Annotated in this window: 112 protein-coding genes, 1 tRNA gene and 2 pseudogenes (2 of these 115 running past the window's edge); 58 read left to right on the top strand and 57 right to left on the bottom strand. The window is 29.9% G+C overall.

Features of this window, described 5'->3' with window-relative positions:
• The 8 genes from CSPT_RS01450 to CSPT_RS01415 form a co-directional block, all read right to left on the bottom strand.
• Positions 1 to 614: the 5' portion of a phospholipase A gene (locus CSPT_RS01450; protein WP_089181974.1), read on the bottom strand. It extends 325 nt beyond the left edge of the window; only the first 614 of its 939 coding nucleotides appear in the window; it begins with the start codon at positions 612 to 614; its stop codon lies beyond the left edge, outside the window.
• Positions 615 to 886: 272 nt separating this feature from the next.
• Positions 887 to 1,087, bottom strand: a complete 201-nt coding sequence (locus tag CSPT_RS01445; protein ID WP_033916887.1) for a CstA-like transporter-associated (seleno)protein — start codon at positions 1,085 to 1,087, stop codon at positions 887 to 889.
• Positions 1,062 to 3,152, bottom strand: a complete 2,091-nt coding sequence (locus CSPT_RS01440) for a carbon starvation CstA family protein (protein WP_089181973.1) — start codon at positions 3,150 to 3,152, stop codon at positions 1,062 to 1,064. The genes CSPT_RS01445 and CSPT_RS01440 overlap by 26 nt, the downstream gene beginning before the upstream one ends.
• Before the next feature lie 180 nt (positions 3,153 to 3,332).
• Positions 3,333 to 3,869 carry a DUF2393 family protein gene (locus CSPT_RS01435; RefSeq protein ID WP_143297564.1) on the bottom strand — a complete coding sequence of 179 codons (537 nt, stop codon included), beginning with the start codon at positions 3,867 to 3,869 and terminating at the stop codon, positions 3,333 to 3,335.
• Positions 3,869 to 4,405 (bottom strand): DUF2393 family protein, encoded by a 537-nt coding sequence (locus tag CSPT_RS01430; RefSeq protein ID WP_089181971.1) that lies wholly within the window; start codon positions 4,403 to 4,405, stop codon positions 3,869 to 3,871. Before CSPT_RS01430 ends, CSPT_RS01435 begins: the two co-directional genes overlap by 1 nt.
• Entirely contained in the window at positions 4,402 to 5,151 is a 750-nt protein-coding gene (gene hisIE / locus CSPT_RS01425) for a bifunctional phosphoribosyl-AMP cyclohydrolase/phosphoribosyl-ATP diphosphatase HisIE (protein WP_089181970.1), read from the bottom strand. Before hisIE ends, CSPT_RS01430 begins: the two co-directional genes overlap by 4 nt.
• A gap of 3 nt (positions 5,152 to 5,154) precedes the next feature.
• Positions 5,155 to 6,237: an SPFH domain-containing protein gene (locus tag CSPT_RS01420; protein WP_089181969.1), complete on the bottom strand. Its 1,083-nt coding sequence runs from the start codon at positions 6,235 to 6,237 to the stop codon at positions 5,155 to 5,157.
• Positions 6,238 to 6,245: 8 nt separating this feature from the next.
• Positions 6,246 to 7,172 (bottom strand): branched-chain amino acid transaminase, encoded by a 927-nt coding sequence (locus CSPT_RS01415; protein WP_089181968.1) that lies wholly within the window; start codon positions 7,170 to 7,172, stop codon positions 6,246 to 6,248.
• 149 nt (positions 7,173 to 7,321) lie between these two features.
• Between CSPT_RS01415 and CSPT_RS01410 the strand changes: the two genes are divergently transcribed.
• From CSPT_RS01410 to CSPT_RS01400, 3 genes are all read left to right on the top strand, one after another.
• A complete protein-coding gene (locus tag CSPT_RS01410; RefSeq protein ID WP_089181967.1) occupies positions 7,322 to 8,344 on the top strand; it encodes a ribonucleotide-diphosphate reductase subunit beta in 1,023 nt (340 codons plus the stop codon).
• A 14-nt stretch (positions 8,345 to 8,358) separates the two neighbouring features.
• Positions 8,359 to 8,991, top strand: coding sequence for a protein-L-isoaspartate(D-aspartate) O-methyltransferase (locus CSPT_RS01405; protein WP_089181966.1), 633 nt, complete (start codon positions 8,359 to 8,361; stop codon positions 8,989 to 8,991).
• 115 nt (positions 8,992 to 9,106) lie between these two features.
• Positions 9,107 to 9,520 (top strand): hypothetical protein, encoded by a 414-nt coding sequence (locus tag CSPT_RS01400; protein ID WP_089181965.1) that lies wholly within the window; start codon positions 9,107 to 9,109, stop codon positions 9,518 to 9,520.
• Between the two features lie 125 nt (positions 9,521 to 9,645).
• Here CSPT_RS01400 and fliI read toward each other — a convergent pair whose 3' ends face one another.
• Together fliI and folE are read right to left on the bottom strand one after the other, a co-directional pair.
• Complete coding sequence (gene fliI, locus CSPT_RS01395; protein WP_089181964.1) at positions 9,646 to 10,956, bottom strand: flagellar protein export ATPase FliI; 1,311 nt, start codon at positions 10,954 to 10,956, stop codon at positions 9,646 to 9,648.
• The gene (gene folE, locus CSPT_RS01390; protein ID WP_211354937.1) at positions 10,953 to 11,510 is read right to left on the bottom strand and encodes a GTP cyclohydrolase I FolE; all 558 of its coding nucleotides are present in this window, start codon (positions 11,508 to 11,510) and stop codon (positions 10,953 to 10,955) included. Before folE ends, fliI begins: the two co-directional genes overlap by 4 nt.
• 170 nt (positions 11,511 to 11,680) lie before the next feature.
• Here folE and tig point away from each other — a divergent pair, with 170 nt between their 5' ends.
• The 10 genes from tig (at position 11,681) to CSPT_RS01340 (ending at position 22,190) form a co-directional block, all read left to right on the top strand.
• Positions 11,681 to 13,000, top strand: coding sequence for a trigger factor (gene tig, locus CSPT_RS01385; RefSeq protein ID WP_089181962.1), 1,320 nt, complete (start codon positions 11,681 to 11,683; stop codon positions 12,998 to 13,000).
• Complete coding sequence (gene clpP / locus CSPT_RS01380; RefSeq protein WP_089181961.1) at positions 13,000 to 13,590, top strand: ATP-dependent Clp endopeptidase proteolytic subunit ClpP; 591 nt, start codon at positions 13,000 to 13,002, stop codon at positions 13,588 to 13,590. The genes tig and clpP overlap by 1 nt, the downstream gene beginning before the upstream one ends.
• Before the next feature lie 9 nt (positions 13,591 to 13,599).
• Positions 13,600 to 14,649 (top strand): diguanylate cyclase, encoded by a 1,050-nt coding sequence (locus CSPT_RS01375; RefSeq protein ID WP_089181960.1) that lies wholly within the window; start codon positions 13,600 to 13,602, stop codon positions 14,647 to 14,649.
• Positions 14,650 to 14,652: 3 nt separating this feature from the next.
• Positions 14,653 to 15,165 (top strand): peptide deformylase, encoded by a 513-nt coding sequence (gene def, locus CSPT_RS01370; protein WP_089181959.1) that lies wholly within the window; start codon positions 14,653 to 14,655, stop codon positions 15,163 to 15,165.
• Complete coding sequence (locus tag CSPT_RS01365) at positions 15,162 to 16,679, top strand: YifB family Mg chelatase-like AAA ATPase (RefSeq protein ID WP_089181958.1); 1,518 nt, start codon at positions 15,162 to 15,164, stop codon at positions 16,677 to 16,679. The genes def and CSPT_RS01365 overlap by 4 nt, the downstream gene beginning before the upstream one ends.
• A complete protein-coding gene (locus CSPT_RS01360) occupies positions 16,676 to 18,052 on the top strand; it encodes an NAD(P)H-hydrate dehydratase (protein ID WP_089181957.1) in 1,377 nt (458 codons plus the stop codon). Before CSPT_RS01365 ends, CSPT_RS01360 begins: the two co-directional genes overlap by 4 nt.
• Complete coding sequence (gene purN / locus CSPT_RS01355; RefSeq protein WP_089181956.1) at positions 18,043 to 18,618, top strand: phosphoribosylglycinamide formyltransferase; 576 nt, start codon at positions 18,043 to 18,045, stop codon at positions 18,616 to 18,618. Before CSPT_RS01360 ends, purN begins: the two co-directional genes overlap by 10 nt.
• Positions 18,619 to 18,701: 83 nt before the next feature.
• Entirely contained in the window at positions 18,702 to 21,005 is a 2,304-nt protein-coding gene (locus tag CSPT_RS01350) for a hypothetical protein (protein ID WP_089181955.1), read from the top strand.
• Between the two features lie 293 nt (positions 21,006 to 21,298).
• The gene (locus CSPT_RS01345; protein WP_089181954.1) at positions 21,299 to 21,784 is read left to right on the top strand and encodes a hypothetical protein; all 486 of its coding nucleotides are present in this window, start codon (positions 21,299 to 21,301) and stop codon (positions 21,782 to 21,784) included.
• A 115-nt stretch (positions 21,785 to 21,899) separates the two neighbouring features.
• Complete coding sequence (locus CSPT_RS01340; RefSeq protein ID WP_089181953.1) at positions 21,900 to 22,190, top strand: hypothetical protein; 291 nt, start codon at positions 21,900 to 21,902, stop codon at positions 22,188 to 22,190.
• Positions 22,191 to 22,287: 97 nt separating this feature from the next.
• On the opposite strand, the gene CSPT_RS01335 is transcribed toward CSPT_RS01340, so the two are convergent.
• Positions 22,288 to 22,362 (bottom strand) — tRNA-Asn (locus tag CSPT_RS01335).
• Positions 22,363 to 22,444: 82 nt separating this feature from the next.
• On the opposite strand from CSPT_RS01335, the gene CSPT_RS01330 reads away from it, so the two are divergent.
• Positions 22,445 to 22,867, top strand: coding sequence for a Sua5/YciO/YrdC/YwlC family protein (locus CSPT_RS01330; RefSeq protein ID WP_089181952.1), 423 nt, complete (start codon positions 22,445 to 22,447; stop codon positions 22,865 to 22,867).
• 86 nt (positions 22,868 to 22,953) lie between these two features.
• Here CSPT_RS01330 and CSPT_RS01325 read toward each other — a convergent pair whose 3' ends face one another.
• The 5 genes from CSPT_RS01325 to dnaG all read right to left on the bottom strand — a co-directional run bounded on the left by CSPT_RS01325 (position 22,954) and on the right by dnaG (position 30,768).
• The gene (locus tag CSPT_RS01325) at positions 22,954 to 25,047 is read right to left on the bottom strand and encodes a rhodanese-like domain-containing protein (RefSeq protein WP_089181951.1); all 2,094 of its coding nucleotides are present in this window, start codon (positions 25,045 to 25,047) and stop codon (positions 22,954 to 22,956) included.
• Between the two features lie 67 nt (positions 25,048 to 25,114).
• Positions 25,115 to 27,010 carry a cytochrome C gene (locus CSPT_RS01320; protein WP_170228723.1) on the bottom strand — a complete coding sequence of 632 codons (1,896 nt, stop codon included), beginning with the start codon at positions 27,008 to 27,010 and terminating at the stop codon, positions 25,115 to 25,117.
• A gap of 241 nt (positions 27,011 to 27,251) precedes the next feature.
• Positions 27,252 to 28,139, bottom strand: a complete 888-nt coding sequence (gene miaA / locus CSPT_RS01315) for a tRNA (adenosine(37)-N6)-dimethylallyltransferase MiaA (protein ID WP_089181949.1) — start codon at positions 28,137 to 28,139, stop codon at positions 27,252 to 27,254.
• Positions 28,139 to 29,122: an argininosuccinate synthase domain-containing protein gene (locus CSPT_RS01310; protein WP_089181948.1), complete on the bottom strand. Its 984-nt coding sequence runs from the start codon at positions 29,120 to 29,122 to the stop codon at positions 28,139 to 28,141. Before CSPT_RS01310 ends, miaA begins: the two co-directional genes overlap by 1 nt.
• Positions 29,119 to 30,768 carry a DNA primase gene (gene dnaG, locus CSPT_RS01305; RefSeq protein ID WP_309543848.1) on the bottom strand — a complete coding sequence of 550 codons (1,650 nt, stop codon included), beginning with the start codon at positions 30,766 to 30,768 and terminating at the stop codon, positions 29,119 to 29,121. Before dnaG ends, CSPT_RS01310 begins: the two co-directional genes overlap by 4 nt.
• 318 nt (positions 30,769 to 31,086) lie before the next feature.
• Between dnaG and CSPT_RS01300 the strand changes: the two genes are divergently transcribed.
• The 15 genes and pseudogenes from CSPT_RS01300 to CSPT_RS01225 all read left to right on the top strand — a co-directional run bounded on the left by CSPT_RS01300 (position 31,087) and on the right by CSPT_RS01225 (position 45,457).
• The gene (locus CSPT_RS01300) at positions 31,087 to 31,548 is read left to right on the top strand and encodes a hypothetical protein (protein ID WP_089181947.1); all 462 of its coding nucleotides are present in this window, start codon (positions 31,087 to 31,089) and stop codon (positions 31,546 to 31,548) included.
• 128 nt (positions 31,549 to 31,676) lie between these two features.
• Complete coding sequence (locus CSPT_RS01295; RefSeq protein ID WP_143297546.1) at positions 31,677 to 31,973, top strand: hypothetical protein; 297 nt, start codon at positions 31,677 to 31,679, stop codon at positions 31,971 to 31,973.
• Positions 31,974 to 31,987: 14 nt separating this feature from the next.
• On the top strand, positions 31,988 to 32,653 hold the full coding sequence (locus CSPT_RS01290; protein ID WP_089181945.1) for a hypothetical protein: 666 nt from the start codon (positions 31,988 to 31,990) through the stop codon (positions 32,651 to 32,653).
• 213 nt (positions 32,654 to 32,866) lie between these two features.
• A complete protein-coding gene (locus CSPT_RS01285) occupies positions 32,867 to 33,331 on the top strand; it encodes a hypothetical protein (RefSeq protein ID WP_089181944.1) in 465 nt (154 codons plus the stop codon).
• Positions 33,332 to 33,340: 9 nt separating this feature from the next.
• Positions 33,341 to 39,127 (top strand): SPM autocatalytic domain-containing protein, encoded by a 5,787-nt coding sequence (locus CSPT_RS01280; protein WP_149051349.1) that lies wholly within the window; start codon positions 33,341 to 33,343, stop codon positions 39,125 to 39,127.
• Positions 39,124 to 39,594 (top strand): annotated as a pseudogene (locus CSPT_RS09395) (calcium-binding protein); the annotation flags it as partial. The gene CSPT_RS01280 and the pseudogene CSPT_RS09395, both read left to right, overlap by 4 nt.
• 87 nt (positions 39,595 to 39,681) lie before the next feature.
• A complete protein-coding gene (locus tag CSPT_RS01270) occupies positions 39,682 to 40,380 on the top strand; it encodes a calcium-binding protein (protein WP_149051348.1) in 699 nt (232 codons plus the stop codon).
• A pseudogene (locus tag CSPT_RS09390) lies at positions 40,377 to 40,847 on the top strand (calcium-binding protein); the annotation flags it as partial. The gene CSPT_RS01270 and the pseudogene CSPT_RS09390, both read left to right, overlap by 4 nt.
• A 111-nt stretch (positions 40,848 to 40,958) precedes the next feature.
• Positions 40,959 to 41,180: a hypothetical protein gene (locus CSPT_RS09215; protein WP_249040769.1), complete on the top strand. Its 222-nt coding sequence runs from the start codon at positions 40,959 to 40,961 to the stop codon at positions 41,178 to 41,180.
• Positions 41,181 to 41,338: 158 nt separating this feature from the next.
• Complete coding sequence (locus CSPT_RS01250) at positions 41,339 to 42,361, top strand: tetratricopeptide repeat protein (RefSeq protein WP_089181942.1); 1,023 nt, start codon at positions 41,339 to 41,341, stop codon at positions 42,359 to 42,361.
• Complete coding sequence (gene rnhA / locus CSPT_RS01245) at positions 42,339 to 42,764, top strand: ribonuclease HI (protein ID WP_089181941.1); 426 nt, start codon at positions 42,339 to 42,341, stop codon at positions 42,762 to 42,764. The genes CSPT_RS01250 and rnhA overlap by 23 nt, the downstream gene beginning before the upstream one ends.
• Positions 42,765 to 43,445, top strand: a complete 681-nt coding sequence (rnc, locus tag CSPT_RS01240; RefSeq protein ID WP_181892295.1) for a ribonuclease III — start codon at positions 42,765 to 42,767, stop codon at positions 43,443 to 43,445.
• Positions 43,442 to 44,521, top strand: coding sequence for a chorismate synthase (aroC, locus tag CSPT_RS01235; RefSeq protein WP_089181939.1), 1,080 nt, complete (start codon positions 43,442 to 43,444; stop codon positions 44,519 to 44,521). The genes rnc and aroC overlap by 4 nt, the downstream gene beginning before the upstream one ends.
• A 2-nt stretch (positions 44,522 to 44,523) precedes the next feature.
• Positions 44,524 to 45,138 carry an RdgB/HAM1 family non-canonical purine NTP pyrophosphatase gene (gene rdgB, locus CSPT_RS01230; RefSeq protein WP_089181938.1) on the top strand — a complete coding sequence of 205 codons (615 nt, stop codon included), beginning with the start codon at positions 44,524 to 44,526 and terminating at the stop codon, positions 45,136 to 45,138.
• Positions 45,139 to 45,226: 88 nt separating this feature from the next.
• Positions 45,227 to 45,457 carry a c-type cytochrome gene (locus CSPT_RS01225; RefSeq protein WP_089181937.1) on the top strand — a complete coding sequence of 77 codons (231 nt, stop codon included), beginning with the start codon at positions 45,227 to 45,229 and terminating at the stop codon, positions 45,455 to 45,457.
• Positions 45,458 to 45,468: 11 nt separating this feature from the next.
• Here CSPT_RS01225 and CSPT_RS01220 read toward each other — a convergent pair whose 3' ends face one another.
• Genes CSPT_RS01220 through recA form a run of 4 tightly spaced genes read right to left on the bottom strand, consistent with a single transcriptional unit; the run spans position 45,469 to position 48,787 of the window.
• A complete protein-coding gene (locus CSPT_RS01220) occupies positions 45,469 to 46,218 on the bottom strand; it encodes an AMIN domain-containing protein (RefSeq protein WP_089181936.1) in 750 nt (249 codons plus the stop codon).
• 12 nt (positions 46,219 to 46,230) lie between these two features.
• Positions 46,231 to 46,503 carry a hypothetical protein gene (locus tag CSPT_RS01215; protein ID WP_089181935.1) on the bottom strand — a complete coding sequence of 91 codons (273 nt, stop codon included), beginning with the start codon at positions 46,501 to 46,503 and terminating at the stop codon, positions 46,231 to 46,233.
• On the bottom strand, positions 46,500 to 47,750 hold the full coding sequence (eno, locus tag CSPT_RS01210; protein WP_089183281.1) for a phosphopyruvate hydratase: 1,251 nt from the start codon (positions 47,748 to 47,750) through the stop codon (positions 46,500 to 46,502). The genes CSPT_RS01215 and eno overlap by 4 nt, the downstream gene beginning before the upstream one ends.
• The gene (gene recA, locus CSPT_RS01205; RefSeq protein WP_089181934.1) at positions 47,750 to 48,787 is read right to left on the bottom strand and encodes a recombinase RecA; all 1,038 of its coding nucleotides are present in this window, start codon (positions 48,785 to 48,787) and stop codon (positions 47,750 to 47,752) included. The genes eno and recA overlap by 1 nt, the downstream gene beginning before the upstream one ends.
• A gap of 138 nt (positions 48,788 to 48,925) precedes the next feature.
• On the opposite strand from recA, the gene CSPT_RS01200 reads away from it, so the two are divergent.
• Positions 48,926 to 50,218, top strand: a complete 1,293-nt coding sequence (locus CSPT_RS01200; protein WP_089181933.1) for a Na+/H+ antiporter NhaC family protein — start codon at positions 48,926 to 48,928, stop codon at positions 50,216 to 50,218.
• A gap of 46 nt (positions 50,219 to 50,264) precedes the next feature.
• Here CSPT_RS01200 and CSPT_RS09020 read toward each other — a convergent pair whose 3' ends face one another.
• From CSPT_RS09020 to thyX, 5 genes are all read right to left on the bottom strand, one after another.
• Entirely contained in the window at positions 50,265 to 50,414 is a 150-nt protein-coding gene (locus tag CSPT_RS09020; protein ID WP_170228708.1) for a hypothetical protein, read from the bottom strand.
• Positions 50,415 to 50,440: 26 nt separating this feature from the next.
• Entirely contained in the window at positions 50,441 to 50,590 is a 150-nt protein-coding gene (locus CSPT_RS09015; protein ID WP_170228707.1) for a hypothetical protein, read from the bottom strand.
• Positions 50,591 to 50,641: 51 nt separating this feature from the next.
• Positions 50,642 to 51,856 carry a hypothetical protein gene (locus CSPT_RS01195; protein WP_149051347.1) on the bottom strand — a complete coding sequence of 405 codons (1,215 nt, stop codon included), beginning with the start codon at positions 51,854 to 51,856 and terminating at the stop codon, positions 50,642 to 50,644.
• A gap of 543 nt (positions 51,857 to 52,399) precedes the next feature.
• Entirely contained in the window at positions 52,400 to 54,073 is a 1,674-nt protein-coding gene (gene ilvD / locus CSPT_RS01190) for a dihydroxy-acid dehydratase (protein ID WP_089181931.1), read from the bottom strand.
• Between the two features lie 21 nt (positions 54,074 to 54,094).
• Entirely contained in the window at positions 54,095 to 54,721 is a 627-nt protein-coding gene (gene thyX, locus CSPT_RS01185) for an FAD-dependent thymidylate synthase (protein ID WP_089181930.1), read from the bottom strand.
• A 133-nt stretch (positions 54,722 to 54,854) separates the two neighbouring features.
• On the opposite strand from thyX, the gene CSPT_RS01180 reads away from it, so the two are divergent.
• From CSPT_RS01180 to CSPT_RS01165, 5 genes are all read left to right on the top strand, one after another.
• Positions 54,855 to 55,544, top strand: coding sequence for an MqnA/MqnD/SBP family protein (locus tag CSPT_RS01180; RefSeq protein ID WP_089181929.1), 690 nt, complete (start codon positions 54,855 to 54,857; stop codon positions 55,542 to 55,544).
• A gap of 53 nt (positions 55,545 to 55,597) precedes the next feature.
• On the top strand, positions 55,598 to 55,765 hold the full coding sequence (locus CSPT_RS09010; RefSeq protein WP_161492206.1) for a hypothetical protein: 168 nt from the start codon (positions 55,598 to 55,600) through the stop codon (positions 55,763 to 55,765).
• A 468-nt stretch (positions 55,766 to 56,233) separates the two neighbouring features.
• Complete coding sequence (gdhA, locus tag CSPT_RS01175) at positions 56,234 to 57,598, top strand: NADP-specific glutamate dehydrogenase (protein ID WP_089181928.1); 1,365 nt, start codon at positions 56,234 to 56,236, stop codon at positions 57,596 to 57,598.
• A 171-nt stretch (positions 57,599 to 57,769) separates the two neighbouring features.
• Positions 57,770 to 58,201, top strand: a complete 432-nt coding sequence (locus CSPT_RS01170) for a hypothetical protein (protein ID WP_089181927.1) — start codon at positions 57,770 to 57,772, stop codon at positions 58,199 to 58,201.
• A complete protein-coding gene (locus CSPT_RS01165) occupies positions 58,152 to 58,898 on the top strand; it encodes an esterase-like activity of phytase family protein (RefSeq protein WP_089181926.1) in 747 nt (248 codons plus the stop codon). The genes CSPT_RS01170 and CSPT_RS01165 overlap by 50 nt, the downstream gene beginning before the upstream one ends.
• Positions 58,899 to 58,938: 40 nt before the next feature.
• Here the strand turns inward: CSPT_RS01165 and CSPT_RS01160 are convergent, their stop codons facing one another.
• Positions 58,939 to 59,823, bottom strand: coding sequence for a DMT family transporter (locus tag CSPT_RS01160; RefSeq protein ID WP_089181925.1), 885 nt, complete (start codon positions 59,821 to 59,823; stop codon positions 58,939 to 58,941).
• Positions 59,824 to 59,929: 106 nt separating this feature from the next.
• Here CSPT_RS01160 and nhaA point away from each other — a divergent pair, with 106 nt between their 5' ends.
• From nhaA to CSPT_RS01140, 4 genes are all read left to right on the top strand, one after another.
• Entirely contained in the window at positions 59,930 to 61,102 is a 1,173-nt protein-coding gene (gene nhaA / locus CSPT_RS01155; RefSeq protein WP_089181924.1) for a Na+/H+ antiporter NhaA, read from the top strand.
• Positions 61,099 to 61,797 carry a uracil-DNA glycosylase gene (gene ung, locus CSPT_RS01150; RefSeq protein WP_374188414.1) on the top strand — a complete coding sequence of 233 codons (699 nt, stop codon included), beginning with the start codon at positions 61,099 to 61,101 and terminating at the stop codon, positions 61,795 to 61,797. Before nhaA ends, ung begins: the two co-directional genes overlap by 4 nt.
• Positions 61,797 to 62,975, top strand: coding sequence for a replication-associated recombination protein A (locus CSPT_RS01145; protein WP_089181923.1), 1,179 nt, complete (start codon positions 61,797 to 61,799; stop codon positions 62,973 to 62,975). Before ung ends, CSPT_RS01145 begins: the two co-directional genes overlap by 1 nt.
• A gap of 123 nt (positions 62,976 to 63,098) precedes the next feature.
• A complete protein-coding gene (locus CSPT_RS01140; RefSeq protein ID WP_089181922.1) occupies positions 63,099 to 63,602 on the top strand; it encodes a DUF4405 domain-containing protein in 504 nt (167 codons plus the stop codon).
• A 39-nt stretch (positions 63,603 to 63,641) separates the two neighbouring features.
• Here the strand turns inward: CSPT_RS01140 and mog are convergent, their stop codons facing one another.
• From mog to CSPT_RS01110, 6 genes are read right to left on the bottom strand one after another with little or no spacing between them, the layout of a single operon-like run.
• Complete coding sequence (mog, locus tag CSPT_RS01135) at positions 63,642 to 64,169, bottom strand: molybdopterin adenylyltransferase (protein ID WP_089181921.1); 528 nt, start codon at positions 64,167 to 64,169, stop codon at positions 63,642 to 63,644.
• Positions 64,170 to 64,178: 9 nt separating this feature from the next.
• Complete coding sequence (locus CSPT_RS01130) at positions 64,179 to 65,846, bottom strand: AAA family ATPase (RefSeq protein ID WP_089183279.1); 1,668 nt, start codon at positions 65,844 to 65,846, stop codon at positions 64,179 to 64,181.
• A complete protein-coding gene (gene mtaB / locus CSPT_RS01125; RefSeq protein ID WP_089181920.1) occupies positions 65,821 to 67,059 on the bottom strand; it encodes a tRNA (N(6)-L-threonylcarbamoyladenosine(37)-C(2))-methylthiotransferase MtaB in 1,239 nt (412 codons plus the stop codon). The genes CSPT_RS01130 and mtaB overlap by 26 nt, the downstream gene beginning before the upstream one ends.
• Complete coding sequence (locus tag CSPT_RS01120) at positions 67,056 to 68,651, bottom strand: mechanosensitive ion channel family protein (protein ID WP_089181919.1); 1,596 nt, start codon at positions 68,649 to 68,651, stop codon at positions 67,056 to 67,058. The genes mtaB and CSPT_RS01120 overlap by 4 nt, the downstream gene beginning before the upstream one ends.
• Positions 68,648 to 69,688 (bottom strand): 3-dehydroquinate synthase, encoded by a 1,041-nt coding sequence (gene aroB, locus CSPT_RS01115; protein ID WP_089181918.1) that lies wholly within the window; start codon positions 69,686 to 69,688, stop codon positions 68,648 to 68,650. The genes CSPT_RS01120 and aroB overlap by 4 nt, the downstream gene beginning before the upstream one ends.
• A gap of 18 nt (positions 69,689 to 69,706) precedes the next feature.
• Entirely contained in the window at positions 69,707 to 71,122 is a 1,416-nt protein-coding gene (locus CSPT_RS01110) for a COG3400 family protein (protein WP_089181917.1), read from the bottom strand.
• A gap of 39 nt (positions 71,123 to 71,161) precedes the next feature.
• On the opposite strand from CSPT_RS01110, the gene tgt reads away from it, so the two are divergent.
• The 4 genes from tgt to CSPT_RS09210 are packed head-to-tail and all read left to right on the top strand — an operon-like array spanning position 71,162 to position 72,974.
• Complete coding sequence (tgt, locus tag CSPT_RS01105) at positions 71,162 to 72,292, top strand: tRNA guanosine(34) transglycosylase Tgt (protein ID WP_089181916.1); 1,131 nt, start codon at positions 71,162 to 71,164, stop codon at positions 72,290 to 72,292.
• Positions 72,264 to 72,581: a hypothetical protein gene (locus tag CSPT_RS01100; protein ID WP_089181915.1), complete on the top strand. Its 318-nt coding sequence runs from the start codon at positions 72,264 to 72,266 to the stop codon at positions 72,579 to 72,581. Before tgt ends, CSPT_RS01100 begins: the two co-directional genes overlap by 29 nt.
• Positions 72,557 to 72,877, top strand: coding sequence for a CorA family divalent cation transporter (locus CSPT_RS09385; protein ID WP_115616066.1), 321 nt, complete (start codon positions 72,557 to 72,559; stop codon positions 72,875 to 72,877). Before CSPT_RS01100 ends, CSPT_RS09385 begins: the two co-directional genes overlap by 25 nt.
• Positions 72,849 to 72,974, top strand: a complete 126-nt coding sequence (locus CSPT_RS09210; protein ID WP_220271880.1) for a hypothetical protein — start codon at positions 72,849 to 72,851, stop codon at positions 72,972 to 72,974. Before CSPT_RS09385 ends, CSPT_RS09210 begins: the two co-directional genes overlap by 29 nt.
• A 2-nt stretch (positions 72,975 to 72,976) precedes the next feature.
• Here the strand turns inward: CSPT_RS09210 and CSPT_RS01090 are convergent, their stop codons facing one another.
• The 11 genes from CSPT_RS01090 to CSPT_RS01040 form a co-directional block, all read right to left on the bottom strand.
• Positions 72,977 to 73,303, bottom strand: a complete 327-nt coding sequence (locus CSPT_RS01090) for a cupin domain-containing protein (protein ID WP_089181914.1) — start codon at positions 73,301 to 73,303, stop codon at positions 72,977 to 72,979.
• A 63-nt stretch (positions 73,304 to 73,366) separates the two neighbouring features.
• A complete protein-coding gene (argH, locus tag CSPT_RS01085; RefSeq protein ID WP_089181913.1) occupies positions 73,367 to 74,749 on the bottom strand; it encodes an argininosuccinate lyase in 1,383 nt (460 codons plus the stop codon).
• 12 nt (positions 74,750 to 74,761) lie between these two features.
• Positions 74,762 to 75,181 (bottom strand): ribosome maturation factor RimP, encoded by a 420-nt coding sequence (gene rimP, locus CSPT_RS01080; RefSeq protein WP_089181912.1) that lies wholly within the window; start codon positions 75,179 to 75,181, stop codon positions 74,762 to 74,764.
• Positions 75,174 to 75,539, bottom strand: a complete 366-nt coding sequence (gene rbfA, locus CSPT_RS01075; protein ID WP_089181911.1) for a 30S ribosome-binding factor RbfA — start codon at positions 75,537 to 75,539, stop codon at positions 75,174 to 75,176. Before rbfA ends, rimP begins: the two co-directional genes overlap by 8 nt.
• Positions 75,536 to 78,139, bottom strand: coding sequence for a translation initiation factor IF-2 (infB, locus tag CSPT_RS01070; protein WP_089181910.1), 2,604 nt, complete (start codon positions 78,137 to 78,139; stop codon positions 75,536 to 75,538). The genes rbfA and infB overlap by 4 nt, the downstream gene beginning before the upstream one ends.
• Positions 78,120 to 78,389, bottom strand: a complete 270-nt coding sequence (locus tag CSPT_RS01065) for a DUF448 domain-containing protein (RefSeq protein WP_143297545.1) — start codon at positions 78,387 to 78,389, stop codon at positions 78,120 to 78,122. Before CSPT_RS01065 ends, infB begins: the two co-directional genes overlap by 20 nt.
• 34 nt (positions 78,390 to 78,423) lie before the next feature.
• Positions 78,424 to 79,302: a homoserine kinase gene (gene thrB, locus CSPT_RS01060; protein WP_089181908.1), complete on the bottom strand. Its 879-nt coding sequence runs from the start codon at positions 79,300 to 79,302 to the stop codon at positions 78,424 to 78,426.
• A 10-nt stretch (positions 79,303 to 79,312) separates the two neighbouring features.
• On the bottom strand, positions 79,313 to 79,687 hold the full coding sequence (locus CSPT_RS01055; RefSeq protein ID WP_235610072.1) for a glycoprotease: 375 nt from the start codon (positions 79,685 to 79,687) through the stop codon (positions 79,313 to 79,315).
• Positions 79,688 to 79,755: 68 nt separating this feature from the next.
• A complete protein-coding gene (lpxC, locus tag CSPT_RS01050) occupies positions 79,756 to 80,640 on the bottom strand; it encodes a UDP-3-O-acyl-N-acetylglucosamine deacetylase (protein WP_089181907.1) in 885 nt (294 codons plus the stop codon).
• Between the two features lie 34 nt (positions 80,641 to 80,674).
• Positions 80,675 to 82,051, bottom strand: a complete 1,377-nt coding sequence (gene pgp6, locus CSPT_RS01045; protein ID WP_089181906.1) for a peptidoglycan metallopeptidase Pgp6 — start codon at positions 82,049 to 82,051, stop codon at positions 80,675 to 80,677.
• Positions 82,052 to 82,128: 77 nt separating this feature from the next.
• Complete coding sequence (locus CSPT_RS01040; protein ID WP_089181905.1) at positions 82,129 to 82,959, bottom strand: prephenate dehydrogenase; 831 nt, start codon at positions 82,957 to 82,959, stop codon at positions 82,129 to 82,131.
• 82 nt (positions 82,960 to 83,041) lie between these two features.
• Here CSPT_RS01040 and bamA point away from each other — a divergent pair, with 82 nt between their 5' ends.
• Positions 83,042 to 85,270: an outer membrane protein assembly factor BamA gene (gene bamA / locus CSPT_RS01035; RefSeq protein ID WP_089181904.1), complete on the top strand. Its 2,229-nt coding sequence runs from the start codon at positions 83,042 to 83,044 to the stop codon at positions 85,268 to 85,270.
• 20 nt (positions 85,271 to 85,290) lie between these two features.
• Here bamA and CSPT_RS01030 read toward each other — a convergent pair whose 3' ends face one another.
• Genes CSPT_RS01030 through CSPT_RS01015 form a run of 4 tightly spaced genes read right to left on the bottom strand, consistent with a single transcriptional unit; the run spans position 85,291 to position 89,280 of the window.
• Positions 85,291 to 86,091, bottom strand: a complete 801-nt coding sequence (locus tag CSPT_RS01030) for a metal ABC transporter permease (RefSeq protein ID WP_089181903.1) — start codon at positions 86,089 to 86,091, stop codon at positions 85,291 to 85,293.
• Entirely contained in the window at positions 86,091 to 86,861 is a 771-nt protein-coding gene (locus tag CSPT_RS01025; protein ID WP_089181902.1) for a metal ABC transporter ATP-binding protein, read from the bottom strand. The genes CSPT_RS01030 and CSPT_RS01025 overlap by 1 nt, the downstream gene beginning before the upstream one ends.
• Positions 86,861 to 88,309, bottom strand: a complete 1,449-nt coding sequence (locus CSPT_RS01020; RefSeq protein WP_089181901.1) for a HoxN/HupN/NixA family nickel/cobalt transporter — start codon at positions 88,307 to 88,309, stop codon at positions 86,861 to 86,863. The genes CSPT_RS01025 and CSPT_RS01020 overlap by 1 nt, the downstream gene beginning before the upstream one ends.
• On the bottom strand, positions 88,306 to 89,280 hold the full coding sequence (locus CSPT_RS01015; RefSeq protein WP_089181900.1) for a metal ABC transporter solute-binding protein, Zn/Mn family: 975 nt from the start codon (positions 89,278 to 89,280) through the stop codon (positions 88,306 to 88,308). The genes CSPT_RS01020 and CSPT_RS01015 overlap by 4 nt, the downstream gene beginning before the upstream one ends.
• 164 nt (positions 89,281 to 89,444) lie before the next feature.
• Here CSPT_RS01015 and CSPT_RS01010 point away from each other — a divergent pair, with 164 nt between their 5' ends.
• The 4 genes from CSPT_RS01010 to CSPT_RS00995 are packed head-to-tail and all read left to right on the top strand — an operon-like array spanning position 89,445 to position 90,679.
• Positions 89,445 to 89,801, top strand: a complete 357-nt coding sequence (locus tag CSPT_RS01010; protein WP_089181899.1) for a Fur family transcriptional regulator — start codon at positions 89,445 to 89,447, stop codon at positions 89,799 to 89,801.
• 58 nt (positions 89,802 to 89,859) lie between these two features.
• Entirely contained in the window at positions 89,860 to 90,159 is a 300-nt protein-coding gene (locus CSPT_RS01005; protein ID WP_089181898.1) for an ElaB/YgaM/YqjD family protein, read from the top strand.
• On the top strand, positions 90,159 to 90,434 hold the full coding sequence (locus CSPT_RS01000) for a hypothetical protein (RefSeq protein ID WP_089181897.1): 276 nt from the start codon (positions 90,159 to 90,161) through the stop codon (positions 90,432 to 90,434). Before CSPT_RS01005 ends, CSPT_RS01000 begins: the two co-directional genes overlap by 1 nt.
• Entirely contained in the window at positions 90,419 to 90,679 is a 261-nt protein-coding gene (locus CSPT_RS00995) for a hypothetical protein (protein ID WP_089181896.1), read from the top strand. Before CSPT_RS01000 ends, CSPT_RS00995 begins: the two co-directional genes overlap by 16 nt.
• Here CSPT_RS00995 and CSPT_RS00990 read toward each other — a convergent pair.
• Positions 90,676 to 91,686 carry an AI-2E family transporter gene (locus CSPT_RS00990; RefSeq protein ID WP_033916982.1) on the bottom strand — a complete coding sequence of 337 codons (1,011 nt, stop codon included), beginning with the start codon at positions 91,684 to 91,686 and terminating at the stop codon, positions 90,676 to 90,678. The two genes, CSPT_RS00995 and CSPT_RS00990, sit on opposite strands and share 4 nt — an antisense overlap.
• A 109-nt stretch (positions 91,687 to 91,795) precedes the next feature.
• Between CSPT_RS00990 and CSPT_RS00985 the strand changes: the two genes are divergently transcribed.
• Complete coding sequence (locus CSPT_RS00985) at positions 91,796 to 93,721, top strand: motility associated factor glycosyltransferase family protein (protein WP_089181895.1); 1,926 nt, start codon at positions 91,796 to 91,798, stop codon at positions 93,719 to 93,721.
• Positions 93,722 to 93,761: 40 nt separating this feature from the next.
• On the opposite strand, the gene CSPT_RS00980 is transcribed toward CSPT_RS00985, so the two are convergent.
• The 6 genes from CSPT_RS00980 to rpsT form a co-directional block, all read right to left on the bottom strand.
• The gene (locus tag CSPT_RS00980; protein WP_089181894.1) at positions 93,762 to 95,183 is read right to left on the bottom strand and encodes an efflux transporter outer membrane subunit; all 1,422 of its coding nucleotides are present in this window, start codon (positions 95,181 to 95,183) and stop codon (positions 93,762 to 93,764) included.
• Complete coding sequence (locus tag CSPT_RS00975; protein ID WP_089181893.1) at positions 95,176 to 98,382, bottom strand: efflux RND transporter permease subunit; 3,207 nt, start codon at positions 98,380 to 98,382, stop codon at positions 95,176 to 95,178. Before CSPT_RS00975 ends, CSPT_RS00980 begins: the two co-directional genes overlap by 8 nt.
• Entirely contained in the window at positions 98,382 to 99,497 is a 1,116-nt protein-coding gene (locus CSPT_RS00970) for an efflux RND transporter periplasmic adaptor subunit (RefSeq protein ID WP_089181892.1), read from the bottom strand. The genes CSPT_RS00975 and CSPT_RS00970 overlap by 1 nt, the downstream gene beginning before the upstream one ends.
• A 161-nt stretch (positions 99,498 to 99,658) precedes the next feature.
• Complete coding sequence (locus CSPT_RS00965; protein WP_089181891.1) at positions 99,659 to 101,149, bottom strand: flagellin B; 1,491 nt, start codon at positions 101,147 to 101,149, stop codon at positions 99,659 to 99,661.
• Positions 101,150 to 101,448: 299 nt separating this feature from the next.
• On the bottom strand, positions 101,449 to 102,516 hold the full coding sequence (gene prfA, locus CSPT_RS00960) for a peptide chain release factor 1 (protein WP_089181890.1): 1,068 nt from the start codon (positions 102,514 to 102,516) through the stop codon (positions 101,449 to 101,451).
• Between the two features lie 7 nt (positions 102,517 to 102,523).
• Positions 102,524 to 102,796 (bottom strand): 30S ribosomal protein S20, encoded by a 273-nt coding sequence (rpsT, locus tag CSPT_RS00955; protein WP_033916991.1) that lies wholly within the window; start codon positions 102,794 to 102,796, stop codon positions 102,524 to 102,526.
• 177 nt (positions 102,797 to 102,973) lie between these two features.
• Between rpsT and glmM the strand changes: the two genes are divergently transcribed.
• The 7 genes from glmM to CSPT_RS00920 all read left to right on the top strand — a co-directional run bounded on the left by glmM (position 102,974) and on the right by CSPT_RS00920 (position 108,036).
• The gene (gene glmM / locus CSPT_RS00950; protein WP_089181889.1) at positions 102,974 to 104,314 is read left to right on the top strand and encodes a phosphoglucosamine mutase; all 1,341 of its coding nucleotides are present in this window, start codon (positions 102,974 to 102,976) and stop codon (positions 104,312 to 104,314) included.
• Positions 104,307 to 104,777 (top strand): signal peptidase II, encoded by a 471-nt coding sequence (gene lspA, locus CSPT_RS00945; protein ID WP_089181888.1) that lies wholly within the window; start codon positions 104,307 to 104,309, stop codon positions 104,775 to 104,777. Before glmM ends, lspA begins: the two co-directional genes overlap by 8 nt.
• Entirely contained in the window at positions 104,756 to 105,136 is a 381-nt protein-coding gene (locus CSPT_RS00940) for an SHOCT domain-containing protein (protein WP_089181887.1), read from the top strand. Before lspA ends, CSPT_RS00940 begins: the two co-directional genes overlap by 22 nt.
• Before the next feature lie 11 nt (positions 105,137 to 105,147).
• Positions 105,148 to 105,585: a CopD family protein gene (locus tag CSPT_RS00935; RefSeq protein WP_089181886.1), complete on the top strand. Its 438-nt coding sequence runs from the start codon at positions 105,148 to 105,150 to the stop codon at positions 105,583 to 105,585.
• On the top strand, positions 105,585 to 105,866 hold the full coding sequence (locus CSPT_RS09315; RefSeq protein ID WP_089181885.1) for a DNA alkylation repair protein: 282 nt from the start codon (positions 105,585 to 105,587) through the stop codon (positions 105,864 to 105,866). Before CSPT_RS00935 ends, CSPT_RS09315 begins: the two co-directional genes overlap by 1 nt.
• Complete coding sequence (locus CSPT_RS09310; protein ID WP_115616049.1) at positions 105,779 to 106,228, top strand: DNA alkylation repair protein; 450 nt, start codon at positions 105,779 to 105,781, stop codon at positions 106,226 to 106,228. Before CSPT_RS09315 ends, CSPT_RS09310 begins: the two co-directional genes overlap by 88 nt.
• A 323-nt stretch (positions 106,229 to 106,551) precedes the next feature.
• On the top strand, positions 106,552 to 108,036 hold the full coding sequence (locus tag CSPT_RS00920; protein WP_089181883.1) for a DASS family sodium-coupled anion symporter: 1,485 nt from the start codon (positions 106,552 to 106,554) through the stop codon (positions 108,034 to 108,036).
• A 268-nt stretch (positions 108,037 to 108,304) separates the two neighbouring features.
• Here the strand turns inward: CSPT_RS00920 and CSPT_RS00915 are convergent, their stop codons facing one another.
• Complete coding sequence (locus CSPT_RS00915) at positions 108,305 to 109,465, bottom strand: MFS transporter (RefSeq protein ID WP_089181882.1); 1,161 nt, start codon at positions 109,463 to 109,465, stop codon at positions 108,305 to 108,307.
• 8 nt (positions 109,466 to 109,473) lie between these two features.
• Positions 109,474 to 111,555: a TonB-dependent receptor gene (locus CSPT_RS00910; RefSeq protein ID WP_089181881.1), complete on the bottom strand. Its 2,082-nt coding sequence runs from the start codon at positions 111,553 to 111,555 to the stop codon at positions 109,474 to 109,476.
• A 108-nt stretch (positions 111,556 to 111,663) separates the two neighbouring features.
• On the opposite strand from CSPT_RS00910, the gene CSPT_RS00905 reads away from it, so the two are divergent.
• Complete coding sequence (locus CSPT_RS00905) at positions 111,664 to 112,542, top strand: helix-turn-helix domain-containing protein (RefSeq protein ID WP_161492205.1); 879 nt, start codon at positions 111,664 to 111,666, stop codon at positions 112,540 to 112,542.
• A 340-nt stretch (positions 112,543 to 112,882) separates the two neighbouring features.
• Here the strand turns inward: CSPT_RS00905 and typA are convergent, their stop codons facing one another.
• Positions 112,883 to 114,691, bottom strand: coding sequence for a translational GTPase TypA (typA, locus tag CSPT_RS00900; protein WP_089181879.1), 1,809 nt, complete (start codon positions 114,689 to 114,691; stop codon positions 112,883 to 112,885).
• Between the two features lie 133 nt (positions 114,692 to 114,824).
• Here typA and fliK point away from each other — a divergent pair, with 133 nt between their 5' ends.
• Positions 114,825 to 115,343: the beginning of a flagellar hook-length control protein FliK gene (fliK, locus tag CSPT_RS00895; RefSeq protein WP_089181878.1), read on the top strand. 1,002 nt of this gene lie beyond the right edge of the window; the window shows 519 of its 1,521 coding nt (coding positions 1–519); it begins with the start codon at positions 114,825 to 114,827; its stop codon lies beyond the right edge, outside the window.

Genomic DNA, 115,343 nt, shown 5'->3' with positions numbered 1-115,343 from the left:
GTAGCTACATACGCTCTATTCCAAGATCTAGATTCTACGCCATCTTCTCCATTTGATTGATGATTTATCCCAAAGCGAACCCAATCTATAAAACCATAATTTGTAAAATTATCTGGTATAGTTATAAACATTTCAGGCTCATAATTGCTTTCTCTAAAAGGAGATGAATCTTTTTCAACTTGCCAAAAAGATTGCTGTGAATAAGCAACACTAATAGTCTCATCCAAACCAAGCAAATCATAAGAAATAGGCTTTTGAAAGCTTATCTGAAATTTAGCTTCACCATCTTTTCTATCATTTTTATCACTAAAATCATATGCGTATACAAAATAATTAGGCTTAAATATTCTAATACCTAAAGTATTTTCCAAAGTATTATTGGATAAGCTTTTTCTAGAAGATGTTTTGGTTTGAATTATTGGCTCTTCATAAGTGATATCTTTTTGAAGTTTATTTTCAAATTCTAAACTTTGATTAGCACTCATCTTGTAATATTTCATAGCACTTTTGAAATCGCCATTTTGTTCAAATTCTAATGCTTTTTTATAAAGCTCTTCGGCATTTTCACAAAAAAGCATAGAAGCACAAATGCACGATAAAATTACTTTTTTCATTATATTTACCTTAAAATTAATTAATTTTAGATTATATAATATATCGTTTTAATATTGCATTAACTATATAATATTAAAAAATCAACTTTAAGATACTAAAAAATATTTACTAAATTTAATAAAACTATATTGCATATTATAAATTTAATCAAATAAGAAAATTTATAAAACTATCAAATTCTCTTATTTAGAAATATTACACTTCTATAAACAAAATTTATACTGAAAGCTTAAATTTATGTAAAGCATAACCTATGCTTATTAAAAGCTTATCAGCATTTTACATTTTTAGATCTATCAAGCTGTGCTTGTCTGATAAACTCCCCTCTGGAAAGAGGAGTTTTATCAGGGTGATGCTTTTTAAAATGCTCTAAGTATTTTTCATAGCTTGGAAGACCTATTAATGGATACAAAGCTTTATCTAAATTTTTATAACCATTTTTTATCTTACTCCACACTAAATTTACTTGCATTTATATACTCACTTTCTCTAAGTGGATATTCTGTGTTATTACCATCTTTTATTTTTTTACAAATTCTAAATGTTTGTATTATCACAACAACAGTTACAAACATAAATAAACCGCAAAGCACAGCATCAACAATGTTATTTCTAATAATTGCTTCAGTTTTTGCAATTACCAATGGATCGCCTAATGTCGGTAGCTTAGCTGCTGCATTTTGAGCTGCTGCTACATGACTAACTGCATCGTGAATTTTATCCCCATTTGCTGGTAGAAGCTTTTGAATGGCTGCATACATTGTAGTTATCAAAACCCAAATAGCAGGTATTATTGTTGTCCAAGCATATTGGGATTTACCCATTTTATAGATAATAACAGTTGCTAAAAGTAGAGCCATACCAGCAAGCATTTGATTTGAAGCACCAAAAAGTGGCCATAATGTATAAATTCCACCCATTGGATCAGTAACTCCTGCGTAAAGTAGGTATCCCCATCCAATTACACAAATTAAAGTAGCAATTATTCCATAAAACATATTTGAAGTATCAGCCATTGGTTTGTAGACATTTCCTAAGATATCTTGCACCATAAATCTACCTGTTCTTGTCCCTGCATCAACAGCTGTTAATATAAATAGGGCTTCAAATAGTATCGCAAAGTGATACCAAAATCCCATCATAGCTTCCCCGCCCATAATTTCGTGCAAAAGCATTGTTAATCCTATAGCAAATGTTGGAGCACCGCCGGTTCTGCTTAAAATTGTATTCTCGCCTATATTTTTTGCAAGAGTATCAATTTCTTCTGGAGTGATATGAAAGCCAATTTGTGCTAAGCTCGCAAGAGTTGTGTTTATATACTCAGCTGCACTTGTTGATGTAGCTCCCAAAAGAGAAACCGGAGTATTGATAGCAAAGTAAATTTCAGGAGTTAATATGCAAGCTGCAATTAATGCCATAATTCCAACCATACTCTCCATTAGCATTGAGCCATATCCTATAAATAGAGTTTGACCCTCTTTTTCAACCATTTTTGGAGTTGTTCCACTTGAAATCAATGCGTGAAATCCTGAAATTGCTCCGCAAGCAATAGTTACAAATAAAAATGGAAAAAGTTTTCCAGCAAAAACCGGTCCTGTTCCGTTTGTAAATTCTGTAATTGCAGGCATTTTAAGATCAGGCGCTACAATTAAAATAGCAACAGCCATACCAGCAATAACACCTATTTTAAGAAAAGTTGAAAGATAATCCCTTGGAGCAAGTAAAAACCAAACAGGAAGAACAGAAGCTATAAAACCATAAGCTATAATTATCCATGCTAAGCTGGTTTTTGAAAAACTAAAATAAGCCGCTAGTACCGGATCTGCTGCTACATGATTTCCATAAATTAGCACTAAGATTAAAAGCACAAAACCAATTATTGAAGCTTCTATAACTCTACCTGGTCTAATAAACCTCATATAAAGCCCCATAAAAATTGCTATTGGGATTGTCATGGCAATAGTAAAAAATCCCCACGGAGAATTTGCCAAAGCATTTACAACAACCATAGCAAGAATTGCTACGATAATTAGCATTATAAAGAAAATTCCTATCATTGCAATAGCTCCGGTTACCGTGCCCATTTCCTCTTTTATCATTTCACCTAAGCTTTTTCCATTTCTTCTAACTGAGATGAAAAGCACGACAAAATCATGAACCGCACCGGCTATCACAACGCCAACGAGTAACCATATCATTGATGGCAAATACCCCATTTGGGCGGCAACAACAGGGCCAACTAATGGACCAGCACCTGCAATAGCAGCAAAATGATGACCAAATAAAACATATTTATTTGTTGGAACAAAATCACGCCCATCATTGTGAATTACCGCAGGGGTTGCGCGATTATCATCAAGTCCTAAAACCTTATAAGCTATAAAACGACCATAAAAGCGGTATCCTATCATATAAATACACACACTTGCTACAACCATCCATATAGCACTAATGCTTTCTCCTTTATGAAGTGCAAGCACGCCAAAACACCATGCAGCCAAAATAGAAAGTAAGCCCCATAAAACTTTACTTTTCATTAATTTGTCCTTAGTTTTAAGATTTTTATATTTTCTCACTATAAGGCTTAATATAAAATAAATTTTTTATAAATTTAGGTTAATATTTAATAAAAAATATTAAATAATACAATAATATATAACTAAATTTACACTATATAGAAAAATAATAATAAATTTGAATTTATAAATAATATAAATTTATTTACAATCAACTTTATAAAAAAATTTAGGATCTGTAAAATTAGGAGGAAATGAAAGCACGGCACTAAAACTACGAATTTCAAAAGGCTTGATATTATTTACAGACACATTTGATTTTACAGGTTTTAAATCCTCTGTTTCATTTTTATACAAAAAGCTAAAAAAATCATTTTTCTTAGTTAAATGTCGGCTAAAATCTTGTAATTTTCCGGGACTAGAGTTCATTTGAATGTAAATATCGCATCTGGATAGATTATATTTACTAGTATTTCTGATATTGCCTTTGAAAACTATGGTTTCGTTAATATAAACCCTTTGTGTGCTAACATCTGAAATAACCGCTGTTTTAAGTTTATCATCTAGTGAAATCATGATAGTATAAGAACCCATAGAGATTATCAACAAGGTAAGTCCTATAAGGACATAAAAATTTTTTATTTTGTCTTTATTTAGATACATTAATAATAAAATAAGAATAAATATCAAAATAGCACAAATCAGCACCGCAATATGCCATATAGTAAAGTAACTCATTAAAAACACTCCGAATCTGCCATTATTTTATAACTTGGTTTATATCCAAAATCTTTTATCAAAAAATTAATTTTTCTAGTTTCATTCAAATCAAGCGGTGATGATATTTTTTGAGATGTGGTATAAATTGGATTAAATTTATAGATAAAATTTTGTATAAAGTTTTTTCCATCTTTTATAAATTTAAGTTTTATAGAACAATATTTAAATTTATGTTTTGATAAATTTGTTAAATTTACATCCACAAGCAATATATCAGAATATTTCATTTCTTTAGTTAAAACAACGCTTGTATCTCTTTTACGAACAATATTATCAACATAATCCTTAACATAAAAAATAGAAAAAATAGCAATCAAAAAAGAAAGCATTAGCACAAAAATAGACACAAGAGGTGCTTTGGTAAAAATAGTAATAGAAAATAAAATCAACAAAAAAAGCAATACTACTATCCAAGCAATGGATGCAAAATCTATCCAATACCAGTGATCAAGATAAAAAACAAAGAATTCTTTTATCTGATTTAGAAATTTCATTTATTGCTTCTACTATTTTTTTCTTCTATACCGCTAATTGTGGATCTTTTTTGCAACTCTGCATAAATTTGTTCTGGATGAATGTTATAATTTGCCAAAGCAACATAAATATGAAATATCAAATCAGCACATTCGTAAATAACATCATATTTTGGATCATCACTATGCTCTCCAAATTTTTCAAGATTAAATTTAAAGTATTTTTGAGCCTTGCTAAGATCTTTGCATGCAAATGCTAACTCGCTTGCTTCTTCGCAAATTTTCTTTAAAAAATAATTTTCACCTTTGTTAAAAAGCTTTGCCACATAAGATATTTTTGGATCGCCATTTAGCTTTCTATCTAAGATAGTATGATAAAGCTCATCTGAAAAGTTATAAGAGCGGGTTTTGATATCTGCTTTTTGTTCTTTTATATCACTTGTTTCTAACTCAATTTTTTTATAAAAACAACTTTTTGATCCCGTATGACAAGCACATCCGCCTACTTGATCAACTATGATTAAAAGCGTATCATTATCACAATCCAAATACATATCTTTTATTATTTGGACATTTCCGCTTTCCTCGCCCTTTTTCCAAATTCTATTTTTAGAGCGTGAAAAGTAGTGGGCAAATTTAGTTTCTAAACTTAATCTTAACGCCTCTTCGTTCATATAAGCAAGCATTAAGACTTCTTTATCTAAGCCTTGAACTATAACTGGTAAAAGACCATCAATTTTTGCCCAATCTACTTTTATTTCACTCATTTGTTATTTACCTTCAATAGCACTTTGCTTTGGTTTATCCTTTGTATCTACCCATATATTTGGCACAGCTCCACCTGGTGTCAAGAAAATCTTAGCATCGCTGTTTTCTCTAAGAGCTTCATTAAATTTGGCTTGAGTTTCTATCTGTTTTAACTCAAGCAAAGATCTATCAAGGCTTTTTGCTATCTCTTTATTTGCATATGCAGTTGAGTCAGCTTCTATCTTAACAGCATCTGCTCTACCTTGTGCTTCTATCTTAACAGCCTCGGCGTTACCTTTTGCAAGAGCTGCTTTTTTGAGAGCTTCTTGATTTGCTCTTTCAACTTCGTATTTTGTTCTCTCGGCTTCTTGCTTAGCTATTTGAACACGTTCGATTTGCTCTTTAACTTTTGGTGGTAAAATAATTTCTCTAAGCTGAACAGCTAAAAGCTCTACTGGTTTATTTGGAAGATTGTCTATATAATCTCTTATAAATTTATCTATATCTTTTGCAATTACTTGTCTATTTGATGGAAGTTCTTCTGCTGTGTATTTTGCAACCACACCTCTTACTATTTCTTTTACGACAGGATCTATGATTTTATTTTCCCAACTAAGCCCCCAAGCTGCTATGGTCTGAGGTGCGTTTGTAGCATTTAGTCTATATTGAATCGTAACATCAACACTAACTGGTAAATTTCTTGAATCCAAAACAGAAACAGAAGCTTTTCTAATAATTCCAGAGCCCCTTACATTTATCTCGCCAGAATCCTCATTTGATGTATAGTTTATGATACGAACTTTTGTATCAACAGGTATAATCTCTTGTATAAATGGTATAAAAAAATGAAGTCCTGGTTGAAGCGGATTTGGTTCAAATTTACCAGCAGTTGAAAGAATTCCAACTTGACCTGATTGTATTATAGCAAATGGTCTTGCTATAGCAAAAATAGCTATTATAACTATAAGAGCATAAAGTAGTCCCGAAAATTTACCAAAATCAGGTTTTTTAAAGTTAAAATCTGGTTTTTTAAATCCATTTCCACCATTATTATTAGAGTTTTCATTTCTTTTTTTGTTAAAATAATCGTTTAAATCAGCTGGCATATTTCTCCTTATTTTATATATGTTAAATAGTGTTCAAATTTAGCGTTATTTCCCATAACTATATCGAAATAAGCTTTTTGTAGTTTAGATGTTATCTCACCCATACAACCTTTTCCAATAATCCTTGAATCAATCTCGCTAATAGCCGTTACCTCAGCAGCAGTTCCTGTAAAAAACGCTTCATCTGCTATATAAGCTTCATCTCTTGTTATAGGTCTTCTTATAACCTCATATCCTAAATCCCTAGCAATTTCTATAACAGTTGCTTGAGTGATACTTTCCAAGCTAGTATTGTTTAACGGAGTAATGATTTTACCATCTCTAACTATGAAAAAGCACTCTCCGCTACCTTCTGCTATATAACCTTGAGGATCAAGTAATAACGCTTCATCACACCCTGCTTGTTTAGCCTCGAAATTTGCCATTTGTGAGTTAAAGTAATTTGCGCTAGATTTTGCTCTATTCATCATAGAAAATGGCGCCGATCTCATCCATGAACTAATCTTAACTTTTATGCCTTTTTTAAGTGCTTCTTCGCCCATGTATGCTCCCCATTCCCAAGCAGCAATTGCAAGATCATTATGTGCACCTTCATTTGAAACGCCCATTGTTCCATAGCCAAAAAATGCAATCGGTCTTATATAAACAGTGTTTTTAAAATCATTGCTTTTTAATAAATCAACATGAGCTTTTAATACCTCATCATAAGAGTATGGTATCTTGATAAGGCAAGCTTTTGCAGAATCAAATAGTCTTTTTGTATGTTCTTGTAATCTAAAAATAGCAAGCCCCTTTTTTGTTTGATAAGCTCTAACTCCCTCAAAAACAGCATTTCCATAATGCAAAGAGTGAGATAATACATGGATTGTTGCATCTTTCCAAGGAATTAACTTACCATTCATCCATATATTTTTTGCTTCATTTATACTAGCCATTAAAATGTCCTTTCTAAATTAATCAAAATTTAGTATTAATTTTATCTTAAATTTTCTTAATATAAAGTATAAAAGTCTATTTTATATTAATAATTTAAACTATTTTTCGTTATAATAAAAATTTATAAAAATTTATAAAGGAATTTTTTATGAAAAGAAAGAAAATTTATAACCCTAGCTCAAACGAAAGCTTAACTGATAGAAAAATTTTTAGTGGAAATCCTCACGGCATTTTAAATTTTACAAAAGCAAAATATCAATGGGCATTAAAATTATGGGATTTAATGGAAGCAAACACATGGTTTCCAAGAGAAGTTGATACAACAGATGATGTTAGGGACTATAACTTTAACTTAACTCCAGCCGAAAAAAGAATGTATGATTTAGTTTGGAGCCAACTTATATCAATGGATAGTTTTCAAACAAATAATTTAGCTGATAATATAAATCCATACATAACAGCACCTGAAATAAATGCTATTTTAGCAAGACAAGCTTATGAAGAAGCAAATCATTCTAAAAGTTATGCAGTTATGGTTGAAGCCATTTGTGATAATACTGATATGATATATGAGATGGAAAAATATGATGAAGTTTTAAGAGAGAAAAATGACTATATCTCAAGTGTTTATGAAGAGCTTGCTGGTGATGTCAGCGATGAAAAACTGCTTCTTGCAATGGTTGCAAATCAAATTTTAGAAGGAATTTATTTTTATAGCGGTTTTACATCTATTTATGCGCTTGCAAGGGCTGGAAAAATGCTAGGATCTGCCCAGATGATTAGGTTTATTCAAAGAGATGAAATAACTCATTTATTGATTTTTCAAAATATGATAAATTCGGTTAGAAAAGAAAGACCGGATCTTTTTAGCGAAAAAATCATTGAAAAAATTTACGATATGTTTGAAAAAGCTGGCGAACTTGAAATAAAATGGGGCAAATACATTACACAAAACCAAATTATGGGCTTTACTGATGATATTATCACAACTTATATTCATTATCTTATAGATCAAAGATTAACAGCCATAGGACTAAAAGCAAAATACGGTGCATCTCACCCTATAAAATGGGTTGATGACTTTTCTAAATTTAATGACCAAAGAAGCAACTTTTTTGAAAGCAAAGTTACAAACTATAGCAAAGGAAGCCTTAGTTTTGATGACTTTTAGTAAAGATTTGTTTGATGAATAGTTTAGAATATACAAAATGTCTTAAAATGGCTAACGAAATAGCCGATTTAACCACACTTAGTCCAAAGGTTTATAAAGCATTTTGCCAAACACCAAGGGAAATTTTTGTACCCATAAAAGCACATGCTTATGAACTAAATCCACATCCAATCTCTGGAAATCAATGGATAAGCTCTCCTTTAACTGTCGCAAAAATGACCATGGCTTTGGAGTGTGAAGATATAGATAATGTATTGGAAATAGGCTGTGGTAGTGGTTATCAAGCTGCAATTTTAGGCAAACTTGCACATAGGGTTTTTAGTATAGAAAGAATTCAAAAACTAGCAGATAGTGCCAAATTACGCTTTAAAGAATTAAATGTGCTAAATATCAATATAAGATATGATGATGGTATTGATGGATGGAAAACTTACTCTCCTTATGAGAGGATAATTTTTTCTTGTGCTTGTGAAGAAATAAGTCCAAAAATATTTGCCCAACTTAAAGATGGCGGACTTTTAGTTGCTCCAATGAAAGAAGATGGTAGGCAATTCATATATAAATTTAAAAAAGATTTTGATGGAAATATATCAAAAGAAAAACTAGAAGAGTGCCTTTTTGTTCCGCTTTTAAGTGGAAGAGAGTAGATAAATTTAATAAATTTGCAAATTTAAATTTACTCATCCTTATTTAATAAAACTATTATTACTGTGATAGTTGCTTAAAATTACTAAATTTTTATTAAAAAAGAGGGAAGAGAATATGAAAAAATTAATATTTTTAGTAGTATTTTGTACTTTTGGATTTTGTAAAGATGTCTGTTTAAAAGATGAGATGAGAGCTACCGTAGATGCTCTAAACAAGCAAGCTCCAATGCAAATAGATCGTGATACTATTTTTACTGGATCTGTTTGTATTAATGATATTTTTACTTACAACTACAGAATAAATTTTAAAAAAGATGAGCTAACTAACGAACAAATTGAGAAGTTAGAGACATTGATGAAAGAAAAAGTTACAAATAGTTTTTGCTCAAACGAAAATATGCGTGGATTTTTAAATATGCTTAAAGGTATAGAACAAAACTATTATAGCAAAGATTCTAAATTCCTTTTTGTTTTAAAAATTGCCGATAAATTTTTACTTACTAAGCAAAGGGCTTTGCTTAGTAAGTAAACTCTGCTTGATGCTAAATACAAAAAATTTAACTTAAATTTATGTGTTTTGCAAATTTATAGATAAAAATTTAAATTTATGGACTTAAATTAATAGGCTTAGAAAGTTTATACAAAATTTAAAAACTATTTGTTATTTATCTCGCTTAGTTTTTTCTCAATCTCTTCAAAGCTAAACCCCTCGTTTGCACCTTGCCTTAAAAAATCATCCATATAAGCTTTTTTTGAAATTGCCGTATCAAGCTCTTTATCACTGCCTTTTTGATACGCTCCAATTCTAAGTAAAACCTCATTTTCTTTTAATAAAGAGTAATATCTTTTAAATTTGATAGCATTTTCGCGGTGCTCTTTACTTACTACATCATTCATAATTCTTGAAGCTGAGTTTTGAATATCTATTGGGGGATAAATGCCAAAGTCAGTAAGAGCTCTGTTTAAAACTATATGTCCATCTAGTATAGATCTGCTTTGATCGGCTATTGGATCGCTCATATCATCGCCTTCAACAAGCACTGTAAAAAAAGCGGTTATTGATCCCTTTGCTTCTTCTTTTCCAGCTCTTTCCATAAGTTGAGGGAGTAAAGCCAAAACAGATGGAGGATAACCTTTACTCGTTGGCGGTTCTCCAAGTGCAAGACCGATTTCTCTTTGTGCCATAGCAAAACGAGTAACACTATCCATAATAAAAAGAACATCTTGTCCTTGATCTTTAAAATATTCAGCAACGCTCATTGCAGTAAATGCCCCGTATTTTCTCATCAAAGGACTATCATCACTAGTTGCAACAACAATGACAGTAGAGTCTAAATTTCCACCTAAATTTTTTTCTATAAACTCAGGAACTTCGCGTCCTCTTTCGCCTATTAACGCAACGACTTTTATAGGAGCTGATGAGTTTCTAACTATCATTCCCATAAGGGTTGATTTACCAACACCACTTCCGGCAAAAATACCAAGTTTTTGACCCTTGCCACAGGTTAAAAGACCATCAATTGTCTTTATGCCAACACTAAATTTCTCATCTATAAGCCCTCTTTTCATAGCATCAATTGGCGGACGCATTATTGGTGTATAATCTGTGCAATTTATGGCACCTTTGCCATCTTTTGGTTGTATAAGAGGATCTACAACTCGTCCTAAAAGTTCAGTTCCAACAGGGATATTCATACCGCTTTCACTAAGATAAACCATATCTCCTATCCTAAAACCCTCTACAAAACCAAATGGCGAAACATAAGCACACTCTTTTTTTACCTCAGTAACCATACCAAGTCCCTCTTTTGAGCCGTTTTTTGATATAATCTTTACAATATCACCTATGCTTGGTCTAAGTCCAGTTATCTCTATGGCGGTTGATGAAATTTTGCTTACTATGCCAAATATATTTGATAGTTGTGGTTTTGATTTGAGTTTTGATTTAAGAGAATTTAAGCTCAAAATCTAGGCTCCCTAGGCGAGTTTATCAGTGAAAAAAACTCTTTTCTGGTATCAGGATTTGTTATGAAACTTCCGCGAAGTGCCGAAGTTGTAGTAGTTGAGTTTATTTTTTCAACTCCACGCATTTCGATACACATATGTCTTGCTTGAAGCACTACGCCAACACCAAATGGTTTTATAACTGATTGTATCGCATTTGCAATCTGCTCTGTCATTTGCTCTTGAATTTGAAGCCTTCTTGCAAAGATATTTACCATACGCGGAATTTTGCTAAGCCCGACAACTTTTTTGTTTGGTATATAAGCAACATGGGCTTTTCCTATAATTGGAAGTATATGATGCTCACATAGTGAATAAAATTCAATATCTCTAATAAGCACCATTTCGCTATTAGAAGTATTAAACAAAGCGTCATTTAATACTTCTGCTGGATCTTTGTCATATCCACTAGTCATAAATTCATAAGCTTTAAAAACTCTCTCTGGTGTTTTTAAAAGCCCTTCTCTATTTACATCTTCTCCCATTATTTCAAGCATTGTTCTAAATGCCTGCATAAATTCATCTTTTCTTGATAAGTCCAAAATTTTAAACCTTTTTAAATATTTAAATTTCTTTAAATATTATCAAATTTTCTCTTTTTTATGAATAAAATATATTTTTTATTTAATTTTATACAAAAATTTGATAAACTAAAAAGATAATTTTTGAAAAACAAAGGAAATAAATGGAAGTTAAGGCTAAATTAACAAATAAAGCTAACGCTATAGCTAGTGCTAAAGTTGATGCTAATATGCTTGATAATCAAGTAGAAAACATGGCAAAAAAAGCCTCAAAAAATATTAAAATAGCAGGTTTTAGACCTGGAAAAGTTCCTGTTAGTGTTGTAAAGAAGAGATATTTAAATGAATTACAAAAAGATGCTGAACAAGAAATTTTAAGAGAAGTATTAGCAAAGGCTATCGAAAATACAGGCAAAAAAGAACAAGATATGATGGGCGAACCATTTATTACTAAATTTGATAAAAAAGATGATGGCATTGATATCGAAATAGAAATTTCTTTTAGACCAGAAGTAAAAGTTGAAAATATCGATGATATTATCCCGGAGTATTCTACTCCAAGAGTTACTAAAAAAGAGATAGAAACCAAAAAAGAAGAGTTAGTTAAGCTTTTTGCCCCTATTGAAAAATCAGATAAAACCACTTTAGAAAGTGGAGATTATGCTAAATTTGACTTTGAAGGCTCTGTAGATGGTGTTAAATTTGATGGCGGAAGTGCAAAAGATTACATACTAGAAATAGGATCAAATCAATTCATACCAGGTTTTGAAGATCAAATGATTGGCATGAAAGTTGGCGAAGAAAAAGATTTAAATGTTAAATTTCCAAATGAATATGGCGCTAAGGATCTTGCAGGAAAAGACGCTGTATTTAAAGTAAAATTAAATGAAATTCAATCTAAAAAAATACCCCAAACATTAGATGAAGAGATGTTAAAAAAACTAGTGCCAGGCGAAGAAAACCCAACAGAAGAAAAACTAGAAGAACGCCTTAAAGATCAAATAAGAGATGAAAAACTATCTAAGCTTATAAATGAAGATTTAAAACCAAAACTTGTTGATGCTTTGATTGAAAAATTTAAATTTGACTTGCCAAAAAATTTAGTTGAGCAAGAAATAGATATGCGTTTTAGAAACGAGTGGCAAAAATTTTCTCCAGAAGAGATGAAAGAATTTAGAGAAAACAAAGACGCTCTTACAAAAAAACGCGAAGAGCAAAGAGCTGAGGCCGAAAAAAGTGTAGCTTTAACATTTATCATAGACGAACTTGCTAAAGCTAGAAATATCAGTGTAAATGATCAAGAGCTTTTACAAGCTATATATTTTGAAGCTTATAGATACGGCATAGATCCTAAAAAACATTTAGAAACTTATAAAAATCAAGGCGCATTGCCAATTATAAAAATGGCTATGATTGAAGAAAAATTATTTAACTCAATTTTTTCAAAAGATAATAAAAAGTCAAAAGAAAAAGAGGAAAAATAATGAGTTATTATGTTCCATATGTAGTAGAAAAAACTAGCAGAGGAGAAAGAAGTTATGATATTTATTCAAGACTTCTTAAAGATAGGATAGTAATGCTAAGTGGCGAGATAAATGATGAAGTTTCAAGCTCTATAGTAGCTCAACTTTTATTTTTAGAAGCCGAAGATCCAGATAAAGATATATATCTTTATATAAATAGCCCGGGCGGTGTTGTTACTAGCGGATTTAGCATATATGATACTATGAATTACATAAAATCCCCTGTTAGCACTATATGCATTGGACAAGCAGCTTCAATGGGTGCGTTTTTGCTAAGTTGTGGAGAAAAAGGCAAACGATATGCTTTGCCAAACTCACGCATAATGATTCACCAGCCGCTTGGTGGAGCAAGAGGACAAGCAACAGATATAGAAATACAAGCTAAAGAAATTCTTAGACTAAAAGAGGCTATAAACGAAATTTTAGCTAAAAATACAGGTCAAAAAGTAGCAAAAATAGCTAAAGATACTGATAGAGATTTCTTTATGAGTGCTAAAGAAGCGTGCGAATATGGACTTATAGATAAAGTATTAGAAAAGAGTTTTAAATAGAGAAAAATTATGGTTAAACTAGATAACACTACATCAAAAGTTGATGACGATATTGGCGTTGAATCAGATAATATACACTCTTTTTCCAAGAATGTATTAGATAAGCTTACAAAAGAAAATATCCCGCCAACGCCAGAGAATTTTGAAATTTATTTTAACCAAATGCTTGATGAAAAACCAGAAAATTTTAAAAAACAGATGTCAGAGTTTTTAGATTTTGATACCATGGATAGCAACAATGCTAGAATCATAATGGAAAATGACATTAAGCAAGTTTTTGTAAAGATAAAAAGCATGCTTCAAGCAGTTGCAGTTATATACAAAAACTTCTCTATACTAAAAAATATAATATCTAAAAAACTCTCAGAGATAGAAACAAATACAAATCCACTGGCCGTTAAAAATCTTCTTTTAACTTTAGATGATAGCATTGGCAAGCTAGATATTTTGCTAGAAAAACATATGAATATATTAAAAGATGGCTATGAAGAGGTTATCAAAAAACATAGAAGCTTAGAGGGTCAGTCTGTTTATGATTCTAAATTTGAAGTTTTCAATAAAAACTACTTTACAAAGATATTAGAAACAGAAATTGGAAACATAAGAAAATACAAATTTACTTCATCAATGGTGATGGTAAAAATAAGTGATAAAATTTTAGACAAAATTCCAAGCTTAAAAGAAAAAGAGTCCATAGTAAGAAATGCCGGCAAAATACTCGTCCAATCATCAAGAAGAAGTGATGTTATAGCATATTATGAAAAAGAAACTTTTGCTATTTTGCTTAAACATACAGAACTAAAAAGCGCCATTCAAGCTTGTGATAGGATATCAAAACTACTTTCTTCAACAATTACTTTTATAAACAATATGGAAATCAATATCCTAACAGAAATTTCAGTTTTATCACTTGATGTTAGTAAAACTGCAAAAGAAAATATAGATATTTTATTAAATGGTATTAAAGAATGCATTAAAGAAAATAGTCTGTATTTTGTAATACAGCCAGACAACGATAATTCTAGCCAAAATGATCCAGATATTTTAGAACAAGAGTAGTTTATGATATTGAAAGTTTTAACATATCCAAATAAAATTTTATACGAAAAATCAGCAGAAGTTACAAAATTTGACGAAGAACTCGGTAAATTTTTAGACGATATGTATGAGACAATGATAAATAAAAAAGGTATAGGATTAGCAGCTATTCAAGTTGGAAAACCAATAAGAGCAATAGTTATAAATTTAACAAATGATGATGGATTGCAAGACAAAAATGATCTCATTGAGATTATAAATCCTATTATCACTCGCAAAGAAAATTTAACTACTTTTCAAGAAGGTTGCCTTTCTGTTCCTGGATTTTATGAAGATGTGCAAAGAGCAGAAAACATAAGCGTTGAGTTTTTTGATAGACAAGGACAAAAACAAACACTAGATGCAAGCGGGTTGCTGGCTATTTGTATACAACACGAATGCGACCACTTAGATGGACATCTTTTTATAGAAAAAATAGGCTATAGAAAAAGAAAAAAATTTGAAAAAGAGTTTAAAGAAAAACAAAAAGTCAAATGAAAACTCTAAAATGTGCAACTTTTTGCGGTGAACTAAAATTAGTCGAAGTAGAGTCTTCGTTTGCAAGAGGATTGCCTGGCTTTGATATAGTTGGACTTGCAGATACCACTATAAAAGAAAGTATTTTAAGGGTAAAATCTGCACTAAATTTCATAGGATTTAACTTTCCTGCTAAAAAAATTACCATAAATTTATCTCCATCTGATTTTAAAAAAACCGGTAGTCATTTTGATTTAAGTATCGCACTTTTGATACTTTTACAACATCTTGAAAATATAGAACCTATTTTTGTCTTTGGCGAACTTGGTTTAGATGGAAGTGTAAAAAGCACGGCAAATCTTTTTTCTATTTTACTTTTTTTAAGCACAAAAGTTAAAAAAGCAAAAATTCTTCTTCCAAAAGATATAGCAAACAAAGCTGCAATGATACCAAATTTGGAAATTTATGCCATAAACTCCATCCAAGATGCTATTAAATTTTTTGAAGACAAACAAAATGAACAAGAATTTAAATACACTAAAACTCACAAAATTTTTGAGAATTTCATAGAGATAAATGGAGAAAAATTTATACCAAATTTTGATTTTTCTATGGATTTTAGCGACATAAAAGGACAAGGTAGAGCAAAAACAGCTTGTCTTATAGCAGCAAGTGGAATGCATAATGTGTTATTTGAAGGAAGTCCAGGATGTGGTAAAAGTATGTGTGCAAAAAGACTAAGATATATTTTGCCACCACAAAGTTTAGATGAAATTTTGCTTAGCTGTGCATATAGCTCTTTAAATAACGAAGATGTCGAGTTTAGCACACTTAGATCTTTTAGAAATCCTCATCACAGCTCGACAAGAAGTTCAATCTTCGGTGGAGGCTCAAATAGAGCTAAAATCGGTGAAGTAGCCTTGGCAAATGGAGGTGAGCTGTTTTTTGACGAATTTCCACACTTTTCTAAGCAGGTTTTAGAGTCTTTAAGAGAACCGCTTGAAGATAATCAAATTTTGGTTTCAAGGGTAAATTCAAAAGTAAAATACGATACTAAATTTGTATTTGTAGCAGCACAAAACCCGTGTCCTTGTGGAAATTATCTAAGCAAAGATAAAATTTGCTCTTGTTTGCCACTTGATATAAAACGCTACAAATCACGCATATCTGGACCACTTTTAGACAGAATAGACATATATGTTTTGATGGATGAAATTAGCAAAAACGATAAAAGCGATATAAGCAGCAAAGAGATGTATGAAAAAGTTATTTTGGCTTTTAAAAAACAGAAAATGCGAGGACAAAAAGAACTAAATGGCAAAATGAGCGATGAGGATATAAAAAGGTTTTGCATACTAGAAAATGATGCTAAAAATATGCTAGATATGGCTATTTCAAGATATCAACTTTCACATCGTGGTATAAATAAAATTTTAAAAACTTCAAGAACGATTGCTGATTTAAAGGAACAAGAAATCATCAAAAAAGATGATATTTTAGAATCAATGAGCTATAAAATGGTAAATGAAATATGAAAAAGATATTTTTACAAACAAATGATTTAGATAAAAACACGAGCGAAAACTTAGGCATAAATGAGCTAGTATTGATGGAAAATGCGGCTTCAAAAATAGAAACAATAATAAGAAAAAAAGTAAAAAAACACTCTAAAATCCTAGCAGTTTGTGGCAGCGGAAATAACGGAGCGGACGCAATTTGTGCTTTAAGAAAGCTAAGTGGTGATTATGAATGTTATGTTTATTTTGTATCAAAAAATTTACACAAAATGCCACAAATTCAGCTAAATATAGCTAAAAAAGTTGGCGTTAGAGAAGTTTTAAATTTAGACAATAATTATAAATGCGTGTTAGATGGAATTTATGGAAGTGGTTTTAGTGGAGAAATAGACAATGAAACACAATGCATTATAGAAAAAATAAATCAAATAAAAGCTCTAAAAATCGCAGTTGATATCCCAAGTGGTATAAATTTATACGGACAAATCAAACAAATTTCATTTAAAGCCGATATTACTGTTTGTATGGGAGCATTAAAAATCGCTCTTTTTTCAGATATTGTAAAAGATTTTGTTGGAAAAATCATAGTTGCAAATTTAGGAATTTCTAGAGATAAATTTGAAAAAGAGAGTAATGTAAATTTGCTCGAAAAAAGTGATATGATTTTGCCAATTAGAAAACATAAAAATACAAATAAGGGAAGTTTCGGACATACTTATGTAGTTTGTGGCGATATGAACGGAGCAAGCGAGATAGCAGCCCTTAGTGCAAATGCTGTCGGAAGTGGGCTTGTAAGCATAGTTGGAGAAAATATGTGTATAAATCCTATCATAATGCAAAAAGATTCACTAAAAAATGCAAAAGTTGTAGTAATTGGCTGCGGTCTTGGTAAAAAAGAAGTAAATTTCGATGAGTTACAAGATAAAACTCTAGTAATAGATGCAGATATGTGCTATATGCAAAAGACCATTACACTTATAGAAAAAAATCCAAATTTTATCATAACCCCGCACCCAAAAGAATTTTCATCTCTTCTAAAACTTGCAAATTTAGCTCAAATTGACACGCAAGAGTTGCAAGAAAATAGATTTAAATATGCTAAAATTTGGAGTGAAAATTTTAGAGGTGTTCTCGTGCTAAAAGGTGCAAATACAATCATCGCTAGTAATGGTAAACTTTTTGTTATGACAAAAGGCACAAACGCTTTGGCAAAGGGCGGAAGTGGAGATGTTTTAGCTGGTATTATAGGCGGTCTTTTAGCACAAAATTACACTCTTTTGGATGCAAGCATAAGCGGGGTTTTGATGCATGCATATGCTGCAAAAAAATTCAAAAAACACTCATATTCACTTAACTCATTTGATTTAATAAAAGGTTTAAAATGTCTGTAAAAAATATAGCGATATTATTTAGCGGAAATGGTTCAAATTTAGAAGCTATTTTAAATAAAGTTCATAACAAAACTTTTGGCAATACAACCATAAAATGCACTCTTTGCATATCAAATAAACCCGATGCTTACGGCATTATAAGAGCGAAAAAATTTGAATTAGATACAATTATCATAGAAAACAAAAATTTCAAAACAAGAGAAGATTTTGATAAAGCTTTGGTTGATGAGATACAAAAATATGATATAGATTTGGTGGTTTTAGCTGGTTTTATGCGTATTTTAACGCCAGTTTTCACATCGCAAATAAAAGCCATAAATCTTCATCCAAGCATTTTGCCACTTTTTAAAGGAGCTCACGCCATTAAGGAAAGTTTTCAAAGCGAAATGATGGTTGGTGGAGTTAGTGTTCATATGGTTAGCGAAGAACTTGATGGCGGAAAAATCATAGCACAAGAAACTTTCAAACGAGAAAAAAATATGAGTTTAGAAAAGTGGGAAGAAAAAACCCACTCACTAGAGCATGAAATTTTGCCGCAAAGCATAATAAATTTACTAACAGAATAAACATAAATTTAGCGACAAATATATTTATAAATAAATCCCAACTTTCGCCGATAATACTTCTAATCATCATAAAAGGATTTATAATGAATATAAGCTCACTTAGTAGTAGTGATATAAAGGTAGATACAACATTCTCTCAGCCACTTCCAAAAATATCTAAGCAAGAGTTAGAAGAAGCAAATAGGATAATAAAAGTAAATGATGTTAGTTTATCGGTCCAAGAGTATGAAAGAAGACAAACTGGGCTAATAAATGCTACTTATGGAATGATTTATAGCGATATAAATGCAACTATGTCAAATGTAAAAATAAATTATATAGTAAATAAAGAAGAGATAAACTTTCGTGATAATGTAAGCTTTTTACCAGGACAATATGGTGGTATAAAAAATGAATTTGATATAAATTATTCTATGCTTTTTAAACACTCTACTATTTCTAACAATGGATATGACGGCGGAATAATATATAATAGTAGTTTTGCTAGGCAAACTGCAGGGTATTTTTCCCTTCCTAATCACGAAGCACTATACAATGCAACTTTTGGTATGAGTATGGATTTTTCTATAGAAGAGCTTAATAAAAATATAAATGATAATCTACAAACTACCCAAATAGGCGATGAAGAAGGCTATATAAAAACATACGAAAGAGATAAATACTTTGGACTGATAGATAGTAATGTAACATATGATGAGTATAAAAATTTATCTAAAGCAATGTTAGACACCAAACCCCTAAACCTAAACTCATATGCAAACTCTAATCTTTTAAAAACACCTTATGGTGAAGTAACTATATTTTATGATGAGTTTGATGATAATGATAAACTGGGATTTGGAACATTCTCATCAAATTCTCTGCTTTTTAACTTTGATTCAAATGGTGATGGAATTGTTGATGCAAATGATAAATTATTTAATAAACTAAAAGTAAGAGGATATGATATAAATGGCAATGAAAAGATAGCTAAGCTTAGTGATGTTATGCCAAGTATAAATTTAAGAGATTTTATAAATAATGATATAATCAATTATAATGATAAATATATAGATGAGCATAACTCAAAATATCCACATCAAAAAATAGACAAATCAAAGCTTGATTATAGACTATCATATAATGCTTCAAACCCATATACCAAATTTAAAGCAGAATATAGATATGAGATGATTGAAGAAAAAGAGCTAAACAAATTCTTTGAGATGTATGCTAATGAAGATGGTTGGGTTGATTTAACAAATAATCATAATGCTATTTTTAATAAAAACTCAGCTTTTCATAACTTTGCTTATATGAAAAAAGATTTAAATGGCGAATTAAGCCTTAGTGAGTTTAATCCTATATTTAGTGATAAAAAACTAGATAAAGACTTCTCATATACAAACTATCAAAAACAAAACTTTATGAAGTTTTATGATGATTACTATAAAGAGCTAAACTCTCATAATAAAAATATAGAGTGGCTAAGTAAAAATCTAAAAGATTATGATGTAAAAGATGCTGATATTTATATAGATAAATTAAAAGATATAAAATCTCCTTATCTTATAGCTATGGAAAATGAATTCAAAGAAGCAACTGGGCTAGATTTTAGTTTAGAAAATTTAAATAAAGTAAAACAAGCTTTTGATATAAACAAAGCTAAAACAGCTAATGCTCTAAAAGACACAGATAGTGTTGTTGCTATGAAACTAAATAAAAATGGTTCTATAACACTTAAATTTAATAGCGGCAGACAAATAGTTGTAAATGAACTATATAGTGATACAGGCAAACTTTTAGGTGATAAAGATAAACAAGTAAGTGTAAATTTAAAAGCTAAAAATATGAATGAAGATGAGTTAAATTTATTAGTAAGCACTAAATCAGATAGCATAGGTATAAAAACAGAAAATAACAGATACCAAACTCTAAAAGACTTAGGAGTAAAAAGCATTAAAAAACTATCAAATAATAAATTTATACTCTACTTACAGGATAATACATTTATAACCACAAAAGAGCTTTATAATATAACTTATATAGATAGATTTTTAAATGATAGTAGTGGTTTAAATAATAACAGCAACAGTTTAAATAAAAACTCAAATAACAATAATAGTAATTTAAATTTAAATGATAACAACTCAAATAGTTTAAATTTAAACAATAATCTAAATTTCAAAAATAATTTAAATAACAATAACAATTTAAATTCAAATTTAAACAATCACAATAAGTTAAATTCAAATAACAATATAAATAATAGCATAAACAACAATGGGCTAAATTTAGATAACAACAGCTCAAATTTAAATAACTTATCTTTAAATTTAAATAATACTACAAACAAAACAATTCACCCAAAGGATATGTTTTATAGAAAAGTTGATGTTAGAGTATGAAAGTGTTTAAACAATACAAAAAAGAGTTTTTAAATATAGCTTTAAAAGATTAGTTAAAATCTAAAAGTTTTAAATAACACCTAAGAAATTTAACTTATTAGCTGCTTTACAAGCATAAAAAAGATTGTAACAAAAACATAAAAAGATAATTCAAATTTAAAAGATATTTTATGAATGTTTTTGTAAGGATAATCATATAAGATACTTTACATTACTAGAAATTTATAACTAAATTTTATTTTAAATTTGACGATTATGGATTTATCAAAGAGTGCTATTAAAAAGTATTTAAAATGATAGGTAGTATAAATGGATTTGAATCAAATTTAAGTTATTACAATACAAATACAACAACAAATTTAAAAGAAAACTCTGTAAAAGAACAATTAACGCGAGATAACTCTAATATCAAAGAACAAACTACACAAGAGCAAACCATAAATCAAACTAATGAAAACAAATTAGAAGAAAATACAAAAGATATAATTACAAAAATCAAAGAAAAACAAAAAACACAATCAAAAGAAGAGATGGCTAAACAAAATGCTAGATTTAGAAACTACTTTTATAATAAATCAGATTATGATATCCTTGGAGAATTTGTTAAATTTGATAGAAATGAAGTTGATTGGAAAGAAAAATCTATAGTCCAACTTGAAGAATTGCTAAATAAAAAATATACAAAAGAAGAGCAAGAATATATATTTAATATATCAATATTTGATATAGAAACTATAGGAGATGCAGATCTTTTAGTTGATAATAATTTAGTAACTTAGTTACATAATTTAAAAGATAAAGTTGCACAAGGTGGAAAATTATCTATTTGGGATAGAAGGCTAGGCTGGGGAACAATGCAACAAGAGCAAGAGCTGGAGGATTTTTTTTGATTCATTGCCAAAAGATTCCTCAATTAGTGTATATGGAGCTGCACTATATTTTAATTATTATGATGAAGATATAACTGAGTTTAAAAAACTTTTTAGAGAAGATATGGAAAAAACAACTGCTGCAAAAAGAGCACAAGTTGAGAAAGAAAATAAAGAAATAAGAGAATATAATGAAAAACTAGCAAAAGAGCGAGAAAAAGAGATACTAGATAAGTATAAACCAATAGAAGGAAAAACTTTTAATAAAGAAACTTATGATATGCAAAATGATCCAAGACTATTTATTTTATGCTAGTAAGCTTTTACAAAGACAAAATAAATAAGATGTAAAACTCTTCTAGAGCTTATGGAGAAATTAGAAAAAAGATTGGGGTTGATGTTAGGGTTTGAAGTGGCTCCGGATGCTGGATTCGAACCAGCGACCAATCGGTTAACAGCCGACTACTCTACCGCTGAGCTAATCCGGAATGATTAAAAATGAAATGTAATTATACATAAAAATTAACCAAATGTCAAGAAGTTTTAGAAATTTATGGTAAAATAAATCTTATGATATATTTAGCACAAACAGATACAACTGCAGGTTTTTTAAGTAAAGATTTAAAAGAACTTAATAAAATAAAAAATAGAAACGAAAATCAACCTTGTTTAATCACAGTTTCTAAGCTTAAAGAACTTAATAAACTCACTAGAATACCCGATAAATTTAAAAATTTAGTAAGAAAGTCCCAAAAAACCACATTTTTATATCCAAATAAAAAAGCCATTAGAGTGGTTAAAAATTGTCCGCATAGCAAATTTTTAGATGAACATGGCTGGATGTATTCAACTTCAGCAAATTTACACGGAGAAAAATTTGATTTAAATTATGCAAAAAGCGTGTGTGATATTGTAGTAGATGATAAATTTTTTGAAGACTTGCCATCAAAAATATATAGAATTTCAAATACAAATATCAAAAAAATTAGATAATAAAGTATAAAATCGCAGTGTTTTACGATAAAAATTAATTCTTTTAAAAATAAAGTAACCCCGCAAAAGCGGGATTACAAAAAAACTTATCCAAATATCATTTCAAAGTATGCGTAAATGATAAGGAATAAGAACGCAAGACCTGTTATAAGCATAGCAAAACCAACCAATTTAGCAATTGCACTATAACTACTAAAGTTACTATTCATAATCTTAAGTTCTTCTAATCTACCTGATTTAACAAGTCTATCATACCATACACTTCTTTCTTGTTTTAACTCTTCTTCAGTAATATGTCCAGAGAATATAACCATATCCATCGGGAATCTATCTGCTCTAAAGTGAGTATTAAAGAAATGCACAGCAAATATAAATCCTGTCGCAAGCAATGCCTCATCTGAGTGAACTAGTGTTGATAAATTTAACGTCCAGCCAGGCAAGAATGATGTAAATGCTGTTGGGAACCAAAGCACAAGCCCAGAAAATCCAATAATAAACATACCCCAGAACACTGCAAGATAATCGAATTTTTCCCAGTATGTCCATCTATCAAACTGAGGCCTAGGACCTTTACCCATAAACCATTTAAAATGATCTCTCATATCTCTAAAATCTTGCATATTTGGCATTAAAGAATCTGGTCCAAACAGTGCTCTCATACACAATCTAAAGCTAATTTTACCGGTTTTAGGATCTCTAACTTTATCTCGTTTTTTCCAAGAATTTACACAAATTTCCACAATATTTAGCAAGAAACAAGCTATCATAATAATAGCAGATATATGGTGTATCTTAGTTGCCATTATAGGTCCGCCCATTAAATCTATCATATCCTTAGCCCAAGAAGCTGTATAGAATTTTTGTGGCAATCCAGAAAACGCAAGTCCTAAGAAACTAGCCGCGACAAAGAAGTGTTGAATTCTATGCATTGTGCTAAATCTAGAAATTTTAACCTTATCATTGTGTGATTTTTCTTTAGCTGCTTTCCATTTTTCTGGATTATTTATTCTAGCCATTATCAAACGAACTGACCATAACAAAGTATGTAAACCAAAGAAGCCAAATACAGCTATAACTAGCCCTGTCATAAACACATATGAATAATAAAGAATCGGATAATTATCTTTATCTTTATGATCGGCATGTGCTATAAACTCTGAAAAATTGATATTTGAACCGGCATGACACTCTTTACAAGTATCTATACGATTTTGACCTTTAAACAATGTAGATTTAGGATCATCAACTTTAAATATATTATGAGTTCCATGACAATCAAAACAAGCAGCAACTGTAGGTGCTTTTGTAGGTGAATTTAAAAGCATTGCTTTACCATGGAATGTTTCATGATAGTGCATTTGCTCTTTTTCATGGCAAGAACCGCATTTAAAATCACTAAGTTGTTTATAAGTAGTTTTATGACCTTTTGCATCTGTTGTATGCACAGAGTGACAATCAGAACAGTTTGGCAACTCTTTGTTAAAGCCTTTTTCTCTAACTATCTTTTTGCTGTGAACACTGCCCTCAAAAGTTTTACCTATATCTTTGTGACAAGAAATACAGTTATTATTTACAAAGTCTTTATCTTTAAAAAGTTCTTCTTTTTTTTCTTTGCTAGCAAGCATTATTGCCTTTGAACTATGGCAATCTCTACAAGATGGAATAGTTCCAAATCTTAAATCCCCGTGAACACCATCTTTATAACTTTCAACTTTTTTATCCGTTAGTTTTTCTTTCTTTTTTCCAGAAAAATCTGTTTTTTCTATTTTTCTACCAGAAAGTATCCAACCCTCAATACCATCAATCATTATATAAACATTCTTATATCCAGCATCAAGGGCTTCTTTTGCAGCCATTGAGCTAGCGTGAGAATATCTATTCATACAATAAAATACTAATTTTGCATTTTTATCTTCAGGCAAAGAAGTTAATATATTCTTAGCATTTACATAATCTAAAAATATAGCATCTTTTATATGAGCATTTTCATACACAGATTGTGGGTTTGTATCTACAAAATAAACATCTTTTTGCCCGATAAATTCTTCGGCTTGATGCATATTTATAGATGTAGCTCCATCTACTCCTAGATTAAAATCGCCAGGAGCTGATGCAAAAAGAGATACAGATAAGCCTAGAACAAAAAAAAGAGTTATAAAACGAGTATATAATTTATACATTTTTTCTCCTAATTATTGTATAGATGCCTATTTTGGCATCTATACATGATTTTAAGACGGAAAATAATTATTTCTTGCCGTCTAAAATGTTCTGAGCTTGTTTTATGTAAACTAAAGCCTCATCAACTATTTTCTTAGAGTAAGCAGGTCCATGAACACCCCATGATCCATCTTTTTGAAGTTTTTCTAAAATTTCTTGAGCTTGTTTAGTTAAAGTTATAACTTTAACTTTTTTCTCTGTTGAAAGACTTGAATTAGCCATAGCCTTATCTATTTTCTTGATACCATCGCTAATTTCAGCAAAACCAGTTTTTATAGGTGTTTGCCATTTCATTACAACATCATAAATTTTCTCTTGATCTGTAAAGTGTAAATCTTTTGGTAATGTTGATTGAACAGCACTATGGCATCCACTAGCATTTGGTCCAGCCATAAGATCAGGATCGCTAAAGCTTGTTCTACCGCAACTCCACATCAAGTCAACAAAGAATCTACCATTTTCATCTCTTTCAAATCTCCATCCCTTAACTTTTAGAGGATCTCTTGGTTTTCCTGCTGGAGGATTGATTGATTTAGCTGTTTTATCAACTTTTATATTCCATATGTGACTTGCTCTAACATTATCAAATCCAGCTTTATCAGGATTTTGAACTGCTGCAAAGTTTTCACAACTCATCATATTTGGCATATGGCAACCTGTACAATTATCTTTTGCATGAATTCCGCCTTGTTTAAAGAAACTAGCTTGTGTTTCATGACAATCTTGACAAGTTTTCTTAAGACCTGTTCTTGTATATCCATCTTTCCAGTCATTTGCTGTAACTTCATGTGGATCGTGGCAAGTGTTACATCTCATACCTTTATCGTAGTGAGCTGAACTATACATTTGAGAACCCTCTGTTCCACAAGATGGGCAACTTGATTTGAAATAAACATTGAATGGTTTTCTAGGATTTGGCTCTGCTTCATCTGCATGGTATGCAAATCTTTGGTGACATCTTTCACAATTTGATGGCATTCCAGCACCTCTTGCGCCATATAAGTGAGCACCAGCACCATGACACTCTTCACAGCTTATACCTTTTGATATCGTGTGTTTTCTAAGTTCTTCAACATTTCCGATTGCATTGTAAAATTCTTCAGTTGATTTAAAATCAAATTTAAAACTATGACAAACTTCACAATACGAACTTGCAGGTTGGAACATCATAGTTTCAGCATATTTTGAACCATATGAGTTTGTTCCCCAAACAGTTGATCTTGAGTGAGCAAACTCTTCCATTTTTGTTGGGAAACCTGGTGAAAATTCAGCTATTTTTTTAGCCATATCAGGGGTTATGTTTTCTGACCAAAGTCTTGAGAACTGATTACCTCCAGCAACCATTTTACCGCTTAAATCGCTTAAATTTCCATCTTGAACATGATAAGTTCCACGAACTAACCATCTATCTACAAAGCCATATTTTGTTCTAGGTGTTCCAATAACAGCATAAACATCGTTAGCTTCTATACCCAAAGGCAAAATACTAGAAGGAGAATTATACATTTTCTTTTTAGGATCTCCGCCAACTTCTTCTAATTCATCTGGAAATCTAACAACTTTTGCGTGTCTTGATCTAGCCCATTGTGTATATTGAGCAGGGTGACACTCGCCACATTTTTTAGGACCTACAAATTTATTAGGAAAATCTAATATTGATTCCATACCAAGTCTGTAAGTTACAGCAGCATGCTCCAAACCAACTTTTTTAGCATATTTTGGACCACTATTAATCTCGACAAATTCTTCCATTCTATCGCTAATTGTATATTTTCCAACCAAGCGACCATCTTTTTCGTATTTAAACATTGGGTGTTTATCAATGAGTAAATCCATAAATTTATCGGCACCACGGACATAATCATCTAATGTTCTAGGTGTATTACCATCTTTTTCTGGATATCCAGCACTATTTAACTTCATTTGATATTTTTCTGCAGTTGTTTGTTCGGCATATACACCAGTGCTTAAAAAACAAGCACCAGCCAAAATCAAACAGGCTTTAGAAAAACGTCTTAACCAAGCATTCTCCATAGAATCCTCCTTTGATGATTTTAATTTTACAAAATTAATATAACTTTATATATTAAGTTATGTATTTTAATTCATTTTTTGTTAAAAATAGCTTAATATTAAATGTAAAATAAATGTAATAAAAATGTCACTATATGTATTGTTTAGATAAATACGAGCTTAGAGCCAATTTAACTTCATCAATAGGAGCGGAGAATTTATTAATAATAAATTGTGATTTATTAAAAGTTCGTTGTCTTTTGGCAAGTTGTATAGTATGTGTATTTATAAGCTCTATAAGATTTTGTTTTGAAATTTCATTTCTTAGATAACTAAATGTTTCTTTTAAACCTATGCAATTAAGGGATTTATGATGTGTTCCGTATTTTTTAGATAGATATTTTGCTTCATCTATCAAACCCGTATTTAACATTTTTTGAGTTCTAATATTTATTTTTTTATTTAATAATTCTTTTGGAACTTGAATTTCAAATATTTTAATACCTTTTATAATCGGCTCTTGCCTATTTTCTTTTAAATATTTACTAGGAATTTGAGATGTTGTTTTGTAAATTTGATACCATTTATGAAGTCTAAATTTATCGTTTTTACTAAATTTATTTACAAAATTTGTATCAAATTTACAAGCTAACTCCCAAATTTCATCATCGCTTATATCTATTGTAATATCATCAAATTTAGGTGCAAGTCCTTTTAACATGGCATTTAAATAAAATCCGCTTCCGCCTGTTATTATAAGATTTTTGGAGTGCTTTTTAGCATAATTGCTTGCTTTTTGATACTCTTTTATAAACTCTCCAACGCTAAAATACTCATCTGGATATACCAAATTTATACCAAAATGTAAAACCGAATTTAACTCATCTAAACTTGGCTTTGCTGAGGCGATATTTATCTCTTTATACAAACAAAGAGAATCAAGGCTTAAAATTACTGCATTATATCTCAAAGCCAACTCTATAGCTAAATCGCTTTTGCCGCTAGCAGTTGTTCCTATGATAGCTAATTCCAAGATGATTACCTTATTAAGTATTTTGATATCAAAGCTTTATCTTCAAAAGGTGAAATTTGAAATTTTTCACTGCCTATAAAAACATCATATGTTAAATTTGGATCCGTTTTTGCGTATGTTATGGCTATTTTTGAAGCTAGAAGTTTATCTTGATATGAAGAGTTTTTACTTATGAGGCTATATGCACCTATGTTTGGACTTATGTCGATATTTTCAAATTTAGTGTTTTTTAAAGACCTTAGTATTTCATTTTCTTTTTCATCTCTTCCCACTATCATTTTAGTCCCATCTTTAAGCCTTAAATGTCTGCCGTATCGTAAAAAAGATATATCAGAAGTTTCAAGTTTTTCGCCGTAATTTAACATATCTTTTATCTTATTTGAAAAATGCTCTAATGTAAGCAAACACCCACCAGCTGGGCTTGCATACTCTTTGATATCAAATTTCTTTACAAGCTCTAACTGCTTATCTCTACTTCTTCCGCTTATATCAAGCAGCAACTCTCTATCTACCCAGCCCATATTTTCTGGTTTTGTTGGACTTAAAAGCTTGGCACAAAGTGGGCGAAGTATGAGATTTTCTTCATCGCCACTAAGTCTAGCAACACTATTCATAGCTTCTCTTCTTTGGCTCATCGGTCTTTGACCTAAAACTTCGCCACTTATGACAAAATTTGCACTAAATTTATCAAGCAAATTTAGTGCTGTTTTAAACATATATCCATGACAATCTATACAAGGATTAAACCACTTTCCGTAACCAAATTTAGGATTAAACAAAACATCTTGTAGATATCTCTCTTGCATATCAATAACTTCAAAATCAGCGCCCACACTTGCTGCTCTATGTCTTAAAATTTTAAAATGCTCACTTGTTGCACCAAATCCATTATCCATATAAAGTGCAGTTACTTCTAATCCTTGCAAAGTTATCAGCTTTATAGCAAGCATACTATCAAGCCCTCCGCTAAATAGTGCTAAAGCTCTCATTTTAAGCCTTTTAACTTCATAATTTTTGAGTTTATTTTTTCTATCTTTTCAAGTTTATTTTCTATATTTGCATTTTTCATAGCTTCTAACATACCCTCGTAATATTTTATCTTTAACATTTTTATAGCTTGCAAAAATGTATCTTCGTTTTTATAAATTTCCACGCTCTCATCAAAATCAAGTTCCCTTAATACACCTTCATCTTCTTCATTTTTTGCACCATAAACAACAGCTCCATACTCTTTTTTATGAACTCTAAAATAACTTTTCTCACAAAGTTCAACCAAAATGCGTTTTAAATTTGAAAAACTCATTGCACTTTTTAAAATACTAAGTTCTAAATAATCTTTATTTTTAAATTTAATCTCAGGCTTTGATTCTTTTTTTGCGTAGCGATAGTTTAATCTAAAATTATCTAAATTTAACACTTCGCTCACAACACCCTCATAAGACATAGCCATAATCTTTGGCAGAGATCTTAAAAACTCACTTATCTCATCATAGGCTTTTTGTTTTTGAATAGGACTTGTTATATCGTATTTTTTAGAAATCATTTTTATGTAAAACTGCCCTAGTTCCATTCCGTTATCAAAAAGCTCTTTTAATCTATCTATCTTGCGTTCTTTTACCATATCGGCTGGATCTTCGCCATTTTCTATGATAACAACACTTCCTTCTATCCCATTTTGTACTAAAAGTACTGAGCTTTTTATGGCAGCATTTATACCAGCATTATCGCCATCAAAACTAAGGATTACTTTTATATCACCTCTTTTTATAAGCGGTATGTGTTTTTGGGTTAAAGCTGTTCCAAGTACGGCAACTGCATTTGTAAAACCAGCTTTATGAAGCATAATTACATCCATATATCCTTCAACAATTATCATCTGCTTTTTTTCATAAATGCTGGTTTTTGCCTTGTCATATCCATACAATAAAGTGGATTTATCAAAAATTTTACTTTGTGGGCTATTTACATACTTTGCTGGATTATCTTTTGCCAGAGTTCTACCGCCAAAACCAACTAAATTTCCAGCATGATTGCGTATAGGAAAAGTAACTCTTGATATAAAACTAGCATAAAGCCCATTTTGATTTTGCTTTATAATGCCTACATCAAGCGCATCGTTTTGATCTATTTCTTCATTTTGCAAAAGCCTTATAGTTGAGTTTGAATCAGGTGCAAAGCCTATCTCAAATTTCTCTATCATAGCATCATTTAATCCTCTATCATAAAGATAATTTAGTGCAAATTTGTTTTGAAATATTAGACTTCTATAATATGCATTTACGATATCAAGTATCTTTTTATCTGGTTTTTTGATATCATTTTGTGTTTTTATATAATTAAGTGCGAAATTTGAAATACTAGCTATTTTTTCAACAGCCTCTGGATAACTAAGCTTCTCGTAATCCATTACAAACTTTATCGCATCCCCTCCAGCACCACACGAAAAGCAGTGAAAAAGCCCTTTGTCGCTACTTATACTCATACTTGGATTTTTATCATCATGAAAAGGGCACAAACAAGTGCAATTATGTCCTACTCTTTTAAGTGGTATATAATGACCGATAATGTCAGCAATGTCGATTCTAAGTTTTAATTGTTCGATTGAATTAGGATCTATCATGGAAAAATTATACATTTATTTTGCTATAAATTCATTTAAATTTGTTATTTTTATCAAAGTTGTGTTTTGCTTGTATTCATTAAAACTTGTTTAAATTTTGATAAAAATTTAAAATCAAGAAAGATAAAAAGAGAAATAAAGATAGCAAGGAAAATAAAACTTATGATGATTATAAAGGTGGATTTTCGTTTAATCTACAAGGAATTAAAACTATATACATTTATAAAGGTTTATGCGTAATCTCAAATACAATTATAACTAAAACACAAGACAAAATTAAGTGCAAATTTTATAAAATTATGCAAATTTAATATTTAATTCGAGAAATCATTTATGGACAATACAGAACAAAAACCAATTTTTGTAATGAAAAGAAAAAAATCTTTTATGATTACTTTGTATTATATATTTGTTATTCTTTGGGATTTAGCAACAGCATTTGTTTGTATAGCTTTTATGACATTAGATAACATTGTTGCAAATATAATTGGATTTGTACTTTTAATTTTTTTACCATATAAATTTTTTTGCATGTTTGATATAAAAGAAGTTATTTGCTATGAAGACTATTTTATAATTAAAAGAAAGTTTTTTACTAAAAAAATTTTTTACAATAGATTAAAATACTATTGCTCTTTACCAACTATTACAGCCAAAACACTAGGATTTAGATTTAAAAAATATAGATTTACAGTAACTATTAATAAATATATGTTTAAAAAAGATGACATCAATAAATTTATAGAGTTTTTAGAAAGTAAAAATATCACTAAATATAAAATGTTTAAATTATAAGGAGTATTTATAAAAGTATTTAAAATTATTATTAAAGACATATTATATTTAATTATTTTTTTATGCTTTTTGTTGGTGGTTTATTATTATTTTTGAACTATGGTGGACTTGATAGGGAGGCTACTGAATTGGGAGAGAAAACAGTATATGATATTGAGTTAATTTTAATCAAAAATGGCTATTGCTCATCATTTCAAGATTGCACAAATAAACATATACTTCCATATGATGGATTATTTAATACATTATATTATGATGTTTATTACAATGTAGATAAAAACACAAGAGATGAAATTTGTACCATTGTTAAAGAACTCAATAAAAAACACCAAAATGTTGGATTTGTTATCAAATTTTATGACTATAATCCTATATTTGATAGAGTTCAAAAAAACAAGAAAGCATTCTATAAATGTAAATATTAATTAAAAGGAAAAAATTGAAAAATCCAAATTTAACAAAAGAAGAATATAAAATATTAGAAAAAGAGTATGATGAATTTGGCAAATTATCACCTTATGAGAAATTTTGTGAAAAAATGTTTCTAGCACAATTTTTGTTATTGTTTTTTGTTTTTATCCTACCTATAGATATATTCGATAAATTTCCATTTTTAAATATTTTTACAAATTTTATGAATGAAATTTTTATTAATATTAAAATTTATACAAATAAAAGCAAAATACCTGAAATTTGCGAATTTTATTTAAGTTATATATGGTTAATTTTAGTTATATTTTGTTTATGGCATATCTATAAAATTCCACATATGACAAAGGAAGCTAGAAAATATTTTGGAACTGGTGAATTTAAAAATAAAGGAATTTTAAAAGAAAAATTTATACCATTGTTTAAGAATAAAAATAAAAGTCTTAAAGATTATGTTTTCATTATATTTATAACTATATTTTTTGCTTGGTGTATATTTGGATTTATTGTAGGCAATATAGTAGATACATTGCTGGGTAATTGGATGTTTCATAGTAGATTTGGACTATTTATATATGCTTTATTTCAAAATTTAGGTATATATGCACTATTTTTTATATTTACTACTATATTTCTTGTAAGAATAAATTTAAAAAGATTAAAAAATAACATTTAAAGGAGTATAAAATGACACAAGAAGAAAAAGAAAATCAAGAAAGAGCTGAAAGTATTGCATTAGTTGAAACAATAAACAACAGATATTTAAATATCTATAAAAGTAAATTTATATTAAATTAAAAATATAAAATAGTTATTTTTATATAATATTTTTTAATGATAAATTTTATAAAATTATGTAAATTTAATATTTAATTTCGAGAAATCATTTATGGACGATACAGAACAAAAACCAATTTTTGTAATGAAAAGAAAAAAATCTTTTATGATAACTTTGTATTATATATTTGCTACTCTTTGGTATTTAGCAGCAGCATTGGTTTGCTTTGGCTTACTGTTTAATGATAATATCACTTTTAATATTATTGGATTTGTACTTTTAGTTTTTACGCCGTATATATTTTTTTATGCTTTTGATATAAAAGAAGTTATTTGCTATGAAGACTATTTTATAATTAAAAGAAAGTTTTTTATTATAAAATGCTGCTATAGCGAATTAAGAAATGAATATAGTATAATTAGAACTATATTACTACATGGTTTAGTTATTCCATACAAAAAATTGAGATTAAAGCTTTTTATAAATTTAAATATGTTTAAAAAAGATGACATCAATAAATTTATAGAGTTTTTAGAAAGTAAAAATATCACTAAATATAAAATGTTTAAATTATAAGGAGTATTTATGCAAGGATATGCTTACACAAGAGACAACAATGGAACAAAAGAGGTAGTTGTATTTGATAAGAATACTGGAAAAACAGTAGCACTAGCTAGTTTTAGTGGATATTTAGCTCTTAGTGGAGGCATGATAAGTAAAGGATTAGAAGCAGCTGGTTCTGTTACTAAAGGAACTATAATTGGTAAAATATATGCAATAACTGATGGAGTTATCTCTGGTGTTTTTGATAAACAAGGAAATCCAGATAAAAATTCTACAGATGTAATTGGAACTTCTGCAACTGCAATGTTAATAGGGGAAATTGGTGCAGTTGCCGGTTCTTTTATTCCAGGTATAGGAACAACTATTGGCGCAGTAATAGGTGGAGTTGTTGGTGCTATTGCCGGTTCTGTTGTAGGAGAAAATGCTTATGAAGGAATTATAGATGCAATATCAAAAGCTATAGATTTAGCCGATGAAGCGGCAAAGCGTATAAATAATTTTTTCGACAATAAAAATCCCCTCCCACCCTTCATGGATAACAAATCTACAATTCCTAGTTTTCCACTAAGTCAATTTGAAAACCCCTTTACCCTCCCAACCATCTATGACCCACTTATCCTTGATTTAGATAATGATGGTATAGAAACAACTACTTTAGATAATGGTGTATATTTTGATCATAACTCAGATAATATAAGTTTTAAAACTTCATGGGTTGGTAATGATGATGCTCTTCTTGTAGTAGATAAAAATTTAAATAATCAAATAGATGATGGAAATGAACTATTTGGAAATTTTACAAAACTAAATAATACAAATAACCATGCAATCAATGGCTTTCATGCTCTAAAAGAGTATGACACAAATAAAGATAATATAATAGATATAAATGATAAAGAATTTAAAACTCTTAAACTATGGCAAGATAAAAACTCTAATGCTTTAGTAGATGATAATGAGCTTTTTAGTTTGGAAGAAAAAGGTATAAAATCTATAAATTTAAATCACAAAATATCAAATGAAATTATTAATACTGATAACACTAAAGAACTAACTTCAACATTTACTAAATTTGATGGCACAACTGGTGAAATAGCAGATATTAATCTTAAAGTTAATAAGGTTGATTCAATATATAAAAAAGATACTATTCTTGATGAGAAATATATAAACTTACCTTATATAAAAGGATATGGTTTTTTAAGAGATTTAAATAAAGCTGCCTCTCTTTCTACTTCTTTATATAATACTTTAAAAACCTATATTAATGCAACTACTAAAGATGAACAAATTAAACTATTACAAACCTTAGTAAAAGAGTGGTCAGATACTACTAGTAAGAATAACTCATACTCTTTACAAAAATCTACCATTATAAATAATAATATGCCTGAAATTAAGATTATAAACCTAGTAGATAAATTAAATAGCGATACTAGTATAAATAAAGATATCATTTATAATGAAATAATTAATCTAAGTAAAAATTCAAGTGATGAAAGATTTAAAGATGGAAATTATTTAATAGAAATACTTAAAAACAATAACAATCAACTTCCAAACTCTTATACTGCATATAAAAACATAAGACTAACTCCTTCTGAAAATAACTCTATGATGAATGAAAAAATAGATGATGGTTTACTTAAAGAATTTGACTCTATAAAATATAAACTTCAAATCATTGATAATTTTAGAGGTGAAGTTACACCAACACTTTATTATAATACAAATAGTGATATAAAAGATATAATAAATAATATAAACAAAGCTTACGATGATATACTAGACTTTACTTATAAATCTTTACTAACACAAACTAGGCTTAAAGAGTATATCGGTTTAATAGACTTAAACATAGAAGAGACCACAAATTCAAATGACAATAACATTAGTTATAAATTTAATCTAAACTATGATAAAGCTATTTCTAAATTTAATGAAATAAATAAAACTGATCCTAAAAAAGCATTCACTGATTTAGCAGATTTTATAACTCTTTTTGAGAATAAAAATGATATAGTAGAACTTGCTTCACTATTTAGTAACTTTATAAATCAAGCTAGTAAAGATGGTAATTTAAATGAATACAAAGATTTAATTTATAAATACAATACTTTAACATATATCATAGCAGAACAAAAAAATAGTAATATAAAAGGATACAATTCTAATGATATAATTTATGGCAATGGTGGAGATGATACCATAGAAGGATATGGAGGAGATGATACCCTTTATGGTGGAATAGATAATGACACTTTATTAGGCGGAGATGGTAAAGACACGCTATATGGAAACGAAGGTGGCGATAAACTTCATGGTGGAAATGATGATGATATCTTAAATGGAAATGAAGGCAATGATTATCTTTATGGCAATAACGGCAATGACACTTTATTAGGCGGAGAAGGTAGCGATAAACTTTATGGTGAATATGGAAATGATACTTTAATTGGTGGAAAAGGTAATGATTATCTTGATGGAGGCTATAATGATGACACCTATATATTTGCTAGAGGAGATGGGCAAGATATTATAAGTGATAATTCTGGAAATAATATAATTAAATTTCAAGAAGGTATTGCTAAAGAAGATATTTTGGCAACAAGAATAGCAAATAGTAATGACTTAAAAATAACAATAAAAAATAGTAATGATAGCTTATATATAAACAATGCATACAATAATTTTAATATTAAATTTAGCTTTAGTGATAATACAATCTTAACATTAAATGATATTGCATTACAAGTAGATGACGATGATAATAGCAATAATCTAAAAGGATACAATTCTAATGATATAATTTATGGCAATGGTGGAGATGATACCATAGAAGGATATGGAGGAGATGATACCCTTTATGGTGGAATAGATAATGACACTTTATTAGGCGGAGATGGTAAAGACACGCTATATGGAAACGAAGGTGGCGATAAACTTCATGGTGGAAATGATGATGATATCTTAAATGGAAATGAAGGCAATGATTATCTTTATGGCAATAACGGCAATGACACTTTATTAGGCGGAGAAGGTAGCGATAAACTTTATGGTGAATATGGAAATGATACTTTAATTGGTGGAAAAGGTAATGATTATCTTGATGGAGGCTATAATGATGACACCTATATATTTGCTAGAGGAGATGGGCAAGATATTATAAGTGATAATTCTGGAAATAATATAATTAAATTTCAAGAAGGTATTGCTAAAGAAGATATTTTGGCAACAAGAATAGCAAATAGTAATGACTTAAAAATAACAATAAAAAATAGTAATGATAGCTTATATATAAACAATGCATACAATAATTTTAATATTAAATTTAGCTTTAGTGATAATACAATCTTAACATTAAATGATATTGCATTACAAGTAGATGACGATGATAATAGCAATAATCTAAAAGGATACAATTCTAATGATATAATTTATGGCAATGGTGGAGATGATACCATAGAAGGATATGGAGGAGATGATACCCTTTATGGTGGAATAGATAATGACACTTTATTAGGCGGAGATGGTAAAGACACGCTATATGGAAACGAAGGTGGCGATAAACTTCATGGTGGAAATGATGATGATATCTTAAATGGAAATGAAGGCAATGATTATCTTTATGGCAATAACGGCAATGACACTTTATTAGGCGGAGAAGGTAGCGATAAACTTTATGGTGAATATGGAAATGATACTTTAATTGGTGGAAAAGGTAATGATTATCTTGATGGAGGCTATAATGATGACACCTATATATTTGCTAGAGGAGATGGGCAAGATATTATAAGTGATAATTCTGGAAATAATATAATTAAATTTCAAGAAGGTATTGCTAAAGAAGATATTTTGGCAACAAGAATAGCAAATAGTAATGACTTAAAAATAACAATAAAAAATAGTAATGATAGCTTATATATAAACAATGCATACAATAATTTTAATATTAAATTTAGCTTTAGTGATAATACAATCTTAACATTAAATGATATTGCATTACAAGTAGATGACGATGATAATAGCAATAATCTAAAAGGATACAATTCTAATGATATAATTTATGGCAATGGTGGAGATGATACCATAGAAGGATATGGAGGAGATGATACCCTTTATGGTGGAATAGATAATGACACTTTATTAGGCGGAGATGGTAAAGACACGCTATATGGAAACGAAGGTGGCGATAAACTTCATGGTGGAAATGATGATGATATCTTAAATGGAAATGAAGGCAATGATTATCTTTATGGCAATAACGGCAATGACACTTTATTAGGCGGAGAAGGTAGCGATAAACTTTATGGTGAATATGGAAATGATACTTTAATTGGTGGAAAAGGTAATGATTATCTTGATGGAGGCTATAATGATGACACCTATATATTTGCTAGAGGAGATGGGCAAGATATTATAAGTGATAATTCTGGAAATAATATAATTAAATTTCAAGAAGGTATTGCTAAAGAAGATATTTTGGCAACAAGAATAGCAAATAGTAATGACTTAAAAATAACAATAAAAAATAGTAATGATAGCTTATATATAAACAATGCATACAATAATTTTAATATTAAATTTAGCTTTAGTGATAATACAATCTTAACATTAAATGATATTGCATTACAAGTAGATGACGATGATAATAGCAATAATCTAAAAGGATACAATTCTAATGATATAATTTATGGCAATGGTGGAGATGATACCATAGAAGGATATGGAGGAGATGATACCCTTTATGGTGGAATAGATAATGACACTTTATTAGGCGGAGATGGTAAAGACACGCTATATGGAAACGAAGGTGGCGATAAACTTCATGGTGGAAATGATGATGATATCTTAAATGGAAATGAAGGCAATGATTATCTTTATGGCAATAACGGCAATGACACTTTATTAGGCGGAGAAGGTAGCGATAAACTTTATGGTGAATATGGAAATGATACTTTAATTGGTGGAAAAGGTAATGATTATCTTGATGGAGGCTATAATGATGACACCTATATATTTGCTAGAGGAGATGGGCAAGATATTATAAGTGATAATTCTGGAAATAATATAATTAAATTTCAAGAAGGTATTGCTAAAGAAGATATTTTGGCAACAAGAATAGCAAATAGTAATGACTTAAAAATAACAATAAAAAATAGTAATGATAGCTTATATATAAACAATGCATACAATAATTTTAATATTAAATTTAGCTTTAGTGATAATACAATCTTAACATTAAATGATATTGCATTACAAGTAGATGACGATGATAATAGCAATAATCTAAAAGGATACAATTCTAATGATATAATTTATGGCAATGGTGGAGATGATACCATAGAAGGATATGGAGGAGATGATACCCTTTATGGTGGAATAGATAATGACACTTTATTAGGCGGAGATGGTAAAGACACGCTATATGGAAACGAAGGTGGCGATAAACTTCATGGTGGAAATGATGATGATATCTTAAATGGAAATGAAGGCAATGATTATCTTTATGGCAATAACGGCAATGACACTTTATTAGGCGGAGAAGGTAGCGATAAACTTTATGGTGAATATGGAAATGATACTTTAATTGGTGGAAAAGGTAATGATTATCTTGATGGAGGCTATAATGATGACACCTATATATTTGCTAGAGGAGATGGGCAAGATATTATAAGTGATAATTCTGGAAATAATATAATTAAATTTCAAGAAGGTATTGCTAAAGAAGATATTTTGGCAACAAGAATAGCAAATAGTAATGACTTAAAAATAACAATAAAAATAGTAATGATAGCTTATATATAAACAATGCATACAATAATTTTAATATTAAATTTAGCTTTAGTGATAATACAATCTTAACATTAAATGATATTGCATTACAAGTAGATGACGATGATAATAGCAATAATCTAAAAGGATACAATTCTAATGATATAATTTATGGCAATGGTGGAGATGATACCATAGAAGGATATGGAGGAGATGATACCCTTTATGGTGGAATAGATAATGACACTTTATTAGGCGGAGATGGTAAAGACACGCTATATGGAAACGAAGGTGGCGATAAACTTCATGGTGGAAATGATGATGATATCTTAAATGGAAATGAAGGCAATGATTATCTTTATGGCAATAACGGCAATGACACTTTATTAGGCGGAGAAGGTAGCGATAAACTTTATGGTGAATATGGAAATGATACTTTAATTGGTGGAAAAGGTAATGATTATCTTGATGGAGGCTATAATGATGACACCTATATATTTGCTAGAGGAGATGGGCAAGATATTATAAGTGATAATTCTGGAAATAATATAATTAAATTTCAAGAAGGTATTGCTAAAGAAGATATTTTGGCAACAAGAATAGCAAATAGTAATGACTTAAAAATAACAATAAAAAATAGTAATGATAGCTTATATATAAACAATGCATACAATAATTTTAATATTAAATTTAGCTTTAGTGATAATACAATCTTAACATTAAATGATATTGCATTACAAGTAGATGACGATGATAATAGCAATAATCTAAAAGGATACAATTCTAATGATATAATTTATGGCAATGGTGGAGATGATACCATAGAAGGATATGGAGGAGATGATACCCTTTATGGTGGAATAGATAATGACACTTTATTAGGCGGAGATGGTAAAGACACGCTATATGGAAACGAAGGTGGCGATAAACTTCATGGTGGAAATGATGATGATATCTTAAATGGAAATGAAGGCAATGATTATCTTTATGGCAATAACGGCAATGACACTTTATTAGGCGGAGAAGGTAGCGATAAACTTTATGGTGAATATGGAAATGATACTTTAATTGGTGGAAAAGGTAATGATTATCTTGATGGAGGCTATAATGATGACACCTATATATTTGCTAGAGGAGATGGGCAAGATATTATAAGTGATAATTCTGGAAATAATATAATTAAATTTCAAGAAGGTATTGCTAAAGAAGATATTTTGGCAACAAGAATAGCAAATAGTAATGACTTAAAAATAACAATAAAAATAGTAATGATAGCTTATATATAAACAATGCATACAATAATTTTAATATTAAATTTAGCTTTAGTGATAATACAATCTTAACATTAAATGATATTGCATTACAAGTAGATGACGATGATAATAGCAATAATCTAAAAGGATACAATTCTAATGATATAATTTATGGCAATGGTGGAGATGATACCATAGAAGGATATGGAGGAGATGATACCCTTTATGGTGGAATAGATAATGACACTTTATTAGGCGGAGATGGTAAAGACACGCTATATGGAAACGAAGGTGGCGATAAACTTCATGGTGGAAATGATGATGATATCTTAAATGGAAATGAAGGCAATGATTATCTTTATGGCAATAACGGCAATGACACTTTATTAGGCGGAGAAGGTAGCGATAAACTTTATGGTGAATATGGAAATGATACTTTAATTGGTGGAAAAGGTAATGATTATCTTGATGGAGGCTATAATGATGACACCTATATATTTGCTAGAGGAGATGGGCAAGATATTATAAGTGATAATTCTGGAAATAATATAATTAAATTTCAAGAAGGTATTGCTAAAGAAGATATAAGTTTTAGCTATAGTGAAAATAACTTGAATATACAGTATAGCAATATTGATATTATAACAATCAACAACTCATCATATAAAATAGAATTAGACGATGGAAGCTTTATAACAAGTAATCAAATAGCTAAGATAATACAAGATTTAAATGCATTTGCAAAAGATAATGGTATTGCAAATATAACTAATGATACTATAAGAAATAACCAAAATATGATGAGTATAGTTATGGGCGGTTGGAATAACTAAAAAACTTAACAAAGTAATAAAAAATATAAAATATTTTAAAGATAACTAGTTATTAGTTATCTTTATTCAAATTTAATCGTATAGATAAAATCAAAATTATTTATAAACCTATAAAGCATATTGTGTTAAAATTACGCAAATCACAAAAAAGAGTAAATTTGGAAAATTTTTTTATAGAGTATCGTGATCCTATTTTTGGGCTTATAGTCTTGATTGGTGTGTTTTTTTTAATAGCATTTTTTAGCTATATTTGGGGAATTTTAGGCACAAAAGATGACAAAAAAAAGATACAAAATTTCATAAAAAAATTTGAAAGCACACCAGGTTTAAACGATGAGCATAAAAAATTGCTTTTTGATATAGATTTAGACGCACACTCATTTGCAGTTTTAGCCCAAACTTTCGCAAAAAGCGGAAGCTTTGAAAAAGCTATCGTGATATATCTTGTTGCGATTGAAAAAAATAGCAAAAAACAAGAAAAAATAGAGCTTTTAGTAGAGCTTGGAAAAGTTTATTTTAAAGCCGGTTTTTTGCAAAGAGCCGAAGATGTTTTTTTAGACACTTTAAAACTAAAACCTAGAAATCAAGAGGCACTAACATACCTAATGCTAATATATGAAAGTTTTAAAAAATTTGATAAAGCTATGGAAGTTTTAGATGCATTAGAAGAACAAGGTGCAAATGTAGATAAAAACAAAATTTATATACAAATAAATGAGATAATAGCTCAAAAAATACCTCTTGAAGAAAAGATAGAAAAGATTTTAAATTTCGATGATGAATCTGAAATTTCAAAAAGAGCGTGTATGGAACTTTTGCTTAAAAATGGCAAAAAACTGAGTGAATTTAAAAATTTACCAAGTATAGATGGGGTTATAGACATACTTTGGCATGATAATGAAATCGTAAATTTACAAGATGAAGAGTATAAGGCTTTGTATTTCGCAAAAGGTATGATAAACGAACAGGCTAAAAGTAAATTTTTTGAAATTAATGCTGTTGGAATTTTAAGGCAAAATAATTACAATTGTGCCGATATAAGTTTTTCATATATGTGTAAAAACTGCAAAAATTCACTTCCTATGCATTTTTACAGATGTCCGATATGCCATAGTTTAGATGGTGTAAATATAAGTATGAATATAACAAAGAGTTATAATGAAAATAGTGAAACTTTTTAGCGATGGAAGTTGCCTTGGAAATCCAGGAGTTGGGGGCTGGGCTTATATACTAGAATACAATGAATACCAAAAAAAAGATAGTGGTACAAGTGAAAAAACAACAAATAATCAAATGGAATTAACAGCAGCTATAATGGGCATAAAAGCATTAAAAGAGCCTTGTGAAATAAAGCTTTTTACTGATAGTTCTTATGTAGCAAATGCCATAAATTCTTGGCTTAAAAACTGGATAAAAAAAGATTTTAAAAAGGTGCAAAATGTTGAGCTTTGGAAAGAGTATATAAAAGTAAGCTCGATACATAATATAAAGGCATTTTGGGTTAAAGGGCATAGTGGTCATCCGCAAAATGAAGAGTGTGATAAAATGGCAAGAGATGCGGCAAATAAATTAAAAAATGGATAGATTATGAAATTAGACAAAATTCAAAACTTACTTGGTTATAAATTTAAAAATGAAGCTCTACTCATAAATGCATTAACACACAAAAGTTGCAAAAAAAAGCATAGCAATGAAAGGCTTGAGTTTTTAGGCGATGCTGTTATGGATCTAATAGTAGCTGAGTATCTTTGTAATAAATTTAAAGATATGAATGAAGGAGATTTATCAAAACTAAGGGCGGCTTTAGTAAATGAAAAAAGCTTTGCAGCACTTGCTTCTTTGATAGATTTGCAAAATCATATCATATTATCAAGTGCAGAAGAAAACAATAAAGGAAGACAAAAGCCATCTTTATTATCAGACGCATTTGAAGCGATAATGGGGGCTATTTACATAGAAAGCGGCATAGAAAAAGCAAAAGAAGTAGCCATAAATTTACTAAAAAAAGAGTATGAAAATATAAATTTAAAAACTATCAGCAAAGATTATAAAACAAGGCTTCAAGAAATTACTCAAGCAACTTATGGCAAAACACCGCAATATGTTTTAATATCTTCAAAAGGACCGGATCATAAAAAAGAATTTACAATGGCTTTAATGCTTGATAACAAAGAAATATCCAGCGCTAGCGGTACAAGCAAAAAAGAAGCCGAACAAAATGCAGCTAAACTTGCCATAGAAATTCTATCAAAAGGAAAGAAATGAATACTTTTGGCACAAGGCTTAGGCTTAGCACTTTTGGAGAAAGTCACGGCGTGGCAATCGGGGGTATGCTAGATGGTTTGCCATCAAATGTAAAGATAGATGAGAGCTTTATACAAAATGAACTTGATAAAAGAAAACCTGGGGGTAAATTTGCAACTTCAAGAAAAGAAAGCGATAAGGTGCAAATTTTAAGTGGTGTTTTTGACGGATTAAGCACCGGCTGTCCAATTGGCTTTATAATACACAATGAAAATCAAAAATCATCCCATTATGAGAACATAAAAGATATCTTTCGCCCAGGACACGCTGATTATACATATTTTATGAAATTTGGTACAAGAGATTATAGAGGTGGCGGGAGAAGTAGTGCAAGAGAAAGTGCAATAAGAGTGTGTGGCGGGGCTATATCACAACTTTTGCTATCAAATTTTGATATAAATGTTCAAAGTGCAGTTTATAGTGTAGGGAATATATCATCAAAATTTGAAAATATAGATTTTAAATACGCACAAAATTCCGAAATTTATGCTTGTTCAAAAGAGTTTGAAGATAAATTTAAACAAGAGATAATAAATGCAAAAAACTCTCACAACAGTGTAGGTGGAAGCGTTATAACCAAAATAACTGGGGCTATGGCTGGACTTGGCGAGGTATTGTATGCTAAATTTGATGCTAAATTAGCAGAAGCTATGATGGGTATAAATGGGGTAAAGGGCGTTGAGATAGGAAATGGTATAAACTCAGCTAAAAGTAATGGCTTTGAAAACAATGATTTTATGGATAAAAATGGCTTTTTAACTAACCATAGTGGCGGCATACTTGGTGGAATTACAAATGGCAATGAAATAATCATAAAAACTCACTTTAAGCCAACTCCATCAATATTTTTACAAGAACCAACAATAGATATAAATTTAAAAGAGTGCATTTGCGAACTAAAAGGCAGACATGATCCTTGTATAGCAATTCGTGGAAGTGTCGTAGCAACAGCAATGGCAAGACTAGTATGTGCAGATATGCTACTTCTAAATGCAAGTGCAAATTTAGAAAATTTAAAGAAAATTTACAAGGATTAATGTTGAAAATAATAGTCGCAACTGGCAATAAAAACAAAGTAAAAGAGATAAAAGATTTTTATAAAAATTATGAAATTTACGCACTAGATGAGATAATAAAACCATTTGAAATAATAGAAAATGGCGATAGTTTCGCAAAAAATGCTCTTATAAAAGCAAATGCCGTTTTTGATAAACTTAGCAATCAGCAAAAAGATGAATTTATAGTTTTAAGCGATGATAGCGGCATTTGCGTGGATATATTAAACGGTGAGCCAGGAATTTACTCAGCAAGATATAGCGGAGAAAATGCAACAGATATCAAAAATAGACAAAAACTTATATCAAAGCTAAATGAATTAAGCTTAAATGCAACACCAGCACATTATACAGCCTGTATAGCAATAGCCTGTAAATTTGGTAGTTACACAACTCATGGATGGATGTATGGTAAGATCATAAATGAAGAACGCGGAGAAAATGGCTTTGGATATGATTTCATGTTTATCGCAAATGGATTTGACAAAACCATAGGCGAACTTGATGAGAAAACAAAATTAAAAATTTCTCATAGATCAAATGGTTTAAGAAATGCCGATTTTATTATACAAAGTTTAAAAAAATATTACGAGGTATAATTATGAAAAAATTCTTTATTTGTCTTATTTTATCCATAATTTCATTAAGTGCGACACAAACAGATCAATCAGAACAAGATGCTAAAAAATTTATAAAACTTGTGCAAACTGCCATGGTATAAATGGAGATAGTCCAGCTCTTGGTAAAAGTGCTGCTATAAATTTAATGAACGAAGAGCAGATATCACAAGCTCTTAATGGATATTTAGATGGAAGCTATGGCGGAGAGTTAAAAATTGTTATGAAAGTGGAAGCACAAAAACTAACAAAAGAAGAGATACAAAGCGTTGCAAAATATATACAAACACTAAAAAAATAAGCCATTTTGGCTTATTTTGCTTTTAGTATATAATTATCTCCATCTTTTAACAACTCGTATTTATAATTCTTATCTAAAGATATAACAACTCTATAAAATTTACCATGTGCTCCAAAAGTTGCATTTTTGAAAATTCCGCAACTAATGTCTAAAACCTTTGTTTTAAAATTAGCTTTTTTTCTTGAAAAATCTATAGCTATTTTGTTTTGACCATCGACTTTAAAATCATTTATTAAAGTGTCATTTGTTACAAATTTTATGCTCTTTGTATGAACATCAAATCTTATTAAATTCTTAAAAGTGATAGTTTTTAGTGGAACTACGATATTTGGAATGATAGAATTTGAGATATTTCTCTCATTTAAAATTTCAGTTTTTATACTATCGCTTATTATTTGCTCATCCATCTTTTTACCGCTATTAGAACTTTTTGTTACAGATATATCTAAAACTGGTGTTGTAGATGGTTCTGGGGCTTTAACAACACTTAAAGACAAACCATCTTTCCAGTTTATAGATGAGTTTATATCTACTGTTTTTTCTTTAATGCTACCATCAACACTTTTATAATAAATAACCACGCGATCTATCTCTCTTGCATCATTGGGTAGATTAAAAATTTTTCTATCAAATGGTTTTGCATTTAAATTTACATTAGTAGTTACTAAGCTGGAATTTGCCTCATCGATAGGCAAAAACGGATTTTCCCTAGCATAAATAATACAAACGATAAACACACAAATTAATAAAATCTTCCTCATTTATAACCCTACTTAATTATTAGGCTCTAAGCCAATAAGTTCAAAATACTCTTTTTGAAGCAAAGCATTTTCTTGTTTAAGATGCTCTAACTCTTTTTTCAAAGACTCTTGTTTATTTTGTATAAAAATAAGTGTTTCTAAAGATCTTTTTCCAAAAAACATATTTCCAACATAAACTCCAAGTCCAACTACTATAACAATAACCAAAATATACTTAAAAAGTTTTCTTACAAAATGTACTACAACCGACTCTTTTGGGTTATAGTTATCAAGAATTTCACTCAAATACTATTTCCTAAGAATTCATCTGTTTTGTTTTCTATCTCTAAAAGCCTATTATATTTTGCATTTCTTTCGCTTCTAGATGTTGCACCTGTTTTGATTTGTCCGGTGTTTAATCCAACTGCAAAATCAGCTATAAAGCTATCCTCGCTTTCGCCACTTCTATGGCTCATTATGGTTTTATAGCCATTTCTTTTAGCAAGCCTAACTGTTTGCATTGTTTGAGATACGGTTCCAATTTGATTTGGTTTTATTAAGATAGCATTTCCAACACCTCTTGTAATACCATCTCTTAAAATTTTCTCATTTGTTACAAAAAGATCATCTCCAACTAATTGCACTTTAGAACCTAATCTTTGAGTAAGTTTTTTCCATCCATCCCAATCATCTTCACTTAGCCCATCTTCTATAGAACAAATTGGATATTTCTCACACAAACTTTCATAATAATTTATCATATCATCACTGCTAAACTCTTTGCCTTCCATAACATAGGATCCATCTTTATAAAACTCGCTTGATGCCACATCTAAGGCTAATTTTATATCACTTCCTGCTTTGTATCCGCTTTTTTCTATAGCTTGTAAAATAATTTTTATAGGAGCTTCATTGTTTTCTAAATTTGGAGCAAAACCGCCCTCATCGCCAACTGCGGTGCTATGACCAGCTTCATCTAAAATCTTTTTTAAGTTATGATAAATTTCAACACTAGCTCTTAGTGCATCGCTAAATTTATCAAATCCATACGGCATTATCATAAATTCTTGAAAATCAAAACTATTGTTAGCATGCTCTCCGCCATTTATGATATTAAACATAGGAACTGGAAGTATGCTAGCATTAATACCGCCTATATATCTAAAAAGAGGCACATTGAGTGCTCTTGCAGCTGCTCTTGCTACAGCCATAGATACGCCCAAAACCGCATTTGCTCCTAAATTTGAATAATTTGGAGTTGCGTCTAAGTTTTGCATAATCATATCTATATTTTTTTGTTCAAAAACACTTTTACCAACAACTGCATTTAATATAATCTCATTTACATTTTGAACAGCTTTTAAAACGCCTTTACCACAATACCTATGATCTTTATCTCTTAGCTCTAAAGCTTCTCTTTTTCCGGTACTTGCACCACTTGGCACAATAGCACTTTCTATAACACCATTATCTAAATAAACAGTTGCTTTTACAGTTGGATTTCCTCTGCTATCAAGAACTTCAGTTGCTTTTATGTTTGTAATTATAGGCATCATTCATCTCCATCAATATTTTTTTCATCTTCATCATAACCGGACAATAATCCACCAATAGAACTTTTTAATTTATCAATTATCTCAGTAGCAACTTCTGAATGCTCTTTTAAATAAGCTTTTGAGTTTTCTCTACCTTGACCAAGTTTTGTGTCTTGATAACTGAACCAAGCACCGCTTTTATCGATAATATCAAGCTTTACGCCATAGTCTATTATCTCGCCTTCTTTGCTAATCCCCTCTCCATACATTACATCAAATTCAGCCGTTTTAAAAGGAGGTGCGACCTTGTTTTTAACTACTTTAATCCTAGTTCTATTGCCTATTGGTTGATCATTTTGCTTTAAAGTAGCAATTTTTCTGACATCAAGACGAACCGATGCATAAAATTTAAGTGCATTTCCACCAGTTGTTGTTTCAGGATTACCATAAGCCATAGCACCTATTTTCATACGAATTTGGTTTATAAATATGATAGTTGTATTCATTTTATGAACGACACCTGTTAATTTTCTTAAAGCTTGAGACATAAGTCTTGCTTGCAAACCAACATGTGAATCACCCATATCGCCATCTATCTCGGTTTTTGGAGTTAAGGCTGCAACTGAGTCAACAACTATAAGATCAACCGCACCACTTCTTGAAAGAGTTTCAACTATGTCAAGAGCTTGTTCGCCAAAGTCTGGCTGAGATACAAAAAGATTATCTGTATCTACACCAAGATTATGAGCATATTTTACATCAAGTGCGTGCTCTGCATCTACAAAAGCACAAATTCCGCCATTTTTTTGAGATTCGGCTATTATATGTAAGGCGAGTGTGGTTTTACCAGAACTTTCTGGTCCATAAATTTCTATAATTCTACCTTTTGGAATTCCACCAATTCCAAGAGCTATATCAAGACCAATAGATCCAGTAGAAATAGAATCAATTGGCTCTACTTGTTTATCGCCAAGTCTGATAATAGTGCCTTTACCAAAGGCTTTATCAATCTGTTTTAAGGCTACATCAAGAGTTTTTTTCCTGTTTTCATCCATTATTATTACACCTTCAAAATTTTCTATTATTCTATCTAAAATGATTTAAAAATTAACTTTGATAAAAAATAAATTTATATAAACATTTAAAATATATTTTAGTATAATCTAATTTTTATTTAAAAATAAGGGAAATTTATGCTTTTAACAAATCCTGTTTTGATAAGTGTTTGTCTTATGTATATCTTGTGTCTATTTAGATTTAACATACTTTTAGCAATTTTACTCTCTGGTATAGTAGCTGGTATAATGAGCGGATTTAATCTTATACATACCATGGAAATTTTGATAAATGGCATGCAAGGAAATTTAGAAACCGCACTTAGTTATATACTTCTTGGTGCAGTTGCTGCTGCGATTTCTGGCACAAATTTGACAGCAATTTTAATCCACAAAATTAGCTCTATTTTAAGTAGCAAAAAAATTATATTTGTTTTAACCATAGCTTTCATAGCTTGTTTTTCGCAAAATCTAATACCTGTGCATATTGCATTTATTCCTGTATTGATACCGCCATTACTAAACATTATGAATAAACTAAAAATAGATAGAAGAGCTGTTGCTTGTGCTTTAACCTTTGGTCTTCAAGCACCATATGTAAGCCTTGGAGTTGGTTTTGGACTTTTATTTTACAATATATTAAAAAAAGAACTTGCAAATAACTCGGTAATAGTAAGCATAGCAGATATACAAAGCGTTATGTGGATAGGTGGAGCTGCAATGTTTTGCGGATTAATATGTGCGGTTTTGTTTTATAGAAAATCAAGACAATATGTAAATTTAGAAAAATCCATGGATGAAACTTTTAGCTTACATATGGGCAAAAAAGAGTGGGTTGTTTTAATAGGAGCAGCTGTAACTTTTGGTATTCAAATTTATACAAGTTCTATACCACTTGGCGGACTTCTTGGACTTTTATTTATGATAGTTTTTGGCGGAATTGACTACAATAAAGTTCAAGAAGTTATGGATAATGGTATGTCTATGATGGCTTATATAGCTTTTATAATGCTAGTTGCTGCTGGATTTGGTGCAGTACTTAGAGAAAGTGGCGGCATAAATGAACTTATAAGCGTAGCAAGTGCTTTATCTGGCGGTAAATTTGGCGGGGCTTTGCTTATGCTTCTTATTGGACTTCTTGTTACAATGGGTATTGGCACAAGCTTTGGAACAATCCCTATAATAGCGGCAATTTATGTGCCTTTATGCATAAATTTGGGCTTTAGCGTAAGTGCAACAATACTTCTTATAGGCATTGCTGCTGCTATTGGTGATGCTGGAAGTCCTGCTAGTGATAGCACACTTGGACCAACATCTGGATTAAACGCAGACGGGCAACACGATCACATATACGATACGTGCGTTCCTACATTTGTATTTTTTAACATACCTATGATAATTTTTGCTCTTATTTTTTCTATGATTATATAAAACAAGAAAGCATACATCTTTTTTTAAGATATATGCTTTTATAAAATTATTTTAAAAGTATGTAATAAACAACATAAAACCAACTTAAAAATCCGTGTATTATAGCCCACAATATACTATGATTTGCCGACCATGAAAGAGCGACCGCTATAACCGTTCCTAGTGAAAATCCGCCTATTCCTAATGATCTTCCCATAACAAATCCTTTGAAAATATTTTTATCTATTTTTTTACTATAAAATAGTAAATCACATAAAACCAACTAAAAAACCCATGCACTATAGCCCAAAGTATGCTCTTGTTTGCAGACCATGATAGTGCAACTGCTATAACTGTTCCTAGTGAAAATCCGCCTATTCCTGCTGCTTCCATTTGTCACCTTTCTTTTTAAGATAAAAATTATAAATAGCCAAATTATATATTTTAATTTACAATATTTTTTTCATGCACATGAAAATCATAATATAGACCAATATTCTTATCTTTTGTAAAATTTAAAAATAGTTTATGATAATTTTTAACTTCGGTTACATTTGAGTCGCTATTGTATATAAAATAAGTATTTTTTGTAGTATTCTCATCTATTTTCAAAATTTTAGACGTTCTCTTTTTTATGTCTATACTTTTTTCATCTTCATCTTTATCTGTTTTTAAAATACTTTTTGTTAAATTAAAATCATCTTTTAAATTCATATTTGCACGAAAATAATATCTACCGTCTGATTTTACTCTTACTAAAAGATTTTTTATAGTAATTTTATCTTCTTCATTAGTAAGATTATATGTGCAAGCTTCATTATAACTATAAAAGCAATTAGGTAAATTTAAGATAGGTTTTGGAACAAATTCTTTTTTTATTGTAAAATCATCCTTATAATTTGCTAATTTTACTCCTCTAACAAAATTAGGACTTATTAGACATATTGTAAAAAAAATGAAAATACTAGATAATGAAATAATTAATTTATTTAAAGGTTCTTTTGATAAATTAATTATTTTTAATAAAAATAATATAAACATTGAAATGACAAGAAAAGATAAATTTATATTGTTATAATTTAAATAAACAGCATATAGTATAAAAAAATCAAAATAAACCGTAATAATAAAATACAAAATTATATTAGGAAATTTATTTGTTGACTTGGATATAAAAAATACTAAGCAAAAAATTAATAATATTACAACATATACTATTAATATAATATTGAAATTATTAAGTATGTATTCAGAAATAGACTGTATAAAATAAAAATCAGGTGCAAATGGGGTCATTATTATCGCAAAAAATATAACCCAAGAAATTGAAACTAAAAACTTAATAATATTATTTATTTTTTTATTATCTATATTAATCAAAATATTAAAAGACAATTGATTCTGAAATACAAAACCTACATATATAAGCGTACCAATCAATAAGCCAACAGTAGATATAAAAAATAAAGTTGGTATTGCAGAATCTATAGAAATATCAGGAATCAAACCTATTTTAAAAAAATAAGGACAACAAAACAAAGCCCCAATAAATAGCATAATATAAAAAGATAAAGCTAAATTATCAAAACACCATTTTTTAATAATATAAACAATATTATAAATATAATTTTTGAAATGTTCTTGAATAAAATTTGGCATTTTTATATTATTTGAATAAATATTTGGCATATTCTCATAAATTTCATTTATATTATTTTCAGATTTTAAATACTCACTGTATAATAACTTTTTATCTTCTTGATCACTTGAATACATATAATTTTCTATTATTTCTTTTTGAAAATTTAGTATACTTATAATATTTACTATAGATATCCTCAAATGACTTAAATTATTTTCATTATACAATAAATTTATACCATTATTTTGTATTTCTTGTAAATTACTTTTGCAATCAAGGATTTTGTTTTTTATATTCTCAGAGATATCGCCTGAATTTATAAAATCATCTAATAGTTTTAAAATTTTAGCTATATTCCCATTGCACTTATCATATTTTTTTAAAAAATTATAATTTATTAATACTGGTTCTACTATAGCTTCTATTTTCTTATCGATAATACTTTTATAGTTAGTTATATCTATTTTATTTAGCTCATTAATCTCATCATTAACTCTTTTTAAATCATTAAGCGTTAATTTTTCCCAAAGCAAATTAATCCTTTAAATTTATTTATAAATTTAAGCTTCCAAAATAGCTCCATTACTAGCATTTGTTACTAACTTTTGGTATTGTCTTAACCATCTGCTTTTAACCTCTTTGCCCTCATATTTCCACTCATTTTTGCGTTTTTCTAGCTCTTCATCGCTTAAATTTACATTTATAGAGTAGTTATCAACATCTATTTGTATTATATCACCATCTCTTAAAAGTCCTATCATGCCACCCTCAGCTGCTTCTGGGCTAACATGCCCTATGCAAAGCCCACGCGTAGCACCGCTAAATCTACCATCTGTTATAAGCGCTACATCAGCACCAAGCCCTCTTCCCACTATAAGGCTTGTCGGGCTTAACATTTCTTGCATTCCAGGTCCACCTTTTGGTCCCTCATAACGAATAACAACAACATCGCCTTTTTTGATTTTACCGCTACTAATGCCATTAATCGCTTCATCTTGGGAATTAAAACAAACAGCTTTTCCGCTAAATTTACGCTCTCCTATAATGCCTGCTGTTTTTATAACACAGCCCTCATTAGCTAAATTTCCAAATAAAATAGCGAGTCCTCCAACTTTAGAGTAAGCATTTTTGGCATTTCGTATAATATTATCATCTAAAATTTTCGCATCTTTTATGCGTTCTTGCAATGTTTCTCCGCTTATGGTTAGATTATTTAAATCTAAAAAAGGATTATTTTGCATAGAAATTTCCTTCATAATAGCATTCATTCCACCAGCACTATGGACATCTTCCATATGCACACTTGGCAAACTTGGTGCAACTTTGGCAATGTGTTGTGTATTTTTACTAATCTCGTTTATATCTTTTATATCAAGCCCACACCCAGCCTCTCTTGAAATGGCAAGCATATGAAGTATGGTATTTGAGCTTCCGCCCATTGCCATATCTATAACCATCGCATTTTTTATAGCTTTTTTGTTTAAAATATTTCGTATTTTAAATCTCTCATCTGTTGCAATCTCGCAAATTCTCCTAGCTGCTTTTCTTATAAGCTCTTCACGCTCTTTGCTAAGTGCAAGTATGGTTCCATTGCCACTAAGAGCTATACCCATAGCCTCACAAAGCGTATTCATTGAATTTGCCGTAAACATACCGCTACAGCTCCCGCCACTTGGGCAAGCTTGACATTCTATCTCATAAAGTTCATCTTTGCTTATTTTATTTGTCTCATAAGCACCAACACCTTCAAAAGCTGAGTTTAAATCAAGGGCATTGCCTTTACTATCACGCCCTGCTTTCATTGGTCCACCGCTTACAAAAATAGTTGGCACATTTACTCTTAAAGCACCCATTATCATTCCAGGGACTATTTTATCGCAATTTGGAACGCATATCATTGCATCAAGCTTGTGAGCATTCATAACTGTTTCTATGGAATTTGCTATGATTTCACGGCTTGGAAGTGAGTAAAGCATACCATCATGCCCCATAGCTATACCATCATCAACGCCAATTGTGTTAAACTCAAAAGGCACGCAACCATTTTTACGAATCTCATCTTTTATAATCTGGGAATATTTGTTTAAAAAAAAATGTCCCGGAATTATCTCTATAAAACTATTTGCGATACCTATAAACGGCTTGTTAAAATCATCATCTTTTAACCCAGTTGCCCTTAATAAACTTCTATGTGGAACTTTAGTATAACCCTTTTTTATCTCATCACTTCTCATAAGTCCTCCTAAATTTTATAGCTATTTTTTATCTTCTTTGTAAATACAATCTTCAAAAATAAACTTATGTTCATCAGGAATTGCATCAAACAAGGCATTTGCTAAATTTCTAATCTCCCAAAGAGCTGATTTTGAACTTCTAAGTGAGATAAAGTTTTGCAAACTTCTAGCATTTACACTCCAACTAAGCTCAGTTTTATAGCATTCTGGAAGTGCAAATTTAGCTATATCTAAGCTAATATTTTGCCCAAGCAGCAAACGCATATTTTCTAAAGCTTTTATACTAGCTTTATCAACCATCTCATTTCCAGTTAAAACTATATATCTACTGGCATTTTGGAAGTCATTTTCTTTAAATTCGCTCTCATTTTTTAACTCTTTTAGCGTATAGCGAGTGGATTTTACGCTAAGACTTGCCATTCTATGGCGTGCAAGCTCTTGTAAGCAAGCCCTTGAAATTCCTTTTATGTAAAAATTATAATGCAAATGTTCAAGCGTTGATGCGTGTTTAAATTTATTACCAACTCTATCTATAAGCTCTTTATCTTTATCGCCACCATTATCTCCCTTATCAAAGCTTTGCCAACAAGTCCTTATGGCGTTTGAACACACCCAAAGAGGTGTAAAATTTAAAAGTTTAACATTCATAATATTTTCCATAATGATTTAAATTTAAATTATAACTTTATCACAAATTTACTTTATTTTACATAGATTATTAAATTTAAGTTTATTTTATTATAATTTTATACCATTTGTTTTGATTTTTAAAAGGATAAAAATGATTTTTGGAAAAATTGATTATCTAAATTTACTACCTTTTCATGTATTTTTAAAACGCTCAAATTTACAAAATTCCTTTAAAAAAAGCATTGAATTTAAAAAAGATGTTCCAAGCAAACTAAACAGAGCTCTTTATAGAAAAAAGATTGATTCTGCGGTTATTTCAAGCATAGAAAGTAGAAGAAAAAAATACAAAAAACTAGATATGGGAATCGTTGCTAAAAAACAAGTTATAAGTGTTTTAGTGCGTAAAAACTCAAACTTTTTACTAGATCCTGCCTCAATGACATCAAATATGTTAAGCAAAGTTTTAGGTTTAAAAGGCGAAGTTATCATAGGTGATAATGCCCTAAAAGCTTATCTAAAAGATGGAAAAGAAAGCTTTTATGATATGGGCGAAATTTGGAATAAAAGAATGAATTTACCATTTGTATTTGCTAGATTTTGCTATACCAAAAATGGAAAGTTGTATAAAAATTTAGTTAAAAAATTCCTATCACAAAAGATAAAAATCCCTCAATACATACTGAAAAATTACTCCAAAAGCAGAGCGATTTCGCCAAATGATATAAAATGGTATTTAAATTACATAACATATAAAATAAATAAAAAAGAAAAAATGGCATTAAAGATATTTTTACAAAAAGCAAGAATGATGAATTTTAATCCAAATCAAAATGTAAAATAAATAGTTATTTTTATAAATTTTTATAACAAAATATCAAATCTAAGATTTTTACTATGTTTAGAAAATTTAAACTAGCGAAATTTAAAATAAGCCTAGTTAATTTTCAAAATAGATATGAAAACGATAGTATAAAGATGAAGAAAAAGCGTTTTGAAGATGGTTTTAACGGCAAAATATCACTAGATAAAGCTTATGAAATTCTAAAAATGATAGTTTTGTGAGCATAAAAAGAAGTTATAGAAAATTGCACACAGATTAGGTTAAACTCAAAAAAATATTTATATGTCAAAAATATTTCACAAAAAATAAAGTTATAAATATCTACTTGATAATGGTGGCAAAAAAGATAAAAAACTATATATTTAGATAAAATTTATGAGCGTCTAAGCAGACTTTTGTTTTAAAATATGAAACAAAAACAACCTTACAAAAGCAAGCAAAATGTATGAAAAAGCTTGTAACTTAAGACTTAAATTTAATACAACGCCAAAAAATTTATAGTTATAAATTTACAAACCATAAATTTATAATATAATGAAATTAAAATTATAAAAATATAATAAAAAATTTTATTAATATTTAAACTACACTGGCAATAATTTTTGCTATAATTTTTCTTAAGCTGTTATCATAATGTAAAAAGATAGCGATAAAAATTTGAACTAATTCAAAATAAACAAAGGAGTATCATGGGATCTACAGAATATATTAATAGAGTGTTAAAAAACATTAAAAAAATTTCACCTCGCCAACCAATATTTTATCAAGCCGCAACTGAGGTTTTAAACAACCTTAAACCGCTTTTTGATCGCGAAAGCAAGTATCAAAAGCACGCCATTTTAGAGCGTATTATAATGCCTGAAAAAACCACTATTTTTAGAACCGTTTATATAAATGATGCTGGAAAAGCCTGCGTTCATTTTGGATATAGAGTCGAGTTTAACTCAGCCATAGGACCATATAAAGGTGGGCTTAGATTTCATCCTACTGTAAATTTAGATGTTTTAAAATTTCTAGGATTTGAGCAGATTTTTAAAAACTCACTAACTGGCTTAAATATAGGTGGTGCAAAAGGTGGTGCAAACTTTGATCCTAAGGGCAAAAGTGATGGGGAAATTATGAGATTTTGCCAATCTTTTATGAATGAACTTGCAAAGCTAATAGGTGATGTCAAAGATGTTCCAGCTGGAGATATAGGCGTTGGTGGGCGAGAAATAGGCTATATGTATGGTCAATACAAAAAACTAACAAGCAGATTTGATGGCGCATTAACAGGCAAGGGACTTAGCTGGGGAGGAAGCTTAGCAAGAACAGAAGCTACTGGATATGGCTGTGTATATTTTGCAGATGAAATGCTAAAAACAAAAAAACAAGAACTAAAAGGCAAAAAATGCGTAGTAAGTGGTGCTGGAAATGTCGCTATTTACACGGTTGAAAAACTATATCAATATGGTGCATTACCTCTAACGGTAAGCGATTCTACTGGATATGTATATGATAAAGATGGCATAGATTTAGATTTGCTTAAAAAATTAAAAGAAGTTGATAGAGTTAGTTTAAAAGAGTATGTAAAAGAGAAAAAACAAGCGAAATTTGTCCCTGTTTCGGATTATAAAACAGGTAGAAATGGAGTTTGGGATATACCTTGTTATGCTGCATTTCCAAGTGCAACACAAAATGAGTTAAATTTAGAAGATGCAAAAACTCTTTATAATAACGGATGTCGTTTAGTATGCGAGGGAGCAAATATGCCTAGCAATCTAGAAGCTATAGAGTTTTTCCTAAGTAAAAAAGACTTTTGTTTTGGTCCGGGTAAAGCAGCAAATGCTGGTGGTGTCGCCACAAGTGCTCTTGAAATGGCTCAAAATGCTAGTATGTCAAGCTGGAGCTTTGAAGAAGTTGATAACAAACTAAAAAATATCATGAAACACATATTTGATATCAGTTACGAAACATCAAAAGAGTTTAACGATGCTGGAAATATAGTTCTTGGAGCAAATATAGCTGGATTTAGAAAAGTTGCAGATGCAATGATTGACCAAGGTTATGTGTAATAGATATTTGGCTAGGATTATAACTAGCCAAATGCATTAGTTATAAAATATCTACACTACTCATATTTAGGGTAATACTAAATACCACAATAAAAACCATATTATCCATATGTTTTCAAAATGTTTCTAGGAATTAATAAAATTTCATATTATAAATTTAAGGAGATTTCTATGAAAAAATGTGTTTTACTTAGCTTAACACTTGCTAGTTTTTGCTTTGGCTTAGAGTTTAGTTCGTTTGAATCTAATATGGAATTTAATAACAAATTTGATTTTCCGTTTCATCCAAGCATAGGTTATGGAAGCGGTGCATTTCATAAAGATAATGATGATAAAAATGTGATTTATACCATAACCGACAGAGGAATAAATATAGATTGTAAAGAAACAAAAAACATTTTAAAAGACGAGTTTTGCAAAAAAGGCAAAGTTTTTCCTTATCCAGAATTTACGCCAAGTATTTATAAACTTAAAATAAAAGATGGTGGAATTGAAATTTTAGAAACAATTACATTAAAAACAAGTAGCGGTAAAAATATAAGCGGCGTGTCAAATCCACAAACAGAAAAAAGCTACTCAATGGAAAAAAGAGCTAGTTTATGATGTAAATGGCATCGATAGCGAAGCTTTAGCTATCTCTAATGATGGATATATTTATATAGCAGATGAGTATGCTCCAAGTATTTTTGTTACTGATTTAAATGGTATCATTAAAGAAAGATGGGTTCCAAAAGGCGTTGCTAAAAGTTTAGATGGAGCTGATTATAAAGTAGTAGAAAACTTTCCACAAAAACTTAGACAAAGACAGCTAAATAGGGGCTTTGAGGCTGTTTCTTTGAGCAAAGATGATAAATTTGTTTATACTATTTTACAAAGTCCATTTGAGGGCGAGATTGATACAAAAATAGTTCCATTTTATGCCATAGATAGAAGTAGTGGCGAAGTTTTGCAAACTTTAAACTACCCACTTGATGATATTGATAGCTTTAAACTTGATAGCAAAAAGAAAAAAAGAAAGCAAAACGATGTAAAAGTAAGCGAAATGGCTACTTTGCCAAATGGCGATTTGGCGGTATTAGAACGAGTTAGTAAAACAACTAAATTTTATAAAATAAATCCTAAAAATGTGCAAAACAACACTCTTAAAAAAGAGCTTATTTTTAGCACAGATGATTATAAAGGTTTTCCAAGCAAGATTGAAAGCATAGCTGTGATTAATGAAAATGAGTGGATTTTGATAAATGATAACGATTTTGGGATTACAGGCGATAAAACAAAAATCATAAAAGTTAAATTTTAACTCAAAAGCCCTTAAATTTGGGCTTTAAATTTAAATAAATTTATTTTTTTGAAACCAAGATAGTGCATAAAAGTATCAAAAATACGCCGATGTAATCCAGTAAAACAAACTTTACACCAAACCAAAAATACGAAAAAATCATAGCTGAAATTGGCTCTATAGAAGCTATCATACTTGCTTTTGTTGGACCTATTATATCAACTCCTCTCATATAAAACGAAAAAGCTAAAATAGTTCCAAAAAATATAACCCCACAAACTCCCAAAAAGCTGTAAATATCAGTTATTTGCAAAACTTTATATGAATTACTTGCAACAAAAAATATAACCCCACTAATGAGTAATCCCCAAGAAAGCGTTACCAAAGTTCCATATTTTTTATTTATATTTATTGGGCTTATGCTATATATAACAACACAAAGTGCAGATATCATGCCTATTACAAAAGGATATTTATCTATTATTAATTTATCTAAATTTCCATGCGTAGCGATAAGAAAAAGTCCTATACTGGCACAAATTAGTGCAAAAAATTCTTTTATGTTCGGAAGTTTTTTATACCATAAACACGCTAAAATCATTATCATTGCAGGTGCGGTGTATTGAAGTATGGTTGCTATGGCTACATTTGAATGTTTTATGGTTTCATAATATGTATATTGACACAACATCAAGCCAAAAAACGAATAAATCATAAGTTGAAATAAAGAGCTTTTGTTTGTAAAAATTTTAAAAATACCTCTTTTTTGCTTGATTATCATCAAAACAAAAAGACAAATTCCAGCACCAAGCAGTCTTACTCCTGTTAGCCAAACTGGATCTATATTTTTATACATAAAAAGATACTGACCACAAGCCCCAGAAAATCCCCAAAATATTCCGCCAAAAAAAGCGTAAAAAACACCACTAATATATAAATTTTGCATCTAGAGATTATACCCAAATTTATAAAATATCTATGTATTTAACGACTTATTAATGTTTTTTTGATATCATAAATTTATAATTTTACTCAAGCAATAAAGGTAGATTTTGAACTTAAATATCATAAAAAAAATTATCAATAACGAAGCAACTGGCGGCATTTTGATAATAATAGCTACAATTTTAGCTCTAATTTTTCAAAATACAATTTTATCAAGTTTTTATAGTGATTTTTTAAGATTAAAATCTGGCATAGTAATGGGTGATTATAAGATAATAAAACCTATAATTTTATGGGTAAATGATGGCTTGATGGCGATTTTTTTCTTCTATATTGGGCTTGAAGTTAAAAGAGAAATTTTAGTTGGAGAACTTAGCACTCCATCAAAAGTTGCACTTCCAGTAATTGGCGGAATCGGTGGCGTTATAATTCCTGCTATGATATTTATTTTACTAAATTTAGGCGATAGTTTTGCCTTAAAAGGCTGGGCGATACCAATAGTTAGCGACACGGCATTTGCTATAGGTATTTTGCTACTTTTAAAATCGAAATTTCCACCAGCATTAAAGACTTTTTTACTACTTCTTGCTATTATAGATGATGTTATTGCTGTTGTAATAATTGCACTTTTTTACACCTCAGAGCTTTCTACTTTGGCACTTGTACTAGCAACTATAACCACTTGTTTTCTTGCATATTTTAACTTTAAAAAAACAAATTCGCCACTTCCTTATGTCATGCTTGGGTTATTATTATGGTTATTTTTCCTAGAATCAGGTGTTCACTCTACAGTAGCTGGCGTAATTACAGCTTTTTTTATACCGCTACAAACCAAAAATAAAACCATGCTTTTAAATAAAATAGAACACACATTGCATCCTTGGGTTACATTTTTTATCATGCCTATATTTGCATTTGTAAATGCTGGAATTGCACTAAATTTAGAAGCATTCAAATCACTTTTACACCCTGTTCCAATAGGCATAATAATTGGTCTTTTAGTAGGAAAACCTCTTGGAATTTTTGCATTTAGTTACGCGGCTATAAAATTTAAAATAACAAATTTACCAAAAGATACAAATTATGGTCAGTTTTTTGGACTTTGTGTATTAACAGCAATTGGTGCAAGTATGAGTCTTTTTATCTCATCAATCGCCTACGAACACAGCGATATATACAATTATGCAGATAAATTAGCCATATTAATAGCATCGTTTATAGCAGCTATTGCCGGTTACTTGATAATAAAAGCAAATGCTACAAAAGAGATGTATAATTGATAGATATAAATAGCGTAAAAATAGAAAAAAGTTGGAAAAATGTCTTAAAAGATGAGTTTTTATCCCCATATTTTGAGCAATTAAAACTAAAATTAATCGATGCTAAAAAGCGTGGTGAAGTATACCCGCCAGGCTCACTTATGTTTAATGCTTTTAACTTAACCCCATTTGATGATGTTTTGGTTGTAATACTAGGACAAGATCCTTATCATGGAAAAAATCAAGCTATGGGGCTAAGTTTTTCTGTACCAAATGGCATAAAAATTCCACCATCTTTGCAAAATATATATAAAGAAATTTATAATGATTTAAATATAAAAGAACCAAATAGTGGCGATTTAACATACTGGGCAAAGCAAGGTGTTTTGTTATTAAATACAACTTTAAGCGTTCAAGCAAACATGGCAAACTCACATAGTTCTTTTGGTTGGCAACGCTTTAGCGATGCTGTGATAAAGCAAATAAGTGCTAAAAAGAAAAATGTTGTTTTTATGTTATGGGGAAATTTCGCAAAAGCAAAATCATCTCTCATAAATGAAAACGAACATCTTATCTTAACAGCGGCTCATCCAAGCCCTTTAGCTGGTGGGAAATTTTTTGGTTGTAAGCATTTTTCAAAAGCAAATAGTTACCTTTTAAGTCACTCAAAAAAAGCAATTGACTGGGATTTAAATAACTACAAAGACATACATTAATGGCATTTGCACTTGAATTTCGCCCAAAAACACTTGATGAAATTTGCGGACAAGAAAAGATTGTAGAAATTTTTAAAAAATTTTTAAACAATGAAAAAATACCCCACTCTATATTTTATGGCGTTGCGGGTTGCGGAAAAACCAGTTTTGCAAGAGTTATAGCAAATGAGATGCATTATGAATTTTATGAATTTGATGGTGGAAATTTAAAAATAGAAACATTTAGAACTATTTTAAAAAATCATCAAAACTCGCTTACTAAACCACTTTTTTTCATAGATGAAATTCATCGCTTAAGTCGCACACAACAAGAAGCCCTGTTAATACCAATGGAAAACTACCTTGCCTTAATCATTGGTGCAAGCACCGAAAATCCTTTTTTTACGCTAAGTTCTGGCATTCGCAGTCGCTCCATGTTATTTGAGTTTAAACCATTAACAAGCTTAAATTTAGAAAAATTACTACAAAGAATAAAAGAAAAAGTAAAATTTAATATAAACAAAGAAGCAAAAGACTATCTTATAAAAAGTAGCGGCGGAGATGCGAGATCTATGCTAAATTTACTTGAGTTTGGGCTTGAAATTTCAAACGACATAAAACTACACACCCTAAAAACATTAAGAGCAAATGCGATAAATGAAGGAGCTAGTAGCGATGATACGCACTACGAATTAGCAAGTGCTTTCATAAAAAGCATTAGAGGAAGCGATGTAGATGCATCACTTTACTACTTAGCAAGACTTATAAATAGTGGCGAGAGTGCCGATTTTATCGCTAGACGCTTAGCAATACTTGCAAGTGAAGATATAGGAAATGCAAATCCAAATGCACTAAATATAGCTTCATCAACTCTAAATATAGTAAAAAATATAGGTTTTCCAGAAGCTAGAATTCCACTAGCACAATGTGTGGTGTATCTAGCAAGTTCGCCAAAATCAAACTCAAGTTACACGGCAATAAACAAAGCATTAGATTATGTTAAAAACAACAAAGCTATGGAAATTCCAAAATACCTTATCAATACAAATCCAAATATAAAAAACTATCTATATCCGCATGATTTCGGTGGTTGGGTAGAGCAAAAATACACAGAAAAAATAGTTAAATTTTATACTTCTAGCGGGATAGGTTTTGAAAAAACTCTAGATGAGTGGATTGAAAAAATGAAACAAAAATAATAAATCTTTATTCTCTAATTTCCGCAATAGAATTTTTAAAAAATTTAATTTTGAAAATGATTTTTATTATATTATTTTAAGTTTTATTTGATAAACTTTGAAGATTTATTATTAAGGAGAAAAATGAAGATAAAGCAAAAATTAGTTACTCCAGCTACTATTTCTGTTTTTGTAATTGTTGCACTAAGTGGTGTTTTGATGTCTTTTAGTATTAAAGACATTATAATGGTAAGAATTCATGAATATCTTGGTCTTGCTTTTGTAGTCATTGCTATATTTCATATACTAGCAAATTTAAAACAATTCAATGAATATTTTACAAAAAAATCCACACTAGTAGTCATGCTTTCGATAATATTTATAACATTAGCCTGCTATACTTTTATACCAAAAGATATTGTTAAGCTTTCTGCACATAAAGTCATGTTTAATAAAACTATGGAAAAGAGCATTAAACTAAATTTAGAAATTCTAGACATAAATAATAACGAATTTGTAAATTTTGTAACAAAAAATAATTTCAAATTTGACAGCTACGATGAATCTTTTAAAGACTTTGCAAAACAAAATGGTAAAAATTCCAAACAAATGTTACAATCTATTTTAGATTTTTCAAACAAAAATTAATATTTGTGCTAAATTTTTATTTTAGCACAAAATCATAATCTATTTCTTCTTTGGTCTAAATACTTTCATCTTATTTTCATCAGTTTGTATATATGAGCCACCTATCAAATCTATGCAGTAAGGGATAGCAGGAAATACAGGCTCTAAACACTCTTTTATGGCTTTTGGATTACCTGGTAAATTTATTATAAAACTACTACCTCTTATTCCAGCTGTTTGACGAGATAAAACAGCAGTTGGAACATATTTTAAACTCTCCATTCTCATAAGTTCGCCAAATCCCGGCATCATTTTCTCACAAACTGCCTCAGTTGCCTCAGGTGTTACATCTCTTGTTGCTGGGCCAGTTCCACCAGTTGTTACTATAAGATCGGCACCAAAATCATCACTTAAAGATATTAAATTTTCTTTTATACACTCTAAATCATCTGGTATAACCCTATAATCAAACTTCAACTCGCTAGTTATCCACTCTTTTAAAATATCTTTTATGGCCTTGCCAGATAAATCCTCGTAAATACCACCACTTGCCCTATCGCTCATCGTTAAAATACCTATTTTTATCATTTTCTTCCTTTACTCGTAAGTTTGACCAAGTATTTCTTTTAAAGCTAGATAATCTATGCTTTCGTTTTTATAAATGTAAGCACCTACCGATAAAAGCTGCTCTTTTACACCCATTAAATATTCACTTATTTCGTTAAAAGCTTCATTTATGATATTTTCAACTTCTATTTGATTTGGAAAAATACTTTGGGACATTCCATACTCATAAGCAATTTTATGAGCTATTTGTTTTGCCTCTTCAAGATCATTTTTAGAGTTTGAATACAAATCATTTCTATAAATTTTAAGTGCTGCCATACCTGCAAGATAAACTTTTATTTTGCCTAGTAAGTGTTTCTTTGACTCGATTGAGTTTTCTATATTTATAAATTTATCTTCTAGCATAGATATTTTTTCAAATTTAAAATCAAGCCAAAAAGCACAAATTGCCTTAGCTGCTTGGTAAATAGATAAAATTTCTTTTTCTTCATCGCTATAGGTTATTGTTTTTCTTTTTCCATACAAAACGCTTTTTTGTACAGCTTCAAAATCATCATTTGTTATTAGTCCACCGCCAGTTCTAATAGTATGAATTGCTGCTTCATTAACAAGTGTTGCAATTCCAGCACCGCTAAATCCGACTGTTGATTTTGCAATACTCATTATATCAACTTCACTTTGTTTGTTTTTTAGATATGTTTTTAAGATAGCCACCCTACTTTGCATATCTGGCATTGGTATAAATATACGCCTATCAAATCTACCCGAACGAAGGAGAGCATCATCCATCATTTCTATTTTATTTGTAGCAGCTATAACTATAACCCCAGAACTATCTTCAAAGCCATCCATCTCTGTTAAAAGCTGGTTTAATGTAGCCTCTCTTTCATCATTTCTACCTCCGCCTCTTGCCTTACCAACTGCATCAATCTCGTCAATGAAAATTATAGAAGGTGCATAAGATTTAGCTTTCGCAAAAAGCTCTCTAACTCTTTTTGCACCCATTCCCACATAAATTTGAACAAAACTTGAACCACTTTGATAAAAAAATGGCACATTTGCTTCTCCTGCAACGGCTTTTGCGATAAGCGTTTTCCCAACCCCTGGAGGACCCACCATTAAAACACCTTTGGGTAAATTTATGCCAAAATGTCTATATTTGGAAGGATTTTTTAAAAAATCAACTACTTCTGTTAGCTCACTTTTTATCTCATCAATTCCAGCAACATCTTCAAATTTAACATTTGAAATAACAGGCGTTAAAGATGAGTTTATGATATTTTCTATATCTTCATTTTTTTGAAGAACTGCAGTTTGCGAGGTTTTTTGCTTATATTTTCTAACAACAAAAAATATTGTTATACAAAGCATAAAAAATACAACAATACTTAAAAATATATCCAAAAATTCACTACTTTTTACCTGATCTATAGGAATTTTGCGTAGAGTTTTGTTAAAATCCACTCCACTAGATAAAACTTGATAAGCTTGATTATTTACAATAACTATCAAAAAATCATCTTTTATATACGCTTTTGATACAACATTTTGTTCAACCAAAGCATCAAAAGCATTTAAACTTATAGTTTTTGGCGAATTTCTAAAAACAACAATACCAAAAAGTATAGCTAAAATAAACGCTAAAATGACAACTATTTTAATTTTAGTAAATTTAAAATTTGCAATAATTTGCTTCATTTTCGATATCATAATCATCAACCTTTATCCATTTTTTAGCCAAATTTTTATTAGATTTTATACGAGATTTTATATAATATTGATCATATCCTTCGTAATAATCACCTTTTAACCTCTCAACTAATATCTCAAGCGGTTTTTTATGTTTATTTCTAAATTCTACACAATTATTCTCAGTTATTTTTTTAATAAGTTTTAAACGCTCTTTTGAAACAGTGCCATTTATATTATCATTTAAGGTTGCAGAATGCGTATTTTCACGCTTTGAATAGACAAAAGCATGAAGATGTGTTAAAGGCATTTTTTTAAAATTTTCTAATGCCTCATCCCAAATTTCTTCACTCTCTCCTGGATGTCCGACTATAAAATCTGTTCCAAGAGCAAACCCTAGCTCATTAAGCCAAGTAAAAAGCTCTAAATCACTACTAAATTTATTTCTTCTTCTCATTATATTAAGCATTTTTTGACTAGTATGTTGAATGGCTATATGAAGGTGCCGCTCTAACCAACTCTCATTTAAAATTTCTTTAAAACTATCATCTATTTGGCTTGGCTCTAAACTTCCAAGTCTTATACGCTTTAGACCTTTTATATTTCCAAGTTTGCCAAGAAGTTTGCCAAGAGTTGAGTTTGTATCATTACCATAGCTTCCTATATTTGTGCCAGTTAATACAAACTCGCTAAAACCATTATCTATAAGAGATGAAACTTCACTTATAATGCTTTCTTCATTCATACTTCTTGATTTGCCTCTAACACTTGGTATTATGCAGTAGCTACATTTAAAGTTACAACCCTCTTGAATCTTTATAAAAGCTTTCGTTTTGTCATTATAGGAATTTAAAGCATTTTCATCAACATTTTGCAAATTTCCAATATCATAAAAAGGGGCTTTTGAGTTTATAAATTTGTTTATATCTTTTTTTTGCGACATTCCAAAAACACCAAACAAATCTCCATTATCATAAAGCTCTTTTCCTCTACTAATCGCACCACAGCCAGTCATTATAACTTTTTTATCAAGTGCTTTTGCATGATGAATATAGTTTCTACAATCAAAATCAGCCCCGTTTGTAACAGTACAAGAATTTACGATGATTATATCAGCGTCTTTTTCGTTTTCAACAATCTCAGCATCACTCGCGTATTGCTTTATAAGTTCGCTATCATAAATATTTGTCCTGCATCCAAAAGTCTTTATATAAACTCTCAATACAACAACTCCTCACCAATTTGTTTTGCGATATCTGGCATTTTTTTGCTTGTTTTATTCATAAAAAGTGTCTGTTTTGGATAAGTTATCTCTATGTCGCTTTCCATTTTGATAGCTTCAATTATCTCAAAACTTATGGTACTTCTAAGAGAAAGAACTGTGTAAGCATTTGCCATATACCACACGCTTATATTTATACCATAAGGCTCAAAAAAACTAAAAATCCTTGGCTCTACATTTGGATTTTTTATACTATACTGACTTCTTAATTTATTCATCTCTTTTTTTGCTATATCTGTATAACCTTTAGAGTATTTTCTAGCTATATTTTTGATAATATACATTGCTTTTTTATGATTTGATTCAAAAGTTATCATTATATCTATGCCATCCCAAACAGTCTTCATTCCATAGTGAGTATAGTTTGCTATAAGATCTGTAAAAATGTAGTTATTTGGGACAAAGATTATCCTTCCTGCACGCCTTGTTTCTTTATAAGTAATAAGAGTAATATCTTCGTATATTGTTATTCTAAGAAGTGATATATCGATTATATCTCCAACTATATTTTCGCCATCTCTTCTAACTTTTATTCTATCTCCCACATGATAAGTCCCGCCAAAAACTACAACTATCCATCCAAGCAAAGACATAAACATATCTTTCATTGCAATTGCAAGACCGGCTGAGGCAAAACCAAGAACAGTAACAAGATAAGTAACATTTTCTATATAGGCAAAAAGTAAAATGATGACAATAAGTGTAACATTTATAAAATTTATAATCTTGTTTGCAGTATAAACTCTCTCATTTTGATCTATATATTTTTTTGCAATGTACTTAAATAAAAAAGATACAGCAATTATTATAAAAATCAAAATCGCTATACTAAAGGCGTTTGTAGCCTGTTCTTTCATATCTTTTGTTATAGAGTGTATTGTTTCATTTACCTGTTTTTCATATACATTTAAAGTTGTATACATTATGTCATTTGCTGAATTAAACTCATTTAAATAATAATTTGTTTTTTGTATCAAATTTGAAATTTCTTTGCTTGGGGCGATATTTTCAATCTGAAGTAAAATATCTTTTTTTTCTTCAAATTTAGATATCAAAATTTGAAGATTTGCCATTTTATTTGTATATTCTGCAAGCTGCGAATTAAGTCTTTTTATAGCAGAAAAACCGGATATTATATCAAAAGGATTTTTTATGCTAATGCCGTCTTCTATCGGCGTTGGCTGAGTCATATTTACAAATGGAGACTTTTCAAATTCTTTAAAAACCTCCATTTGTTTGTTTAGTGTAACCAGATTTTTTTCAAGTTCTGTTACAACCTTTTCATTTTTGGAATTTTTTTTGATTTCAGATGCCAAAAGCTCTGCTTCATCTTTCATCTTTTGGTATGCATTAAAGTTTGAATACCTAATAAACCAAATATTATCTTTTAAGCTATTATCTATGTTTTTTAGACTGGATTGTAAATTTTCTAAGGTTTCTAAAGAAGTGTTTTTATCATAAAAAGTGGTGTTAGTTTCGGAGTATGCTAAGCTTATAAAAAAAATCGCAAAAAGTATTAATATCTTTTTCATTGAAATTTTTTCAAAACATCACAAACGATAACTTTATGGATATCATCGCAAATTCTAAAGCCATTTTCTTCATCTGGCAAAACAAATTTTATCTTTGAGTCTTTACTTTTTTTATCCAAGAAAAATGCCTCATAAAACTCATTTTCATCATCAACTTTGTATGTAGTTGGCAGTGAAAATTTTTCTAAAACATCTCTAATCTCATCTATATATTCCTTGCTGACAAAACCCATTTTTAAAGCTAGTTCATTTGCCATATTCATGCCTATTGAAACTGCTTCGCCGTGTAAGTATTTTTTGTATTTTGTTTGATTTTCTATAACATGCCCAAATGTATGACCATAGTTTAAAACAGATCTAATGCCATTTTCAAACTCATCTTTTGACACAACATTAGCCTTTAATTCTATGCATTTTGAGATTATTTTGACTAAATTTTCATTTTTTAATGTGTCAATATTTTTAAGAAACTCAAAAAATTCTCTATCCAACATAACAGCCATTTTTATCGCTTCAGCCAATCCCGCATAAAGCTCTCTTTTTGGTAAAGTTTGAAGAAATTTGCTCTGGCAATACACAGCCATAGGTTGATTAAAAATGCCTATTAAATTTTTACCAAATTTATTATTTATACCAGTTTTACCGCCAACACTAGCATCAACTTGGGCTAAAAGTGTAGTTGGTATGTTTATAAATTTAATGCCTCTTTCATAAATTCCAGCAGCAAATCCGGCCATATCCGTAACAACTCCGCCTCCAAGAGCTATAACAATGCTATTTCTATCAAGTTTTGCTAAAAACATCTGTTCTAAAATATGATTGATAGTATCAAAATTTTTATACTCCTCGCCATCGCTTACACAAATCACGCTAAGTTCTTTACAGACTAAAATGTCTAAAATTGACTTTAAATGAAGTCCTGCTACTTTTTGATTTGTTATTACGCAAACTTTAGTATCAAATTTAAGCTCAGTTAATTCATCTATAAAAACTGTGTAATCTAGTTTTGAATCTTGCAATTTTACATTTATCTGCATTTTTCACCTTTAAATTTATTATGTCTCATTTGGAACAAAAAGCTGATAGTTGTCTTCTAGCTTAAAATACACTCTATCCATATCGTTTGAAAATAGTGACATAAAATGATTTTGTAACATTTTATCGCTAAAATTTACAAATTGTAGCAAATTTTCTTTTTGTTTTAGCTTGAGTATAGGGTTTGCAGAGTTATCATTTATTATTTCTACATTTTTATTAAATATTTTTGAAAGAGTTTTAAAATGCTCTATCAGGGCTTTATCTATATCTGGTTTTTGTATCTCATAATGATGAAGTTCTATTTCTAAATTTAGCTGAGAACAAATATCTAAAATAACAGATGAGTTTAATTCTATTTCTTCACCAGTTCCCAATATAACGCCTTTTTGCAAATTTTGTGCACCAACTTTGCCAACTTTTAGTATCGGGATTCTAAGCTCAAAATACTCTTTTTTATATGATTCAAAGAATTTATTATTTGTTATGATAACGCCTATATCATGGTTAAATACATCTTGCTTTAAATTTTCCATTTTGCTACTAAAATAATCAAATTTGATATTAACTTGCAGATCATCAAATGTTTTTAATGTGTCTAATATTTTTGATGGTTTTGCATTGATAACTTTTATATAAAGTCTTTTATTTATTAAATTTTTATTAAAATACAAACTATCTTCAAGAAGTCTTTGCATCTCATCTTCGCTCATTTTTTTCATATCAATGATAGTTAGGATATTGCTTCCAAAAGGCGAAGGGAAAAGACCTAAATTTTGTTTTATACTTCTAAAAACTTGTCTTAAAAGCTTTGGATCTCCAACTACTAATAGCGTATCATTTGGCAAAATCATTGAAGTATAATTAACCACAAAATAACTCTGACCTCGATAAATCATACATATTTTCCAGCCTTTTTGTGCTATTGTGCTTATTCGCCTATACGCAAATGAACTTCCATAAGGTATCCTAACAGACATTATTTCGCCTTCACCAAAGCCGATATTATCAGCTACAACAGGCACATCCGGCAAATAATCCAAAAATCTTGATGCTAGAATTTCTCTTGGATCAATAACTGTAAGATGATCATCAATTTCGTGTTCAAAGCCCCAAAAATCTATCAAATAAACTTCCATTTTAGAATTTATTTGTCTTATGTTATTATAAACCGCTTTTGTATCTAAAAGCTTTTTCATATTTATCATACAATGGCTAAATTCCAAATTTAAATCAAATAAAGCCCTTTTTAGCTTTTCTAAACTAGTTGGATCAAAACTTAGAAATTTAAAATTTTCAGATTTTGGTTTTTTTGGCAGTGTTGTATTGCGGTATGTGATGATAATAAAGTTAACATTTGTCTCTTTTAGACTAAATGCTCTTTCTAAGAAAGATTTTGCTAAAATTCCATCAGCTATGATTAAAATATTTTTCATACAAACTCCAAAGTTTAACTAAGGGATATTATATATAAAATGAAATTTAAAATAGATAAAATAGATCAAAACGCAAGGGCTTGTACTATACAAACTTCGCACTCTACGATACAAACTCCTATTTTTATGCCAGTTGGCACACTTGGGGCTGTAAAAAGTCTAGATGCAAATGATTTGTTAGATGAACTTGATGCAAAAATTATACTTGGAAACACATATCATCTATATCTAAGACCTGGCTCAAAAATCATAAAAGAATTTGGCGGACTTCATGGATTTACTAAATTTAACAGAAGCTTTTTAACAGATAGTGGCGGCTTTCAAGCATTTTCACTAAGAAGCAATACAAAAAATGATGATTTAGGAATTAAATTTAAAAGTCATATAGATGGAAGTATGCATTATTTTACTCCAAAAAGTGTTCTTGATACGCAGTATGATTTCAATAGCGACATAATGATGATATTAGACGATCTTCCAGCACTTCCAGCCAGTAAAGAAAGGATAGAATTAAGCATAAAAAGAACTTTGTCATGGGCAAAAATAGCCATAGATTATCATGAGCAAAACAAGCAAAATGGCATAGGTATAAATCAAAATATATTTGGAATTATACAGGGCGGAACAGACTATGAAGCAAGAAAACTTTGTTCGCAAAGCTTATGTGAAATGAACTTTGATGGACTTGCTATAGGCGGGCTTAGCGTTGGCGAAAGCAATAATGAGATGTATGATACTGTTGAAGCAATGATGCCATTTGTTGATACAAACCGCCCAAGATATCTAATGGGAGTTGGCACACCTGAAGATATAGTTGAAAATATAGAGCGTGGTGTTGATATGTTTGATTGCGTAATGCCAACAAGAAATGCAAGAAATGGCACTCTTTTTACAACTTTTGGCAAGATAAATATAAAATCAGCCAAATTTATAAATGACCAAGGTCCAATAGATCCAAACTGTAACTGCTACACATGTCGTAATTTTTCAAGAGGGTATTTAAATCATCTTTTTAAATCAAGGGAGCTTACATTTTTTAGATTAGCAAGTATTCATAATTTGCATTACTATCTAAGCTTAGTAAAAGAAGCAAGAGAGGCGATTTTACAATGTAAATTTAGTAAATTTAAAAAAGAATTTTATGCAAAAAGAGGTAAAAATGAAATTTAGCTCTACGCAATATTTATATTTTGATTATTACGATATGCTTAGCATTGTTACTAGCGAAAGTAGCGTAAATTTTATCTTTATAAAATCTCAGATTTATACAGAAGAAGAGAATTTCTGCACTAGCGTTGATAAAGAATTTTTTATCTTAGCCTTAAAAAAATATGTCAATATGTATAAAGAAAAAAGTTCAAAATATACAAAATTTGTAGAAAATCATGAAAAAATTTTCTTAGATAACTCTCATGAGATTAAATTTGCAAATAAATATCACACAAAAAATATGAAATAACAAATTTTCTAAGAAAATTTGCTGATTTTACCGAAGCATTAGAGCTATGTTTTAACGAACAAAGTTTTTTAAAAAAACAGCTAAAACCAATCATAAATGAGTTAAAAATTTACAAAGATGAGCTAAAAGATAATCTTGCGAGATTAGATGATATCTATGCTCATATAATCTCTTTAAGAAACGATAGAATAACAAAAGATATCTATATATTAACCCTAGCATCTACTATATTTTTGCCACTAAATTTAGTAACTGGATTTTTTTGGTATGAATACAAATGGAATGTTTTTCAATAAATTTGAAAACGGCACAACAATAGTAGCTTTTATAATAATTTGTATAGTCTTTTTACTGATATCAATTTGGCTAATTAGATGGTGTAAAAACAAATAATATCACAAAACACTTTTAACTCTATCTATGCTGTCGTTTTTTGATAAACTAAGCCTTATTATACTATCTTCATTTGCAAAAAGATCGTGTGAAACATTTGCTTCAAGAGATATTAAATCAAACTGATTTAATGTAGTTTTTTCGCTATTTACACCAAATTCTATACAACCTTTTAAAACTTGAACCATTATGCAAAAAGGTGCTTTATGTTCTTTCATAAATGAGCCTTTTTGCATAGCAAGCCTAATCTCTTTAGATGAGTTTGTCTCTAAAAGGAGTGTTGGGCTAACGCCACTAAAATCACTAACATCAAAAGATATCTTTTTCATATAAAATCCTTTTAAATTTTTAAAGATTGTAACTAAAAAAGATAATTTTTATCTTGATTAAAATCAACTATTTAGAAATTCATCAAGTTCTTTTATCTGGTTTTCAACGCTTGAATTTGCGGTTCCACCTACACTATTTCTAGCTTCTTTTGAGTTATTTAAATTTAAAACTCTCATAGCATCTTCATCTATATTTTCATCAACACTTCTTAACTCTTCATAGCTAAGCTCACTTAAATCCAAACCTTTACTCTCTGCTATGGCAACACATTTTCCTGTTATAAAATGGGCTTTTCTAAAAGGGATATTTTTCTGCCTAACTAAAAAATCCGCCAAATCAGTAGCGACAAGATGTCCTGTTTTGCATGCTTTTAGCATATTTTCGCTATTTATACTCATACTATCAATCATCTCATTTAGTATTATTAAACTAGTTTTAGCAGTATTTACGCTATCAAAAACACCCTCTTTATCTTCTTGCATGTCCTTATTATAAGCAAGGGGTAAAGATTTCATGGTAGTAAGAAGAGCTATTAAATTTCCATAAACTCTGCCAGTTTTACCGCGTATTAGCTCGGCTACATCTGGATTTTTTTTCTGTGGCATTATAGAGCTTCCTGTTGAAAACTTATCACTCATACTTATAAACATAAATTCTTGAGAACTCCATAAAATAAGCTCTTCGCATAATCTTGAAGTGTGAGTAAATATTAAAGATATATCAAAAAGTAACTCAAGTGCAAAATCTCTATCGCTTACACTATCCATACAATTTGATGTAACGCCATCAAATCCAAGATTTTTTGCAACTTCAAATCTATCGATTTTATGAGGAGTTCCAGCAAGTGCAGCACAGCCAAGCGGACTAAAATTATTCCTTTTAAAAGAGTCTTTTAATCTATAAATATCTCTTTTAAACATAAAACAATACGCTAGTAAATGATAAGCAAAAGATACAGGCTGAGCGTGTTGAAGATGAGTAAATCCAGGCATTATAGTATCTTTATGCTCTTTAACTTTTTTAAGAAGCGTTTTAATCAAATTTAAAAGTAAATTTAAAATTTCTTTAAACTCATTTAAAACAAACATTCTAAAATCAAGTGCAACCTGGTCATTTCTACTTCTTGCAGTATGCAGTCTTCCACCAAGATCTGCTCCTATAATCTCACTTAATCTTTTTTCAACAGCCATATGGATATCTTCATCTTCTATTTTAAATACAAATTTATCATTTTGAATTTCTTTTAGAACTTCATTTAAACCATCAACTATTTTTTTGCTATCATTTTTATCTAAAATGCCACATTTTCCAAGCATTGTAGCATGTGCTATAGAGCCATTTATGTCTTGCAAAAAAAGATTTTTATCGTAATTTATAGATGCATTAAATTCTTCTAATAGTTTTGAACTAGCCTCGCTAAATCTACCAGACCACATTTTTTGCATAAATGCTCCTTATTACCACTCTATGTAAGTTTTTGCTTTTTTTATATCATTGAAATTTATTATAGTTTCACCATTTTGGGTTTGCAAAATTATCTCATTATCTTTTACATTTAGTATTTTACCGCTTAAATTTTCATTATTTTTGCATGTTATTTTTACAAGTTCATTTATGCTATTTGCAAAATTTTCTATACTTGTAAGCCTTCTTTCAAGCCCAGGACTACTAACTTCTAAAATCCAATCTCCGCCAACTGGAGGCTCTACATCAAAAATAGGCGATAAAAGCTTGCTTACTTTCTCGCAATCTTCTAGATTAACACCGCCATCTTTTGTTATAAAAATCCTATAAATAGTTTTTGATGGTAAGCTTTGTGTTTCTACGCCATAAAATTTAACACCGCATTGCTCGATAAGAGATGACAAATCAACCATTTTTATTTAGTTCCTTTGAAATTTTATCAAACAAATCGTCCATATGATTTTGATACTCTAATCTATCATCAAATTTAAAATGAAGTTGTGGAGCTCTAAACCAACCTTGGTCTTCTAAACAATAATTTTGTATGATTTTTGAAGCTTTTTTCAAATGATTTAAGATATAGCTTTGCTCTTTTTCATCATAAAACATCTTATCTAAATAAACAAAAGCGTCATATCTGCCCTTTTTGCACTCTACATCTGTAACACAAAGACCCTTTAGCATATCATCTCCAAGAGTTGCGAAAGCTTCTGGAATGATTTGCTTTAAAACGCTTTGTGTTCTAAGTCTTTTAATTTCAGCCGGATTCATATGCTAACTTGTTCCTCTATCTCTTTATAACTTTCTATATAATCGCCTTGTCTTAAATCATTATATCCATCTATACCAATGCCACACTCATAACCTTTTGCAACTTCTTTGACATCATCTTTAAAGCGTTTTAATGAACTAACATTACCCTCATAAACGACAACGCCATCTCTAATAAGTCTTATTTTTGCACCTCTATTTATGGTGCCTTCAGTTACCATACATCCAGCAATAGCTCCTACTTTTGGTACATTTATAACCTGTCTTATCTCAGCTTGTCCAAGTTGCTCTTCTCTAAGAATTGGGCTCATTAAACCGCTAAGTAGCATTTTGACATCATCAATTAAACTATATATAACATTATATGTTTTTATCTCAACGCCGCGTTCTTTTGCTTGTTCTTTTATAGTTCCAGTTGGTCTTATATTAAAACCTAAAACAACACAATTTTGACTAGCGCTAGCAAGACCAATATCACTTTGAGTTATACCTCCGATACCTGAGTGAATGATATCAACTTTAACCTCTTCGTTTCTAAGCTTTTCCAAACTTGCTTTTATAGCCTCTAAGCTACCTTGAACATCTGCTTTTATAATTATAGGTAGCGATTTTATCTCGCCTTCTTTTATCTTATCAGCAAGTTCATCAATGGTAACTTTTGTAGATTTAGAAAGTTCTTTTTGTCTTAAATACTCCATTTTCTTTTGAGCATATTCTCTTGCTTCTTTTTCACTCTTAACACTTATGAGAGCTTCCCCTGCTTCAGGAACTTCGCTAAGTCCAGTTATAACGCCGCACTCTCCTGGTTTTATACTTTTAAGTTTAACACCCTTATCATCGCTTAAACTTCTTACTCTACCATAAGCAACACCAGCAACAACTGTATCTCCTAAATTTAAAGTTCCGTTTTCTACTATAATGGTTGCAACAGGACCTCTACCTTTTTGTAAAGAACTTTCAACTATCACAGCTTTTGCATCTCTATTTGGGTTTGCTTTTAACTCCAAAATATCAGCTTGTAAAAGCACAACTTCGAGCAGTTCTTCTACTCCCATTCCTGTTTTTGCTGAAATTGGCACAAATTCATATTTTCCACCCCATTCAACTGGCAACACATCAAGTTCTGCTAATCTGCTTTTTACCATATCCGGATTTGCAGATTCTTTATCCATTTTATTTATAGCGATAATGATAGGCACATTTGCACTCTTTGCATGATTTATAGCCTCTATTGTTTGTGGTTTTACGCCATCATCTGCTGCAACAACTATGATTACTATATCTGTTACTTGTGCACCTCTTGCTCTCATAGCAGTAAATGCTTCGTGCCCCGGGGTATCTATAAATGTTATGTTTCTGCCATCTTTATTTACCATATAAGCACCAACATGCTGAGTAATGCCACCGGCTTCACCACTTGCAACACGAGAATTTCTTATATAATCAAGCAAACTTGTTTTACCATGATCAACATGACCCATTATAGTAATAACAGGAGTTCTACTTACCCCGTTTTCTTTATCAATTTCAACATCCTCATAAGCTTTTACATAATCAAAGCTCTCTTTTGTATCAACTATATTTACCTCAACACCGAACTCATCAGCCAAAATTTCTATAGCATCATCATCCAAAAAATCATTTTTAGTTGTCATCATACCTAGCATAAAGAGTTTTGATATAATTTCACTTGGTTGTTTATTTAGCCTATCAGCAAATTCATAAACCCTAATTTCTCTAGGTATATTTATAGATGTTATTATTTCATTATTATCTTTTTTTTCTACTTTTTTATGTTTTTTTCTAGCTTTTCTTTGTATGCTCTGTTCGCCTAAAACTTTGTTAAAAGACTGCTTTAAAACATTTGTTTGTTTTTTATTTTGATGATTTACGGTTGGAGTGAATTCTTTTGTAGTAAGATCTGGTAAAACAACCATATCATCATCTTCTAAAACAATTTCAGCCATTTCGCCAAGCAAATCAACTTTTTGAACTGATTCTTTTTTTGAAACTGCAACTTTTTTCTTTTTATCTTTTTTCTTTTTATCTAAATTTGCATCGCTATTTGAAAATGCATTTTCTAAATTTAAATATTTTAATGACTCTTCTTTTGTTTTAGAAATCTCTTTTGATATCTTTGGCGCTTCTTCTTGTTCTTCTTTTTTCTTTTTTACTATTACAAGTCCTCTTCTTTTTTGTAAAGAAGCACTAGCTAGCGTTTCTATAGGCTTTTGTGCATTTTGAGGAATACTTTTTTCTTTTGGTTTATCTTCTTGTGTAGGTTTTACATCTTCTTCTTTTTTTATCTCATCTTTTTTGGTTTTTTGCGTTTTAGATGCACTTTTTTCTTTTGGCTTACTTTCTTCTTTGGAATCTTTTTTTGGTTTTTTAGCAACTGCTTTTTTTTCTTTTTTAGCCAATAACTCATCTGAAATTACACCTGTTTGAACATAAATGTATATAGCTTCTGCTTCTTTTTCATTTACCGAACTATCAGCCTTTTTTACACTCGTTAGACCCATTTCTTGAGCTTTTTTTATGATTTCAGCACTAGAACAACCGATCTCTAATGCAATTTCACTAATCTTCACACTCGCCATTTACTAGCTTCTCCTTTAAGTCCTGCTCGGTTATTTTATGTATATCTTTAATATATCTACCAAGAGGTTTTTTTATAAATTTCATATCTTTTTCTAAACAATGCATACAAATATAAAAACTTCTACCAACACCATTCCAATGCTTTATATCTTGATTTTTAGCTTCGTATCTGCAAAGCTCTTTTTGAGGAAATCTATTTTTGCATACCACACACATTCGAATTTGTAAGCACTTGTTTTTCTCTTTCACTATTATATCTTTGTTTTTCTTTTTTTTTGCTTTTTTAATTTATTATAATACCATCATTTTGAAATGAAAATATCTCAACTCTAAAATTTGGAAATTTATTTATAAAAAGTTTTTTAAATTTATTAGCGTCGTCTTTATGAACTATATTTAAAAAACTAGATCCGCTTCCAGAAAGTGCACTCATAATAGCACCATTTTCATAAGCCAAATTTCTAACTTCAAAAAGCTCTGGTAAAGCTTTCATTCTAATGTCTTCATGAAGCATATCCTTACAAGCATAACGCAAACTATCATACTGCTTTGTAAAAAAACATGCAGTTAAAAAAGATGCGTGAGATATGTTATTTACGCACTCTAGAGTTGTATATTTTTTAGGTAGTTTTGATCTTGATTCTTTTGTGCCCATACTTTTTGATGGTATTACAACAACAGCTTTTATATCTGAGCTTATATCGCATTTTTTAAAAAGCACTTTATTATTATTTATTATAGAGCAGCTAAAACCACCAAAAGTTGCGGGAGTTATATTGTCTGGATGGTTTTCATAAATTAAAGATTTATTTAGTATAGTATGTTTATCTACTTTAAAATTTGCCATTTTATAAGCAGATGCCACGGCAGAAACTATCACCGCAGAACTACTTCCAAGTCCTCTAGAAAAAGGTATAAAGTTTTTAAATTTAAATTTAAAATTTTCTCTTTTTCCAGTAAGTTCTAAAAAAATTTCATTAAAAATATTTACAAAATTATTATTTTTTTTTAAAAAAGGCTTGTTGCATCCTTCTCCGCTAATAGAAATAGTTTGAACCTTAAAAGGTTTGATTTCTACTTCATTAAAAAACTCCAATGCAAGTCCTAATGTATCAAAACCTGGTCCTAAATTTGCACTCGTTGCTGGAACTAAAATTTTCAATCAAATATCCTTAAATAGGGCTAATTATATAATTTGGCAAAGTATCATTATAAATTTTTACATCTTTTAGTTTTTTTGGCAAAAAAAATCCGCCACTTTGGGCTTTTTGCATATTTATTTTACCATTTTTCAAAACAAAAGACATATTTTTATTTGCCCTTATTACGCCATTCTCACTTACATCAAATCCACTAATAGCACTAAATTTAATACCCTTTATAATACAAAATGTTTTTAAAATAATATAACTTAGTTTTATACCCATAAAACTACCTGGTCCATTTGTGTATATAATATGAGTTATATCAAATTTATTTAAAGCTAATTGCAAAATCTCTGGCAAGCAATCACCACATTTCTTATCACTTTTAAAATAATCTATCAAATTCCCATTTTCATATATGCCGACTAAAAAAGGCGATGAAAGACAAATAACTAAAATTTCAACTTTTTTTATGCGAAAGCCTTTGCATACTCTACAGATTTCTCGCCATCTAGTGTTAAAATTTCATAATTTTCTTTGCTGCTTAATATATCTAATGTGAGCTTATGGTTTAACTCATGACTTCCAGCATAAGCTGTATATTTACCAATCATTGGAAGTCCAAGCAGAGCTAAATCGCCAATAGCGTCTAAAATTTTATGCCTTACAAACTCATTTTCAAACCTAAGCCCTTCTGGGTTTAAAATTCTATTTTCATCTATAACTACTGCATTATCTAAACTTCCGCCAAGTGCTAGATTTTTAGATCTTAACATCTGAACATCTTTTAAAAATCCAAATGTCCTGGCTTTTGCAATCTGTTCTATAAAATTTTTTTTACTAAAATCAAATACGAAATTTTGTGTTCCTATAACAGGATTATCAAATTTAATAGTATAATCAAATTTAAAATCTTTAGATGGTTCTATTTTTACAAATTTATTGCCCATTCTAACCTCAACTGGCTTTTTTATAGATAAAATTTTCTTTTTTTTATCAAGCTTTCTAATCCCAGCCTCATCTAAAAGCATACAAAATGCCATAGCACTGCCATCCATCACAGGAACTTCGTTTGCATCTAAAACAACTCTGATATTATCTATCCCATAAGCACTAATTGCACTCATTAGATGTTCTATGGTTGAAACATAACCATCTTTTGAACCAAGAACAGTTGCCATTTGTGTATTTATAACATTTTTTGGTTCAGCCTTAAAACTAACTCCTAAATCACTTCTATAAAATACAACACCCATATCTGATTCAAGAGGCTCTAAGACCAGTTTTATAGGCTCGCCTTTATGTAGTCCTATACCAACACCCTCTATCCTTTTTTCTATTGTAATTTGATTCAAAACTATATCCTTAAGTATCTACTAATAAATCAGATTATTTTTTATCAACCATAGCCTTTTTAGCACTATTTAAAATATCATAAACATTTTCTTTCATCCATTTTTGATCCATCCACTCTTCGGGTCTTACTTCTATTCCTTGAACAATCATACCAAAATGAAGATGGTCCCCAAGTGCAAGACCGGTCGTTCCAGTATTTGCAATATTTTGTTTTTTTATAAAAACATCTCCTGGCGATACATTGATACTTGAGCAGTGTCCATATAAACTATATAGACCAAAACCATGATATAAAATCAAATTTAATCCATATATCCCATTTTCATTTGCAAAAACAACTTGACTTGGATTATTTGATGTTATCTGTGCTTGTGCCACGCTAGCAAAATCTATTCCCATATGCCAAGATTCGCTAATTGTGTTTTTTTTATCACCATAATAGTAAAATCTATGATCGCCAAAACTAGCTACAGCCATTCCATTATTTAAAGGAAAAAATGGAGCTATATCAAAATTTTCCAACATTCCATCTGGAACTTTTGAAGTTATTTCTCTTATTTTATCCTCATTACCTATCCTAAGTGTCTCATTTACAAATTTAAATTTCTCAAGCTTAGAAAGAGAAGAAGGATCTTTTGCATAGATATTTGCAAGATCTTCTATTTTGCCATCTAAAAAATTATCTTTAAGTTCTATTGATGATTCTTTATAGGTTCTATTTTTTAAAAAATACCTAATCCTTGCCTTGCTTATATTTCCAGCATAATCCTCAGCTACTACATCAGCACTAAAATTTTGCTCGCTTACTGGCCAAGCAACCAAAGCAGCATAATATCCTTCTTTATAAAACGGAGTTGCTATAAATTCTTTTCCATAATTAGTCTGTATGTAAACTCTTTTTAGTTGTTCGTCATTTGCTCTAAATACTACAGTTGCCGCACCGCCTTTTGCTATAGAATATGATTGATTAATAACATAAATTTCTGGTCTTTTTGTATCAACGCTAACGGTTGCTTTTTTTATAGTGCTATTGCCTGTTAGTTTCCAATAGCTTTTATCAACGGCTTCAACGACTAATGTATATTCATTTTTAGAGCCAAAAAATCCTGTTTTAGGAAATACGATATCAAGTTTTGCGTTTTTTTGAGGAATTTCAAAAGTTTCATTTGCGATAGTAACACTATTTGTTCCATCGCTTAAACTAACTCTTATAAATTTAATACCACTATCATCACTAACTTCTATAGGAAGTGGATTTTTCAAATTCCAATAAATCTTGTTATCTAGCTTTACCTCAGGTGCATTTCTCTCAAACATAGGCGATTTAAAAAGATAAACGCAACCAATTCCAATTATAACAAAAATTATAAGAAATATTATACCGCCAAAACTTCTACCATTTCTTGCCATTAAAAACCTTTAAAAATATATTAAGTATTAATTTTAACTAAATTTCTATAAATTTTTTGTAAATTTATAATTTAAATTTAAAGAATTTCCCTTATTTTTCTAGCTTCACTCATCCAATTTCTAAGCTCATCCCATTTTTTATGCTTAATTAAATTTTCACATATATCAAGCTCTTTTCTAAACATATTAATAGCAAAAAGTATATTTTCGCTATTTTGCTTAAATATATCACTCCACATCTCAGGAGAACTTTTTGCTGTTCTTATCATATCGCTAAAACTACCGCCTCTTAGAGCTAAAATATGTTTAATATCTTCTTCTTTCATAACACTATTTGCCAAAGAAAAACTTATAACATGAGTTATGTGAGATATAATTGCTGCGTGATGATCATGTTCAGTTGCACTCATAAAAACTATTTTCATACCGATATGTGAAGCAATTTCAACTATCCTTCTTCTATGAATTTCTGAGTTTTGCTCCATATCACAAAGAACCATTACAGCATCTTTAAAAAGATCTTCTTTTGCAGCCATAGGTCCAGAAAATTCTGTTCCTGACATTGGATGAGCTGCAACAAAATTTTTTCTAATAATGCTTGGAACATTTGATAAAATTTCAACTTTTGTGCTTCCAAGCTCTACAATTGTTAAATTTTCATCTATATCACCAAAACTCTGAGTTATTTTTATGATAGCCTCTACAGGAACTGCCAAAAAAATAATATCGCAATTTTTTTTCATATCATCTATATCCATAATGGAGCCAACTAAACCTAAATTTAAAGCATCTTCTTCATTTTGCTTATTTATGTCATACCCAACAATGCTTGAAACTATTTTAGTTTTTTTCAAACACAACCCCATCGAACCGCCTATTAATCCAAGTCCAACAATTCCTACTCTCATACTTTTCCTTAAAATTAATAAAAAAACAAAATTATTTATGGTATTATATCACTTTTAATACTAGTATTTTAGGTAAAATTTAATGAAAAAACAAGTTATTTTAGCTTTATTAACAACTTATAGTTGTGTTTATGGTGTAGAAATAAAATCTATAAATTTTGAAGGCTTAGTTCAACTATCACCTACAGTTGCAACTCAAATAGCGGGTCTTGGTATAGGCGAAGAACTAACTCCGCAAAAATCAGATAGAGCTATTAAAAAATTATTTGAGCAAAATTATTTCAATGATATTTATATTGACAATAAAGACGGTCATATAACTTTTATCGTAAAAGAAAGACCAAGCATAGCCAAACTAGACATAGAAGGCGTTGTTACAAATGATAAAAAAATTATAGAATCTCTTATAGGAATCAAACAAGGTCAAATTTATAATACATTTAGTATGGAAAAAGCAAAAGAGAGAATCAGACAATTTTATGAAGTAAAAGGTTTTTTTGATACCGTTGTAGTGGTAGATACAAAGCCAATAGCAGAAGGATCTAGCGGTCTTCATGTAACTATGAAAGTAAATAGAGGAGAAAAAATAATCATCCAAAATGTAAATTTGGTTGGTGCAAAAGAACTTGATTATTCAGATATAGAGCCAGCTGTTGCAAATAAACAAAAAGAGATATTAGGTTGGATGTGGGGATTTAATGATGGTGGTGCTAAAATTTTTGAACTTGCAAACGATCCTGCAAAAATACTAGATGAATATTTTAAAAAAGGCTACCTAGATGCAACAGTTTCAACGCCATATTTTAATGCATTTATGGATAACTACACAGCAGAACTTACATACTATATAACAGAGGGTGAAAGATATAAAATTTCAGATATTACTTTAGAAATCCCAGATTTTGTAGGTGTAAATGCAGATGAAATAAAAGATGATTTTAAGCTTGAAGTTGGCGACACAATGAATTCTCAAAAATTAAGATTTGATACCAAAAAGATAGAAGATGCCGTCGCAAACAAAGGATATGCATATGTAAAAGTTATACCACAAACAGATAAAAATCAAGATAATCACACAGTTGCTATACACTACAAAGTTATACCTGGAAATCAAGTTTATATAAGAAATGTTAATATCGCTGGAAATGAAAAAACAGCAGATAAAGTTATAAGAAGAGAGCTTTATCTAACAGAAGGAAATTTATACAACAGGCAAGATATGCTTGATTCTAGGAATGCATTAAAAAGAACAAGCTATTTTGATGAAGCTCAAATAAAAGAAGAGAGAGTAAATGACAATCAAGTAGATTTACTTGTAGATGTAAAAGAAGCACCTACTGGTTCAATTACTGGCGGTATCGGATATGGAAGTAGTGATGGCTTACTATTAAGCGCAAGTTTATCTGATACTAATGTATTTGGAACAGGATTAAAAGGTGTCATAGGTATAGATAAAAGTGATGATGAGCTAAGTGGAAGGATAGGCTTAACAAATCCAAGACTATTTGATTCAAGATATAGTTTAAGCGGAATGGTATATGCTAATAACTACGATTGGGATACATACGAAGAAGATGCATATGGATTTACAACTGCGATAGGAAGACAACTAGGAAGATATACAAATGTATCTTTGGCTTATGTTATAGAGCAAAGCGATATTAAAAAACTAAGTGATTCCCTTATAAGAACTGGCTATAAAACAGGTAAGAATTTAAAAAGTGCATTTATACCATCTATATCTTTTGATAACACAGATGATTACTATTTACCAAGAAGCGGTATCATAGCCTCTACTTCTCTTGAAATGGCAGGAGCTGGCGGGGATTCTGAATTTTTTAAAAATAGAACCAAATTTAATGTTTATCAAGGATTAGCAGATTATATCGGATATGATTTAATCCTAAGATACAAATCTGAGTTTCAAAAAGCTTGGGATAATGGCTACTTACCGATTAACGAAAGAATATATCTAGGAGGTATGAGGTCGATTAGAGGATTTGATTCAAGAAGCGTGTCTCCTAAAAATACTTATGGAGATGAAATAGGTGGCGAAATATCATTTAATAACTCCGTAGAATTAAGTTTTCCTTTGATAGATAGAATCAAAATGAGAGGTTTGGTATTTTTTGATTATGGTATGATAGGCGAAGGCAACAATATCGATCAAATCAAAAGATATAGCACAGGTGCCGGTATAGAATGGACTACACCTATTGGTCCACTTCAACTTATATTTACAAAACCTCTAAATGATGAAGCAGGAGATGATACAAATACATTTGAATTTATGATTGGAAGTAGGTTTTAGTATAACAATAAGGTAAAGATTTAACTCTTTACCTTCTTAAAAGAAAAGGCAAAAAAACAAATTGATGCTACAAGTATGATACTAGCTCCGCTTGTAAGATTGTATTTAAAACTAAAAAATAGTCCAATTATACAAAAAATACATGATAAAACAGAAGATATCACCATCATATCTCCAAGCCTTTTTGCAAAATTTTGAGCTATAAAAGGTGGAATAGTAAGAAGTGCAATTATGAGTATAAGCCCAACAACTCTTATGGTTGCAACTATACATAGTGCTATCATACAAATAAGCAAATAATAAAATGCATTTACATTAACGCCTCTTAATTTCGCAAATTCCCTATCAAAACTTATAGCACCAAATTGCCTATAAAACAGACAAACAAGGGCTATGCAAACCACATTTATAACACTAATAAAAATAAGATCATAGTTGCTAACTGCTAAAATAGAACCAAAAAGATAACTCATCAAATCAGTATTGTATCCTGGAGTTAAATCTATAAAAATTATACCAATAGCCATACCAAACGCCCATATGGCGCCTATAACTGAGTCTATTTTGCCACTATCTTTTAGGGTAATTGTAGCTATGATTATGGCTAATAATAAAGAAAAAAGCCCGGCTCCCAAAAGCGGTTCAAGAGAGAAAAAAAATGCAAGTCCTATGCCACCATATGCCCCATGTGCAATTCCACCTGCTATAAAAGACATATTATTTACAACAATCAAAGAGCCTATTATCCCACACGCAATGCTTACTAAAAGTCCAGCCATAATGGCGTTTTGAACAAAGCTCATATTTAAAATTTCTACCATTATCCCTCTTTTGTATGAAAATCACAACCGCAATTATTTAAAGCCAACTCAACATCACAAAAATGCTGATGATTTTTAGTTAAATGCGATATAAAATCTTGTTTAGAAAAACCTAAAGGTATATCATGAAGATATAAATTTTTACTCACATAAGCAACTTTTGAAGCATAAGAAAGGGCTAAATTTAAATCATGGCTTATTAAAATCACGCCAATTCCATTTGAGTTTATGTCTTTTAAAAGCTCATAAATATCCGTTTGTCCTTTTGTATCTATACTAGCAGTTGGTTCATCTAGCATTAAAATTTTAGCTTTCGCACAAAGAGCTCTTGCTATATAAACTCTTTGCCTTTGCCCAACACTCAAATCGCCTATCTTAGTAAAACTAAACTTATCCATAGATACTTTTTCAAGTGCTTTTATAGCAAGATTTTTTTGTTCTTTTGTATAAAATCCAAATATTTTTTTATCTATAACACCCATCAATACGACATCTATAACACGCATTGGAAAATTTAAATTCATAAGAAAAGTTTGAGGTACATATCCGATATCTTTTGTTATATCTTTTGGAAATTTATCAAAAATTCTGATTTCTCCTGCACTAGGCTTTAAAAGTCCAAGCATTAATTTTAAAAGCGTTGTTTTGCCACCGCCATTTGGACCTATGATTACTAAAAAATCTTTTATATCATATGTTAAATTTATATCTTGCAATACTATTTGCTCATCATAAGAAAAAATTAAATTTTCTATCTTAATGTCATTCATCACAATACACTTATCTTATTTGAAATATACAGCATAAAAACTCCAAAAAATAACATGATAAAAAGTGCCAAAAGCTCAGCATAAATTTTTAAATTTTTAAATTTAGCAAACGCATTTATGCCAGAACCAAAAATAGCAGAAATAAATATTACACTACTCATTCCAAGTGCCATAAAAACAGCACTTGCAATAGACACAAAATAGCTTCCCAACTCAAAGGCAAGTATAAAAACAAGCACAGTTCCAGGACAAGGAACAAGTGCCGCACAAGCAGCTACAAGCCATTCTGAATATGTTTTTGGCTGCATTTGCAAAGATTTGCAAGCCATACAATCACAACCTTTTTGATGCCATTTGAATTTTGGCTTTTGTTTTTTTAAACTCTTTAACTTTTTATAAAGCATATAAACCGCAATACAAATTATCATTATAGCAGAAATTTTAGTAGTTATAGAAGATATATTTTTTGTATAAATCATACTAAATTTAGATAAGATAAAAAACATAAGAAACACAAGTAAAAATGCTCCAACAACATGCAAAAAACCCACTTTTAAAGAGAAATTTAGTGCCTTTATATGACTGCCACCATTTGCAGTAAAATAAGCACTTGTTAGCATTTTGCCATGTCCTGGTCCAGCAGCATGGAAAAAACCATATATAAAAGAAAAAAGCAAAATAGCACTCATAGTAAAAACCGAAAAATGCTCTTTATTTTGCTTCAATAAATTTTTTAAATCATCTAAAAAACTAATACTAATTTTGTTTAATTCACTCATTTTTTGCATATCAATCTTATCGATTTCATGATATTTATTAGCACTTTTATCAAGCAATGAGTTAAGAGTTGGTTTTTGAGCGTGTATGGCAGCTTTTTTTTGAGAAGTCATCTCATAATACACAGTATTTAAATTTACATTATCTACTAAAAATACATTATCATAAAGCTCAAATGAATCTAAATGCGAAATTTTAAAATTAAAATACCCCATTTTATCGTGGATATTTAATACCAAAACTCTACTAAATTTTATATCTAAATTTATATTTAAAACTAGATTAAACTTAAGTCTATTCCCTTCATAATAAACCTTATGGCTAACCTCTTTAAATTTAAGTTCAGAGCTTTTTTCCCCTTCATCATAAAACGATAAATGAGTAAGATAATTTAAAGGTTTTAGATATTTTATAAGAGCGCTTTCTATCTCTTTTAACTCTTTTTCATCTAGTTTTGAATCCGAATTTATATCATAATCGTATTTTGTAAGATTAGAAAAATTTTCAGAAAAAGTCCAGGTAAGTTCTAAATTTTCTATGATATTTTTTTGAGTTTTAAACTTAACTTCTATATGGGCAGTTGGGGTGTAAAGAGCACAAAGAGCACACCCAAATGCACTAATATTAAAAATATTTAGTAACAAAAGGGTGTAAAAAAACTTTTTTATCATAAACTTTTAGCAAATACTATAGCTGTTTGTTTCATACTCTCTTCCCAATTTTGCGGAAGTTGGTCTATCTCAACCACACTAGCGTTTGTCTCTTTTGCTATTAAATTTGCAGATTTTTTAGAAAACTGCGGTGCGACAAATATAACTTTGATATTTTCTTCTTTAGCTTCTTTTATAAGCTCTGTTAAATCAGCTATTTTTGGCTCTTTTCCCTCTATTTCTATAGGAATTTGGACTAAATTATATCTTTTTGCAAAATATCCCCAAGATGGATGATAAACTATAAAAGATCTATTTTTAACATTTTTTAGTTCATTTTCTATAAATTTATCTAAACTATCAAGATTTGCAATAAATTTATCTAAATTTTTGCTATATAAATCTTTATTTTTAGGAAACGCTTTAATAAGAGCATCTGCTATTGTTTTAGCTTGAGTTTTTACAAGAATAGGATCAAGCCATATATGCGGATCTAATCCGTCGTGATGATGGTGATGGTGTTCTTCATGTGCTTCGTGATCGTCATGCTTATGATCTGTATCGTGGTCATGGTCCTCGTGATCGTGATGAACATCGTGTTTATGATCTGCTTCATGGTCATGATCTTCATGCTTTGCATCATGATCGTGTTCTTCATGCTCGTGAGACGCCATTTGAATTTTTTCTATACCATCAGCAGTATTTACGATAATCAAATTTGGATAAGACTTTTTAAATCTATCAAGCCAAGTATGTTCAAAATCAATGCCTACTGCAAAATACAAAGTGCTTTTTTCAAGATTTTTCATCTGTGCCGGTTTTGGCTCATAAGTGTGTGGATCTGCGCCTTTTCCTACCATAACATTTACATCTACGGTATTACCTGCAATTTGTTCTACAAAATATTTAGTTGGCAGTATACTTGTAGTTACTATCGGTTTTGCAAGCAAAAAACTAGCACCAAATAGCAAAAACATCAACGCTTTTTTCATCTGTTCTCCTTAAAAATTTTCCTAAAAGTCTAACAAAATGCAACTTAGTTGCAACTTAAATTTTATATATTTGTAAATTTGAAAATCATTATTATATATTTATAAATTTTAATTTTATCATATTATTAGAATTTTAAGATATCATTTCAAAAAAAGAGTATAAAATGGACGCAAAAAAACTTTTAGAAGATAATAAAATAAAAGCAACACCACTAAGAGAAAAGATTATTAAAATTTTAAACTCAAGTAAAGCTCCTCTTAGTTATGACGAAATTTTATCGCAAATAAATGCAAACAAAACTACATTTTATCGCAATATGGAGCTTTTTGAATCTAGCGATATAGTAATAAAAACAGAAAATAATCATAAAAGCTATTATGAGCTAGCAAACGAAGCAAAAGCATACTTCTTTTGCGATATTTGTAAACAAATTACAAACATTGAAGTTCCAGCTATACGTGATGTAAATAAGGTAAAAAGCGTCATCATAAAAGGAATTTGTAAAAATTGCAATCTTTAATATAAATTTTTAATCTAAAGTGATAAAATGTATCAATCTTAAATAAAAAGGAGATAAAATGGCTGCAAGTGACACAAATGTTGAATCATTAAAAAAAGAAGTTGATGATTTAAAAAAAGAGTTAAAAGATGTTACTAAAACATTAAAAGAAACAGTTGAAAATTTCGCAAAAAATGCAAAAGATGGCTTTTTAGATGAATCTAAGATGGATGAAATCAAAAAAACATTAGAAGACTTAAAATCAAAAGGAAAAGATGGCATTGAAAACATCAACGATACAATAAAATCAGATCCTATAAAAAGTGTTGCCGTAACTTTTGGCGTTGGCTTACTTTTAGGCTGGATACTTAAGAAATAATGGCAAGTATATCTGAGTTTATCATTTCATTTTGCGAATTAGTTGAAGCACAAACAGATGAGATAAGATATTCTTTTGAAAAAAGTGCCAAAAATATTATAGTGTATGTTTTTTTGGCGCTTTTATCTTTAATCGGCTTTATATTTTTAATAATTGGAATAGATCTGTTATTACAAACTTTTGTTGGAGTAGTTTATTCTAAATTTATAACCGCCATAATATCATTTATTTTAACTTTTATACTTTATAAAGTTTTAATATGCAAACACAAATAAAGCAACAAAAACTTAAAAATGTTGTTTCTATGCTAAACAACGAAACAACGCCTATCAAAAAATTAACCCTAAAAGAAGCAAAGATTAAACTCTTAAAAAGTGATTTTACAACAGATATTAGCAACGAACTAAAACTTATAAATGAAGGTAATTTCGGTGCTGCTTTGGTATTTTTTTTAGATAGAAATTTCATCTTTCCAGCTCTTTTAAAATTTATAAATAAAATTTCTAAAAAAATAGTCTAATCTTTATTGCTTAACAATATCGATATAAATTTAGTTTTTTTATTGCTATCCATCGCTATTTTAAGACTCATTGTAAGAGGAACTGCTAGAAACATTCCTCCTATTCCAAGCACAAAACCCCAAAATATCAAACTCAAAATAACTACAAGTGTAGAAAGCCCAAGTTTATCACCAAGAAATTTAGGCTCTATAAAATTTCCTATACTGATATTTATAACAAGATAAAAAATACTTACCCAAAGTGCATTTATGTATCCATTTAAAAGCAATGCTATTAAAATAGCTGGAATAGAAGCTATTATAGAACCTATCGTAGGAATATAGTTAAGCAAAAATGCGACCATCCCCCAAATAGGTGCATATGGGACATTTAAATAAATAAGAACAATCCAAACAAGCACACCAGTAGCAAGCGAAGATATAGTTTTTATAGCAAGATACCTTTTTAAGTCAGATATAAATCTATCTACCATAATCTTATTTTGAGAATTTAAATTTGAAAAATAAATAACTTTTTGCTTAAAAATATTTGTCTCTATTATCATAAAAACAAAAAGTAAAAGCACTATAAAAGTCTTACTTATAAGAGTAGAAGACCATTTTAAAGCACCACTTGTTGCTAAAAATATATTATTTGGATTGATATAAGAAAAAAGAGATTCATTAAAGCTTATATAATCCGTAAATGAACTAAATTTTAGTATCAAATCACTATAAAAACTCATAAATTTAGATTGCAAATCTGGTAAATTTGTTAAAAAATTTGTCATATTTTTAGCAACTACATTTCCAATTATAAAAAATAATCCAAAAAAACACAACAACACAATGATAAGAGATATAGCACGAGGGATTTTAAGTTTTTGCATATAAGTTATAATAGGAGATATTAATACAGCTAAAAATACAGCTAATAAAAATGGTATTACTATATCTTTAGCAAAATAAAGACCTGTCATTATAATAACAAAAGATGCCAAATTTATAAGCAGTATCGAATTTCTCACTTAAAGTTTATCCTAATAAAATAAGTTTTAAGCCGATATTATACTCAAAAAATTTTAACATTAATGGCATTTTATGATACAATATTAAAGAAATTTAGGAGTTATATTAATGAGTAAAAAACAGGAAAAAAAAGATATATACACTAAAAACATAGAAGCACTGCTTAAAGTAAATCCAAAATTAGCGGTAAATATTTTCAAAATCAAAACAAATGAAAAATTTGAAGTATTTGCAGGATCTGACCCGATTAACATAAACATAGTAGAAAAATCGGGCGAAGGCTTTTTATACATTCATCCAGTTGATGATGTAGAGGCTAAACTAAACGATATAGAAAATGCATACTCAAGATATCCAAGCTTGTTTTTTTATGGTATTGGAAATGGAGTATTATATAAAGCGCTTCTTGCAAATGTAGCTCATAAAGTTATTGTTATTTTTGAGCCTCAAATAGAATTATTATATATTGCCCTTAGTTTGATTGATTTTTCAAAAGATATAAAGGAAAAAAGACTTAGGCTTTTTAATGCTATGGACGTGAGCTATTACGAACTATATGAATTGGCAAAAGATGAAAATATAAATCCTTATGTAAAACTTTACAATATAGACATACATTCAAAATATTATGACAAATTTAAAGATAACATTATATCGCTAAATCAAAATATGTCAAATGCCATAAAACAGATGGTTTTATCGCACGGAAACGATACAAGAGATGCTCTTGTTGGTATAGCTCATCACATACAAAATACACCTGATATGCTAAAAAGTATACCATTTAAGTCTATAATTAAAAAAAGAAGTAAAAAAAGAAAAACAGCAGTTATCGTATCAACTGGACCATCTCTTACAAAACAGCTTGATTTACTAAAAGAATACGCCCCGTATGTAACTATCATAAGCATTGATGCGTCTTTACCGATACTTCAAAAGCACGGCATTAAACCAGATTATGTTGCTTCAATAGAAAGAGTTGAATTTACAGCAAATTTCTTTTTAAATTTAGATAAAGAACTTTTAAAAGATACCATTTTTATGCTACCTTCATTGACACATAAACAAAGCATTGTAAATTTAAAAGATTTTCAAAAATCTATAATTATGCGTCCTTTTAACTTTACAAGAGCTTTTGAAATGGATAATTTTGGTTATGTTGGTATTGGAATGTCTGCTGCAAATAGTGCTTATGAGATAGCTGCTTTTTTAAAGCATGAAAATATTTTATTAATCGGGCAAGATTTAGCATTTTCAGATGATGGCAAATCACACGCGGCAAATCATATTTATGGTGAAAATGAAAAAAAAGTAGATAATAATTCCATTATGACGCTTAGATATGGCGGAGTTGGTCTTATAGCTACAACATGGATTTGGAATCTGTTTAGGGGAGCTTTTGAAGTTGCTATAGAAGAAGCAAAACATTTAAAAATAAATACTTATAATTGTACTCAAGGTGGCTCTAGGATAAATGGAAGTATAGAAATGCCATTTAAAGAGGCTTTAGAAAAATTTGCAGACAAAAATACAAAGCATTTAGAAAAAGTAGAACCGCTTGATGATAAAACAATCAAACTAAATGCGAAAAAAATAGAAAAAAAATACAAAGAACTAAAAAAATATATCTTAGATTTAATAGCAAAAATAGAAAAATTATTTCTTGAAATTGCACCAAAGATAGACAACTTTGAGCTTTTATATTTAGAAGAGAAAAAAAATGAGATAGATTATGATGAAATTGCAAATATGATAAAAGAAATAGATATTATAAAAGATGAAGTTGAAAGCGAAAAATTTACAAAATACTGCGTAGATGCCACTCAAGCCTATATATACACACAAGAGCTAAATTTAGCAAAATTAGCCGTAGCAATAGCAACTACAGATGATGAAAAAAAAGATAAAATGCTAAAATGGGTTATAGCACATAAATACTGGTTATTTACATTAGCGGGTGGATTGCAATCACAAATTAATGCTATGGAAACAACAGAAGAAAGCATGCTTGATTTTTTTAAAAGTTTAAAATAATAGCTTGGTAAATTTAAAAGAGCAATAAGCTCTTTTAAATTTAGTTGTTTTTATTATTTAAGATATTTATATCTTCTTTATCTTTAAGTTCAAATCCGCCACCAAATGCCTTATACACTCCAACCATGCTATTTAACACATCTTGCTTTGATTTAACAAGCGAAAGTTTTGCATTAAGAAGATATCTTTGTGCATCTAAAAGTTCTAAATAATCGCTATATCCGGAATTAAATCTAGTTTCAGCAAGATCATAAATCTTTGTCTGAGAATCAACAAGTTCTTTTAAACTATCTTGTTTTTTAAGAGAATTTTCTCTATTGTTTAGTGCATCTCTAACTTCGCCAAAAGCCTCTTTAACAGTCTTATCATACATTATCAAACTAGCATTTTGTTCAAGATTGGCAAGTTCAACTCTTTTAGAAGTTCTACCAAAGTCTATAAGCGGTCCTATCAAACTACCGCCTATATTCCAAGTATTTGCATTACTAACAAATAATCTATCAAATTCGCCACTACTATAACCAAACATTCCGGTTAATGAAATTTGCGGAAAATACTCCGCCTTTCTAACTCCGATTAAAAAATTTGTTGATTTTAAAATTTCTAAAGAGCTCGCAACATCTGGTCTTTTAAGTAAAATATCTGAACTAATTCCTGCTGGTAAATCAACATTAGCGTTTTCAACAATAGAGCTTAAAGATATATCAACATTTATATCATTATGCAAAATTTCTTCGTAATTTTTTCCTGTAAGTATTAAAAGAGCAGTATTTGCCTTAGATAAAAGATCTGTAATCTCAGCAAGTTGTGATTTTGCCGAATCTACTTGTGATTTTGCTTGATAATACACAATCTTGCTTATAGAACCTGCTTTTAGTTGATTTTGTCTAAATTCCATGCTGTTTATATAACTTTTTAGAGTATCTTGCAAGATACTCTCTTGAGCTTTTAGTGATAATAGTAAAAAATAAGAATAAGCAACATTTGAAGCTATGCTAAGCTTAGCACTCTCATGATCATATATACTAGATTTATACATAGATTTAGCAGCACCTACACTATTTCTAACTCTTCCCCATAAATCAATCTCGTAATTTAACATAGCCCCAATACTATAAACCCCGTGAGAGTTTAAATCCACAGCCTTAGGAAAGTTGTTTTGCCTAATGGCGCTACCACTAATATTTACATTTGGAAGATACTCTAGTTCTTGTAATCCTAGGGCAACCCTGGAACTTTCTATGGAATTTAATGCTAAATTTAAATCAGAGTTATGCGTTAATGCACTCTCAACCAAAGAATTTAAAGTTTTAGAATTAAAAACCTCCCACCATTTATCATTTATATTTACACTTGCTATACTAGCATTAAAATCAGGCGATTTTTGTATAGGAATGTCTGGCTTAAAAGAACATCCTGATACAAAAATAGCGATAAAAATAACAAATACAATTCTAAACATTTGATGATCCTTTATTTTCTAGCAATACTTTTTCATCATTTAATAAATTTGAACTGTTTTTATTTGTATCATCGCTGTCATTTTTACCAAATTTACCATCTAACCAAGAATTAAAACTCTCAAAAATATAAAAAAACATTGGTATAAAAAATATTGCTATCGTTGAAGCTGCTATCATTCCACCAACAACACCGGTTCCAAGAGCATGCCTTGAAGCTGAGCCTGCATCTGAGCTTAATACCATTGGCAAAACTCCCAAAGTAAAAGCTAAAGATGTCATAACAATAGGTCTAAATCTTATCTTTGATGCATTTATAGAAGCTTCAAAAATGCTTTTTCCATTTCTGTGTTCTTCCATAGCAAACTCAACTATAAGTATAGCATTTTTAGCCGCAAGTCCTATTAACAACAAAAGTCCTATCTGAAAATAAACATCGTTATTTTGTCCACCAAAATATGAAGCCAACAAAGCACCAAAAACAGAAAAAGGAACAGCGGTTATTACAGCAGCTGGCATAAGCCATCTTTCATACTGAGCTGCAAGTATGAGATAAACAAATATAAGACCAAAAATAAAAGCAGTTGTTCCGGTTCCGCTTGATTGAACTTCTTGATAAGCACTACCGGACCAGCCTATAGTATATTCGTTATCAAACATATCATTAAATACTTCATTTATAGCCTTAATAGCTTGTCCAGATGTATAACCAGTATTTGGCTCACCCATAATCTTTGCAGCTCTAAATCCATTAAATCTATCGACATTATCAGGACCTAAAACTCTTTTTAGACTAACAACATTATCTAATGGAATCATATCTCCATCACTATTTCTAACATAAAGCATTCTAAAATCATCGGGGTTATTTCTAAATTCACTTTTTGCCCTTAAATTTACTTTAAAAGTTTTTCCCATCAAGTTAAAATCATTTACATAATAAGTCCCGATATTTGCATTTATAGTTAAAAATAGATCTTGTATATCAATCCCAAGCATTTTAACTTTGTCTCGATCAAGAGTTAATTCATACTGAGGGAAATTTGTATCTAAAGTTGTTCTTACCATTTTTAACTCAGGTCTTTGATTTGCAGCTTGTGCTAATTTTTGCATATCAGCTTCAATCTCATTATAGCCTTTACCGGTATTTGACTGAGCATACATTTCAAAACCACCGGTAACAGAAAGACCGATGATTGGAGGTGGATTCATAACAAAAGTCATTGAATCTCTATCTGAATACAACATTTTATTATATTTATCGGCTAGATAAAATGACGAAGATTCTCGAGTAGTTCTTTTTGACCAATCAATGAAATTTATAAACATTACCGCAGCATTTTCTCTTAATGAACCAGAAAAAAGATCATATCCCATCATAGCACTTATATATTTTATATTTTCATCTTGAGACAAAACTTTTGATATATTATCAATATTTTGAGAAGTTCTTGCCAAGGTTGAAGCCGGCGGTAGTGTTGTTACAGCAATTACAGCACCCTTATCTTCCATAGGAACAAGCCCTCCTGGCACCACTTTCATAAGATGATAAATGCTAAAGAGCATAATTGCAATAAAAATAAGAGAAGGTATGATGTGTCTTAATATTTTTGCAACACCTGCTGTAAATATATTTGTAGAAAAATCAAAAAAGTCATTAAATTTTTTAACTATCCAAAATTTTTCTTCTCTTTTTTTAGTAAGTATTGTGGCGCAAAGTGCTGGAGTTAGCGTTAGCGCAACAAGACCTGATATACACACAGAAACAACTAGAGTTAATGCAAATTGTTTTTGTATAATTCCAACAAACCCTTCCATAAAAGCAACAGGAACAAATACAGCAGAAAGCACAAGAACTATAGACACAACTGGTGCAAACATCTGCCCCATAGCTTTTTCAGTAGCCTCAACTACGCTAAGTTCTGGCTCTTCTTCTAAAATTCTCTCAACATTTTCTATAACTATAATAGCATCATCTACAACAATACCAATTGCCAAAATAAGAGCAAAAAGCGTAATCATATTTATAGAAAATCCCATTAGATATATACCACCAAAAGCCCCTATTATAGATACTGGAACAGCAAGCATTGGTATCAAAGTAGCTCTTAGATTGCCTAGGAAAAAATACATTACAATAATAACAAGAATAAGTGCTTCTATAAATGTCTTTACTACTTCATTTATAGAAACTTGTATAAAATCTGTTGTATCATAAGGTATGTTATAAGTTAAAGTCCCTGGAAAAGATTTTGAAAGTCTTTCAAGTTCGGCTTTAATAGCTTGAGATGTGGCAAGTGCGTTTGCATCATTTTGTAAAAATATCAAAATAGGAGCAGTAGGAACACCATTCATTTTTCCTTCAAAAGTATAATTTTGAGCCCCAAATTCAATATCTGCCAAATCTTTTAATCTAAGCATAGAACCATCATTATCACTTCTTATGATAATATTTTCAAATTCTTTTATACTTTTTAATCTTCCTTCTGGTTTTATTGATAAAACATAAGGATTATCAGTGCTAAGCGGAGCTTCGCCAAGCTTACCTGCCGCAAATTGTGAATTTTGTTCTCTTATAGAATTTATTATATCTGTTGTAGTTATAGCATATTTTTGCATCAAATCAGGTTTTAGCCAAATTCTTATAGAATAATCTTTTTCGCCTATAACAACAGCTTCCCCGACACCTGGAACTCTTTTTAAAGTTTCTGCTATATTTATAGTTGCATAGTTGTTTATCTCAACTATATCCATATCTTTATTTGGATCAAAAACAGTAACAACACTAAGAATCGAAGTACTTCTCTCAAAAGCAGTTATTCCGTTTCTTTTTACCTCTTGAGGAAGTTGTGCTTCAGCTGATCTAACTCTATTATTTACATTTACTGTTGCTTCTTGAGGATCTGTGCCTATTTTAAAATAAACACTTAATGTCATAACTCCACTAGAACTAGATGTGCTTTGCATATATATCATATTTTCAACACCATTTATAGCATCTTCTAGTGGTGCAGCAACAGTGTCTGCTATCGTTTGTGCATCAGCACCCGGATAAACAGCATGAACAACTATTTGAGGCGGTGTAAGTTGTGGGTATTCTTCAACAGGAAGTGCTTTTAGACTTATAATACCGGCTATTACAATTACTATGGATATTACGCAAGCAAACACCGGCCTGTGTATGAAAAATTTAGAAAACATTACTTATTCTCCTTAGCCTCGACAACACTTGCACCAACACTTATTTTTTTGAAATTATCGATTATAATTTTGTCTCCATCATTCAAGCCATCTCTAATAATTACTTCATTTGAATTTTGTGAAACCATTTTGACATAAGATTTTGAAACTTTATCTTCTTTGATTATATAAACATAAGGTCCTATTTCGTCTTGTTGTAATGCGATTGATGGAATTTTATATCCGTTTTTTTCATAAAAACCTTCCATTTTTATTCTTCCATAAGATCCTGGCAAAAGATTACTTTGGTTATTATCAAATTCCGCTTTTGCAGATATTGTACCGGTTTTATTATCTACAACTTTGTCAATAAAAGTTACTTTTCCGCTATAAATATTATCTCCAACTTTTAAATTTGCCTTATTTCCAACTTGTTGCCATTGCTTTGAATCTAAATTTTGATTTATATTTAAGCTATCTATTTCTGAAATAGCAAAATCAACATCTATTGGATTTAGCTTTGTAAGACGAACCAAATTTGCACTGCTTAAATTTACATAGCTTCCAACATCAACCAATGGATCCCCAAGTATGCCATCAAAAGGCGCTCTAACTTCTGTATAGCTCAAATCAATATCTGCATTTTTCAAATTTGCTTTTGCACTTTGAATTTGTGCTTTTGTTATACCATATGTAGAAACCGCAGCATCGAATTCTTTTTGACTTATTGCATTGTTGTTTTTTAGATTTTTTGCACGATTATACTCAAGCTCAGCTCTTTTAAAATCAGCATTTGCAACCTCTAAAGAAGCCTGGGCACTAAGCTTTGCTGCTTCATATTTATCCGGTTCTATTAAAAAAAGTTTATCACCTTTTTTTACTTTATCACCAGCTTTAAAGTATTGTTCTTGCAAAGTTCCTGGAACTTTTGCAACCACCATAACATCTTGCTTACTAGTAATCCTAGCAGGAAATTCAAATGATATTGGGATATTATCACTTTTAGCTGTGTAGATGCTGACTTCCATAGGTGGTTTAGATTGCTTTTGTTTATCTTGTTTTGGTTGCTCTTTTTCACACCCTATAACAAAAAAAGCAAAAACAAATAACAAAATAAATTTAATGTTTCTACTCATTTATCTTCCTTAAAATATAGTGTAATTTGTATTACAAAATTGTTTGAATTCTATCTTAATTCATTAAACAAATGAATAATCAAAATGAAAAAGCAATTTTTATAAATAAAAAAAGCCACCCATAAAGAGTGGCTTTTATGGATTAGTATCACTAACTTTTGTTATTGTAGTAATCTTAAAACATTTTGTTGAACAGCATTTGCTTGACTCATTGCATAACTTCCTGATTGTGCGAGAATGTTAAATTTAGAGAACTCAGCACTCTCACTAGCAAAGTCAACATCTCTGATTTGAGATTCAGCTGATTTAACATTTACTTGAGTTACTGAAATGTTATTTACAGTTGATGTTATTTGATTTTGAACAGAACCAAGGTCAGCTCTAATGCTATCAAGGTTTTTGATAGCAGTTTCAGCTATATTCATAACAGCCATAGCACCTTTTAGAGTTGTAACACCAGCTGTTTTAGAAGTGCTTATGAACTCAACATTTGCATTCGCATTAAAGCCCATAGCTGAGGCAACATCTTTTTCTATAACACCTTTTATCTCTCTTAGAGATACTGTTTTTTGCGCTACTTTTCCTTCTGTTTCAAAGCCTATTTTACCATTTTTTCCACCAGAAACTATTATATCATTTCCTGAAAGTCTAGTAAGACTTAAACGACCATAGTTTTCAGTTTGACCACTAATACCAGTTTTGTCTTTAGCTTTATCAAGACCTTCTATCTTGATACCTCTACCATCCCTTGAAGTTAAGTTTAGGTGACCTCTGCTATCAACGCTTGCTTCAACACCTGTTGTATCTTTAACAGCATTTATAGCAGCAACTAAAGCTCCAGTTGAGTCATTATTTTTATAATCAACTTTACCTATGATAACACCGTTAATAGCAAAAGCTGAAGTTGTAGAGCCTTCTTGCACAGCTGATTTACCAGTTGTTTGAACATTATAAGTTGCACGGATACCTGTTTTATCAGAAACTTTGTTGATATTTTCAGCAAGCACTCCTATACCTGTTCCAACACTTGTTGAGATAACAGCACTTTCTATCTCATAGTCATTTACGCCATCTGTATTTATAAACTTAATTTTAACTTCACTAGAAGCTGTAATGCTAGCACCTGTTTCAAATCTAGTTAAACCTATCTTATTTGATGTTGTAGCTCCAATTGTAGCTTTAACACTCTCATTTGAGTAAGCACCCACTTGAAACTCTTTATTGATAAATGTTCCAGAAAGTAACTTTTGCCCGTTAAAGCTTGTTGTATTTCCTATGTTATCAAGTGATTCCATAAGGCGAACAATATCGTTTTGTATAGCACGACGAGACTCAGTTGTTTGACCATCTTGTGCTGCTTGAACTGCTTTAGCTTTGATAGTATCAAGTAGTTTAAGTTGCTCATCCATAGCTTTATCAGCAATCTTAATGATACCAATAGCATCATTACCATTTGCAATAGCTTGACCAAGTGAACTTGCTTGTGAGCGTAAGCTATCTGCTATTGCAAGACCAGAAGCATCATCTGCTGCGGTTTGAATTCTAAGACCAGAACTTAATCTACCTAAAGAGTTGTCTAAACTTCTGTTATTTACAACAGAGTTAGCGTGAGCGTTCATTGCTGCAATGTTAGTGTTAATACGAAATCCCATTTTAAATCCTTTTAAATGTATTTAGTAACTTTCTTGTTACTTGAAAACCATATCGGCAGATAAAAAAAAATGTTTAGTCATTTGCATATAAATTTTAAAAATATATTTTATTGTAGGAATTTTGGAGTAAAATGATAATTATTTTTTTCTTTGATTATAAATTCTATAAGAACTTATCGTAAAAACTAATATAAATATGATTAAAAAAAGGACAAAACCTAAAATATCATTTGATTTATATAAATTTATGCATTCGTATAACACAAAAAAAGAAGCTAATAAAAATATATAATTTTTGATTATATATCCTGATTTTCTATAGCCATAGCTTGATGATGAGCTATGAGAGGATCTATAATCTCATCAAAAAGTCCTGCAGCCATTATGGCATCTAGTCTATAAAGTGTTAAATTTATGCGGTGATCTGAAATGCGATTTTGAGGATAGTTATAAGTTCTAATCCTACCACTTCTATCTCCTGTGCCAACTTGATCTTTTCTTTTTGCTCTTTCTTCTTCTAGTCTTGCTTGCTCTTGCATATCATAAAGTCTCGCTCTTAAAACCTTTAGTGCGGCGTCTTTGTTTTTGTGTTGAGATTTTCCGTCTTGATTTACAACAACAAGTCCTGTTGGGATGTGCGTTACGCGAACGGCTGAATCGGTAGTATTTACAGATTGTCCGCCATGACCAGAACTTCTCATAACATCTATTTTTAAATCATTTGGATTTATTTGTATATCGCTATCCTCGGCCTCAGGCATAACTGCAACTGTTATAGCACTTGTATGAACTCTGCCTTGACTTTCGGTTTGTGGAACCCTTTGAACTCTATGTGTTCCACCTTCAAATTTAAGTCTGGAATACGCACCTTTGCCTTTTACGAGCAAAATAATCTCTTTATATCCGCCAACACTGCCCTCACTAAGACTAACTATCTCAAATTTATATCCTCTAACCTCAGTATAACGCATATAAGCATTAGCAAGATCTCCAGCAAATAAAGCGGCTTCATCTCCACCAGTTCCAGCACGAATCTCTAAAAATATATTTTTATCATCATTTGGATCTTTTGGGATAAGTAAAATTTTGATATCTTCTTCTAGTCTGGTTTTTTTCGCTTCAAGCTCTTTTAACTCTTCTTTGGCAAGTTCGCCAAGCTCACTATCATCAAGTATAGCTTTATTATTTTCTATATCATCTAAAACCTTGAAATAATCCAAACTGGCGTTTCTTATAGGCTCTATATCGCTTTGCTCTTTTGAAAGAGATGTCATTTTTTCTATATCTTGCAAAATTTCTTTTGAGCAAAGCAAAGAACTTAACTCGTCATAACGAGCTACAAAAGGTTTTAGCTTATCTATAAACATTTAGTTATTATGCAGCTTGATCTATTTTATTTATAAGTTTTGCAAGTCTACTTACGCGCCTTGAAGCAGTTTCTTTCTTTAAAAATCCTTTGCTTACAAAACTATGAAAGCTTTTATTTGCAATTTTAAATGCAGCTAATGCCGCCTCTTTATCGCCACTTTCAGCTGCTGCTCTAACATCTCTTGTGATGTTTTTTAATCTTGTGCGATAAAATCTATTTCTCTCAGTTTTTTTAAGAGTTTGTCTAGCTCTTTTTTCTGATGATTTATGGTTTGCCATTTTTTTACCTTTATTATCTTTGAGTTTTTTGTATTTTAAACTTGTGATATTACTATAAATATTCTTAAATATTACTAAATTTAAGTAAAGATTAATAATATTTAAATTTTTTATCTTTGTGTTAGTTTATCTTAGATAGAATTATCAAATTAAATTAATTTTTTAAGGAATATTATAATGAGGCTTTTTGGAACAGATGGTGTTAGAGGCAAGGCAGGAGAAAAACTTAGTGCCCATTTTTCTATGCGTTTAGCAATGGCAGCTGGAATTTATTTTAGAAAATATTCACACTCAAACACAATTCTTTTAGGAAAAGATACTAGAAGAAGCGGATATATGATAGAAAATGCTATCGTTGCAGGACTAACTTCTGTTGGTTATAATGTTTTACAAATAGGTCCAATGCCAACACCTGCAATTGCTTTTTTAACTGAAGATATGAGATGTGATGCCGGAATTATGATATCAGCTTCACACAATCCATATTATGATAATGGTATTAAATTTTTTGATAATGAGGGCAACAAGCTAGATGAAAATATAGAAGAAGAGATTGAAAATATATTTTTCAACGATGAGATTATAAATGAGTCTCAAAAAACACTTATGTCTATTGGGTCATGTAAAAGAATAGACGATGTCATAGGTAGATACATAGTTCAGATAAAAAACTCTTTTCCAAAAGAGCTTACAATGTATGGAAAAAGAGTTGTCTTAGATGTAGCAAACGGAGCAGCTTACAAAGTCGCACCAACAGTATTTAAAGAGCTTGGTGCCGAAGTTATCGTTATAAACAATTCTCCAGATGGCAAAAATATAAATGAAAAATGCGGTGCACTTTTTCCAGAAAATTTAGCAAACGAAGTTGTTAGGTTAAGAGCCGATGTTGGCTTTGCTTATGATGGAGATGCAGATAGACTTGTGGTTGTAAATGAAAAAGGAGAAGTTGCTCACGGAGATGCACTTCTTGGTGTTTTAGCTATAGATCTTTATAACTCAAAAAAACTCAAAAATAGCTCAGTTGTGGCTACTGTTATGAGTAATGCAGCCCTTGAAGATTATCTTAAAAAGCATAAAATAAAACTTTTAAGAGCAAATGTTGGCGATAAATATGTTTTAGAGCAAATGAGAGCAAATGATTTAAATTTTGGTGGCGAACAGAGTGGTCATATAATATTTGGTGATTATGCAAAAACTGGAGATGGGGTTATATCTTCTTTGAAATTTGCGGCTTGTATGGTAAAAAGCGGCAAAAATGCAAGTGAAATTTTAGATGAGATAAAACCTTACCCACAAAAACTTGTTAATCTAAAAATAACAGAAAAAAAACCTCTTGATAAGATAGAGGGAATAAAAGAACTTGAAAACTCTCTTGCAAAAGATGGTATACGCTCACTATTTAGATATTCAGGAACAGAAAATCTAATAAGACTTCTTTTAGAAGGCAAAAACGAAACATTAGTAAGCAAAAGAATGGAAGAGGTTGAGAAATTCTTTTTAAAAGTATTAAATGCATAAGGCGATATTTAAATTTGGACTATTTTTCTTAGTTATACTTTTATTGGATCAATTTATAAAACAGATTTTTATCAATGGTTTTAGATGGAATGGTGAATTTTTTTCACTCATTCTTACATACAATAAAGGTGTAGCTTTTTCGATGTTTGCATTTTTAGAAGAAAATTTAAAATATATACAAATTTGTATAATTGCTTTACTTTTGGTATATTTTATATATCAAAAAAATTTTTTTATGAAATTTCCATCTCTTATAGGTATTTTGATAGGAGCTGGAAGCTCAAATTTGCTTGATAGATTTATACATGGTGGCGTTGTGGATTATGTATTTTGGCATAAGTGGTTTGAGTTTGCTGTGTTTAATTTTGCAGATGTTATGATAAATATATCGGTTGGACTAATTTTATTGATTGAGATTTTTAGCAAAAAAAAGGATAAAAATTGCAAAAAAATATCTATATAGCTTATATTTTATGGTTTTTTTCATCGCCAATTGGCGGAGGACTTCATAGAATTTATTGTGGTAAATTTATGAGTGGATTTTTACAAATCGGACTTTATTGGCTTGCATATATATGTTTTGTAACAATAATCGGTATGATTATAGCCTTACCTATTTGGATTATCTGGGGGCTTTGGTGGCTAAGTGATGTTTATTTTACCGGAGTTTTAGTAGAAGAGAGTGCGATTTTAAATAGTATTAACAAAAACTTATCGCAAGAAGAAACTATAAAAAATATTGAAACTTTGTATGAGCTTTATCAAAAAGGAGCAATAAGCAAAGAAGAGTATGAAGCAAGAAAAGAAATTTTAATGAGATAAAAGGAGAAAAAATGAGTTATGAATGGATTAAATGGTGGCATTTTGCAGCGTTTATATCGTGGATGGCAATGCTTTTTTATCAACCAAGGCTTTTTGTTTATCATGCAGAAAATATAGACAACAAAGATTATATAAAAGTTCTTAAAAAACAAGAAAGAATGCTATTTCACGGCATCGGCTGGATAGCAATGATTGTAACATACATAAGTGCTATTGCGATCATAGTTCTTTATAAACCTGATTTGATGAGTCTTGGATACTTTCATATAAAATTAACTTGTGGTGTTGTAATGACTGCGTATCATTTGAGTTTGTGGTATTTTATGATAAAATTTGACAAAAATGAGTGTAAGCTCTCTGGTAAGTTTTTTAGAGCATATAATGAAGTCCCAACTATAATAATGTTTATAATTCTTTGGGCTATGCTTGTAAAACCTTATGAAATGTAATGAGTTATCAAAACGAGATTTTAGAAAAATTAAACAAATTTAGAGATAAAAAGTATTTGGAATTTTCACAAAAGTTAATTCCAAATGCTAACGCTAGTATACTTGGTGTTAAAATTCCTTACATAAAAAAAATAGCAAAAGAAATTTCAAAAAACTACAATGCAGAAATGTTTTTATCGCTTTATGAACCAAAATTTCACGAAGAGTATCTACTAAAGGCTATATTTCTAAATTTACAAAAAAATATAAATTTAGAAATTTCATATGCAAAAAATTTATAAAAACTATACCAAACTGGGCAGTATGTGATACTTTTTGTATCAAAAAAAGTAAAAATTTAGAAATTTATTATGAGTTTATGAATTCTTTTTATGATGCAAAAAGTGAATTTGAGATCAGATTTTATTATGTGTTTTTTATGAAAAATTTTTTAAATTTAAATAGTTTGAATGAAATTTTTACGAAAATTACACAAGAAAAAAGTGATTTTTACTATGTTAAAATGGCTATATCTTGGCTACTTTGCGAAAGCTATATAATAGATAAAATAAAAACAGAAGATTTTATACATAATAAACTTGAAGATAAATTTATAAAATCTAAAGCTATCTCAAAGATAAAAGATAGCCTTAGAACTAGGTAGATTAGCAATTGCCTTTTTAGCTTACCTCGGGGGGGGAGAACTTACCGTTGCCATTATGATGACCGTCATCTATTATAACTTTACCATCATCTAATATCACTCTTACTTGGTGTTTTCGCACCTATTGTACATCCTACCAAAAAACAGCAATTAAAAAACATATAATACTATCTTTCAACTTTTCTCATTAAAATATTATGGTAACTATATTTACATAAATTTATACATTATTTATCAAAATTAAATAAAAATAATAATATTAAATTTAAATATCTTACAATATAATTACAATAATCACAAAAAATCATCAAAAAGGAGAAGTTATGCCTGAAGAAATTTCTCAACAAAAACCATCTTTGGCTAAACAATATGGACTTATATTTGCCATTTTATCAATGTTTATCATATGGATGTTACCAAATCCATCTGATTTACCAATTGCTGGACAAAGAATGATAGGAATTTTAGTATTTGCGATTATTGTTTGGATGAGTGAATGCATGAGTTATCCTGTCAGTGCTTTTGTCATTTTAAGCCTTATGGCATTTGGCTTAGGTATTGCACCAAGTATAGAAAATCCACAAATTATGATGGGGACATCAAAAGCTATAAAAATAGCGCTTTCAGGATTTTCAAATTCATCATGGGCTTTAGTTATGGCAGCACTTTTCTTGTCAGCTGCAATGATTATAACAGGTCTTGATAAGAGAATAGCTCTTTTTGTTATGTCTAAAATAGGCACAAAAGCAAAACATATGGTAATTGGAGTTATATTAGTTGGCTGTATATTGAGCTTTTTTGTGCCAAGCACAACCGCTAGAGTTTCTTGTGTTGTTCCTATTGTTATAGGCATAATAAGAGCTTTTGGTGTCAAAGCAGGATCCACATTTGCTGCAATTATGATGATAGCTGTTGCACAAGCAGATAGCTTATGGAATGTTGGTGTAAAAACCGCAGCAGCACAAAACATGGTAATGATTGGATTTGTAAAAGATATTTTAAAAACAGATATAAGCTGGTTTGAATGGTTTATAGCTGCGGCTCCTTTTTCTGCTGTTATGTCTATAATACTATACATTACGCTTATAAAAATTTTACCACCAGAAATAGATGAAATACCAGGTGGGCAAACTGCTATAAAAAAAATGAAAGAAGAGATGGGATCTATAAGTATAAATGAAAAAAAACTTATGGTTATTTCATGTATATTACTCTTTTTTTGGGCTACAGAAAAAACTTTACATCCTTTTGATACCGCATCAGTTACAATAGCTGGTATTGCTATAATGTTTTTACCAAAAATCGGCGTTATGGACTGGAAAAATGCTGTAGGAAAAATAAACTGGGGAACAATCATACTTTTTGGTGTTGGCATAAGCCTTGGAACGGCACTTTTACAAACAAAAGCTGCAGTGTGGCTAGCAAATTATTTCGTGAATATATTTGGCTTAAATTCCATGTCAGCACTTATGCTAGTAGCAATCTTGGGCTTTTTCTTAATCATTATACATCTTGGTTTTGCTTCTGCAACTGCTCTTGCAGCGGCAATGATACCTATAATCATATCTGTGTTACAAAATGTTGAAACACCTGATATAAATGTTTTAGGTCTTACGATGATATTACAATATGTAATATGCTTTGGTTTTATACTGCCTGTAAATGCACCACAAAATATGATAGCCTACTCAACTGGGTATTTTAGCGTAAAACAATTTGTAATAACCGGGATTCCTCTTTGTATAATGGCTTATCTTTTGATACTGTTTTTTAGTGCAACTTACTGGAGTTGGCTTGGATATGTTTAGTATAAATGGTGTTAGGAATGTATTTAAAAATTCATAGTTTAAAATTATTATTATAAAAAATTATATTTTTAAATATAAGTATAAGTTTAGCAAATAGTAATTATTTTTCTGATAAATTATATTAATCTCGGATAAATAGCCGGGATTAAATTTGTAATCCATCCTCTCTCTACGCCCTCATTAATTATAAAATTAGTATTTAGAATTTAATAAGTCAAAAATTTATAAATTTTTATTTTAAAATTACAAATTAATTTTTAATAAATATCTAAACTATAAATTTTCTAACTTTTAATATATAAAAAAATGCTATCAAACATAAAAATGATGATAAAATAACTACAAATTTATATCCAAAATAACTAGCTAGTGCAATGCCTAAATAAAAAGAGATAAATTGAAACAACATAGAGATACTACTTTGTAAGGCAATTTGACTAACCGGACTATCTTTAGCTTTACTCATTATAATTGTATTTAAAATCACAACATTTGACATAAAAAAGCTAGACATTAAAGCCACAACAAACACCACTACAAATTTAAAACTATAACCATTTATAGGAAATAGCATAGATAAAATAACCAAACTCATTAAAATAGTGATTAATAAAAGCCTATTAATTTGATTTAATTTCTTAAATATAAATGATATTCCAAATGCCCCAATTATAGAAAAAATCGTCCCGTAAAAATGTACAAATTTACCAATATATCCAACATCCCATCCACTATCAACAAGCACAGGTGTTAAAAGTCCATAACTCATGCAAATTCCAAGTGCTTGAAACACCATCACACTTATCCAAATTTTCTCTTGTTTTAAAAAAACAAACATAACTTCATAGTTTAATTTATCTGAATTTAACACCTTCTTTTCTTCATCAAAAATCACAATAAAAAATATAGAAACTAGAATCAAAGATATTAAAAACATAGCTGAAGTTTTAAGACCGAATTTATCATAAATCATCAAAGCAAGTCCTGCTCCTAAAATATGCCCTACTAAATTCCCGCCTGATTTTACTGAATTTGCAAAGCTAAGATTTTTATACTTAAAGATTTTACGCAAAAAAGCTGAACTTGCAATGTCATTTGTCGCTGATAAAAATCCCATCAAAAAAGATAATAAAACTATATAAAAAGTATCTTTTCTTATGTCCAAAAAGCCAACTACTAAAAGAGTTAATATCATTAAAATTTGAGTAGTGATTATAAAGTTTTTATAAACTCCACTTTTTGAAACTATCTTATCAACAAATGGCGACCAAAAACATCTAAAGGACCAAAATATAACTACAAAATACAAAAGTCCCAGCTTCTTTAATTCCATCCCATCATCTCTAAAAATAGCAACAAGCCCCTCAGTTAAAAATCCAACTCCTACATATTGTCCTAAAAATAGCGTAAAAATAAGTAAATATAGCAATTTTTTTCCTAAAAATAGTATCTAGCTCCTACACCAAAAATCCTAGGTTTATTAAAATCAACCATACTTCCTATCCAGCCATTTGTGATATCATTGATATGTTCTTCATTGCCTATATTTTCTACAAAGGCATATATGTCAAAGCTGCCACTCATATACCCTACTCTTAAATCAGCCCCAACCCATGGACTTTGCTTTTTATCATTTGCCGCATTTAGATAGGTCTTGCCTTGTGAGTAGATATCAAGTCTTGAGTAAAATCCGCTATTATGATTATAACTAAGCCCTATATTTAATGTATAAGCAGGGGTTCTTTCAATTTTATTATCTTTTATGTTTTTCCCAGTTGCTACATCTTTTTGATCTCCATATTTAGCACTAACTAAACCAAAATTTGTATCTATTTTAAAATTTTTATTTATATCATAAATTGCCTCAATCTCTATACCTTTTGAAGTGGCTTTTTTAGCATTTCCAACCACCCAAGTTCCAGGGATTACTTCATTATAAATATGTATATCATCTATATCCATATAAAATAAATTTACTCCAAGCATTAAAGAGTTATCTAAGAAAAATCCTCTAAAGCCTACTTCATAATTATCACTTGTTTGAGGTTTAAATTTATGCCCACCTATTGCAGGAGATGTTGCAAAATAGTTAATTCCACCTGGTAAATAGCCAAAACTATATCCAGCATATATATTAAAATCTTCATTTATTTTATAATTAAGTGCTATTTTAGGTAAAAATTTATTATAGCTCTCATCTGTATTTAACTCATATAAAAGTGTGCCTTTGTTTGAGTGCAGCGGATAGCTAAAAGCATTTGAGTGCATATCTTTTTCTATCCTTTGAAACCTTGAGCCAAGTGTTAGAGTTAAATCATTTAAAATATCATAACTTCCCTGTCCAAATATAGCGTAAGTTTTAGCCTTGCCTTTTGCAGGATTATCCATTTCTTTTATGGGAAACTCGTGTGCTAATGGGTATCTTAGACTTTTATTGTTAGTATTTTCACTTTCATAGTAAAGTCCAGCTAACCAGCTAAATTTATCTTTATTTAAACTTGATAATTTTATCTCTTGTGAAAATGTATCAATCTCGATATCTCTATACTGAATTACATTATCTAAATTTGTTCCAAATTTATTTACGCCATTTGAGTAATCAGCATCAAATTGTGCATAAATATCTGTATTTTTATAAGTAGTTAATGAACCAACCTTAATATCATCAAATTCATACTCTAAATTTAAAGATGATGAGTAAGTATCAATCTTTTGAAAACTATCCACATCAAAAGATGTCTCTTTTTTAGCTTGTTTTCTTGTTAAAATAGGCGATTTTTTTATAGTCGGAATATAGCCACTAACATCTTGCTTATCTTTAAAAAATGATAAATTTATATTAAATCTCTCATTTGGTTTATAAACTAAACTACTATTTAGCTTATAAATTTCATCATTTAAAGCATTGCTATCATTATAATTATTTTTTAGCCAACCATCAGTTTTATAAAAGTATCCACCAAGAGTTAAAAATAACTTATCATCAACCAAAGCTCCACCTAAATTTAAATTATTTGTATATGTATTATCCTGTGCAAACTCAGTACCTATGTCTCCACTCCACTCATTATTTGGCTCTTTTGTGATGATATTTATAGTTCCACCGATAGATTCTTTTCCATAAAGTGTCCCTTGTGGTCCTCTTAGAATTTCTATTCTATCAACATTTTGAAAATGAGCTTCATATCCGTAAAAATTAGTTTGAGGCACTCCATTTATATAAAATGTGACAGGATTTGAGTTTGTAAAAATGGAGTGATTTATACCTCTAAAATTTATCATATTTATCCCAGCAGCACTATGAGTGTGGGTATTTGGGATAAATCTATAAAGCTTTTTTATATTGTCAATCCTTTTTTCCTCTATATCTACATCATCTAAAACTGTTATAGATTGTGGAATGTCATTTATATTTTCTTCAATTTTTTGTGCTGTAACTTTAACAGTATTTAAAGTAATAGTATCTGCATATATCTGACTAATTACAGCTAGTGATAACAATAGAGTTAAATTTCTCATCTTTATCCTTTTTTAACCATATTTATGTATAATTTTACACAAATCAATAACAATTATCAATTTTTATTTAACGCTAAAAATAGAAATTTTAACGCTAGGAAAATTTTAATGAGTAAAATTATAGATAATGGTGAAATTAGAAAACATTCAACTGTAAAAAATGGAAAAATATATTATAAAGATAGTGATTTTATTTATGATATAAACCTTTTTATACTTCAAAGCGGAATTTCATATATGGAGTCAAAAATTATACTAAACACAGATATAAGTTTTAATGAAACTTTTGATACAAACTACCATTTTTTATATTTTAATAGCTCAAACACAAACGTACTTTGTTGTCAAAAAAATAAGCAATTAATCTTAAAGCCAGATGAAATTTTAACGATTTCTATGCTAAAAAATTTTAGATATAAAGTTATATATGATAATAAATTTTATAACTTCCAAGCTATAATGCTTGATGATAATTTTATAAAAGAATTTGATGTTTTTAAAGATGAAAACCAGGTCTTAGATAATCTTTACGTCAAACAATCTATAGCTAAACAAAGTCAAAAATTTATCTTAAATGAACTTAAAAATGCAGATATTTACAGCGGAAAATTGAAAGAGCTTTTTATAGAAAGTAAAGTTTTAGAACTATTGTTTTTAACTTTTAGTAATTTAAAAATCGGCGATAGTAAAACTATGCAAAAAGCAAAAGATATTTTACTTAAAGACTTAACAAATCCACCAAGTATAAAAAAACTTGCTAAAATGTGCGCTACAAATGAGTTTTCTTTGCAAGAGGGTTTTAAGAAGTGCTTTAATAAAACAATCTATGGATATTTAAAAGATGAGAGATTAAAGGTAACTTTTGAGCTTTTAAAAAGAGATGATATAAATGTAAGCGAAGCAGCTAAAATGGTAGGGTATAACAATCTAAGTCATTTTACTAAAATCTTTAAAGAAAAATTTGGTGTTTTACCAAGTAAAATTTAAGATTTACTAAATTTAAGGTAACTTATCAGTTGATTTATTTAGTGCAAATCTTAAATATAATTTACATCATTAAATTTAAATGTATTATTTTATAAATTAGATACAAAATAATACATTTATAAAAATTTATAATACTTAGTTTTACAATTTACTACAAACTTTATTAGTTATTTTTTCTAAAATTTTTTACAGTTGTTTTTTATAGTATTTATATTTAATTTCTAAATCTAGATAAATTAAAAAATGCTCATTAAATAATTTCATAAGCATTTTTTAAATCACAGCAGCTAAACTATATATATTTAATCCGTTTTATGCATCATAAAAGAAATTTTATAAATCAACTTTTTGTTTTAGACATTCTTTTTCTAACGATTGGATCAAGATATCTTTTTCTAACGCGGATATTTGACGGAGTTACCTCAACAAGCTCATCTTCTTCTATCCATTCTAACGCTCTTTCTAAAGAAAGTGTTCTAGGTGGAACAAGCTTTATAGCATCATCACTTCCACTTGCCCTAACATTGGTTAAGTTTTTACCTTTTATTGGATTAACATCCAAATCATTTGGACGACTATGTTCGCCTATAATCATCCCAACATAAACTTTTGTTTGAGGACCAACAAAAAGAATTCCTCTTTCTTGTAAATTCCAAAGCGAATAAGCTAGAGCAACTCCATTTTCCATACTCACTAGAGCCCCATTACCTCTTTGTTCTACGCTTCCTATAACAGGGCGAAATTCCAAAAAGCTATGATTCATAACGCCCTCGCCCCTAGTATCTGTTAAAAACTGGCTTCTAAAACCTATAAGTCCTCGTGCAGGAATTTCAAACTCTATCCTTGTTTGACCATCTCCTGTTGGACTCATACTTACCATTTCAGCTTTTTTTCTTCCAAGTTTTTCTATAGTAACTCCAGTACAATCATCTGGCACATCAACAACTAAAAGCTCGAAAGGTTCGCATTTTACACCTTCTATATCTTTTACTATAACCTCAGGTCTGCCAAGACAAAACTCAAAACCCTCTCTTCGCATATTTTCGGCTAATATTGTAATTTGAAGCTCGCCTCTTCCACTAACTTTAAATTTGCCCTCTCCAACATTTTCGTATCTCATAGCGATATTTGTCTTCATCTCACTTGCTAAGCGTTCATCTATTTTGTTTGAAGTTACAAATTTACCTTCTGTTCCTGCAAGAGGGCTATCATTTACACTAAAAATAACACTAAGAGTTGGCTCTTCTATATGAAGTACGTCAAGCGGCATAGGATTATTTGGATCAACAATGCTATCTCCAACATCCAAAGCTTCAAAACCGGCAATTGCTACTATGTCACCAACACTTGCTTCATTTATCTCTTGCCTTTGAAGACCCAAAAATCCTATAAGCTTACTAATACGACCATTTACCTTTGTGCCATCAGCTTTCATAAGCATAACTGAAGCGTTTTTCTTTATGGTTCCATTAAACATTCTAGCTATACCGATTTTGCCAACATAATTATCGTAATCAAGCGTGAAAACTTGAAGCTGCAAAGGTGAATCTTTAGTTCCAGCAGGAGTTGGGACATGTTTTATAATAGTTTCAAAAAGCGGAACCATATCCGTATTTGTATCTTCTAAATTGTATCTTGCAAAACCATTTTTTGCAGCTGCATAAATAACAGGAAAATCAAGCTGTTCGTCATTTGCTTCTAGTGCAACAAAAAGATCAAAAATCTCATTTATAACTCTTTCTGGATCAGCTGCTGGTTTATCAACTTTGTTTATAACAACAATTGGTCTTAAGCCAAAACTCAAAGCTTTTTTAAGAACAAATTTAGTCTGCGGCATTACGCCTTCTTGTGCATCAACTAGCAACAAAACCCCATCTACCATTCTCAAAACACGCTCAACTTCACCACCAAAATCAGCGTGTCCCGGAGTGTCTATAATGTTTATTTTATAATCTTTATAATGAATTGCCGTATTTTTAGAAAGAATTGTAATGCCTCTTTCTCTTTCTATATCGTTACTATCCATAACTCTTTCGCCAACTGTTTCATGGCTGTTAAAAGTTCCTGATTGTTTTAATAACTCATCAACCATAGTTGTTTTACCATGATCGACATGGGCAATAACGGCGATATTTCTTATATTTTCCAAATTTTTCTCCATAATTTTTAAACTAGTTTATGATTTTATCTAAATTTTGCTTTAAAAAATAAAAATTTATAAATTTAAATTTTGTGGAACGAAATTTGCATAATATTAATTAAAAATAATTTTAGGAATAATTATGCAAACACTTTTAGATATTATAAATGATAATTTCAGCCCAAGTATAGCCAAAAAAACACAGAAAAATGACGGGGAAGGAAAAAGTGATATTTTTTCTACATTACTAAACTCATTAAATACAGAAAATACAGACACACCGCAACTATCTGATATTTTAAATTTAAAAGAAATAAATAATACTAATAATGAAATAGATTTAAATATAACTAAAAAAGTGGATTCCAAAAATCTATTTGAAGCATCAAATTTTTTACAAATTTTAAGTTTATTGGAAGTTTTAAATGGTGGAAAAATAAATAAATTTCCTATTTTAAATTCTAAAATAACAGAATTTTTCTCAGTAGAAAAAAATGTATTAGAGATAAAAAGTGCTAAAAATATATTAGAACTTATTAAAATTTCAAAAAAATTTGATCTTGGTTTGGAGAAAATCAGCATAACAAAAGATTTAACCAACAAATTTGAAAAAGAATTTAAAGAACTAGCCAAAAAAAACTTTTTTAAAATAGAAAATAAT

Source organism: Campylobacter sputorum subsp. sputorum (assembly GCF_008245005.1).
GTDB classification, from domain to species: Bacteria; Campylobacterota; Campylobacteria; order Campylobacterales; family Campylobacteraceae; genus Campylobacter_F; species Campylobacter_F sputorum.
The sequence above is the reverse complement of the archived record's forward strand: the minus strand, read 5'-3'. Positions and strand labels throughout refer to the sequence as shown.

What these genes read in the sequence shown, in the direction of transcription:
- CSPT_RS01325 (WP_089181951.1), bottom strand. Translation starts at nt 25,047, where the DNA reads ATGTATAAATTATATACTCGTTTTATAACTCTTTTTTTTGTTCTAGGC.
- lspA (WP_089181888.1), top strand. Translation starts at nt 104,307, where the DNA reads ATGCATAAGGCGATATTTAAATTTGGACTATTTTTCTTAGTTATACTT.
- aroB (WP_089181918.1), bottom strand. Translation starts at nt 69,688, where the DNA reads ATGCAGATAAATGTAAAATTGCAAGATTCAAAACTAGATTACACAGTT.
- mog (WP_089181921.1), bottom strand. Translation starts at nt 64,169, where the DNA reads ATGATAAAAATAGGTATTTTAACGATGAGCGATAGGGCAAGTGGTGGT.
- CSPT_RS09020 (WP_170228708.1), bottom strand. Translation starts at nt 50,414, where the DNA reads ATGGGAAGATCATTAGGAATAGGCGGATTTTCACTAGGAACGGTTATA.
- CSPT_RS01360 (WP_089181957.1), top strand. Translation starts at nt 16,676, where the DNA reads ATGAAAAAGATATTTTTACAAACAAATGATTTAGATAAAAACACGAGC.
- CSPT_RS01130 (WP_089183279.1), bottom strand. Translation starts at nt 65,846, where the DNA reads ATGAAGCAAATTATTGCAAATTTTAAATTTACTAAAATTAAAATAGTT.
- CSPT_RS01440 (WP_089181973.1), bottom strand. Translation starts at nt 3,152, where the DNA reads ATGAAAAGTAAAGTTTTATGGGGCTTACTTTCTATTTTGGCTGCATGG.
- hisIE (WP_089181970.1), bottom strand. Translation starts at nt 5,151, where the DNA reads ATGAGTGAAATAAAAGTAGATTGGGCAAAAATTGATGGTCTTTTACCA.
- CSPT_RS01310 (WP_089181948.1), bottom strand. Translation starts at nt 29,122, where the DNA reads ATGAGAGCTTTAGCACTATTTAGCGGAGGGCTTGATAGTATGCTTGCT.
- CSPT_RS01220 (WP_089181936.1), bottom strand. Translation starts at nt 46,218, where the DNA reads ATGAGGAAGATTTTATTAATTTGTGTGTTTATCGTTTGTATTATTTAT.
- CSPT_RS01280 (WP_149051349.1), top strand. Translation starts at nt 33,341, where the DNA reads ATGCAAGGATATGCTTACACAAGAGACAACAATGGAACAAAAGAGGTA.
- rpsT (WP_033916991.1), bottom strand. Translation starts at nt 102,796, where the DNA reads ATGGCAAACCATAAATCATCAGAAAAAAGAGCTAGACAAACTCTTAAA.
- CSPT_RS01375 (WP_089181960.1), top strand. Translation starts at nt 13,600, where the DNA reads ATGGTTAAACTAGATAACACTACATCAAAAGTTGATGACGATATTGGC.
- CSPT_RS09210 (WP_220271880.1), top strand. Translation starts at nt 72,849, where the DNA reads ATGAATACAAATGGAATGTTTTTCAATAAATTTGAAAACGGCACAACA.
- tig (WP_089181962.1), top strand. Translation starts at nt 11,681, where the DNA reads ATGGAAGTTAAGGCTAAATTAACAAATAAAGCTAACGCTATAGCTAGT.
- CSPT_RS01010 (WP_089181899.1), top strand. Translation starts at nt 89,445, where the DNA reads ATGGACGCAAAAAAACTTTTAGAAGATAATAAAATAAAAGCAACACCA.
- def (WP_089181959.1), top strand. Translation starts at nt 14,653, where the DNA reads ATGATATTGAAAGTTTTAACATATCCAAATAAAATTTTATACGAAAAA.
- CSPT_RS09010 (WP_161492206.1), top strand. Translation starts at nt 55,598, where the DNA reads ATGTTTAGAAAATTTAAACTAGCGAAATTTAAAATAAGCCTAGTTAAT.
- recA (WP_089181934.1), bottom strand. Translation starts at nt 48,787, where the DNA reads ATGGATGAAAACAGGAAAAAAACTCTTGATGTAGCCTTAAAACAGATT.
- CSPT_RS01330 (WP_089181952.1), top strand. Translation starts at nt 22,445, where the DNA reads ATGATATATTTAGCACAAACAGATACAACTGCAGGTTTTTTAAGTAAA.
- CSPT_RS09015 (WP_170228707.1), bottom strand. Translation starts at nt 50,590, where the DNA reads ATGGAAGCAGCAGGAATAGGCGGATTTTCACTAGGAACAGTTATAGCA.
- tgt (WP_089181916.1), top strand. Translation starts at nt 71,162, where the DNA reads ATGAAATTTAAAATAGATAAAATAGATCAAAACGCAAGGGCTTGTACT.
- CSPT_RS01420 (WP_089181969.1), bottom strand. Translation starts at nt 6,237, where the DNA reads ATGCCAGCTGATTTAAACGATTATTTTAACAAAAAAAGAAATGAAAAC.
- CSPT_RS01090 (WP_089181914.1), bottom strand. Translation starts at nt 73,303, where the DNA reads ATGAAAAAGATATCTTTTGATGTTAGTGATTTTAGTGGCGTTAGCCCA.
- rbfA (WP_089181911.1), bottom strand. Translation starts at nt 75,539, where the DNA reads ATGAATCCGGCTGAAATTAAAAGACTTAGAACACAAAGCGTTTTAAAG.
- CSPT_RS01030 (WP_089181903.1), bottom strand. Translation starts at nt 86,091, where the DNA reads ATGGTAGAAATTTTAAATATGAGCTTTGTTCAAAACGCCATTATGGCT.
- CSPT_RS00975 (WP_089181893.1), bottom strand. Translation starts at nt 98,382, where the DNA reads ATGTTTTCTAAATTTTTCATACACAGGCCGGTGTTTGCTTGCGTAATA.
- eno (WP_089183281.1), bottom strand. Translation starts at nt 47,750, where the DNA reads ATGCCTATAATTACAAACATAAAAGCAACTGAAGTTCTTGATAGCAGA.
- CSPT_RS01300 (WP_089181947.1), top strand. Translation starts at nt 31,087, where the DNA reads ATGGACAATACAGAACAAAAACCAATTTTTGTAATGAAAAGAAAAAAA.
- CSPT_RS01005 (WP_089181898.1), top strand. Translation starts at nt 89,860, where the DNA reads ATGGCTGCAAGTGACACAAATGTTGAATCATTAAAAAAAGAAGTTGAT.
- CSPT_RS01430 (WP_089181971.1), bottom strand. Translation starts at nt 4,405, where the DNA reads ATGAAATTTCTAAATCAGATAAAAGAATTCTTTGTTTTTTATCTTGAT.
- CSPT_RS00920 (WP_089181883.1), top strand. Translation starts at nt 106,552, where the DNA reads ATGCCTGAAGAAATTTCTCAACAAAAACCATCTTTGGCTAAACAATAT.
- CSPT_RS01040 (WP_089181905.1), bottom strand. Translation starts at nt 82,959, where the DNA reads ATGAGAGTAGGAATTGTTGGACTTGGATTAATAGGCGGTTCGATGGGG.
- CSPT_RS00985 (WP_089181895.1), top strand. Translation starts at nt 91,796, where the DNA reads ATGAGTAAAAAACAGGAAAAAAAAGATATATACACTAAAAACATAGAA.
- aroC (WP_089181939.1), top strand. Translation starts at nt 43,442, where the DNA reads ATGAATACTTTTGGCACAAGGCTTAGGCTTAGCACTTTTGGAGAAAGT.
- folE (WP_211354937.1), bottom strand. Translation starts at nt 11,510, where the DNA reads ATGCAGGCATTTAGAACAATGCTTGAAATAATGGGAGAAGATGTAAAT.
- CSPT_RS00965 (WP_089181891.1), bottom strand. Translation starts at nt 101,149, where the DNA reads ATGGGATTTCGTATTAACACTAACATTGCAGCAATGAACGCTCACGCT.
- CSPT_RS01110 (WP_089181917.1), bottom strand. Translation starts at nt 71,122, where the DNA reads ATGAAAAATATTTTAATCATAGCTGATGGAATTTTAGCAAAATCTTTC.
- CSPT_RS01410 (WP_089181967.1), top strand. Translation starts at nt 7,322, where the DNA reads ATGAAAAGAAAGAAAATTTATAACCCTAGCTCAAACGAAAGCTTAACT.
- CSPT_RS01350 (WP_089181955.1), top strand. Translation starts at nt 18,702, where the DNA reads ATGAATATAAGCTCACTTAGTAGTAGTGATATAAAGGTAGATACAACA.
- gdhA (WP_089181928.1), top strand. Translation starts at nt 56,234, where the DNA reads ATGGGATCTACAGAATATATTAATAGAGTGTTAAAAAACATTAAAAAA.
- CSPT_RS01020 (WP_089181901.1), bottom strand. Translation starts at nt 88,309, where the DNA reads ATGATAAAAAAGTTTTTTTACACCCTTTTGTTACTAAATATTTTTAAT.
- CSPT_RS01000 (WP_089181897.1), top strand. Translation starts at nt 90,159, where the DNA reads ATGGCAAGTATATCTGAGTTTATCATTTCATTTTGCGAATTAGTTGAA.
- ilvD (WP_089181931.1), bottom strand. Translation starts at nt 54,073, where the DNA reads ATGAGAAGTGATGAGATAAAAAAGGGTTATACTAAAGTTCCACATAGA.
- CSPT_RS01400 (WP_089181965.1), top strand. Translation starts at nt 9,107, where the DNA reads ATGAAAAAATTAATATTTTTAGTAGTATTTTGTACTTTTGGATTTTGT.
- CSPT_RS01195 (WP_149051347.1), bottom strand. Translation starts at nt 51,856, where the DNA reads ATGCCAAATTTTATTCAAGAACATTTCAAAAATTATATTTATAATATT.
- CSPT_RS01405 (WP_089181966.1), top strand. Translation starts at nt 8,359, where the DNA reads ATGAATAGTTTAGAATATACAAAATGTCTTAAAATGGCTAACGAAATA.
- CSPT_RS01140 (WP_089181922.1), top strand. Translation starts at nt 63,099, where the DNA reads ATGAAGATAAAGCAAAAATTAGTTACTCCAGCTACTATTTCTGTTTTT.
- CSPT_RS01160 (WP_089181925.1), bottom strand. Translation starts at nt 59,823, where the DNA reads ATGCAAAATTTATATATTAGTGGTGTTTTTTACGCTTTTTTTGGCGGA.
- CSPT_RS01345 (WP_089181954.1), top strand. Translation starts at nt 21,299, where the DNA reads ATGATAGGTAGTATAAATGGATTTGAATCAAATTTAAGTTATTACAAT.
- CSPT_RS01025 (WP_089181902.1), bottom strand. Translation starts at nt 86,861, where the DNA reads ATGAATGACATTAAGATAGAAAATTTAATTTTTTCTTATGATGAGCAA.
- dnaG (WP_309543848.1), bottom strand. Translation starts at nt 30,768, where the DNA reads ATGTATAATTTTTCCATGATAGATCCTAATTCAATCGAACAATTAAAA.
- bamA (WP_089181904.1), top strand. Translation starts at nt 83,042, where the DNA reads ATGAAAAAACAAGTTATTTTAGCTTTATTAACAACTTATAGTTGTGTT.
- argH (WP_089181913.1), bottom strand. Translation starts at nt 74,749, where the DNA reads ATGCAAAAAATGTGGTCTGGTAGATTTAGCGAGGCTAGTTCAAAACTA.
- CSPT_RS00910 (WP_089181881.1), bottom strand. Translation starts at nt 111,555, where the DNA reads ATGAGAAATTTAACTCTATTGTTATCACTAGCTGTAATTAGTCAGATA.
- pgp6 (WP_089181906.1), bottom strand. Translation starts at nt 82,051, where the DNA reads ATGGCAAGAAATGGTAGAAGTTTTGGCGGTATAATATTTCTTATAATT.
- CSPT_RS09315 (WP_089181885.1), top strand. Translation starts at nt 105,585, where the DNA reads ATGAGTTATCAAAACGAGATTTTAGAAAAATTAAACAAATTTAGAGAT.
- prfA (WP_089181890.1), bottom strand. Translation starts at nt 102,516, where the DNA reads ATGTTTATAGATAAGCTAAAACCTTTTGTAGCTCGTTATGACGAGTTA.
- thyX (WP_089181930.1), bottom strand. Translation starts at nt 54,721, where the DNA reads ATGAATGTTAAACTTTTAAATTTTACACCTCTTTGGGTGTGTTCAAAC.
- CSPT_RS01145 (WP_089181923.1), top strand. Translation starts at nt 61,797, where the DNA reads ATGGCATTTGCACTTGAATTTCGCCCAAAAACACTTGATGAAATTTGC.
- CSPT_RS01200 (WP_089181933.1), top strand. Translation starts at nt 48,926, where the DNA reads ATGCTTTTAACAAATCCTGTTTTGATAAGTGTTTGTCTTATGTATATC.
- CSPT_RS01285 (WP_089181944.1), top strand. Translation starts at nt 32,867, where the DNA reads ATGGACGATACAGAACAAAAACCAATTTTTGTAATGAAAAGAAAAAAA.
- CSPT_RS01170 (WP_089181927.1), top strand. Translation starts at nt 57,770, where the DNA reads ATGAAAAAATGTGTTTTACTTAGCTTAACACTTGCTAGTTTTTGCTTT.
- CSPT_RS00935 (WP_089181886.1), top strand. Translation starts at nt 105,148, where the DNA reads ATGAGTTATGAATGGATTAAATGGTGGCATTTTGCAGCGTTTATATCG.
- CSPT_RS01180 (WP_089181929.1), top strand. Translation starts at nt 54,855, where the DNA reads ATGATTTTTGGAAAAATTGATTATCTAAATTTACTACCTTTTCATGTA.
- CSPT_RS01120 (WP_089181919.1), bottom strand. Translation starts at nt 68,651, where the DNA reads ATGAAAAAGATATTAATACTTTTTGCGATTTTTTTTATAAGCTTAGCA.
- CSPT_RS00980 (WP_089181894.1), bottom strand. Translation starts at nt 95,183, where the DNA reads ATGTTTAGAATTGTATTTGTTATTTTTATCGCTATTTTTGTATCAGGA.
- CSPT_RS00905 (WP_161492205.1), top strand. Translation starts at nt 111,664, where the DNA reads ATGAGTAAAATTATAGATAATGGTGAAATTAGAAAACATTCAACTGTA.
- rimP (WP_089181912.1), bottom strand. Translation starts at nt 75,181, where the DNA reads ATGGTTGATTTGTCATCTCTTATCGAGCAATGCGGTGTTAAATTTTAT.
- CSPT_RS01320 (WP_170228723.1), bottom strand. Translation starts at nt 27,010, where the DNA reads ATGAAGTTAAATAGTGCTGGATATCCAGAAAAAGATGGTAATACACCT.
- purN (WP_089181956.1), top strand. Translation starts at nt 18,043, where the DNA reads ATGTCTGTAAAAAATATAGCGATATTATTTAGCGGAAATGGTTCAAAT.
- CSPT_RS01365 (WP_089181958.1), top strand. Translation starts at nt 15,162, where the DNA reads ATGAAAACTCTAAAATGTGCAACTTTTTGCGGTGAACTAAAATTAGTC.
- CSPT_RS00995 (WP_089181896.1), top strand. Translation starts at nt 90,419, where the DNA reads ATGCAAACACAAATAAAGCAACAAAAACTTAAAAATGTTGTTTCTATG.
- CSPT_RS01015 (WP_089181900.1), bottom strand. Translation starts at nt 89,280, where the DNA reads ATGAAAAAAGCGTTGATGTTTTTGCTATTTGGTGCTAGTTTTTTGCTT.
- CSPT_RS01415 (WP_089181968.1), bottom strand. Translation starts at nt 7,172, where the DNA reads ATGGCTAGTATAAATGAAGCAAAAAATATATGGATGAATGGTAAGTTA.
- CSPT_RS00970 (WP_089181892.1), bottom strand. Translation starts at nt 99,497, where the DNA reads ATGAGTAGAAACATTAAATTTATTTTGTTATTTGTTTTTGCTTTTTTT.
- rnhA (WP_089181941.1), top strand. Translation starts at nt 42,339, where the DNA reads ATGAAAATAGTGAAACTTTTTAGCGATGGAAGTTGCCTTGGAAATCCA.
- infB (WP_089181910.1), bottom strand. Translation starts at nt 78,139, where the DNA reads ATGGCGAGTGTGAAGATTAGTGAAATTGCATTAGAGATCGGTTGTTCT.
- clpP (WP_089181961.1), top strand. Translation starts at nt 13,000, where the DNA reads ATGAGTTATTATGTTCCATATGTAGTAGAAAAAACTAGCAGAGGAGAA.
- glmM (WP_089181889.1), top strand. Translation starts at nt 102,974, where the DNA reads ATGAGGCTTTTTGGAACAGATGGTGTTAGAGGCAAGGCAGGAGAAAAA.
- CSPT_RS01435 (WP_143297564.1), bottom strand. Translation starts at nt 3,869, where the DNA reads ATGAGTTACTTTACTATATGGCATATTGCGGTGCTGATTTGTGCTATT.
- CSPT_RS01445 (WP_033916887.1), bottom strand. Translation starts at nt 1,087, where the DNA reads ATGCAAGTAAATTTAGTGTGGAGTAAGATAAAAAATGGTTATAAAAAT.
- CSPT_RS01100 (WP_089181915.1), top strand. Translation starts at nt 72,264, where the DNA reads ATGCAAAAAGAGGTAAAAATGAAATTTAGCTCTACGCAATATTTATAT.